This is a genomic window from Cupriavidus sp. SZY C1 (assembly GCF_032190535.1).
Taxonomy (GTDB): domain Bacteria; phylum Pseudomonadota; class Gammaproteobacteria; order Burkholderiales; family Burkholderiaceae; genus Cupriavidus; species Cupriavidus pauculus_C.
Map to the genome: position 1 here is coordinate 564,638 of NZ_JAUANU010000001.1, position 112,780 is coordinate 677,417.

Annotated in this window: 99 protein-coding genes, 1 tRNA gene, 1 other RNA gene and 1 riboswitch (2 of these 102 cut by a window edge); of the genes, 41 read left to right on the forward strand and 60 right to left on the reverse strand. The window is 68.3% G+C overall.

From position 1 onward, the window contains the following. Together metG and QTN24_RS02675 are read left to right on the forward strand one after the other, a co-directional pair. Positions 1–1,364, forward strand: the 3' portion of a protein-coding gene (metG, locus tag QTN24_RS02670) for a methionine--tRNA ligase (protein WP_313835224.1). The gene continues 706 nt to the left of window position 1, outside the view; 1,364 of the gene's 2,070 nt are visible here — the last part of the coding sequence; its start codon lies beyond the left edge, outside the window; its stop codon occupies positions 1,362–1,364. Between the two features lie 289 nt (positions 1,365–1,653). Continuing rightward, positions 1,654–3,813: a hypothetical protein gene (locus QTN24_RS02675; protein WP_313835225.1), complete on the forward strand. Its 2,160-nt coding sequence runs from the start codon at positions 1,654–1,656 to the stop codon at positions 3,811–3,813. Between the two features lie 34 nt (positions 3,814–3,847). On the opposite strand, the gene bamE is transcribed toward QTN24_RS02675, so the two are convergent. The 3 genes from bamE to QTN24_RS02690 are packed head-to-tail and all read right to left on the reverse strand — an operon-like array spanning position 3,848 to position 10,462. Further along, on the reverse strand, positions 3,848–4,396 hold the full coding sequence (bamE, locus tag QTN24_RS02680) for an outer membrane protein assembly factor BamE (RefSeq protein ID WP_124683441.1): 549 nt from the start codon (positions 4,394–4,396) through the stop codon (positions 3,848–3,850). Positions 4,397–4,451: 55 nt separating this feature from the next. Beyond that, complete coding sequence (locus tag QTN24_RS02685; protein ID WP_313835226.1) at positions 4,452–8,591, reverse strand: translocation/assembly module TamB domain-containing protein; 4,140 nt, start codon at positions 8,589–8,591, stop codon at positions 4,452–4,454. Further along, on the reverse strand, positions 8,591–10,462 hold the full coding sequence (locus tag QTN24_RS02690) for an autotransporter assembly complex family protein (RefSeq protein WP_313835227.1): 1,872 nt from the start codon (positions 10,460–10,462) through the stop codon (positions 8,591–8,593). The genes QTN24_RS02685 and QTN24_RS02690 overlap by 1 nt, the downstream gene beginning before the upstream one ends. A 175-nt stretch (positions 10,463–10,637) precedes the next feature. Here QTN24_RS02690 and QTN24_RS02695 point away from each other — a divergent pair, with 175 nt between their 5' ends. The 3 genes from QTN24_RS02695 to panC all read left to right on the forward strand — a co-directional run bounded on the left by QTN24_RS02695 (position 10,638) and on the right by panC (position 12,773). Beyond that, the gene (locus tag QTN24_RS02695; protein WP_124683438.1) at positions 10,638–10,829 is read left to right on the forward strand and encodes a DUF3460 family protein; all 192 of its coding nucleotides are present in this window, start codon (positions 10,638–10,640) and stop codon (positions 10,827–10,829) included. Between the two features lie 37 nt (positions 10,830–10,866). Beyond that, positions 10,867–11,775: a ScpA family protein gene (locus tag QTN24_RS02700; RefSeq protein WP_313835228.1), complete on the forward strand. Its 909-nt coding sequence runs from the start codon at positions 10,867–10,869 to the stop codon at positions 11,773–11,775. Between the two features lie 155 nt (positions 11,776–11,930). Beyond that, complete coding sequence (panC, locus tag QTN24_RS02705; RefSeq protein ID WP_124683436.1) at positions 11,931–12,773, forward strand: pantoate--beta-alanine ligase; 843 nt, start codon at positions 11,931–11,933, stop codon at positions 12,771–12,773. An 11-nt stretch (positions 12,774–12,784) separates the two neighbouring features. On the opposite strand, the gene QTN24_RS02710 is transcribed toward panC, so the two are convergent. Then, the gene (locus QTN24_RS02710; protein WP_313835229.1) at positions 12,785–13,972 is read right to left on the reverse strand and encodes a PepSY-associated TM helix domain-containing protein; all 1,188 of its coding nucleotides are present in this window, start codon (positions 13,970–13,972) and stop codon (positions 12,785–12,787) included. Positions 13,973–14,148: 176 nt separating this feature from the next. On the opposite strand from QTN24_RS02710, the gene QTN24_RS02715 reads away from it, so the two are divergent. Further along, a complete protein-coding gene (locus QTN24_RS02715) occupies positions 14,149–14,703 on the forward strand; it encodes a GNAT family N-acetyltransferase (protein ID WP_124683434.1) in 555 nt (184 codons plus the stop codon). Here QTN24_RS02715 and QTN24_RS02720 read toward each other — a convergent pair. Beyond that, positions 14,678–16,159 (reverse strand): cobyric acid synthase, encoded by a 1,482-nt coding sequence (locus QTN24_RS02720; RefSeq protein ID WP_313835390.1) that lies wholly within the window; start codon positions 16,157–16,159, stop codon positions 14,678–14,680. The genes QTN24_RS02715 and QTN24_RS02720 overlap by 26 nt on opposite strands. Positions 16,160–16,302: 143 nt before the next feature. Between QTN24_RS02720 and cobU the strand changes: the two genes are divergently transcribed. The 4 genes from cobU to QTN24_RS02740 are packed head-to-tail and all read left to right on the forward strand — an operon-like array spanning position 16,303 to position 19,910. Continuing rightward, a complete protein-coding gene (gene cobU, locus QTN24_RS02725) occupies positions 16,303–17,037 on the forward strand; it encodes a bifunctional adenosylcobinamide kinase/adenosylcobinamide-phosphate guanylyltransferase (RefSeq protein ID WP_124683433.1) in 735 nt (244 codons plus the stop codon). Next, positions 17,034–17,999: a CobD/CbiB family cobalamin biosynthesis protein gene (locus tag QTN24_RS02730; RefSeq protein ID WP_313835230.1), complete on the forward strand. Its 966-nt coding sequence runs from the start codon at positions 17,034–17,036 to the stop codon at positions 17,997–17,999. The genes cobU and QTN24_RS02730 overlap by 4 nt, the downstream gene beginning before the upstream one ends. Beyond that, entirely contained in the window at positions 17,996–19,024 is a 1,029-nt protein-coding gene (gene cobD / locus QTN24_RS02735; RefSeq protein ID WP_313835231.1) for a threonine-phosphate decarboxylase CobD, read from the forward strand. The genes QTN24_RS02730 and cobD overlap by 4 nt, the downstream gene beginning before the upstream one ends. Beyond that, a complete protein-coding gene (locus tag QTN24_RS02740) occupies positions 19,014–19,910 on the forward strand; it encodes a cobalamin-binding protein (RefSeq protein WP_313835232.1) in 897 nt (298 codons plus the stop codon). The genes cobD and QTN24_RS02740 overlap by 11 nt, the downstream gene beginning before the upstream one ends. 150 nt (positions 19,911–20,060) lie before the next feature. Here the strand turns inward: QTN24_RS02740 and QTN24_RS02745 are convergent, their stop codons facing one another. The 7 genes from QTN24_RS02745 to QTN24_RS02775 are packed head-to-tail and all read right to left on the reverse strand — an operon-like array spanning position 20,061 to position 26,876. Next, on the reverse strand, positions 20,061–20,639 hold the full coding sequence (locus QTN24_RS02745; RefSeq protein WP_313835233.1) for a histidine phosphatase family protein: 579 nt from the start codon (positions 20,637–20,639) through the stop codon (positions 20,061–20,063). Beyond that, positions 20,624–21,400, reverse strand: a complete 777-nt coding sequence (locus QTN24_RS02750) for an adenosylcobinamide-GDP ribazoletransferase (RefSeq protein WP_313835234.1) — start codon at positions 21,398–21,400, stop codon at positions 20,624–20,626. Before QTN24_RS02750 ends, QTN24_RS02745 begins: the two co-directional genes overlap by 16 nt. Before the next feature lie 16 nt (positions 21,401–21,416). Next, positions 21,417–22,487, reverse strand: coding sequence for a nicotinate-nucleotide--dimethylbenzimidazole phosphoribosyltransferase (cobT, locus tag QTN24_RS02755; protein WP_313835235.1), 1,071 nt, complete (start codon positions 22,485–22,487; stop codon positions 21,417–21,419). 15 nt (positions 22,488–22,502) lie between these two features. Then, a complete protein-coding gene (cobO, locus tag QTN24_RS02760) occupies positions 22,503–23,138 on the reverse strand; it encodes a cob(I)yrinic acid a,c-diamide adenosyltransferase (RefSeq protein WP_313835236.1) in 636 nt (211 codons plus the stop codon). Next, positions 23,125–23,943, reverse strand: coding sequence for an ABC transporter ATP-binding protein (locus tag QTN24_RS02765; protein WP_313835237.1), 819 nt, complete (start codon positions 23,941–23,943; stop codon positions 23,125–23,127). Before QTN24_RS02765 ends, cobO begins: the two co-directional genes overlap by 14 nt. Continuing rightward, positions 23,940–24,947 carry an iron ABC transporter permease gene (locus tag QTN24_RS02770; RefSeq protein ID WP_313835238.1) on the reverse strand — a complete coding sequence of 336 codons (1,008 nt, stop codon included), beginning with the start codon at positions 24,945–24,947 and terminating at the stop codon, positions 23,940–23,942. Before QTN24_RS02770 ends, QTN24_RS02765 begins: the two co-directional genes overlap by 4 nt. Positions 24,948–24,950: 3 nt before the next feature. Then, the gene (locus tag QTN24_RS02775) at positions 24,951–26,876 is read right to left on the reverse strand and encodes a TonB-dependent receptor plug domain-containing protein (RefSeq protein WP_313835239.1); all 1,926 of its coding nucleotides are present in this window, start codon (positions 26,874–26,876) and stop codon (positions 24,951–24,953) included. Positions 26,877–26,947: 71 nt separating this feature from the next. After that, positions 26,948–27,245, reverse strand: a riboswitch (cobalamin riboswitch). A 207-nt stretch (positions 27,246–27,452) separates the two neighbouring features. Here QTN24_RS02775 and QTN24_RS02780 point away from each other — a divergent pair. The 5 genes from QTN24_RS02780 (at position 27,453) to QTN24_RS02800 (ending at position 30,030) form a co-directional block, all read left to right on the forward strand. Then, a complete protein-coding gene (locus QTN24_RS02780; RefSeq protein ID WP_124683423.1) occupies positions 27,453–27,773 on the forward strand; it encodes a hypothetical protein in 321 nt (106 codons plus the stop codon). After that, positions 27,770–28,093 carry a cell division protein ZapA gene (locus QTN24_RS02785; RefSeq protein ID WP_124683422.1) on the forward strand — a complete coding sequence of 108 codons (324 nt, stop codon included), beginning with the start codon at positions 27,770–27,772 and terminating at the stop codon, positions 28,091–28,093. Before QTN24_RS02780 ends, QTN24_RS02785 begins: the two co-directional genes overlap by 4 nt. Before the next feature lie 318 nt (positions 28,094–28,411). Continuing rightward, a non-coding RNA gene (ssrS, locus tag QTN24_RS02790) (6S RNA) lies at positions 28,412–28,628 on the forward strand. A 91-nt stretch (positions 28,629–28,719) separates the two neighbouring features. Then, complete coding sequence (locus tag QTN24_RS02795; RefSeq protein ID WP_313835240.1) at positions 28,720–29,193, forward strand: EVE domain-containing protein; 474 nt, start codon at positions 28,720–28,722, stop codon at positions 29,191–29,193. A 138-nt stretch (positions 29,194–29,331) separates the two neighbouring features. Next, positions 29,332–30,030 (forward strand): SIMPL domain-containing protein, encoded by a 699-nt coding sequence (locus QTN24_RS02800; protein WP_124683420.1) that lies wholly within the window; start codon positions 29,332–29,334, stop codon positions 30,028–30,030. A 69-nt stretch (positions 30,031–30,099) separates the two neighbouring features. Here the strand turns inward: QTN24_RS02800 and QTN24_RS02805 are convergent, their stop codons facing one another. The 7 genes from QTN24_RS02805 to QTN24_RS02835 form a co-directional block, all read right to left on the reverse strand. Then, entirely contained in the window at positions 30,100–31,653 is a 1,554-nt protein-coding gene (locus QTN24_RS02805) for a malonate--CoA ligase (RefSeq protein WP_124683419.1), read from the reverse strand. Positions 31,654–31,738: 85 nt separating this feature from the next. Continuing rightward, positions 31,739–32,539, reverse strand: coding sequence for an enoyl-CoA hydratase/isomerase family protein (locus QTN24_RS02810; protein ID WP_313835241.1), 801 nt, complete (start codon positions 32,537–32,539; stop codon positions 31,739–31,741). Then, on the reverse strand, positions 32,539–33,546 hold the full coding sequence (locus tag QTN24_RS02815; protein WP_313835242.1) for a tripartite tricarboxylate transporter substrate binding protein: 1,008 nt from the start codon (positions 33,544–33,546) through the stop codon (positions 32,539–32,541). The genes QTN24_RS02810 and QTN24_RS02815 overlap by 1 nt, the downstream gene beginning before the upstream one ends. Before the next feature lie 106 nt (positions 33,547–33,652). Continuing rightward, positions 33,653–35,074, reverse strand: coding sequence for a malonyl-CoA decarboxylase domain-containing protein (locus tag QTN24_RS02820; protein WP_313835243.1), 1,422 nt, complete (start codon positions 35,072–35,074; stop codon positions 33,653–33,655). A gap of 51 nt (positions 35,075–35,125) precedes the next feature. Beyond that, positions 35,126–35,845 carry a GntR family transcriptional regulator gene (locus QTN24_RS02825; RefSeq protein ID WP_124683415.1) on the reverse strand — a complete coding sequence of 240 codons (720 nt, stop codon included), beginning with the start codon at positions 35,843–35,845 and terminating at the stop codon, positions 35,126–35,128. A 794-nt stretch (positions 35,846–36,639) separates the two neighbouring features. After that, positions 36,640–37,458 carry a prolipoprotein diacylglyceryl transferase gene (gene lgt / locus QTN24_RS02830; RefSeq protein ID WP_124683414.1) on the reverse strand — a complete coding sequence of 273 codons (819 nt, stop codon included), beginning with the start codon at positions 37,456–37,458 and terminating at the stop codon, positions 36,640–36,642. Between the two features lie 51 nt (positions 37,459–37,509). Then, complete coding sequence (locus QTN24_RS02835; protein WP_313835244.1) at positions 37,510–38,454, reverse strand: LysR family transcriptional regulator; 945 nt, start codon at positions 38,452–38,454, stop codon at positions 37,510–37,512. Positions 38,455–38,588: 134 nt separating this feature from the next. On the opposite strand from QTN24_RS02835, the gene ilvD reads away from it, so the two are divergent. Further along, positions 38,589–40,262 carry a dihydroxy-acid dehydratase gene (gene ilvD, locus QTN24_RS02840; protein WP_313835245.1) on the forward strand — a complete coding sequence of 558 codons (1,674 nt, stop codon included), beginning with the start codon at positions 38,589–38,591 and terminating at the stop codon, positions 40,260–40,262. Between the two features lie 399 nt (positions 40,263–40,661). On the opposite strand, the gene QTN24_RS02845 is transcribed toward ilvD, so the two are convergent. Genes QTN24_RS02845 through QTN24_RS02855 form a run of 3 tightly spaced genes read right to left on the reverse strand, consistent with a single transcriptional unit; the run spans position 40,662 to position 43,144 of the window. Next, entirely contained in the window at positions 40,662–41,153 is a 492-nt protein-coding gene (locus QTN24_RS02845) for a hypothetical protein (protein WP_313835246.1), read from the reverse strand. Beyond that, positions 41,150–41,584 carry a DNA polymerase III subunit chi gene (locus tag QTN24_RS02850; RefSeq protein ID WP_124683410.1) on the reverse strand — a complete coding sequence of 145 codons (435 nt, stop codon included), beginning with the start codon at positions 41,582–41,584 and terminating at the stop codon, positions 41,150–41,152. The genes QTN24_RS02845 and QTN24_RS02850 overlap by 4 nt, the downstream gene beginning before the upstream one ends. 27 nt (positions 41,585–41,611) lie before the next feature. Next, positions 41,612–43,144, reverse strand: coding sequence for a leucyl aminopeptidase (locus QTN24_RS02855; protein ID WP_124683409.1), 1,533 nt, complete (start codon positions 43,142–43,144; stop codon positions 41,612–41,614). A gap of 164 nt (positions 43,145–43,308) precedes the next feature. On the opposite strand from QTN24_RS02855, the gene lptF reads away from it, so the two are divergent. The 3 genes from lptF to QTN24_RS02870 are packed head-to-tail and all read left to right on the forward strand — an operon-like array spanning position 43,309 to position 45,997. Further along, entirely contained in the window at positions 43,309–44,436 is a 1,128-nt protein-coding gene (gene lptF / locus QTN24_RS02860; protein ID WP_124683408.1) for an LPS export ABC transporter permease LptF, read from the forward strand. Next, positions 44,433–45,602, forward strand: coding sequence for an LPS export ABC transporter permease LptG (gene lptG, locus QTN24_RS02865; RefSeq protein ID WP_313835247.1), 1,170 nt, complete (start codon positions 44,433–44,435; stop codon positions 45,600–45,602). The genes lptF and lptG overlap by 4 nt, the downstream gene beginning before the upstream one ends. After that, positions 45,599–45,997 (forward strand): CbiX/SirB N-terminal domain-containing protein, encoded by a 399-nt coding sequence (locus QTN24_RS02870; RefSeq protein WP_313835391.1) that lies wholly within the window; start codon positions 45,599–45,601, stop codon positions 45,995–45,997. The genes lptG and QTN24_RS02870 overlap by 4 nt, the downstream gene beginning before the upstream one ends. A gap of 83 nt (positions 45,998–46,080) precedes the next feature. Here the strand turns inward: QTN24_RS02870 and cobA are convergent, their stop codons facing one another. From cobA to QTN24_RS02905, 7 genes are read right to left on the reverse strand one after another with little or no spacing between them, the layout of a single operon-like run. Continuing rightward, positions 46,081–46,854 (reverse strand): uroporphyrinogen-III C-methyltransferase, encoded by a 774-nt coding sequence (gene cobA, locus QTN24_RS02875; protein WP_313835248.1) that lies wholly within the window; start codon positions 46,852–46,854, stop codon positions 46,081–46,083. A gap of 39 nt (positions 46,855–46,893) precedes the next feature. After that, on the reverse strand, positions 46,894–48,198 hold the full coding sequence (locus tag QTN24_RS02880) for a sulfate adenylyltransferase subunit 1 (protein ID WP_313835249.1): 1,305 nt from the start codon (positions 48,196–48,198) through the stop codon (positions 46,894–46,896). A 25-nt stretch (positions 48,199–48,223) separates the two neighbouring features. After that, the gene (gene cysD, locus QTN24_RS02885) at positions 48,224–49,195 is read right to left on the reverse strand and encodes a sulfate adenylyltransferase subunit CysD (RefSeq protein WP_124685041.1); all 972 of its coding nucleotides are present in this window, start codon (positions 49,193–49,195) and stop codon (positions 48,224–48,226) included. A 26-nt stretch (positions 49,196–49,221) separates the two neighbouring features. Further along, positions 49,222–50,028, reverse strand: coding sequence for a phosphoadenylyl-sulfate reductase (locus QTN24_RS02890; RefSeq protein ID WP_313835250.1), 807 nt, complete (start codon positions 50,026–50,028; stop codon positions 49,222–49,224). Continuing rightward, positions 50,025–50,603, reverse strand: a complete 579-nt coding sequence (locus tag QTN24_RS02895; protein ID WP_124683403.1) for a DUF934 domain-containing protein — start codon at positions 50,601–50,603, stop codon at positions 50,025–50,027. The genes QTN24_RS02890 and QTN24_RS02895 overlap by 4 nt, the downstream gene beginning before the upstream one ends. A gap of 12 nt (positions 50,604–50,615) precedes the next feature. Further along, positions 50,616–52,298 carry a nitrite/sulfite reductase gene (locus QTN24_RS02900; protein ID WP_124683402.1) on the reverse strand — a complete coding sequence of 561 codons (1,683 nt, stop codon included), beginning with the start codon at positions 52,296–52,298 and terminating at the stop codon, positions 50,616–50,618. Positions 52,299–52,329: 31 nt separating this feature from the next. Then, positions 52,330–53,103, reverse strand: coding sequence for a sulfite exporter TauE/SafE family protein (locus tag QTN24_RS02905; protein WP_124683401.1), 774 nt, complete (start codon positions 53,101–53,103; stop codon positions 52,330–52,332). A 173-nt stretch (positions 53,104–53,276) separates the two neighbouring features. Here QTN24_RS02905 and QTN24_RS02910 point away from each other — a divergent pair, with 173 nt between their 5' ends. Genes QTN24_RS02910 through QTN24_RS02920 form a run of 3 tightly spaced genes read left to right on the forward strand, consistent with a single transcriptional unit; the run spans position 53,277 to position 56,306 of the window. Continuing rightward, a complete protein-coding gene (locus QTN24_RS02910) occupies positions 53,277–54,218 on the forward strand; it encodes a CysB family HTH-type transcriptional regulator (RefSeq protein WP_124683400.1) in 942 nt (313 codons plus the stop codon). A 22-nt stretch (positions 54,219–54,240) separates the two neighbouring features. Then, entirely contained in the window at positions 54,241–55,392 is a 1,152-nt protein-coding gene (locus QTN24_RS02915) for a class I SAM-dependent methyltransferase (protein ID WP_313835251.1), read from the forward strand. 44 nt (positions 55,393–55,436) lie between these two features. Further along, positions 55,437–56,306 (forward strand): NAD(P)-dependent oxidoreductase, encoded by an 870-nt coding sequence (locus tag QTN24_RS02920; RefSeq protein ID WP_313835252.1) that lies wholly within the window; start codon positions 55,437–55,439, stop codon positions 56,304–56,306. Positions 56,307–56,321: 15 nt separating this feature from the next. Here the strand turns inward: QTN24_RS02920 and QTN24_RS02925 are convergent, their stop codons facing one another. Further along, positions 56,322–57,260, reverse strand: coding sequence for an alpha/beta hydrolase (locus tag QTN24_RS02925; protein WP_313835253.1), 939 nt, complete (start codon positions 57,258–57,260; stop codon positions 56,322–56,324). Between the two features lie 99 nt (positions 57,261–57,359). Between QTN24_RS02925 and QTN24_RS02930 the strand changes: the two genes are divergently transcribed. From QTN24_RS02930 to QTN24_RS02950, 5 genes are all read left to right on the forward strand, one after another. Next, positions 57,360–57,722: an HNH endonuclease signature motif containing protein gene (locus QTN24_RS02930; RefSeq protein WP_313835254.1), complete on the forward strand. Its 363-nt coding sequence runs from the start codon at positions 57,360–57,362 to the stop codon at positions 57,720–57,722. A gap of 97 nt (positions 57,723–57,819) precedes the next feature. Beyond that, a tRNA-Leu gene (locus tag QTN24_RS02935) sits at positions 57,820–57,904 on the forward strand. Positions 57,905–58,109: 205 nt separating this feature from the next. Next, the gene (locus QTN24_RS02940) at positions 58,110–58,859 is read left to right on the forward strand and encodes a M48 family metallopeptidase (protein WP_313835255.1); all 750 of its coding nucleotides are present in this window, start codon (positions 58,110–58,112) and stop codon (positions 58,857–58,859) included. A gap of 351 nt (positions 58,860–59,210) precedes the next feature. Then, the gene (gene aspT / locus QTN24_RS02945; protein WP_124683394.1) at positions 59,211–60,896 is read left to right on the forward strand and encodes an aspartate-alanine antiporter; all 1,686 of its coding nucleotides are present in this window, start codon (positions 59,211–59,213) and stop codon (positions 60,894–60,896) included. Between the two features lie 52 nt (positions 60,897–60,948). Next, a complete protein-coding gene (locus QTN24_RS02950; RefSeq protein WP_313835256.1) occupies positions 60,949–62,577 on the forward strand; it encodes a bifunctional aspartate transaminase/aspartate 4-decarboxylase in 1,629 nt (542 codons plus the stop codon). Between the two features lie 9 nt (positions 62,578–62,586). Here the strand turns inward: QTN24_RS02950 and hutG are convergent, their stop codons facing one another. The 11 genes from hutG to QTN24_RS03005 all read right to left on the reverse strand — a co-directional run bounded on the left by hutG (position 62,587) and on the right by QTN24_RS03005 (position 74,863). Next, positions 62,587–63,408: an N-formylglutamate deformylase gene (hutG, locus tag QTN24_RS02955; RefSeq protein WP_313835257.1), complete on the reverse strand. Its 822-nt coding sequence runs from the start codon at positions 63,406–63,408 to the stop codon at positions 62,587–62,589. A gap of 54 nt (positions 63,409–63,462) precedes the next feature. Further along, on the reverse strand, positions 63,463–64,872 hold the full coding sequence (locus tag QTN24_RS02960) for a formimidoylglutamate deiminase (protein WP_313835258.1): 1,410 nt from the start codon (positions 64,870–64,872) through the stop codon (positions 63,463–63,465). Further along, a complete protein-coding gene (hutI, locus tag QTN24_RS02965; protein ID WP_313835259.1) occupies positions 64,869–66,095 on the reverse strand; it encodes an imidazolonepropionase in 1,227 nt (408 codons plus the stop codon). The genes QTN24_RS02960 and hutI overlap by 4 nt, the downstream gene beginning before the upstream one ends. Beyond that, on the reverse strand, positions 66,092–66,694 hold the full coding sequence (locus QTN24_RS02970) for a HutD family protein (protein ID WP_313835260.1): 603 nt from the start codon (positions 66,692–66,694) through the stop codon (positions 66,092–66,094). The genes hutI and QTN24_RS02970 overlap by 4 nt, the downstream gene beginning before the upstream one ends. Then, on the reverse strand, positions 66,694–68,397 hold the full coding sequence (gene hutU, locus QTN24_RS02975) for a urocanate hydratase (protein ID WP_313835261.1): 1,704 nt from the start codon (positions 68,395–68,397) through the stop codon (positions 66,694–66,696). The genes QTN24_RS02970 and hutU overlap by 1 nt, the downstream gene beginning before the upstream one ends. Positions 68,398–68,431: 34 nt before the next feature. Next, entirely contained in the window at positions 68,432–69,994 is a 1,563-nt protein-coding gene (gene hutH / locus QTN24_RS02980) for a histidine ammonia-lyase (RefSeq protein ID WP_313835262.1), read from the reverse strand. A gap of 105 nt (positions 69,995–70,099) precedes the next feature. Beyond that, positions 70,100–70,879 (reverse strand): histidine utilization repressor, encoded by a 780-nt coding sequence (gene hutC, locus QTN24_RS02985; protein WP_124683386.1) that lies wholly within the window; start codon positions 70,877–70,879, stop codon positions 70,100–70,102. A gap of 23 nt (positions 70,880–70,902) precedes the next feature. Further along, positions 70,903–71,682: an ABC transporter ATP-binding protein gene (locus tag QTN24_RS02990; protein WP_124683385.1), complete on the reverse strand. Its 780-nt coding sequence runs from the start codon at positions 71,680–71,682 to the stop codon at positions 70,903–70,905. After that, entirely contained in the window at positions 71,679–72,539 is an 861-nt protein-coding gene (locus QTN24_RS02995) for an ABC transporter permease (RefSeq protein WP_313835263.1), read from the reverse strand. Before QTN24_RS02995 ends, QTN24_RS02990 begins: the two co-directional genes overlap by 4 nt. Positions 72,540–72,552: 13 nt before the next feature. Then, positions 72,553–73,512 (reverse strand): ABC transporter substrate-binding protein, encoded by a 960-nt coding sequence (locus QTN24_RS03000; RefSeq protein ID WP_313835264.1) that lies wholly within the window; start codon positions 73,510–73,512, stop codon positions 72,553–72,555. 319 nt (positions 73,513–73,831) lie between these two features. Then, the gene (locus QTN24_RS03005) at positions 73,832–74,863 is read right to left on the reverse strand and encodes an NAD-dependent epimerase/dehydratase family protein (RefSeq protein WP_313835265.1); all 1,032 of its coding nucleotides are present in this window, start codon (positions 74,861–74,863) and stop codon (positions 73,832–73,834) included. 10 nt (positions 74,864–74,873) lie between these two features. On the opposite strand from QTN24_RS03005, the gene QTN24_RS03010 reads away from it, so the two are divergent. Together QTN24_RS03010 and QTN24_RS03015 are read left to right on the forward strand one after the other, a co-directional pair. Continuing rightward, on the forward strand, positions 74,874–75,929 hold the full coding sequence (locus QTN24_RS03010; protein WP_313835266.1) for a CDP-6-deoxy-delta-3,4-glucoseen reductase: 1,056 nt from the start codon (positions 74,874–74,876) through the stop codon (positions 75,927–75,929). A 261-nt stretch (positions 75,930–76,190) separates the two neighbouring features. Continuing rightward, entirely contained in the window at positions 76,191–77,378 is a 1,188-nt protein-coding gene (locus QTN24_RS03015) for an acetylornithine transaminase (RefSeq protein ID WP_124683380.1), read from the forward strand. Between the two features lie 167 nt (positions 77,379–77,545). Here QTN24_RS03015 and QTN24_RS03020 read toward each other — a convergent pair whose 3' ends face one another. The 7 genes from QTN24_RS03020 to QTN24_RS03050 all read right to left on the reverse strand — a co-directional run bounded on the left by QTN24_RS03020 (position 77,546) and on the right by QTN24_RS03050 (position 84,704). After that, positions 77,546–78,262, reverse strand: a complete 717-nt coding sequence (locus QTN24_RS03020) for an ABC transporter ATP-binding protein (RefSeq protein WP_313835267.1) — start codon at positions 78,260–78,262, stop codon at positions 77,546–77,548. Positions 78,263–78,279: 17 nt separating this feature from the next. Then, positions 78,280–79,056 (reverse strand): ABC transporter ATP-binding protein, encoded by a 777-nt coding sequence (locus tag QTN24_RS03025; protein ID WP_124683378.1) that lies wholly within the window; start codon positions 79,054–79,056, stop codon positions 78,280–78,282. Positions 79,057–79,069: 13 nt separating this feature from the next. Beyond that, positions 79,070–80,224, reverse strand: coding sequence for an ABC transporter permease subunit (locus QTN24_RS03030; protein ID WP_124683377.1), 1,155 nt, complete (start codon positions 80,222–80,224; stop codon positions 79,070–79,072). A 13-nt stretch (positions 80,225–80,237) separates the two neighbouring features. Then, positions 80,238–81,173: a branched-chain amino acid ABC transporter permease gene (locus QTN24_RS03035; protein ID WP_124683376.1), complete on the reverse strand. Its 936-nt coding sequence runs from the start codon at positions 81,171–81,173 to the stop codon at positions 80,238–80,240. 219 nt (positions 81,174–81,392) lie between these two features. Continuing rightward, positions 81,393–82,601 carry a branched-chain amino acid ABC transporter substrate-binding protein gene (locus QTN24_RS03040; protein ID WP_124683375.1) on the reverse strand — a complete coding sequence of 403 codons (1,209 nt, stop codon included), beginning with the start codon at positions 82,599–82,601 and terminating at the stop codon, positions 81,393–81,395. A 634-nt stretch (positions 82,602–83,235) separates the two neighbouring features. After that, the gene (gene ispH, locus QTN24_RS03045; RefSeq protein WP_124683374.1) at positions 83,236–84,213 is read right to left on the reverse strand and encodes a 4-hydroxy-3-methylbut-2-enyl diphosphate reductase; all 978 of its coding nucleotides are present in this window, start codon (positions 84,211–84,213) and stop codon (positions 83,236–83,238) included. Continuing rightward, a complete protein-coding gene (locus QTN24_RS03050) occupies positions 84,213–84,704 on the reverse strand; it encodes a peptidylprolyl isomerase (protein WP_313835268.1) in 492 nt (163 codons plus the stop codon). Before QTN24_RS03050 ends, ispH begins: the two co-directional genes overlap by 1 nt. A 382-nt stretch (positions 84,705–85,086) precedes the next feature. On the opposite strand from QTN24_RS03050, the gene rpmB reads away from it, so the two are divergent. The 3 genes from rpmB to nadB all read left to right on the forward strand — a co-directional run bounded on the left by rpmB (position 85,087) and on the right by nadB (position 87,302). Next, positions 85,087–85,320, forward strand: coding sequence for a 50S ribosomal protein L28 (rpmB, locus tag QTN24_RS03055; protein ID WP_008644908.1), 234 nt, complete (start codon positions 85,087–85,089; stop codon positions 85,318–85,320). Positions 85,321–85,333: 13 nt separating this feature from the next. Further along, positions 85,334–85,504 carry a 50S ribosomal protein L33 gene (gene rpmG / locus QTN24_RS03060; protein WP_029051226.1) on the forward strand — a complete coding sequence of 57 codons (171 nt, stop codon included), beginning with the start codon at positions 85,334–85,336 and terminating at the stop codon, positions 85,502–85,504. Positions 85,505–85,697: 193 nt separating this feature from the next. Then, a complete protein-coding gene (gene nadB, locus QTN24_RS03065; RefSeq protein WP_313835269.1) occupies positions 85,698–87,302 on the forward strand; it encodes an L-aspartate oxidase in 1,605 nt (534 codons plus the stop codon). 94 nt (positions 87,303–87,396) lie between these two features. Here the strand turns inward: nadB and nadC are convergent, their stop codons facing one another. From nadC to purN, 6 genes are all read right to left on the reverse strand, one after another. Then, positions 87,397–88,260 (reverse strand): carboxylating nicotinate-nucleotide diphosphorylase, encoded by an 864-nt coding sequence (gene nadC, locus QTN24_RS03070; RefSeq protein WP_313835270.1) that lies wholly within the window; start codon positions 88,258–88,260, stop codon positions 87,397–87,399. Continuing rightward, positions 88,257–89,411, reverse strand: a complete 1,155-nt coding sequence (nadA, locus tag QTN24_RS03075) for a quinolinate synthase NadA (protein WP_124683370.1) — start codon at positions 89,409–89,411, stop codon at positions 88,257–88,259. The genes nadC and nadA overlap by 4 nt, the downstream gene beginning before the upstream one ends. A gap of 141 nt (positions 89,412–89,552) precedes the next feature. Beyond that, positions 89,553–90,743 (reverse strand): acyl-CoA desaturase, encoded by a 1,191-nt coding sequence (locus QTN24_RS03080; protein WP_124683369.1) that lies wholly within the window; start codon positions 90,741–90,743, stop codon positions 89,553–89,555. A 308-nt stretch (positions 90,744–91,051) separates the two neighbouring features. After that, complete coding sequence (locus QTN24_RS03085; protein ID WP_313835271.1) at positions 91,052–92,407, reverse strand: mechanosensitive ion channel domain-containing protein; 1,356 nt, start codon at positions 92,405–92,407, stop codon at positions 91,052–91,054. A gap of 37 nt (positions 92,408–92,444) precedes the next feature. Further along, the gene (locus QTN24_RS03090) at positions 92,445–93,839 is read right to left on the reverse strand and encodes an RsmB/NOP family class I SAM-dependent RNA methyltransferase (RefSeq protein WP_124683367.1); all 1,395 of its coding nucleotides are present in this window, start codon (positions 93,837–93,839) and stop codon (positions 92,445–92,447) included. Continuing rightward, positions 93,836–94,495 (reverse strand): phosphoribosylglycinamide formyltransferase, encoded by a 660-nt coding sequence (purN, locus tag QTN24_RS03095; RefSeq protein ID WP_313835392.1) that lies wholly within the window; start codon positions 94,493–94,495, stop codon positions 93,836–93,838. The genes QTN24_RS03090 and purN overlap by 4 nt, the downstream gene beginning before the upstream one ends. 237 nt (positions 94,496–94,732) lie before the next feature. On the opposite strand from purN, the gene QTN24_RS03100 reads away from it, so the two are divergent. Further along, the gene (locus QTN24_RS03100; RefSeq protein ID WP_029051234.1) at positions 94,733–95,392 is read left to right on the forward strand and encodes a response regulator; all 660 of its coding nucleotides are present in this window, start codon (positions 94,733–94,735) and stop codon (positions 95,390–95,392) included. 84 nt (positions 95,393–95,476) lie between these two features. Here the strand turns inward: QTN24_RS03100 and QTN24_RS03105 are convergent, their stop codons facing one another. Next, positions 95,477–97,267 carry a hybrid sensor histidine kinase/response regulator gene (locus QTN24_RS03105; protein ID WP_313835272.1) on the reverse strand — a complete coding sequence of 597 codons (1,791 nt, stop codon included), beginning with the start codon at positions 97,265–97,267 and terminating at the stop codon, positions 95,477–95,479. A gap of 286 nt (positions 97,268–97,553) precedes the next feature. Between QTN24_RS03105 and QTN24_RS03110 the strand changes: the two genes are divergently transcribed. The 6 genes from QTN24_RS03110 (at position 97,554) to dut (ending at position 105,192) form a co-directional block, all read left to right on the forward strand. Then, positions 97,554–98,540: a bifunctional riboflavin kinase/FAD synthetase gene (locus QTN24_RS03110; protein WP_124683365.1), complete on the forward strand. Its 987-nt coding sequence runs from the start codon at positions 97,554–97,556 to the stop codon at positions 98,538–98,540. A 121-nt stretch (positions 98,541–98,661) separates the two neighbouring features. Then, a complete protein-coding gene (gene ileS / locus QTN24_RS03115) occupies positions 98,662–101,541 on the forward strand; it encodes an isoleucine--tRNA ligase (RefSeq protein ID WP_313835273.1) in 2,880 nt (959 codons plus the stop codon). Further along, the gene (gene lspA, locus QTN24_RS03120) at positions 101,541–102,077 is read left to right on the forward strand and encodes a signal peptidase II (RefSeq protein ID WP_124683363.1); all 537 of its coding nucleotides are present in this window, start codon (positions 101,541–101,543) and stop codon (positions 102,075–102,077) included. The genes ileS and lspA overlap by 1 nt, the downstream gene beginning before the upstream one ends. Before the next feature lie 271 nt (positions 102,078–102,348). Continuing rightward, positions 102,349–103,548: a bifunctional phosphopantothenoylcysteine decarboxylase/phosphopantothenate--cysteine ligase CoaBC gene (coaBC, locus tag QTN24_RS03125; protein ID WP_124683362.1), complete on the forward strand. Its 1,200-nt coding sequence runs from the start codon at positions 102,349–102,351 to the stop codon at positions 103,546–103,548. Between the two features lie 15 nt (positions 103,549–103,563). Beyond that, entirely contained in the window at positions 103,564–104,583 is a 1,020-nt protein-coding gene (locus QTN24_RS03130; RefSeq protein ID WP_313835274.1) for an LLM class flavin-dependent oxidoreductase, read from the forward strand. A gap of 114 nt (positions 104,584–104,697) precedes the next feature. Further along, positions 104,698–105,192 (forward strand): dUTP diphosphatase, encoded by a 495-nt coding sequence (gene dut / locus QTN24_RS03135; protein ID WP_313835275.1) that lies wholly within the window; start codon positions 104,698–104,700, stop codon positions 105,190–105,192. A 20-nt stretch (positions 105,193–105,212) separates the two neighbouring features. On the opposite strand, the gene QTN24_RS03140 is transcribed toward dut, so the two are convergent. From QTN24_RS03140 to clpS, 4 genes are all read right to left on the reverse strand, one after another. Further along, positions 105,213–106,058 (reverse strand): VOC family protein, encoded by an 846-nt coding sequence (locus QTN24_RS03140; protein ID WP_313835276.1) that lies wholly within the window; start codon positions 106,056–106,058, stop codon positions 105,213–105,215. After that, entirely contained in the window at positions 106,058–107,071 is a 1,014-nt protein-coding gene (locus QTN24_RS03145) for a tripartite tricarboxylate transporter substrate binding protein (protein WP_172966029.1), read from the reverse strand. The genes QTN24_RS03140 and QTN24_RS03145 overlap by 1 nt, the downstream gene beginning before the upstream one ends. 195 nt (positions 107,072–107,266) lie before the next feature. Next, entirely contained in the window at positions 107,267–109,564 is a 2,298-nt protein-coding gene (clpA, locus tag QTN24_RS03150) for an ATP-dependent Clp protease ATP-binding subunit ClpA (protein WP_124683358.1), read from the reverse strand. Continuing rightward, positions 109,561–109,887 carry an ATP-dependent Clp protease adapter ClpS gene (gene clpS, locus QTN24_RS03155; RefSeq protein WP_049815983.1) on the reverse strand — a complete coding sequence of 109 codons (327 nt, stop codon included), beginning with the start codon at positions 109,885–109,887 and terminating at the stop codon, positions 109,561–109,563. The genes clpA and clpS overlap by 4 nt, the downstream gene beginning before the upstream one ends. 566 nt (positions 109,888–110,453) lie before the next feature. Here clpS and QTN24_RS03160 point away from each other — a divergent pair. Further along, positions 110,454–110,663, forward strand: coding sequence for a cold-shock protein (locus tag QTN24_RS03160; RefSeq protein ID WP_124683357.1), 210 nt, complete (start codon positions 110,454–110,456; stop codon positions 110,661–110,663). 210 nt (positions 110,664–110,873) lie between these two features. On the opposite strand, the gene icd is transcribed toward QTN24_RS03160, so the two are convergent. Next, complete coding sequence (gene icd, locus QTN24_RS03165) at positions 110,874–112,124, reverse strand: NADP-dependent isocitrate dehydrogenase (RefSeq protein WP_124683356.1); 1,251 nt, start codon at positions 112,122–112,124, stop codon at positions 110,874–110,876. Positions 112,125–112,249: 125 nt separating this feature from the next. Between icd and QTN24_RS03170 the strand changes: the two genes are divergently transcribed. Beyond that, on the forward strand, positions 112,250–112,780 hold the 5' portion of the coding sequence (locus tag QTN24_RS03170) for a pseudouridine synthase (protein ID WP_313835277.1). The gene runs 81 nt beyond the window's last position; only the first 531 of its 612 coding nucleotides appear in the window; its start codon is at positions 112,250–112,252; the stop codon falls past the right edge of the window.

Here is a 112,780-nt window from a genome sequence, read left to right on the forward strand (position 1 = left end):
TCTCGCGCGACGCCCCCTACTTCGGCTTCGAGATCCCGGGCGCCCCGGGCAAGTATTTCTACGTCTGGCTCGACGCCCCGATCGGCTACTACGCCAGCTTCAAGAACCTGGCGGCCCGGCGCGGCATCGACTTCGACGCCTGGGTGGGCCCGCACTCCACGGCCGAGCAGTACCACTTCATCGGCAAGGACATCCTGTACTTCCACACGCTGTTCTGGCCCGCGATGCTGAAGTTCTCGGGCTACCGCACGCCGACCAACGTCTTTGCGCACGGCTTCCTGACCGTGGATGGCGCCAAGATGAGCAAGTCGCGCGGCACGTTCATCACAGCGCAGAGCTACATCGACACCGGCATGAACCCGGAATGGCTGCGTTACTACTTCGCCGCCAAGCTCAACGCGAGCATGGAAGACCTGGACCTGAATCTGGACGACTTTGTCGCGCGCGTGAACAGCGACCTGATCGGCAAGTACGTGAACATCGCCAGCCGGGCGGCCGGTTTCCTGGTCAAGCGCTTCGACGGCAAGGTCGACGAAGCCGCACTGGCCAACCCGCTGCTGGAACAGCTTCGTCAGGCCGCGCCGCAGGTGGCCGCGTACTACGAGGGCCGCGAGTACAGCAAGGCGCTGCGCCTGGTGATGGAGCTGACCGACGCCGTCAACGCGTTCGTCGACACCAACAAGCCGTGGGAACTGGCCAAGGACGAGGCCAAGCGCGACGCGCTGCACGCCGCCTGCTCGGTCTCGCTGGAAGCGTTCCGCCTGCTGACGGTGTTCCTGAAGCCCGTGGTGCCCACCGTGGCCGCCGGCGTGGAGGCGTTCCTGAACGTCGAGCCGCTCGACTGGCGCGCCATCGACCGCCAACTGTCGGCCGACCGTCCGATCCAGCCCTACCAGCACCTGATGACCCGCGTCGACGCCAAGCAGATCGAGGCGCTGCTGGCCGCCAACAAGGAATCGCTGCAGGCCGCCAACCCGGCCGGCGCCCCGGACGCCGCCGGCGCAGCCATCGAGCCGATCGCCGACACGATCACGATCGACGACTTCGCCAGGATTGACCTGCGCGTGGCCAAGATCGTCGCCTGCCAGAAGGTGGAAGGATCGAACAAGCTGCTGCAGTTGACGCTGGACGTGGGCGAAGGCAAGACGCGCAACGTGTTCTCGGGCATCCAGTCGGCCTACACGCCCGAGCAGCTGGTGGGCAAGCTGACCGTGGTGGTGGCCAACCTGGCGCCGCGCAAGATGAAGTTCGGCATGTCCGAAGGCATGGTCCTGGCCGCCTCCGCCGCCGACGAGAAGGCCAACCCGGGCCTGTACATCCTGGAACCGCACAGCGGTGCGGTGCCGGGGATGCGGATCCGCTGACACCCTTCGTTGTGACTGCCGCCAGTGGCCGGGACCGGCCACTGGCCATGCATAGCCTGAACCGCGCGTCCGAGAATCTGCCCGGACCATTCGCCAGCGCTCCTACCGGGCGCATCTTCCCTCCCGTTCGTCCCAAAGCCTGGGCGCAAGCCTGCCGCCATCAACAGATCGACGGTTCGTCACGCAGGGGCGTTCAATTTCGTAAAGCGGCTATTCACGAGCGCGTGCGCAGTTTCTAGCGTGGATCCGGCATACACCTCCGTATGCCGCATACGCCAAGGAGTTCAGCATGCCAAAAGTGATTCACCGCTGGTTGGATACCTGTGTGCTTGCCCGGGTCATCTCAATCGCAGTCGCATTGTTCATGCCCTTGTTACTACCCAGTCCTGCGCAAGCCCAGGTTGGGCCCGATCTTAAGGTCTGCTTCTACGAGCACGCAGGGTTCCAAGGCGAGCGATTCTGCGTGGGACCGGGCAAACTCCACGATGTACTCCCCCCGTGGATCGACCGGAAGATTTCCTCGGTTCGGGTGCCGCGCGGCTTGAAAGCCTTGCTGTTCACCGAACAACTTGGCGATGGCCGAGGGTTAGGCACAGACCGCGACCTTGACTACCCGGTTCTGGCCCGCATCGGCATGAATGACTTGACCCGATCGCTCCAGGTTTCCCGGCTGCAGCCAGACTGCACCAAGAATTGCCAGATCCTTCTTGGGAACGCCTATGACCTGCAAACCCAGTTCGAGAAATACTGGACCCAATCCAAGGCCGGACATGTGAGTCTGGCATTCGAATTGCGCCGCGACCGCCCATTCACAGTCCAGACGTTTGGCATGAGCGTCAGGTTCGATGGCTCCAGCGCCACCATCGAGACCATGCCATCGCTCCCACGCTCCGTGACCCGCCTGAGCACCATCCAGGTCGCGCCATCTGCCGCATACGGGGTCGTCGCCTTCGCCACGGATGGGCGAAACTTCATCTCGACACAAGTCTTCCTGACAGACAAGAACCGACGGTATCTGAATGCCACGCCGATCATTACCAGATCGCTGCAAATGGGGGCCAATTCGACATTGGCCATTCACAACACCGTGGTACCAGGACGTTCGCTGGGCACGCTATCGCTGACCGCCGCCTCGTTCGCCGTCGAGGACCAGCCTACCAGCCGGCGCGTCCGCAGAGGCACCCATTGCTGGAACACTCCCATACTGGCTGTCATCAATCTCTTTTCCGGAAACTGTTCGACGCCCAGTGCCGATAGTTTCTACGCTGACGACCGGGATAAACCCGAGAATAACCTGACACTCATCGCCGGGGAAAAAGCAAACGAATCAGCCGCATTTCCTGCCGTTCATAAAAATGCCGGCACTACCGCGCTGCTCGATGAAATTATCGGCATCGGGCAGAACCCCATGGCGATTCACGCGGCCGCGCGCGTCTGCGACAAGTCGCTGGCTGCGGTCATCCGATCGCGCGAGCGTCGTGGCGTTGATGACCAAGTCGATTGCGGTTTCCAGACGGCAGCCATTATCACGCTTTACCAGGCAGCGTTCAGCGAATACTGGAACCAGCAGGATTTCTGGACCATTATCGATAACATCCGCCGTACAGGTCGCGCTGGTTACCCCACCAACGACGAGCGCAGCGCAGAGCGCCTGGCATCGGCCGTCATGGCCCGCGTCACCGAGTTAGAGCAGATCAGGCAAAGCTTCCACGAAGCCAACGTTCTGTATCAATACTCGACGTATGGCTCGATGGATTTCGAGAACATCACCGCCCAGTACGCTGCGGCGCGTGCCGCCATGCCGCCAGGGCCTGGCCCAAGTACCCGCTTTGCAAACGTCACGCAGGCCGCATCGGCTGCCTTGGGCCGGTACACGCTCGACATGCGCGACTATCGCCCGCCCGCCTCTCGACCGCCGCGCCTATGGTCGAATGGCCAGTGGGTAGAAACGCAAGACGCATTCTCCTCGGAAATTCTCGTCAGCACTGATACCCAGCGACTGGGAGAAATCAGCACAGCCCTTGCGCAATGGGAAACCGACTACCGGGCCGCCGCGGCTGCCGCAAGCACCGGCGGAGACAGCAGCTATGCGCGACTCCTGCAAATGGGCGTGTCCCTGAGCCGTAGCTTGCAGCAGCGTATGGCGATCGGACCCCGTCCCAACATCGTCGTCGTAGCCGTATCGTTCCGCGGCCAGGTCGTGGCGGTACTGCGCGGTTATTTTTTCGGTGACGGGACCAGCGCTGATATCGGGTCTGCCGTGAGCATGCCGTCGAATGTCCAGTTGCCGTACCGTGAGGGTGCGTTGCGTGGCGCCGGTGGATTCGCGCTTGCGGCCTTCCTGGACTACGCCCGGCAGCGTGGCGTACGCATCGTCAATACCAATGTGGCAACCGCGCCATCCGCGGAGATTGCCCGCGTTGGATTCCGCTTCTCCGATGAACTCTAGGCGGGACCTGAAGATGCGCGGACGCCTGGGCTGACTAGCCGCCGCCCATCTTCGACGGATCGTCGCTCCGCGACGTCGTGCCGACCGTGCCATCAGGGTTGAAATGAACGTTGAAAAACGCACGGTCGGTCGGGGTTTCCATCCAGCGGTAGCCCCAGACCTCTTCCTGCTTCAGCCGGAACGCCTCCACCTTGGTCGGCTTGCCCAGCAGGCGGCGAATCTGGTCTTTGGTCATCCCGGGCCGCACCCTGGCGAAGTTCGCGGCCGTCAGCGCCTGTTCGATGGCGCGCACGGTGCCGTCGGGGTTGGTCGTGACCATCCACGTCGACGTGCCTTCGGGCCCGCGCGGGTATTCGAGCCGGCGGCCGCCGTCCGGCTCTTCCCAGACGATCTCGGGCTTGCCGGCCTGGCGCCGCACGTCGTCCTCGGTCGATTTGCCGATCTCGATGCCCTTGAACAACTGGCTGTCCGGCTTGACGCTGTTCCACGTGTCGGTGGCCACGTCGCGCGCCTTCTTCATCGCTTCATCCACCTTCTGCTGGTCGCACCCGAACAGGGCGAGCAGGCTGGCTATCAGTCCCATGGCGGCTAGGCGTCTGCGCGACGCGCGGTAGAAAGGTTTCATCGCAGGCTTCGATTCATCGTTTGATCGCTTCGACCGGATCGCCGGCCGGCGCGCTGGCGCCTTCCACGGCGGCCTCGGCCGCCGCGTTCGAACGCCGCCCCGACCCGCCGGAAAACAGCGTACTCCAGTTGTTGAAGCGCCGGTTGAACAGCACCGACAGCCCGTTGATCGACCCGCCCTTGGCAATCAGCGACCAGCGCCGCGAGAACGCCCAGGTCAGCTTGACCACGTTGGATGCCGACGTCAGGCTCTGCTCGTAGCCCACCGAGATCTGGTCCGACACCGCCTTGCCGATGCTCACCACCTGCTGGTCGTTCAGGCCCGCCGTGCTGGGCCCGATCGAGAATTCGTCGATGCCGAAGTGCGACACCACGCTCTTGCCGGCCTTGCCGCCGATCATGCCCAGTGCCGCGCCGCCCAGCGCGCTGCCGCTCAACTGCCGCTGCTGGCTCGACCCCGCGCTCTCGGCGCCGTAGCCGAACATCAGCCACGACAGCTTGTCCTCGTCGGGCACGTTCGGCTCGGACACCAGCCGCACGCGCGGCAGCCGCACCGTGCCCGTCACCTCCACGCCGGCCTCCACCTCCTGGTTGCGGCGCATGGCGCGGATGAACATGTTCGGGTTGTCCACCGGGCCGTTGAAGTTGATCGTGCCGCGGTCGATGTCGAGCTTGCGCCCGAATGCCTCGTAGGTGCCGTCCACCACGCGCACCGTGCCCGTCGCGCGCATCGGCGACAGCGGCTCGCTGCGGATGCCCAGTTGCCCGGCCAGCAGGATGTCGGCCCCGGCCCCCCGGAAGCGGAAGTCATTGCCCAGGTCGATCGTCACGTCGATCAGCGGGCTGAAGCGGCTGGCGGGCTTGGACTCCGGCACCACCGGCGTGGCCGCCGTCTTCAGTTCGCGCTCGTCCTTGCGGCGCACCACCACCACGTCGTCGCCCAGCACCGGCGCGCTGGCCTTGGGCAGGTCGAACAGCCCGCGGTCCACGCGGAACTTGCCGCGGATGGCAAGCTGCTGGTTCTCGTTGGCGATGCCGGCCTCGCCCGAGACGATCAGCGTGCGCTCGGGGCTGGCAAACAGCTGCAGCCGGTCCGCCACGATCCGGCCCGTGATGTTCGGATCGGTCTGGCCCAGCTTGACCGCGCCCGTGGCCGTCAGCGTGCCGTCGCCGCCGCGAAAGCGCACCTGCCGCAGTTCCACGGTGTTCTGGTCCAGCACCACGTGCACCTCGCCATCGGTCAGGCGGATGCCAAGGTCGTACAGCGTGATGCCGATGTCGCTGCCATCCACGGTGCCGGTCAGCAGCGGATTGCCGACCGTGCCGGCCAGCCGCAGCGCCGCCGCCAGCTTGCCCTGCAGCGCGTACTGCGGCCCGGTCAGCGCTTCCAGCGACTTCAGGCGCGGCACGTCGGCGGTGACCGTGCCGCCCAGCGCCGACGCCGGCCCCACCGTCAGCAACCCCTGCTCGGTGACCAGCCCGGCCGACGCATCGACGGCCACCTTGCCGATCCGCTGCGACGTGGTGCCGCCGCGCAGCGTCACGCGGTTGCCGCCAAAGTCCGCGCGCAGCGCCGTCTCGCCCAGCCCCAGCGTGGTCCAGCCCCGGCCGGCGTTGACCGACGCGTCGCCGCTGCGCCGCCGCACCTCGGCAAACCCGGTGGCCGTCTCGGCCAGGTTCAGGTTCCAGTTGGCGTCGAGCACGAGGTCCGAGCGCACCGGCGGCGCCTCGCCCGTCCACGTCTCCATCAGCTTGAGCAGGTTGGCCACCTCCACGCCGTTGAAGTTGCCCTGCGTGCGGATGCGCCCGTGATCGAACTCGAAGCCGTCCACGCGCATCGTCGCCCGCGCGAACTGCAGTTGCGCCGGGCCCAGCCGGATGCGCTGGTCCGCCACCATTAGCTGCGCCGGCGCCAGCAGCCGCACGTTCACCGCGCCGCGCTCTTCCAGCGTGCGGATCGTGCCGTTCCAGCCCTGCTCGCCGCGCCAGGCGCCCTGCCCGGCCAGCGCCAGCTGCATCGCCTGGCCGTGCATCGTGCCGGCCGCGCGGGCGTCGAACGTGTGATTGGCCTGCGTGCCGCTCAGCGTGGCGTCGAGCGTGCGGATCGACGCCTGCGGGCCCTGGTAGTCGCGCGCGGCCAGCCGGGCGGCCAGCGTGCCGTCCAGCCCGCCGCGCAGTTCCACGTGGCCATCGGCGCTGGCCACCTTGTGCGGCCCCACCACCAGCGCCTGTGCGCTGTAGTCGCCCACCACCTCGGGCTTCTTCAGCGTGCCGGTGACCACGGCGTCCAGCCGGGCGCGGCCGCCGACGCCGAATTTCAGGCGATCCAGCTGCGGCGCGTCGACGTTGACCCGCAGGCTGTCGCCCCGCGCGCCAAAGCTGCCCTTGAGGTTGACCTGGTTGCCCGCCATCAGCAGCGACGCCTCGCTGGGCAGCAGCCGCTCGCCCTCCACGCGCACCTTGCCGTTGCCGGTCATCGGCAGCCCCGCGTACTCGCTCTCGCCCAGTGCAAAGTCCAGCGCCACGCGCAGCACGTTCGCCAGCGACCCCTTGGCCGAGAAATCCGCGTTGATGCGGCCCGGCGCCACCCTGGCCAGCCGCGCCGGGTCGAAGTTGGTCAGCTTGCCCTTGAAGTCGAACGCCTGGGCGTCCTTGAGCCCGAGCTTGCCGTCGGCCGTCAGCGTACCGCTGCCCAGCCCCGCGCGCAGCGCCGCCAGCGTGACCGCCTCGGCATCGATCCGCGCATCGGCGAACAGCTTGATCTCGCCGCCCGCCACGTCCAGCGCCACGCTCTGCCGGCCCGGCTCCAGCCGCACGATGACCGGCCCGGACAGGTTGGTCGCCACCATGCCCGTGTGCAGCGCCGCGGCGTCCAGCCGCCGCACGTCCAGGTCAAAGCCGCCGCGCCCATCGTGCAGCGTGCCCTGCCCGACGATCTCGGCGCGCCCCGGCAGCGTGATGCGCAGGTTGCGCAGCGTCTGCGTCATCTCGCTCATTTCCACCCGCGCCTGCACCGCGTGCACGGGCAGCCGTTCCTTGTCGATCGGACCCGGCTCCAGGTTGCGGACCGTGACCTCGCCGGCCACGGCCAGCGGGTTCCTGGTCGGTGCGGCCGGCGTGGGCACCGGCGCCGACGCCGACGCGGCCGATGCAGCCGCCACGGCGCTGGCCGTCGATTCGCCGGGCCGGGGCTGGGCCACCTGCGGCGGCGGCGCGATGGCCTCCACCGGGCGCAGTTCGGCATGGACGGTCAGGTTGGCCTGCGGGGCCGTGGGGCTGAACAGCCGGGGGTTGATGCGCTCGCCATCGACAATCAGGTGCGTGAACGGCACCTTGCCGAACGGCGTCACGTCGGCGTTGCCGCTCGCGCGGATGCGGTCGCCGTTGGCTTCCAGTTCGGCGCGCAGGCTGTCCAGCGACCCGCTGGCGGTGGCGGAAACGGCATACGTCTCTTCCTTCCAGCGCCCTTCCAGCAGCGCCTCGGCCGACAGCGGGAACGGCGTGGTGCCGCCGATCTGGGCGTTGGCCTGCAGCTTGCCGTACGGCGTGACCAGCCGGTCGACGACCACGCGATGCCGCTGCCCGTCGCTGTGCAGCGCGCCGGACAGGTCCGACAGCACGAGCGGGCTCGACGTGGCCGGCGGCCCCTGCAACAGCGACAGCTCGGCCACCGTCAGCGTGTCTACGTCGACAGCCAGCGGCAGCGTCAGCGAATCCGGCATCCGGGCCGGCTCGGTGCTCGGGGCCGACGCCGGCAGCCGCGCGTCGATCTTGCCCAGCCGCAGCCATTCCACGTGCAGCCGCCGCGGCGACCACGAAAGCTGCCAGCGCGCGTCGATGCGGTCGACCGTCACGCGCGTGTCGCCGCTGGCGTAGACCACGTCGCGCAGCCGCAGCCCGCTGGCCACCGATCCGCCCTCGTACGTCCCGGCCAGCATGCCGGCCGACAGCCGCGTGGCGATGTTCCACAGGTGGCGCGTGCCGGTCTCGGTGCGCAGCGCCTGCACGGCCGTGACGGCCAGCGCCACCAGCAGCGCCAGCAGCACGGCCACGGTCCAGCCCAGCACCTTCCAGATGCGGCGGCGGGGCCGGCGCGGCTGGCGCGGGGCGTCGCGGTCCTCGCGCGGCACGGGCGGCATGTCCGGCATGTTCATCAGAACGCCACCCCGAGCGAGATATGCGGCCGGAACTGCCGCTGCTGGATGCCGTAGCCGATGTCCAGCTGCACCGGCCCCACCGGGCTGCGCCAGCGCGCGCCAACGCCCACGCCGTGGTAGATCGTGATGCCGTCGAGGTTGTTGGTGGCCGTGCCCATGTCCCAGAACACCGCCGCGCCCCAGTCCGGCTTGAACCAGTACTGGTATTCCAGGCTGCCGGTGCCCAGGTAGCGCGCCGGCAGCACGCTCTGGCCGTTCGGCGTGCCGATCGACTGGTAGCTGTAGCCGCGGATCGAATCGGTGCCGCCGGCGCGGAAGCGCAGCGTGGCCGGGATCAGCGACGGGTCGTCGGAGGTCATGTTGGCGCCCAGTTCCAGCCGGGCGACGAACAGGTCACGGTTGCCCACCGGCACGTACTGCCGGATGCGGCCGTACACGCGCAGGAACGTGGCGTCGCTGAGCGCGCCCTTGGCGGCCACGCCCACCTGTGTGTTGATCACGTTGCCCCGGCGCGGAAACACCGGGTTGTCCACGTCGCGGCGCGTCCACGCGAACGCCGGCACCAGCGCCTTCGAGTACTGCGATGGCTGGCCGTACGGCGTCAGGATGTCGTAGTAGAAGTCCAGCGAGACCGTGGTGTCGTACTTCTCGCGCGAGCGCGACCGCTTCAGGCCGGCGCGCCAGCTCTTGGTGTCGGTGCTCTCGATGTCAATGGTCCGCTCGTAGCTCGTGTAGAGGCTGTTGCGGTAGGTGTGCGAATCGGGCGGCATGGCCATTTCCGCAAACGCATACTGGCGCTTCTGCTCGATCCGGGCCTGCGAGTCGAACACCCAGGCGCGGTTGAACAGGTTGTAGTACGAGTAGCGGCCTTCGACCTGGGCGCCGGTATCGGTCGTGAAACCGACGCCGGAGCTGAGCCGGTGCGTCGGGTACTCGCGCACCTTCACGCGCACCGGCGCCGTCACGGTCTGCTGCTGCGCGGCGGCCTCGGCCGAGGTGGCGGCGGGCGGCTCCTCCAGCTCGACCTGCACGTTCGAGAAATAGGGCTGGTTCTGCACCGCGCGCTGGAATTCCAGCAGGCGCTCCACGCGGTACGGCTCGCCCTCGCGCAGCGGGTTGACATTGCGGATGATCTGCTCGGGATAGCGGCGCGTGCCCTCGATCTCCAGCGGCCCCAGCACATAGGCCGGCCCGCTCTCGTACTTCGCGCTCAGGTCGGCGGCGTGCTCGTCGGGCTCGATCCGCGCCCGGGACGACGCCAGCCGGGCGCCGTAGTAGCTCTGGCTCTGCAACTGCACCAGCGCGTCTTCCTTGGCCTTGTCCCAGTCAGCCTGGCGGAACGGGTCGCCCACGGGCAGGCCCCACTTGCGGCGCATTGCCTCGATCTGCGCCGGCGACTGGGTGGCCGCCGGGCCGGCCACCTCCACGTCGGCCCGGCGGATCAGCGTGCGGGCGCCGGGGTCGACGGTGATGTGGACCACGCGGCTGTCGCCCTGACCTTCCACGGTGGCCTTGGTGACCGGGTCGAACCAGCCCTCGGTGGACGCGAACTGGCGCACCTGGTCGCCCACGGTCTCCACCATGTACTGGAACTGGTCGTCGGAAATGTCGGTGCGCGTGGTGTAGCGGGCCAGGTCGAGGTGTTCCTCAAGGATGTCCTTGAGCGCCTTGGGGGCGTCGATCTCCACCTTGTAGGCGGCCTTGGCCGCGTGGGCGTGGCCCGGGGCGCCCAGCAGCGCCGCGATCAGCAGGACGGCCAGGCACAGGGCCAGTGCCGCGGCGCGCGCACGCCGGCCGGCACCGCCATGGATGCGCCGCGCCTGTGCTGCGACGGTCGGTTCGGCCAGCCGGCCCAAATCAAGCGTCATCCGTCCTAGTGGCTCCCGAATCAAGTCGCTATTTGACCACACCACCGGCCGCGCCAGACCATCGTCCGGGCAAATTTGACGTTTTCAGCGGGGTGACCGGCAGCGCCCCGTGCCGATACGGTAAAATCCAGCCCCGTCATCCCCAACGCCGCCCCCTGCGGGCACAGGTTTCACCATGGCCATGTACGAATCGGATATCACCCAGTTCCTGAAGACCCTCAAGCAGGAGCGCCCGTCCCTGGAAGCCGAACAGCGCGAAGGCCGCGCCCTGCTGTGGGACAAGACCCCGATCGACCTGGAAGAACGCGCCCGCGCCAATGCGTCGCGCGTGGCCCAGAAGCCGTACGTCTACTCGTCCGACAACTGATCTGCCACCCGGCCCACCCCCTCCCGCACCCGACACGATGCCGCCGAGCGACCCGCTGGACCCCGCCGCGCAGGAAAAGCTGACCCTGCCCGTGGCGCTGCCCAGCGTGGGGCAGCCCGGCGCCGGCACGGCCAATCCGGCCGACATGGTCGACGGGCTGGCGTTCGCGCGGCTGTACGGCGAGCCGCTGTTCAAGCTGCCGCAGGACCTGTACATCCCGCCCGACGCGCTGGAAGTGTTCCTGGAGGCGTTCGAGGGCCCGCTGGACTTGCTGCTGTACCTGATCCGCAAGCAGAACTTCAACGTCCTGGACATCCCGATGGCCCAGGTGACGCGCCAGTATCTCTCGTACGTCGACCAGATCCGGCAGCGCAACCTGGAACTGGCGGCCGAGTACCTGCTGATGGCCGCGATGCTCATCGAGATCAAGTCGCGGATGTTGCTGCCGGTCAAGAAGGCCGACAGCGACGAGGAAGCCGAGGACCCGCGCGCCGAACTGGTGCGCCGCCTGCTGGAATACGAGCAGATGAAACTGGCCGCCCAGCGGCTGGACACCGTGCCCCAGCTTGGCCGCGATTTCCTGCGCTCGCAGGTCTACATCGAGCAGAGCATCGCCCCGCGCTTTCCCGACGTGGAAACCGTGGACCTGCAGTCCGCCTGGGCCGACGTGCTCAAGCGCGCCAAGCTGAACCAGCACCACAAGATCTCGCGCGAGGAACTGTCCGTGCGCGAGCACATGAGCCAGATCCTGCGCCGCCTGCAACACGCCCGCTTCATGGAGTTCAGCGAGCTGTTCGAGGACGCCATCCGCTCCGGCAAGGGCGTGCCCGTGGTGGTGGTGAACTTCATCGCCATGCTGGAGCTGTCGCGCGAGGCGCTGGTCGAGATTACCCAGGCAGAGCCGTTCGCACCGATTTATGTGCGATTGGCGTACACGCCGGCCTGATCCTTCCACCGGGCGGAACAATTGCCGCGGGCTGCCGGCCTGAACCGGCGCGGATGCTCTACAATCCGCCGACAGCCGGCCACTGTGTTCCCTAGAGTCCGGCACGCACGCTGCCACGCAGCGGCACGCTCAACCACGACGGCACACCACATTTCATGAAAGTCATTTCCTCCATCCAGGCGCTGCGGGACCAGCTCCGCGGCCAGAACCGCGTGGCCTTCGTGCCCACCATGGGCAACCTGCACGAAGGCCACCTGTCGCTGATGCGCCTGGCGCGCCAGCACGGCGACCCCGTGGTGGCGTCGATCTTCGTCAACCGCCTGCAGTTCGGCCCGAACGAGGATTTCGACAAGTACCCGCGCACGCTGCAGGACGACATCGAGAAGCTGCAGAGCGAGGGCGTGTACGTGCTGTTCGCCCCGACCGAATCGGACATGTACCCGGTGCCGCAGGAATACCGCGTGGACCCGCCGCACGACCTGGGCGACATCCTGGAAGGCGAGTTCCGCCCGGGGTTCTTCAAGGGCGTCTGCACCGTGGTGATGAAGCTGTTCTGCTGCGTACAGCCGCGCGTGGCCGTGTTCGGCAAGAAGGATTACCAGCAACTGATGATCGTGCGGCGCATGGCGCAGCAGTTCGCGCTGCCCGTGGACATCATCCCGGCCGAGACCGTGCGCGCCGAGGACGGCCTGGCGCTGTCGTCGCGCAACCGCTACCTGGGCGAGGCCGACCGCAAGGAGGCGCCGGTCCTCTACAAGACGCTGCACGAGGTGCGCGACACCGTGCTGGGCAACGGCAACGTCGACCTGCTGGCCGTGGAAGCCGACGCGCTGGCCCGGCTGCAGGCGCGCGGCTGGAACCCCGACTACGTGTCGATCCGCAAACGCAGCAACCTCCAGGCCCCCACCCGCGAGGAATTCGCCGCCGGCGAGCCGCTGGTGGTGCTGTCGGCCGCCAAGCTGGGCAACACGCGGCTGATCGACAACCTGGAAATCTGAAGCGCTTTCCGCTACCCCCGCTTCAGCCGCGCCCGTTCGCGTTCCAGATGCCGCTGATGGCCGCTGCGGCGTTTCCACCAGATCAGCACGCCCGTCAGCGCAAACGCCAGCGGCATCAGGCCGAACGCGGTGATGAACACGCGGCCGTAGGTGCCGAACGCCTCGCCGGTGTGCAGCGGGAACAGCCAGAAGATCAAGGCATCGCCCGATTGCGCGTCGCGCGGGTCGCGGGCGCCTAGCGGGCGGCCGGTGTAGGCGTCCAGCCAGAGCCGCGTGGCGCCGCTGTCGGCCTGCAGCTCACCCTCCTGGCGCAGCCGCACCTCATAGGCGTCGCCGGGCTTGCGCGGCAGGCTGATCCGCGTGACCTGCGCGCCCGGGAACTGGCGCTGGGCGGCCGTCATGGCCTGCGCCGGCGTGATCGCGTGGGCGCCGGGCGGCGGCGGGTCCGACTGGTGCTTTGCCGGCGCGCTCACCGTCATCACGCTGCCGATGATCGGCGTGACCCACTTCGGCAGGTTCAGGTACCAGCCCGAGAACGCGATCACGGCCAGCACCGGCGCGGCGAAGATGCCGCCGGCGCGGTGGAACGTATAGGTGAAGCGCGACCACGACCCGCCGTGCGCAATCCGCACCGACTGCTTCCACGCGCGCAGCCGCGACTTCGGCCACCACAGCGCCACGCCCAGCAGCACGCTCAGCAGCAGCACCATGCCGGTCACGCCGACGATGGTCTTGCCGGTCTCGCCGGACAGCAGGTAGCGGTGCAGGTGGAACAGCGTCGGCATGATCTGCTGGCGCGACAGCCCCGGCACGCCAAACAGCCGCTCGCCCTTCACGGCCAGCGTGATCGGGTCGATCATCACCTGCCGCGACCGCCCCGGCGCCGCCTGCGCGCCCTGGATCGGGTAGTAGGCGATGAACACGTCGTGCTCGTCGATTGGCAGAATCAGCAGGTTCGGCTTGCCATAGCGCGGGTCGGCCATCAGCCTGGCCGTGACGGATTCCACGGTCGCGGCCCCCACCGGGATGCGGGTGGCCGACACGCCCTGCAGCAGATCAGGATTCAGCCATTTGTCGATGTCGTCGCGCCACGAGATCAGCGTGCCGGTCAGGCCCATCAGGACGAAGAGCAGGCCGAATACCAGGCCGATGTAGAGGTGAAGCTTGACGAGGACGGTGCGCAGGCGGCCGGAGACCATGTGACTCTTTGTTCTGGGATGCCGCGCTGGCCGCGGGGCATCGGGCATTTTGGCCCTCGCATCTGTGCGCCAGCGCGCTAATGCAAATGCGAAGAATTCGCGATTCTAGCAGCGTGACGTTAAGATCGTGGCCGCACCGCATTCCAACGTCATCCGGGTGCCGCCCCCGCCCTGCCATGCCCTTGATCGAACTGCTTCCCGCCTCTCCGGCCGATGCCGACCTGCTTGCCGCCATGCACGCGGACAGCTGGCGCCACGCCTATGCCGGCCTGGTTCCCGCCGAATATCTTGACGTCCACGCCCCCGCCGAACGGCTGGCCACCTGGCGCGCCCGCATGCTCGAAGGGGCCGAGGCGCCGCTGGAAGCCACCATCCTGCGCGTGAACGGCAACCCGGCCGGCTTCTCGTGCCTGATGCCACTGGCCGAGCCCGGCTACGGCATCTACCTGGACAATCTGCATGTGATGCCGGCGTACCATGGCCGCGGCTACGGCAAGACGCTGATGGCCTGCTGCGCCACGCGCGTGGCCAGCCAGTGGCCGGGCCGGCCGTTGTTCCTGTACGTGCTCGATGGCAACACCCAGGCGCGCGATTTCTACCGGCGCCTGGGCGGCGTGGAATCGGACGTCTTCGAAGACCCGTTCCCCGGCACCGACCTGATGGTGGCCGTGCGCCGCGTGAGCTGGGACGACGTGGACGCGCTGGTCAGCCGCCTGGCACCGGGGCCGTAGCCGCCAGCGGGGCCAGCATCGCGCGCAGGTCCAGGTGTTCGGCCATGCTGGCCGCCAGCCGGTCGATCGATGCCTCGCGCAGCGCGTCCAGGTCCACGCCGCCGGCGTGCGCCAGCCCGGCCCAGCGCAGCAGCGCGCCGCAGGCGTCCGGCTGGTCGAACAGGCCGTGGACGTAGGTCGCCATGACCTGGCCGTCTTCGGACACCGCCCCGTCGGGCCGACGCCCCGCGCCCGCCTCCCCCTCCGCCAGCCACAATGCCGGCCGCGCCAGCGCCGGCCCCTGCGTCACCCCCAGATGGATCTCGTAGCCCGCCACGGCCGCGCCGCCGGCCGCCAGTTCACCGTGCACGCGCCGTAGCTGCTTCTCGGGCGCCAGCGTGGTGTCGAAGTCGAGCAGTCCCAGCCCGTCGCTGCTGCCGGCCGGCCCCTCGCGGCCATCGGGATCATGGATGCGCCGCCCCAGCATCTGCATGCCGCCGCAGATGCCCAGCAGCTTGCCGCCATAGCGCAGGTGCCGCAGCAGCGCGTGGTCCCACCCGTTGGCGCGCAGGAACGCCAGATCGGCCCGCACGCTCTTGCTGCCGGGCAGGATCACCAGGTCCGCCGGCGGCATCGGGCGGCCCGGGCCGATGAATTGCAGGTTGACGTCCGGATGGGCGCGCAGCGCGTCGAAATCGGTATGGTTGGAGATGCGCGGCAGCACCGGCACCACCACGCGCAGCGCCTGGCCGTCGCGCCGGGCCACCTGCGCGCTGGCAATGGCGTCCTCGGCGTCCAGGTGCAGCCCGTGCAGGTACGGCAGCACGCCGAACACCGGCTTGCCCGTGCGCGCGGCCAGCCAGTCCAGCCCCGGCTGCAGCAGCGCGATATCGCCCCGGAACCGGTTGATGACGAACCCCTTCACGCGGGCCCGCTCGCTGTCGGACAGGCAGTCCAGCGTGCCGACCAGATGCGCGAACACGCCGCCCCGGTCGATATCGGCCACCAGCACCACCGGGCAGTCCACGCGCTCGGCAAAGCCCATGTTGGCGATGTCGCGGTCGCGCAGGTTCACCTCGGCCGGGCTGCCGGCGCCTTCCACCAGCACCACGTCGTACGCCCGTTCGAGCCGCCCATGGCTTTCCAGCACCGCCGCCATCGCCTGCGGCTTGTAGGCGTGGTAGGCGCGGGCGTCCAGGTCCATGCGGGCGCGGCCGTGGATGATGACCTGCGCGCCGATGTCGCTGCTGGGCTTGAGCAGCACCGGGTTCATGTCGGTGTGCGGCGCCAGCCCGGCCGCCTGGGCCTGCAGCGCCTGCGCGCGGCCGATCTCGCCGCCATCCACCGTCACCGCGCTGTTCAGCGCCATGTTCTGCGGCTTGAACGGCGCCACGGCCACGCCGGCGCGCGCCAGCACGCGGCACAGCCCGGCCACCACGGTGCTCTTGCCGGCGTCCGAGGTGGTGCCCTGGACCATCAGGGTGCCGCGCAGGGCACGCGGCGCAAACGGGAACGGAGGATTTTGCATCGCGCGATTATCGCAGCAGGGTTGGCGCGGCGGGCGCCGGCCTGCAAAAACCGTGCGTGCGGGGCGCGGATGCGGCGGCTACAATACGCCCGATGAAGACCCCCGCCACGCCTCGGGCGCTCAATCTCTCGGCCACCACCGAGCCGGCTTCGGCAGGCGCGGCCGCGGACGTCGAACCCGACACCGCCCCGGCCCCGCAGCCGCAGGCCGGCACCGCCGCGCCGCGCGAGCTGACGCTGGTGCTCGGCGGCGCGCGCTCCGGCAAGAGCCATTTCGCCGAGCAACTGGCCACCGACCACGCGGCGCTGACGCGCGGGCCGGTCACCTACATCGCCACGGCCCGGCACAACGCCGAACCGGCCGACGAGGAGATGGAAGTCCGCATCGCGCTGCACCGGGCACGCCGCCCGGCAGACTGGACGCTCGTCGAGGAACCCGTGCACCTGGCCGACGCGCTCTACGCGCACGCGCGCCACGACGGCTGCATCCTGGTGGACTGCGTGACGCTGTGGCTCAACAACCTGATCTTCGGCGACGGCCGCGACTACCCCGAGCACGGCGTCATCACGCCGCCGCCGGCCTTTACCGAGGAAATCGACGCGCTGATGACCGCGCTGCCGATGCTGCCCGGCCACGTGATCCTGGTCTCGAACGAGATCGGCTTCGGCGTGGTGCCGATGGGCGCCATCACCCGCTTCTACGTCGACGAACTGGGCCGGCTCAACCAGAAGCTGGCCGCCACCGCCGACCGCGTGCGGCTGCTCGTGGCCGGCATCCCGGTCGCGATCAAGGACCCACCCCCTTCCCGCCTGCACGCCGCACGATGATGCTGTTGTCCTGGCCGGCCTGCGTGGCCGCCGCGCTCGCCGGCGTGCTGCTGGACCGCTGGCTCGGCGAGCCGCGCCGCTGGCATCCGCTGGTCGGCTTTGGCCGCCTGGCCACGGCTGTTGCCAACCGCCTGAACCGCCCCGGCAGCCACCCGCTGCGCCAGCGCGCGGCGGGGCTGCTCGCGTGGTCGGCCGTGGTGCTCGGGCCCGCCGCCGCCGTGGCGTGGCTGGTCGGCATGGCCGGCGCCGTGCATCCGCTGCTGGCGTGGACGCTGCACGTGCTGGCGCTCTACTTCGCGCTGGGCGCCTGCAGCCTGGCGCGCCATATCGCCCCGATTGCCGATGCACTGGCCGCCGACGACCTGCCCGCCGCGCGCACGCTGACCGCCCGCATCGTGTCGCGCGATACGGCCGATGCCGACGCCGAGGCGCTGGCCCGCGCCGCCTGCGAATCGGCGCTGGAGAACGGCAACGATGCCATCTTTGGCGCGCTGTTCTGGTTCCTGATCGGCGGCGCGCCGGCCGTCATCGTGTTCCGGCTGGCCAACACGCTCGACGCGATGTGGGGCTACCGCACGCCGCGCTGGGCCATGTTCGGCTGGGCGGCGGCACGCATCGACGACCTGCTGAACCTGATTCCCGCGCGGCTGACCGCGCTGTCGTATGCGCTGCTGGGCGCCACCGCGCAGGCGCTGCGCTGCTGGCGTACGCAGGCCCCGGCGTGGTCCAGTCCCAACGCCGGCCCGGTGATGGCGGCCGGCGCCGGGGCGGTGGGCGTGGCGCTGGGCGGCGGCGCGCGCTACCACGGCGAATGGGAAGCCCGCCCGCCGCTGGGCGTGGGCGATGCGCCGCGCGCCGCCCACGTGCTGGCCTGCCTGCGGCTGGTGCAGCGCACGCTCTGGCTGTGGCTTGGCGTGGCGATGCTGAGCGTGCCGGCCATCCATCTGATCTCCGCTTCATGACGTTCACCATCCGCCACGGCGGCAACCTGCGCCAGGCCATCCGTGAATTCGGCGGGCCGGCCGAGGACTGGCTCGACCTGTCCACCGGCATCCATCCCGACGGTTACCCGGTGCCCACGCTGCCCGCCGCCGCCTGGCACCGGCTGCCCGAGGACGACGACCTCGCCGCGCTGGCCGCCCGCTACTACGGCGCGCCGCACGCGCTGCCCGTGGCCGGCTCGCAGGCGGCCATCCGCACGCTGCCGCGCCTGCTGCGGCCCGGCCGCGTGGGCATCGCCGCGCTGGGCTACAGCGAGTACGCGCCGGCCTTCGCCCGTGCCGGGCACACCGTCGTGCTGCTCGATGAAGCCGACTTCGGCCGCCACGACCTGGCCGACGCGCTCGACCATCTGGTCGTCGTCACGCCGAACAACCCGACCACGCGCCGCGTGCCGCCGGACACGCTGCGGCACTGGCACCGCCGGCTGGCGGCGCGCGACGGCACGCTGCTGGTCGACGAGGCATTCATGGACGCCACGCCCGGCGGCTCGCTCGCGCCCCACGCCGATAGGCCGGGGCTGGTCGTGCTGCGCTCGCTGGGCAAGTTCTTCGGGCTCGCGGGCGTCCGCTGCGGCTTTGTGCTGGCGGCGCCGGCACTGCTTGACGCGCTCGATGCCGAACTGGGCCACTGGGCCGTCTCGGGCCCGGCCCGCGCCATCGCCCGGACCGCGCTGGCGGATGCCGGCTGGCAGGCCCATGCACGCGACCATCTGGCCGCCAGCGGGCACCGGCTGGCGACGCTGCTGACCGGCCACGGCCTGGCAGTGGCATCGCACCCGCTGTTCTGCTGGGTGCCGCACGCCCACGCGCGGCGCCTGCACGTGGCGCTGGCGACGTGCCGCGTCTGGACCCGTTATTTCGATGCCGCCGGCGGCCAGCCGCCGAGCCTGCGTTTCGGCCTGCCGCCGGACCAGCCCCGGGCGTGGGACCAACTGGCCCGCGCGCTCGACAAGACCCTTCCCCTGCCCGATGCCGATGGCCTTTAAATCCTTCATGCTGGCCGCCCTGCTGGCCGCCACCCTGCCCGCGCACGCCGCCATCACCGTGGTCGACGACGCGGGCCAGACCGTCACGCTGGCCCAGCCCGCGCGGCGCGTGGTCTCGCTGGCGCCGCACGTGACCGAGATGATCTACGCGGCCGGCGGCGGCGAGCGCATCGTCGGCACGGTCAGCTACAGCGACTACCCGCCGCAGGCGCGCGACATCCCGCGCGTGGGCGACAACAAGGCGCTGGACCTGGAACGCATTGCCGCGCTCAAGCCGGACCTGATCGTGGTCTGGCGCCATGGCAACGCCCAGAAGCAGACCGACCGCCTGCGCGCGCTGGGCATGCCGGTGTTCTACAGCGAGCCGCGCCGGCTGGAGACCATCCCCGAGAATCTGGAAAAGCTCGGCACGCTGATGGGCACCGAACCCGTCGCCCGCCGCGCCGCGAGCGACTTCCGCCAGCAGGTGGACACGCTGCGCCGCACCTACGCGGGCCGCTCGCCGGTCACGGTGTTCTACCAGGTCTGGCAGCAGCCGCTGATGACGCTGAACGGCCAGCACCTTGTGAGCGACCTGCTGACGCTCTGCGGCGGCCGCAACCTGTTTGCCACCGAGGCGCCGCTGGTGCCCACCGTGTCCGTCGAAGCGGTGATCGCCGGCAACCCCGAGGTCATGCTGACGGCCGCCATGGGCGCCACGCGCCCCGACAAGCCGCTGGCCGATTTTTCGATATGGGAGAAGTGGAAGCAGGTCACCGCCGTGGCGCGCAACAACCTGTTCACCATCGACGGCGACCTGGTCAACCGCGCCGGCCCGCGCGTGGTGCAGGGGGCGGCGGAAATCTGCAAGGACCTGGAGGTGGCGCGGGGGCGCAGGGGGCGGTGAGGATGCCGGTGGTGCGGGACGCGCTGGCCCGCTCCACCGGCCCCGCTCCCGTTTGCGGGCGAGGGGAGCAAACCGGCAGCATCTGAATTACCGATGGTTTCCATCTCCCACAACGTGGCAGAAGGGTCGGGGGTGAGGGCCAGCCTCCGATCAACCCGCCACGCGATTCCACCACCCCAGCCTGACCGTCCCACCTTCCAGCACGAACTTGCACGTCGCGGCGAATCCCAGCGACCAGTGCAGCGTCTGGGCCAGCGGCAGGCCCAGCCAGTGCGCGGCCAGCATGCGCATCGGGCCGGCGTGGGTGACCGCCCAGAGCCGCGCGTCGGCGCCCGCATCGAGCGCGTCGGCCCAGGCCGTCACGCGCGCCATGGCCTGCGCGGGGCTCTCGCCGCCGTGGGGCCGGGCGTGCATCAGGTCGGCGGCCCACAGGTCCAGCGCGTCGCGCGGAATCGCATCCCAGCGCTGGCCTTCCCAGGCGCCGAAATCCATCTCGCGCAGCGCCGGCTCCGCCTCGCAGACCGGCGGCGCGGCCAGGCAATCGGCCAGCAGCGTGGCGGTGTCGCGCGCGCGGCGGGCCGGGCTGGTGACGATGCGCGCCGGCGGCGCGAGCTGGGCGACGATCGACGCCAGCGGCGCCACGGGCTGCGCCAGCGCGAGGTCCAGCCGGCCGTAGCAGACGCCCTCGGCCACGTCGGGCTGCGCGTGGCGGATCAGTACCACTTCCATGCGGCCGCCACGAGGTAGATCGACAGTTCGGCCAGTTGCTGCGCCATGCCCAGGCAGTCGCCGGTATAGCCGCCGATGCGGCGCACGAAGTACGCGCCCAGCGCCGCGCGCAGGCCCGCCAGCACCAGCACCACCACCGCCGCGAACACCGGCGAGATCAGCAGCAGCGGCACCGCGCCGCAGGCGAGCGCGAACAGCAGGCTGCGCGTCTCCAGCCGCTGCGCCACGGGCTTGGCCTTGCCTTCGGCGCGCACGTAGTCGTGCGTGGCCAGGAACGTGATCGCCATGGCGCGGCTGGCACCGTGCGCGGCCACCAGCACGGCCACCAGCAGCCCGGCATCGGCGCGGTCTTCCACCGACACCAGCAGTTGCCACTTCAGCAGCAGCGCCACGACGAGGGCAATCGCGCCAAACGCGCCGACGCGGGAGTCGTGCATGATTTCCAGCACGTCCTCGCGCCGGTAGCCGCCACCGAACGCATCGACGCAATCGGCCAGCCCGTCCTCGTGGAACGCACCGGTCAGCAGCAGCGTGGCCGCCATGCCCAGCACGATGGCCACCGGCGGCGACCAGAACTGCCACGCAAGACCCGTGACCGCCGCGCCGGCCAGGCCCACCAGCAGCCCCACCAGCGGAAAGTAGCGCGCGGCGGCGTTCAGGTAGTGCGGCGCAAAGCCGACCCAGCTTGCCAGCCGCTGCGGCAACGGCACGCGCGTGAAGTAGCCCACGGCGGTCAGGAAGAAGCGGAGTTCGTCGGCCATGCTCGCCCCCTTGCCGCTATGCCGACGCGTTGCTGACGCCGGCGCCGCTGAACGTGGCCATCTCGCGCAGGAAGGCCGCCGCCGAGGCCACCAGCGGCCACGCCAGCGCGGCGCCGGTGCCTTCGCCCAGGCGCAGGTCCAGCGCCAGCAGCGGCTCGGCGCCGAATTCGGCCAGCAGCGCGCGGTGGCCCTGCTCGTGCGAGCAATGCGAGAACACGCAGTACTGCAGCACGTTCGGGTCGATGCGCGCGGCCACCAGCAGCGCAGCAGACGCGATGAAGCCATCCACCAGGATCACCATCCGGCTGGCCGCCGCGGCCAGGTAGGCGCCGGTCATCGCCGCGATCTCGAAGCCGCCGAACGTGGCCAGCACGTCGAGCGGATCGGTCACGCCGGCATGGCACGCCAGCGCCTGCGACAGCACCGCGCGCTTGTGCGCCACGCCGGCGTCGTCCAGCCCCGTGCCACGGCCGATGCACGCCTCGATGGGCAGCCCGGTCAGCCGGCTCATCAGGCAGGCCGCCGCCGAGGTATTGGCGATGCCCATCTCGCCAAAGCCGATCACGTTGGTGCCAAGCTGCGCATGGCGCAGCACGCGCGCGATGCCGGCGTTGAGCGCCGCGCCGGCCTGCGCCGGCGTCATGGCCGGGGCGTCGACAAAGTTGCGCGTACCATTCGCCACCCGGCAGTTGACCAGCCCCGGCGCGGCCGGCAACGGCGCGCGCACGCCCACGTCCACCACTTCCAGCGCCAGCCCGTGCAGCCGCGTGAACACGTTGATCGCCGCGCCGCCGTCCAGGAAGTTCAGCACCATCTGGGCGGTGACCTCGGCCGGGAACGCGCTGACGCCGGCATCGGCCACGCCATGGTCACCGGCGAACACGATGATGGCCGGGCGGGACAGCGCGGGCGCCGCGTCGCCACGGATCAGGCCGATCTGCAGCGCCAGCGATTCAAGCCGGCCCAGCGATCCGGGCGGCTTGGTCTTGTCGTCGATGGCGGCCTGCAGCGCCGCGCGCAGCGTCTGGTCCAGCGGCGCGACGGGCGGCAGCGTCAGCGCGACATCGGCAAAGGGGGTCATGGTCATCGGACGCTTCCCGGGCTACATTTCCACGCCGCGCTGGGCCTTGATGCCCTGCTGGAACGCGTGCTTCACCGGCGTCATGTCGGTGACGGTGTCGGCCGCCTCCACCAGCGCGGGCGGCGCGCCGCGGCCGGTGATGACCACGTGCTGCATCGGCGGGCGGGCCCGCAGGTCGGCAATCACGGTGTCGACGTCCAGGTAGTGCAGCTTCAGCGCGATGTTCAGCTCGTCCAGCAGCACCAGCCCGACCGACGGGTCGCGCAGCATGCCGCGCGCAATCTCCCAGGCGGCCTCGGCCTTGGCCACGTCGCGCGCGCGGTCCTGCGTTTCCCAGGTGTAGCCCTCGCCCATCACGTGGAATGCGCACTGGTCCGGAAAGCGCCGCAGGAACAGTTCCTCGCCGCTGGGAATGGCGCCCTTGATGAACTGGACCACGCCCGTGCGCATGCCGTGGCCCATCGCCCGCACCACCATGCCGAAGCCCGAGCTGGACTTGCCCTTGCCGTTGCCGGTGGTGATGACGATCACGCCGCGCTCGGCCTGCGCGGCGGCGATCTTTGCATCCACCACTTCCTTCTTGCGGACCATGCGTGCCTTGTGGCGCGCGTCGCGGCCGTCGGCGTCGGCCGGGTCGATTCGTTCAATGTCGCTCATGGGGGTATCCGTCGGGGATCAGCGCGGTGTGCGTGCCGTCGCTAAGACTGATGATCGGGGTGCGCAGCGCGCGGGAGCACTGCGCGGGAGTCAGGACTTCGGGCGCGGGGCCGTGCAGCGCGGGGCCGTCCTCGGCCATCAGCAGCGCATGGCTGGCGTAGCGCCGCGCCAGGGTCAGGTCGTGCAGGATGACCACGGCGGCGTGGCGGCCTGCGGCGGTCAGGCGGCGCAGGACGTCCAGCACCATGATCTGGTGCCGCAGGTCCAGGTGCGACACGGGCTCGTCCAGCATCAGCAGCGGCGCCTGCTGGGCCAGCACGGCGGCCAGCGACACGCGCTGGCGTTCGCCGCCGGACAGCGTGAGCACGTCGCGCGCGGCCAGCGCGTCCAGGTCCAGCGCGGTCATCACGTCGCGCACGATGCGGTCGTCGTCGCGCCGGCCCCAGCCCCAGCCGCTCAGGTGCGGATGGCGGCCCACGCGCACCGCATCCTCCACGGCCATCGAGAACGTGTCGTGCACGGCCTGCGGCAGGTAGGCGCGCTGGCGGGCCAGCGCGGCCGGCGCGATCTGGCCCATGGCGGCGCCGTCCAGCGCCACGGTGCCGCCGTCGGGCGCGCGCAGGCCGGTCAGCACGCCCATCAGCGTGGACTTGCCCACGCCGTTCGGGCCGACGATGCACCAGAGCTGGCCCGGCGCGATCGACATCGACAACCGGTCGACCAGCACGCGCGGGCCGGCCTGCAGCCGCACGTCGCGCAGCGCCAGCTGCGGGCAGGCCGCCAGCGGTTCGTACCACGCGCTCATCGTGGCCTCCGCAGCAGCAGGTAAAGAAAGGTGGGCACGCCCAGCAGCGCGGTGATGACGCCCACCGGCAACTGCGCGGGCGCGATCACGGTGCGGGCGATCAGGTCGGCGGCCATCAGCAGCGTGCCGCCCAGCAGCACCGACGCCGGCAGCAACTGGCGCTGGTCGTTGCCCCAGGCCAGCCGCACCATGTGCGGCACCACCAGGCCGATGAAGCCGATGGAACCGGCCGTGGTGATGGCCGCCGCAATCGACACCGACGCGATCAGGAACGTGGCCAGCCGCACGCGGCCCACGCGCACGCCCAGCGACTGCGCCACCGTTTCGCCCAGCAGCATCACGTTCAGCGCGCGCGCCATCGGCATGGCCAGGGCCAGCGCCACCACCAGCGTGGTCATCGCCCAGCCGTAGCTGGCCGTGCCGCCCAGGTCGCCGGTCAGCCAGAACAGCATGCCGCGCAGGCGCGATTCCGGGGCGATGGCCAGGATCAGCATGATGACGGCGCTCCAGCCGGCCGCCAGGATCACGCCGGTCAGCAGCAGCCGGGCGCCGGCCTCGTGGTGGCCGCCCTGCACCTGCGGGTGAAGCAGGTCGCGCCGCGCCAGCGTGGCCACCAGCAGCATCGACGCCAGCGCGCCGCCGGCCGCGCCGGCCTGCACCATCCAGACCGGCAGCGTCAGCAGCATCGCCATCAGCGCGCCGGTGGATGCCCCGCCGGACACGCCCAGCACGTAGGGCTCGGCCAGCGGATTGCGCAGCAGCACCTGCATCAGCGCGCCGGACAGCGTCAGCAGGCCACCGCAGGCAAACGCCGCGGCCGCGCGCGGCAGCCGCAGCTCGCGGACGATGGCGCCGGCCGTGCCGCTGTCGGCGCCGGAGAGCGCCTGCCAGAGCTGCCCGGCATCGAGCGCCACGCTGCCCGCGGCCAGCGACAACGCGAACACGGCCGCGCCGGCCAGGGCCAGGACCGTCCAGACAGCCAGCGCGCGCCGCAGGTCAGTCATCGGTTACTTCTGCCTCCAGCCAAGCGTGATGAAGCCGGCCCGGCCCTGCGTGTTGTAGGGGTAGGCGAGCATGTAGTCCTTGTCGAACAGGTTTTCCACGCGGGCGGCGACGAACCATTGCTTGTCGATGTTGTAGCGGGCGGTCAGGTTGACGATACCGTATCCGCCCAGCCGGCGCGAGCCGGAATCCATGCGCGACGACGACAGCAGCCACTCGCCGCCGAAGCGCCAGTCGCCGAAGTTGCGGCCCACATCGAACGACGCATGGCGCCGCGCGCGGCGCAGCAACTGGGTGTTGCTGCTTTCGTCCACCGGGTTCTGGAACGTCACGCTGGCGCCCAGGTCAGTGCCCAGGACCGTGGCGCGCCACGACGCCTCCACGCCCTGCACCTTGGCCTTGTTGACGTTCTGGGCCAGGTAGATGCCGCTGCCGACGCCCACCGGCGTGGACACGATCAGGTCGTCGTAGCGGGTCTCGAACGCGGTCACGCGCAGCAGGCCGGCGCTGACGGTATCGACCTGCACGCCGGCCTCGGCCGACTTGGCCCGCTCGGGCTGCAGGTTCGGCTGGCCAAAGCCGGGGTAGTACAGCTCGTTGAACGTGGGCGCGCGGAACGCGTTGCTGACGTTGGCGATCAGCTTGACCTGATCGGTCACGTTGAAGCCGTAGCCGGCGAAGAAGCTGCCCTGGTTGCCGAAGTCGGAATAGTGGTCGTTGCGGCCGTTCAGCTGGAGCTGGTGCCGGCCGATGCGGCCCTCGTAGCCGCCGTAGACCGAGAACACGTTGCGCGACGGCGCGTTGTAGGCGCTGGACGTCAGCTCCTGCTGCAGCCAGTCGGTGCCGAACAGCAGTTTGTGGCCGGCCGTCAGCGCGTATTCGTTCTGCCAGTTGAACTGGCGGTTGCGCGTGCTGAACAGGCTGTCGAACAGGCCGTTCTTGCGGCCCTCGCTACGGTCCTCGCTCTGCGCCACCTTGAAGTGCGTGGTCCAGGCCGACGTCAGCCGGCCGTTGGCGAACGCGGACAGCGTGTAGAGCTTGCTGAGCAGGCGGGTATCGTCGGTGCGGCCGCCGCCGTCATAGGACAGGTCGCTGTCGGAGTAGTACGCGGCCACGCCGGCGTCCCAGTCGGGCGTGAACTTGTGGCGGAGCTGGCCGGAGACGCTCTTGTTCTCGTACGGGTTGTCGTTCGGGTTCGCGGTCGGGCGCAGTTTGGTATTGATCGACGAGAAACCGTCGGTCTTGAACATCGACCCGGTCACGTTGAACGTGGTGTCGCCGATCTGGCCGCCATAGCCCACGGAGCCCTGGCGCGTGTTGTTGCTGCCGTATTCGATCTGCGCGTTGGCCGCCGGCGCGTGGCCGGCGCCGCTCTTGGTGAAGATCTGCACCACGCCGCCGATGGCGTCGGACCCGTACAGCGCCGACACGTTGCCGCGCACCACCTCGATGTGGTCGATCTCGTCGGGCAGGATGTTGGCAAGCTGCGCCGTGCCGCTGCTGGCGCCAGACACGCGCACGCCATCGATCAGGATCAGCACCTGGTTGGAGTTGGCGCCGCGCATGAACAGCGACGTGTTGGCCCCCATGCCGCCGTTGACGGCGAATTCCACGCCGGCCTGGCCGCGCAGCAGCGAGCGCAGGTCGGGCGCCTGCGAATTGACGATGTCCTCCTGGGTCACCACCGTGGTGTGCGGCAGCGCCTCGGTCACACTCTGCGCGGTGCGCGAGGCGGTGACGACGACGGGCGCCAGGGCCGGCGGCTGGGATTGCGGCTGGGATTGCGACGGCGCGGCATCGGCCGGCGCGGTCTGGGCAAGGCCCGGCACCGGGGCGGCGGACAGGACGGCAACGGCCGCCACGATGGCGGACGTGGATAGGCGGACCGGCGGCTTTGCCGCGGCAGTCGACCTGGAAGGCGTGGAACGCATGAGCAGGATGGAAGAGAACGGCCGGGTCCGTTCCCCCGCGGACCTGTTGGCGAATGGGCGCCGCAAGGGGCGGACGCCCGCGTTCTTCAGGCCGGTATCCGGGCTGACGACATCAGGCAGGCCGCCTTCCCGATCGGATCGCCAGAGGCTGACGAAATTGGATCAGTGGCGCTTGGCCGGCCCTGCGGGCGACGCTCGTCATGAGCGTGTCCGCGGTCGCTTACCGTTGCGGGGGCAGCACAGGTTGGCCCGCGCCGCGCTGTCCAGGCTGGCGATATCCAGTCTGGCAGCGGCACCCCGGCTCCCTGTTTCCCGTTGAACTGCAGCGCCTGCGAAAGGGCTGCGAGCACCTGGAACGTGCGCGAGTGTAGGGAGTTTCAAAGTTGGCGTCAATGCGATGGATCAGGTTGCCGATAACCACCGGATGACGCGCGCAATCGGGCCGATCGGCGGCGATCCGTGCAACTTCCGTGCGGCACGCAAGTCTCACCGGGCTTGTTGCAGGTAGCCAGCGTGCGTGCATCGGCTAGAATCCCGAAACCTGACCCTTACTCCTTACCGGACACGACAGGCACTATGCTCAACGAACTCGAACAACTGGCCGCCAAGATCGGACGTGTGCTGCACCATGCGGACACCCTGGCGGCGGAAAACCAGCGGCTGCGGGCGGAGATCGACCGCCTGCAGGCCGAGGCGGGCCAGTTGCGCGCGGACCGCGAAGCCATGGCGGCCGACCGCGAACTGCTCAATATCAAGATCGAGGAAGCCCAGTTGCGCATCCAGTCCATCCTGGACAAGCTGCCCACCGCCAGCGATGCGCGCCAGCTCGACCTGCTGGGCGACGGCCCGCGTGCCGCGGCGGAAGGTTCGCAGCAAGCCCCCGGAGAACATGCATGAGCAACAAGCAAGTGGAAGTGAACATCGCCGGCCAGCCCTATCGCTTCGCGATCTCGCCGGACAACGAGGCCGCGCTGCTGGAGGCCGTGGCGCTGGTCGACGACAAGATGAACAAGCTCAAGGGCAGCGTGGCGGCCAAGGGCGTGGAGCGCGTGGCCGTGATGGCCGCGATCAGCATCGCGTCCGACCTGCTGGCGGCCCGCCGCAAGCAGGAAGAGGACGGCGCGATCCCCGTGGACGCGGTGCGCGCGCGCATCCGCGAACTCAACGAACGCGCCGACGAGGCGCTGCGCCAGTACGCCCACGTGGGCACCCGCTGAGCCGCTGAAAAACCCTGCCGCGCATGCTTGAATTGCGCGGCGGTGGCCACATATGACGGCCATGTGAAGCCGATGCCGCGCCCTGTGTGGGCGTGGCGACAGGTGTGGTGGAAAATGTAACGACGCGACAGGTCCGACTTGGTATGCCCGACCTCGCGGTGTATAGTGGAGCCACTGCGCGGCGCGTGCGACCGACGCAGCTGGATGGTCGGGTTATCGTGCCTGGCCGCCGTTTCCATCCCATCCTAGTTTGAAACGGCAAACGTCTGACATCCCGAGCGTGCTGCACGCACAGGAACACAGGTCAGACGTTTGACAGTTTCCCTGCCTGGTTCGTGAGGGTCATAACTCCTTGAACCGATATGCATTGCATGGTGCGGGATCATGTCGTGTGGGCGAGCGCGTCGCCGCATTCATAGTCTGGGCCCAGCCTGGACTCCCTGAGTGGGTGATGTACCCGAAATACGACTTCCGCAGCCACTCTGAACCTCACTTGGGTTCAGGATGCCGACCCAGCGGCCAAGGCGGGGACCCCCTTCAAGTGATGAAGAGGCGGTGGTTTCAACGAACCACCGCCTTTTTCATTTCGCCTCCCGACCTGTCATCTGACCTGTCATCCATTGACCATGGCCGAACAGCGCGCCCGCCAGTACTGGCTGATGAAGTCCGAACCGGACGAAGCCAGCATCGACGACCTTGCCCGGGAGGGCACGCTGCCCTGGACGGGCGTGCGCAACTACCAGGCCCGCAACTTCATGCGCGACCAGATGCGCATCGGCGACGGCGTGCTGTTCTACCACTCGTCGTGCCCGGAGCCGGGCATCGCCGGCCTGGCCGAGGTCTGCTCCCAGCCCTACCCCGATCCCACCCAGTTCGATCCCAAGAGCGACTATTACGACAAGGCGTCGAAGCCCGACGACCCGCGCTGGTCGCTCGTGGACGTGCGTTTCGTCAGCAAGAGCGCGCTGGTGCCGCTGCCGGCCCTGCGCGAGCACGATGCGCTGGCCGACATGGTCGTGCTGCGCCGGGGCAACCGGTTGTCGATCACGCCGGTCACGCCGGCCGAATGGCGCTACATCACCGAAAAGCTGATGAAATAGCCGCCGCGGCGCCCGGTTTTCTTGCCCCGCCTTGACCCCGATCGGGCCGCTCGCCCGTTGGATCGCCCTGCTGGCCCGCGCGCGGAACGAAACGCGCGAACCCGTATCTGATAGCCATCACATTGATCGGAGAACAATATGAAGAAACTGTTGGCCGCTTCGCTGTTGGGTACCTGCGCCGCCATGGCGTCGGCCCAGACCGTGACCATGCCGCAACCGTCGGGCGTGCTGTCGCTCAACGCCGAGGCCGTGACCGAGGTGCCGACCGACGTCGTCACGATGGTCCTGGCCGCCGAGCAGGAAGGCCCGGAGCCGTCAGCCATCTCCAGCGCGCTGGCACAGCGCACGCAGGCCGCGCTGGCCCAGGCCAAGCGGGTCTCGGGCGTGGAGGCCCAGTCGGGCGGCTTCACGATCCATCCGAACACGGACCGCAACGGCAAGATCAGCACCTGGCGCGGGCGCTCGGAGATCCAGCTCAAGTCGAAGGATTTCGCGGCCGTGTCGAAGCTGGCGGGCGAACTGGCCGGCCAGATGCAGGTGCAGAACGTGGCGTTCTCGCTGTCGCGCGAGGCCCGCATGGCGGCCGAGCAGAAGCTGGCCGACCAGGCCGTCGCCGCGTTCCGCGACAAGGCACAGGCCACCGCCAAGCTGTTCGGCTACAGCGGCTATACGATCCGCGAGGTTGCGGTCAACGAGCAGGGCGGCATGGTCCCGCCGATGCCGCGCATGTACGCGGCCAAGGCCATGTCCGCAGACGCCGCCATGCCGATCCCGGTGGAAGGCGGCAAGACCCAGGTGACCGTGTCGGTCAACGGGTCGGTGCAGATGGTGAAGTAAGCGGCCCGTTGCGCCCGGGCCCCGCGCGGGGGCCGGGCGCAAATCCCGCAAATCCGTATCCGGCGGGCCTCAGATGCCCGCAAACTGCTGGCGCAGTACGTTCTTCTGGACCTTGCCCATCGTGTTGCGCGGCAGTTCGTCCACCACGTGCACGCGCTTGGGCACCTTGAAGTTGGCGATGCGGCCCTTGAGCGTGCCGATCATGCCGGCTTCGTCGATGTCGGCACCGGGCTTGCGCACCACCACGGCCACCACGGCCTCGCCAAAGTCGGCATGGGGCACCCCGATCACGGCGGACTCCGCCACGCCCGGCATCTCGTCGATAAAGCTCTCGATTTCCTTCGGGTAGACGTTGTAGCCGCCCGAGATGATCAGGTCCTTGCTGCGGCCGACGATGGTCAGGTACTGGTCCGGCACCTTGCGTTCGCCGGCCTGGCTGACGATGGCGCCGCCGAAGCGGCCCACGTCGCCGGTCTTGAACCAGCCATCGGCGGTAAATTCCTCGGCGGTCTTTTCCGGCATGCGCCAGTAGCCCTTGAACACGTTCGGGCCCTTGACCTCGACATTGCCGATCACGCCCGGCTCGCACAGCCGCCCTTCCCCATCCATCACACGCACCGACACGCCCGGCAGCGGCATGCCGACGGTGCCGCCGATGCGCTCGCCCAGCGCCGCATCGTACGGATTCGACACCAGCATCACGGTCTCGCTCATGCCGTAGCGTTCCAGGATCGTATGGCCGGTCTTCTCGCGGAATGCGTCGAATGTTTCCAGCAGCAGCGGCGCCGAGCCCGACACGAACAGCCGCATGTTGCGGCACAGGTCCTGGTCGAAGCGCGGCTCCTGCACCATGCGCACGTAGTACGTCGGCACGCCCATCATGACCGTGCTGCGCGGGATGAATTTCAGTAGCTGGCCCATGTCCAGCCGGGGCGCCCAGATCATCTTGGCGCCGGCCAGCAGCGCGCCGTGCGACGCCACGAACAGGCCGTGCACGTGGAAGATCGGCAGCATGTGCAGCAGCACGTCGTCGCTGCGCCAGCCCCAGTACGCATGCAGCGTCTGCGCGTTCGACGCCAGGTTGCCGTGCGTCAGCATGGCGCCCTTGCTGCGCCCCGTGGTGCCCGACGTGTACAGGATGGCCGCCAGGTCGTCCTCCTTGCGCGGCACCGTGGCAAAGGTGTCCGGCTGGGCAGCCGCGCGCTGCAGCAGCGACCCGGTGCGATTCTCGTCGAGCGTGAACACGTGGTGCGTGTTGTGCTTGAACGCCACCTTGGACACCCAGCCAAAGTTCGCGCTGCTGCAGACCACCACCGCCGGCTCGGCGTTGCCGATGAAGTAGTCGATCTCGGCTTCCTGGTAGGCGGTGTTCAGCGGCAGGTAGACCAGCCCGGCGCGCAGCGTGGCCAGGTACAGGCACAGCGCCTCGACGGACTTTTCCACCTGCACCGCCACGCGCGCGCCGGCGGGCAGCGTCAGCGCGGTCAGCAGGTTGGCGATCTTGGCCGTGGCACGGTCCAGGTCGTCCCAGGAGTAGTACAGGCCGTCGTGCGTCTCGATGCAGCAGGCGCCGCGGTCTTCGGGAAAGCGGGATTCGAACAGGGCGAACAGGTTGGCGTTCATGGTACGGAGCGATTGGAATGGCATGCCCTGGGGTGGCAACGGAAAAGCCTGGGCAGCCGGCCATGATAGCCGGCCGGCCGACATATTACTCCCCGGTGAAATCCGGAGGCCGGTGCGCCAGGAACGCGGCCACGCCCTCGGCATGGTCGCGGCTGCCGGCGTAGGCAAAGTGGGCATCCAGTTCGGCCGCCGTCAGCGGCGCCGGGGCCGGCGACAGGCGGCGGATCGTGGCCTTGTTGATGCGCGCGGCCAGCGGCGCGCCCGCGCACAGGCGCTGCACCGTGGCGGCCACCTCGTCGTGCAGGGCAGCCTCGGGCACCACGCGCGTCAGCAGGCCCTTGGCGGCGGCCTCGGCGGCGTCGAACACGCGGCCTTCCAGCAGGATTTCCAGCGTGACGGCGCGCCCGGCCAGCGCCAGCAGGCCCTGGAGCTCGCCCGGCGCCATCGGAAAGCCCAGCCGGTTGATCGGCACGCCGAAGCGGCTGCCCGCCGCGGCGATGCGCAGGTCACAGTTGCAGGCAATCTCCAGCCCGCCGCCCACGCAGACGCCTTCGATGGCCGCCAGCGTGGGCAGCGGGCATTCGGCGATGGCGCGCAGCGCCGGGGCGATGGTGTCGGCGTGGTAGCGCCGCACCGCGTCGGCATTGCCGCGCACGGTCGGGAACTCGGCGATGTCGGCGCCAGCGGCAAAGTCGCCGTCGGCGCCGCGCACCACCACGCAGCGCAGCGCGCGCGCGGTGCCATCGGCCACATCGGCGGCCAGCGCGCCAAACCCGGCGGCCAGCGCCTGCCACATGCCGGCCGAGATCGCGTTGAGCTTGCCCGGATGGGACAGCGTGACCGTGGCCACCTGTCCCTCACGCGCGAAAGTGACCGTGCCGGCCATCAGTCGATCTTGGCGCCCGAGCGCTGCACCACCTCGGCCCAGCGCTTGATCTCGGCGCGCTGGAACTGCGCGAACTGTTCCTGCGTGAACTGCGGGATCTCGGAGCCGTTCTGCAGCCAGATCGCCTTCATTTCCGGGCTGTTCAGCGCCTTGGTGGTCTCCGCGTAGAGCTTGTCGACCACTTCCTTCGGCGTGCCCTTGGGCGCCCACAGCGCGTACCACGTCGACACCTCGTAGTTCGGCACGCCCGCCTCGGCCGCGGTCGGCACGTTGGGGAACGCCGCCGAGCGCGTCTTGGCCGCCACCGCCAGCGCCTTGATGCGGCCCGCGCGGATGTGTTGCGCCGACGAACCCAGCCCGTCGAACATCAGGTCCACCTGGCCCGCGATCAGGTCGGACAGCGCCGGGCCGGCCCCCTTGTACGGCACGTGGGCCAGGTCGGTCTGGGTCTGCAGCTTGAACAGCTCGCCCGCCAGGTGGTGGGCCGATCCGTTGCCGGCCGACGCGTAGTTGAGCTGGCCCGGATGCGACTTGGCGTAGGCGATCAGGTCCTTGAGCGTGTTGGCCTGCACCTTGTTCGGATTGACCACGATGACCTGCGGCGGCTGCGCGATCACGGTGACCGGGATGAAGTCCTTCTCGATGTCGTAGTCGAGCTTCTTGTAGAACGACGGCGCGATGGCATGGTGGGCGCCGCCGATGAAGATCGTGTATCCGTCCGGCGTGGCCTTGGCCGCCAGGCTCGCGCCCACCGTGCCGCCGGCGCCGCCGCGGTTGTCGATCACGAACTGCTTGCCGAGCTGCTTGGACAGCTGCGCGGTCAGGGGCCGCGCGAAGGCATCGGTCCCGCCGCCGGCCGGGAACGGCACGATCACGGTGACGGGCTTGCTGGGCCACGCATCGGCGGCCTGGACGGCGGGCGAATACAGGCTCGCCCCGGTGCCGGCGACCAGGCCGGCGATTGCAAAGACGCGCGCGAACGCGGTCAGGTTGCGCTGACGACTCATGTACTGTCTCCTCTCTCTACTCTATGCGTGGAAAGTCAATCGAAGTACTGCCTACTGCAAACCCACCCGACAGAAAACCGCCCGGCGTTCGTGCCCGACCCAGGGGCTACAGCAGCTTGGCCACCGCACGGCTGATGCGGGGATTGCCGTCGCCGAGACGAGCCAGATTGTCATCCAGCGCCTCGGGCACGTAAAGATAATTCACCATCACCCCGCCCGACTGGGCGCGGCCTTTTCGCGACAGGTCCGCGCCCCAATTCACGCGCTCGACACATGCCCCGTTACCCAGATGGAAACGCGCCACCGGATCGGCCGGCACGCCCTTGCCGCCCTCGCGCACCAGGTAGTGCGCCACCAGCGTCAGCGCGGTGTCGCGGATGACCGGGTCCTGCGCGTCGGCCGGCAGCGCCGCGAACCACGCCGCGCCGTCGGCCGGCGCGTCGCCGTGGCGCTCGCGCCAGCGCGACAGCCGCTTGTCACCCAGAATGCGTGCCACCGCCTCGGCCTCCTGCCGGCGCAGCCAGTCGGCAAAGCCCGGCACCGGCGACAGCGTGGCGAACTGCTTGAGCTTGGGGAATTCGCGCTGCAGCTCCTCGATCACGCGCTTGAGCAGGAAGTTGCCAAAGCTGACGCCGCGCAGCCCCGCCTGCGTGTTCGAGATCGAGTAGAAGATGGCCCACTTCACGCGGCGCAGGTCTTCCAGCGGCGCGGCTTCGTCCAGCAGCGCCTGCACGTTGGCTGCCATCTCGGGCACGAACGCCACCTCGACGAAGATCAGCGGCTCGCGCGGGATGCGCGGGTGGAAGAACGCGTAGCAGCGGCGGTCCGAATCGAGCCGGTTGCGCAGGTCCGTCCACGACGCGATCTCGTGCACGGCCTCATAGCGGATCAGCTTTTCCAGCAGCGACGCCGGCGAATCCCACGTGATGGGCTGCAGCTCCAGCAGGCCCACGTCGAACCAGTTCGAGAACAGCGCCTCCAGGTCCTCGTCCAGCTCGCGCAGGCCGGGGATGCGCTTGTGCCAGCGCAGCATGTCGGCGCGCAACTGGATCAGGAAATGCAGCCCGCAGGCGCTGTCGCCGCGCTGGCCGTGGTGCGCGGCAAAGCGCTTGAAGAAGCGGATGCGCGCATTCGACAGCGCCTGCGACAGGGCCGATGCGCTGCTGCCCGCCGCCCCGGGCGCGTCGCGGCCCGCGGCCACTTCGGCCAGCACGCCGAGCATGGCCTGGCGCAGCGGCTCGGACGCGGCCTGGTAGGCGTCCTGCCAGGCCAGCGCGGCCGCGTTGGCCGCGCCATCGGTCAGCCGGGCGTCGAAACACTGGCGGAGTTGGTCGCGCTGGCGCTTGATGGCGCGCGCGGACAGCGTCTGCTCCGCCGCCGGCGCGGGCGGCTTGCCGGGCTTGCCGGGCTCGTCGCCCTTGCGGCCCCACCACCGGCCAAAGCGCGTGAACAGCGAGTCGCTGACCGGCTCGCTGGCTTCCAGCGGCGCACTGACTTTCTGTTGGTCTGCGGGATCGAAGGCGGTCATGGCGATGTCCTGCGGCGTCGGTTGGCGATGAAATCGATCGAAGGTGACGGGTCAGCCCTGCCCGGCCAGGCGCAGGCGGCCGGCCGATGCGGCATCGGGCGGCGGCACCGGCTCGGCCTCGGGTTCGGCCACCCCCAGCGCGCGCAACGCGCCACGCTGGCGCAGCACGTGGGTCTTCATCAGCGCCTCGGCCCCTTCCGGGTCATGTGCCTTCAACGCAGAAAACACCGACAGGTGCTCGGCGCACGATTCGTGGATGCGCCCCGGCAGCTTCAAACTCTTGTGGCGCGACAGCCGCAGCACCTTGCGCAGGTCGCTGACCACGCCCGACAGCCAGCGGTTGCCCGCCAGCCGCTGGATGGCCTCGTGGATCTGGTAGTTGGTCTCGTAGTAGGCGTCGATGTCGCCCGCGCGCGCGTAGCGGGCCAGATCGGCATGCAGGCCCTCCAGCGCGCCCAGGTCGGCTTCCGTGGCATTGCGGGCCGCCTCGTAGGCGCAGCGGCCTTCCAGCAAGGCCATCAGCGGGAAGATCTCGTCCAGGTCCTGCTCGCTCAGCGCGTTGACAAAGCAGCCGCGCCGCGGCTCCAGCCGCACCAGCCCCTCGGCGGCCAGCACCTTGAGCGCCTCGCGCAGCGGCGTGCGGGACGTACCCAGCGTGGACGCCAGCGCCACCTCGTCGATCCACGCGCCGGGCGGCAGCGTGCGGTCGTCGATCATCGTGCGGAGCCGGTCCGCCACCTCCAGGTACAGCGCCTGCCTGACGATACGCATCGTGCCCCTTTCGGACCGGAAAACACCGTAACGGAACTGCACGCCCGAGCGGCGATTACGCCGCAATAATTCATAATTACGGGAAGTCCGGCCGATCGCAAGCGGTTTCGATGCTGCATCGCGGCAGGTGTGCGTCAGGCGTGGCTGGAAGGGCGGTGACTGCGGGAAATCCATGAGCGCGTCGGGCGCGCGGCGGCGGGATGTCGGCCGGATATCGGCGGGATAGCGGCGCGGCAAAACAGGTGCGGCAGGCGACCGCTCCCACCTCCCTGCAGGAACGGTCGCCCGCGCGTGAAAGACTGCCGCGGTCTTGTCATGGGCGTCGGGCAGCGTGGCCGGACGCTTGCGGGTCGGATTGCTTGACTGGCGCCAACCCGACGCCTACCCCGATCAAGCACTCGTCATGGAGTGCGGATGTTCCCGTGCCTTTTCCCGTTCGGCTTTTCGTCGTTGTCATGGCGCGAACGCCTCGCCGTGCGCCCCTCCCCCTGCCGCCATGCCGGGCGGATCGCTGCCCGCCCCGACCATCTTGTAACAACCAACATAGCGAGGACCGTGCCACCGTCGCCAAGTCCTTGATTTCATTGAGGCGGACGAAACACAACTTGTGACACGGGCTATGGTATGTAACAGGATGTATCTTCGCCGATACGAGCTTGGTTACGCGGCTGCCTGTATCGTAGGCAACCCAGCCCCTAAATATGCCGAAAACGGTACATAGCGGGACGGGAATGCGTTCGGCGGCGCACGGAAACGGTGCGCCACCTGGTTGCAGAACTGAAACAGGAAGGCCTTCAGCGCGCCGCGCCAGCGGCGGCGCCGTTTGCCTGGCGGCGGTAGGCCCAGACCAGCATCAGCACGCCGGCCAGCACCATCGGCAGGCTCAGCCACTGGCCCATCGACAGCTTGAGCGCCAGCAGGCCCAGGAAGCTGTCCGGCTCGCGCGTGAATTCGGCCAGGAAGCGGAACGCGCCATACCCGATCAGGAACACGCCCGACACCGCGCCCATCGGCCGCGGCTTGCGTGCAAACAGCCACAGGATGATGAACAGCGCCACGCCCTCGCCGGCAAACTGGTAGAGCTGCGACGGATGGCGCGGGATGTTGTCGCCGGCCTGCGGGAAGATCATGCCCCACGGCAGGTCCGTGGCGCGGCCCCACAGCTCGCCGTTGATGAAGTTGCCGATGCGCCCGGCGGCTAGCCCGCACGGAATCAGCGGCGCGATGAAGTCTGTCACTTCCATCCAATGGCGCCGCCGCACCTTGGCGAACACCCACATCGCCACCAGCACGCCCAGGAACCCGCCGTGGAAGGCCATGCCGCCCTCCCAGACCTTGAAGATTTCCAGCGGATGGGTCAGGTAGTAGCTTGGCTTGTAGAACAGCACGTAGCCCAGCCGGCCGCCCAGGATCACGCCGAGCACGCCGTAGAACAGCATGTCGTCCAGGTCCCGCGTGACCCAGCCGCGCGCCGCCACGTGCGGCTGGCGGATGCGCAGCCGGCCGAACCACAGGAACATGATGAAGCCGGCCAGGTACATCAGTCCGTACCAGCGAATGGCCAGCGGCCCCAGGTGGATGGCAACCGGATCGAATTGCGGATGAACGAGCATGTTTGGAAGCGGGGAGAGAAAGCGGTCAGGTTGAGCGCGGGGCGGGCCGCGCTATGTAGTTGTCTCACGGCCATGCGTCAGGCCGATGGCGCCGGCCAGCCCCGTGGCGATGTCGATGAACGACCGCAGCACCGGGGCCACGCCGGCGGCGCCTTCGCGCCAGGCCAGCCCGGTCTCGATCTCGGGGCCGGCATCGCGCAGCGCCAGGTACGACACGCCGGTGCGCCGCAGGTTGCACAGCGACGCGGGCACCAGCGCCACGCCCATGCCGGCCGACACCAGGCTGACGATCGTCTGCATCTGGATGGCCTCCTGGGCGATCACCGGCGTCAGGCCGTCGCGCGCATAGTAGCCCGTAATGATGTCATAAAACGCCGGCGCGCTTCGGCGCGGGAAGATGATCAGCGGCTCGCGCGCGGCGTCGCGCAGCGACACCTGCGCCGGCACCTGCCGCGCGCCGGGCGGCCGCCAGCCATCGGGCACGGCCAGCACCAGCGGCTCGCGCACCAGCGGCAGGTACGACAGCCCGTGCGGCATCACGGCAAGCTGCGGGCGGATGACCAGCCCGGCGTCGATGGCCCCGTCGGCCAGCGCTTCGAGCTGGACGTCGCTGGTGGCCTCGCGCAGCTGCAACTGGACGTCCGGATGCCGTGCACGGAAATGCCGCAGCAACTCGGGCAGGATGCCGTAGTCGGCGGTGCTGACAAAGGCCAGCGCCAGCGACCCCACCTCGCCGCGCGCCAGCCGCTGGGCCAGGCCGGGCAGCGCGGCGGCATCGGCCAGCACCCGGCGCACCTCGGGCAGCCACTGCTGGCCGGCCGGGGTCAGCATCACCGAGCGGCGGGTGCGCACGAACAGCGGCACGCCGATTTCCGCCTCCAGCGCCTGGATCTGCTGCGACAACGGCGGCTGGGTCATGGCGAGCCGGCGCGCGGCGCGTCCGAAATGGAGCTCCTCGGCGACGGTGACGAAGTAGCGCAACTGGCGCAGGTCCAAGCGCGGTGCCTCCCCGAATCCAGTCGGATTGATAGGTTTTTCGACTCAATAACGGTCGAATAATATATTGGACACGCAAAATGGCAAGGCGCATGCTCTGCGGCACAACAACGACATTCCCCCGGAGAGACCCCATGGCTTTCAACAAACGCTCCCAGCACATCACGCAAGGCGTGGCGCGCTCCCCAAACCGGTCGATGTACTACGCGCTGGGCTACCAGAAGGAAGACTTCGACAAGCCGATGGTCGGCATCGCCAATGGCCATTCGACGATCACGCCGTGCAACGCCGGCCTGCAGCGGCTGGCCGACGCGGCCGTGGAAGCCATCCGGGCCTCGGGCGCCAACCCGCAGATCTTCGGCACGCCGACGATCTCCGACGGCATGTCGATGGGCACCGAGGGCATGAAGTACTCGCTGATCTCGCGCGAAGTGATCGCCGACTGCATCGAGACGGCCGCGCAGGGCCAGTGGATGGACGGCGTGGTGGTGATCGGCGGCTGCGACAAGAACATGCCCGGCGGCATGATCGCGCTGGCCCGCACCAACGTGCCCGGCATCTACGTCTATGGCGGCACGATCAAGCCCGGCAACTGGAAGGGCAAGGACCTGACCATCGTGTCGTCGTTCGAGGCCGTCGGCGAGTTCACGGCCGGGCGCATGAGCGAGGAGGATTTCGAGGGCGTGGAGCGCAACGCGTGCCCGTCCACGGGGTCCTGCGGCGGCATGTACACGGCCAACACGATGAGCTCGTCGTTCGAGGCGCTGGGCATGTCGCTGCTGTATTCGTCGACCATGGCCAACCCGGACCAGGAAAAGGTGGACAGCGCGGCCGAATCGGCCCGCGTGCTGGTGGAGGCCGTGAAGCGCGACATCAAGCCGCGCGACATCATCACGCGCAAGTCGATCGAGAACGCCGTGTCGCTGATCATGGCCACGGGCGGCTCGACCAACGCGGTGCTGCACTACCTGGCGATCGCGCACTCGGCGGAGGTGGAATGGACGATCGACGATTTCGAGCGCATCCGCCGCCGCGTGCCGGTGATCTGCAACCTGAAGCCGTCGGGCGCCTACGTGGCCACCGACCTGCACCGCGCGGGCGGCATCCCGCAGGTCATGAAGATCCTGCTCAACGCCGGGCTGCTGCATGGCGACTGCCTGACCATCACCGGCCGCACGCTGGCCGAGGAACTGGAGCACGTGGCCGACCAGCCGCGCGCCGACCAGGACGTGATCATGCCGATCGACAAGGCGCTGTACAAGCAGGGTCACCTGGCCATCCTCAAGGGCAACCTGGCCGAGGAAGGCGCCGTCGCCAAGATCACGGGCCTCAAGAATCCGGTCATCACCGGGCCGGCACGCGTGTTCGAGAACGAGCAGAGCGCGATGGAAGCCATCCTGGCCGACAAGATCCAGGCCGGCGACATCCTCGTGCTGCGCTATCTGGGGCCCAAGGGCGGCCCGGGCATGCCCGAGATGCTGGCGCCTACGTCGGCCATCATCGGCAAGGGGCTGGGCGAGTCGGTGGGTTTCATTACGGACGGCCGCTTCTCGGGCGGCACCTGGGGCATGGTGGTGGGCCACGTCGCCCCCGAAGCCCACGTGGGCGGCAACATCGCGCTGGTTCAGGAAGGCGATTCGATCACGATCGACGCGCACCAGTTGCTGCTGCAACTGAACGTTCCCGACGACGAACTGGCCCGCCGCCGCGCCAGCTGGCAACAACCGGCGCCACGCTACACGCGCGGGGTACTGGCGAAGTTCGCCCGCCTGGCATCGACGGCCAGCAAGGGGGCGGTGACGGATTGATGTTGCTGGCTTGTCGCAGTTAGCACTGCTGGCCCTCTCCCCCGGCCCCTCTCCCGCGTTGCGGGAGAGGGGAGACAACAGCGGGCCAATGTCGAAGTCTCCACTGGCTTTTTGCTCCCCTCTCCCGCGCTGCGGGGGAGACAACATTGGGTCAATGTCGAAGTCTCCACCGGCTTTTTGCTCCCCTCTCCCGCGTGCGGGAGAGGGGTTGGGGGAGAGGGCGTTGAGGGTCTGCTTGCTGACTTGTCGCAGTTAGCACCGCCTGCCCTCACCCCCGGCCCCTCTCCCGCGTTGCGGGAGAGGGGAGAAAACATTGGGTCAGGTCGAAGTCTTCACTGGCTTTTTGCTCCCCTCTCCCGCGTTGCGGGTGAGGGGAGCAAACCAACCCAGAAGATGCCGCTAAACCCCGCCTGGGTCGCGTTCGATTTCTTCCAGCGTGGCGTCGAGCCATTCGACCAGGCGGGCTTCCAGGGCCTGGGTCAGTTCGCTGGCGAGCTGGGCGGTCAGGGGGGCCAGCCGTGATTGCAACGTGGCCTCGGTGTGGGCTTCCACGACCTGCGGCCATTCGGTGCGAAAGCGCATCATCACGCGTGTCAGCAGTTCGGTGCGAACAGCGCGCAGGTCGTCCTCGCCGGGCTGGAAGGCCGCGGGGTCGGCCAGTGGTTCGGTGTCGGGCGCCGTGACGATGTCTGGCAGCGACTCGGTGTCTCCCACGGCCGTTACCAGGCCCGAATCGGGCATGTCCGCCGTGTCGATCACCGCCGCTCCGGGCCGGGCGGCCGGGGGCGCCTCGAACACCGTGTCCGGCAGCTCGACGATTTCCGTCAGCAGCGGCACGCTGTCGTTGGGCCCCAGGCGCGGGATCACCCGCGAAGTCGTGCGTTCGCTCATGCCGATTCTCCCTTGGCCTGCCCGATGTCATGGTGCGTGAGCGGGTAGCCGCGCTCACGGTAGAAGCGATAGCGTTCGCGGCCGGCGTCGCGGGCGTCCGGCGTCGCGCCGACCACCTCGATCAGCCGCTCGAAGCTGGCGAACTGCGGCGGGGCTTCCGCCGCGATGTTCACCAGCAACTGGTGGTGCGGCACCTGGTCCAGCGTGGCCGCCAGGATGATCGGCGTCACCGCCGCATTGGGGCTGTCCAGCCCGCAGTGCGGCAGGAAGTCGAGCGGCGAGAACGACCACAGCCGCGCGTCGAGCTGCCCCAGCTGCTGGGGCGCGCCGTAGACCACGACCTTCTGCCCGGCGCCGTACGCCTTGCGGACCAGGCGGCAGACGTAGGCCAACGTATCCGGCACGTTGCTGTGGAAGTCGATGCGCGTCATGGATGGCTGCCTTGCCCTGTCGGCCGCTTACGCGGCGCGGTCCATCAGGAACTGCGTCAGCAGCGGCACCGGGCGGCCCGTGGCGCCCTTGGCCGCGCCGCTCTTCCAGGCGGTGCCGGCGATGTCCAGGTGGGCCCAGTCGTACTTCTCGGTGTAGCGCGCCAGGAAGCAGGCCGCGGTCACGCTGCCGGCCGGACGGCCGCCGATGTTGGCCATGTCGGCAAAGTTCGACTTGAGCTGGTCCTGGTAGTCGTCGTCCAGCGGCATGCGCCAGGCGGTGTCCATGGCCTTGCGGCCGGCGTCCAGCAACTGGTCGGCCAGCATGTCGCTGCGCGCGTACAGGCCGCTGTTCACGTGGCCCAGCGCGATGATGCAGGCGCCGGTCAGCGTGGCCACGTCGACCACGGCGGCCGGCTTGAAGCGTTCCACGTAGGTCAGCGCGTCGCACAGGATCAGGCGGCCCTCGGCGTCCGTGTTCAGGATCTCGATGGTCTGGCCCGACATGCTGACCACCACGTCGCCCGGCTTGGTGGCGTTGCCGGCCGGCATGTTCTCGCAGGTGGGCACCACGGCAATCACGTTCAGCTTCAGGCCCATCTCGGCCACGGCCTGGATGGTGCCCAGCACCGACGCGGCGCCGCACATGTCGTACTTCATCTCGTCCATGCCCTCGCCCGGCTTCAGCGAGATGCCGCCGGTGTCGAACGTGATGCCCTTGCCCACCAGCACCACCGGCGCGGCCTTGGCGCTGGCACCGTCGTAGCGCAGCACGATGAACTGCGGCGGCTCGACGCTGCCCTTGGTCACGGCCAGGAAGGCGCCCATGTTCAGGGCCTCGATCTGCTTGCGGCCCAGGATCTCCACCTTGAGCTTGTGGCGCTTGGCGATGCCGCGCGCGGTATTGGCCAGGTAGGTCGGCGTGCAGATGTTCGACGGCAGGTTGCCCAGGTCGCGCGTCAGTTCCATGCCGTTGGCGATGGCGGTGCCGCGTACCACGGCCTGGGTGGCGGCCTTGCCGTCGGCCACGTCCACGGCCAGCACGATCCGGCGCAGCGTGGGCTTGTCGGCCGTGCCGGCGCCCTTGGCCGGGCGCTTGAGTTCGGGATGGCGCTCCAGCAGGCGGTAGCCGGCCTCGCGCACGATGGTGATCGTCGTGATCACGCCCCAGGTCATGTCGCGCTGCGGCGGCACCTGCTGTGCCAGGCACCACAGCGCCGTGGCAGCGCGCGTGCTGCCCAGCGCACGCATGGCGGTGCGCACGGCTTCGGCAAAGGCGCGGTCGCTGAACTCGGCCTCCTTGCCCAGGCCCACCAGCAGCACGCGGGCGGCGCCAATGCCGGCCACCTCGTGCAGCATCAACTGGGTGCCGCGCTTGCCTTCGAAGTCGCCCTGGCGCACCAGACGCGCCACCAGCCCCTTGGTGGCCACGTCCAGCGCCTTGGCCACGTCGGCAAGGTTCTGGCCCTCGAACAGGCCCACCACCAGGCAGTCGGTCTTGGTGGCCAGGAAACCATTTTGGCCGGCTTTGCTCAGATCCAGGGCTTTTGTGCTAAATTCCATCGCGCTTCCTTCCAGGGGCTCGTCGAAAAGAAAGCCCCCATTATCCGCGATTTTCATCCGCGATCTGCCGCCGCCGATCCTGCAAGCTGACAGCCCGCGGTCCTGCCAGTCCCTCGGCCCCGGCACATCGCCCGCTCCGGCCGGAAGCCGGAAGCGATTGGCGCATGATTTTTCAACAAGCCCTGCGACGCGAGCTTGCCTACACCGCCGGTGCGGTGTTCCTGGTGATGCTGACGTTCATGCTCACGTCGCTCGTGATCCGCATCCTGGGCATGGCCGCCAACGGCAAGGCCAGCCCCAACGACGTGCTGATGCTGATCGGCCTGGCCACCATTGGCTACCTGTCGATCCTGCTGTCGGCCACGCTGTTCATCTCCACCCTGATCGTCCTGACCCGCTGGTACAAGGATTCGGAGATGGTGGTGTGGTTCTCGGCCGGCATCTCGCTGCGCGACCTGGTCAAGCCGGTGCTGCAGTTCGCCACGCCGTTCTTCATCATGGCGCTGCTGCTGGGCATGTTCGCCTGGCCGTGGGCCAACCAGCAGAGCGCGCTGTTCCGGGACCGGTTCCAGCAGCGCGGCGTGCTGTCGATGATCGCCTCGGGCCGCTTCATCGAGCCCGCCAACGGCAACTACGTGCTGTTCATCGAGGGCATCGACGCCGACATGAAGCACGCCCGCAACGTGTTCGTGGCCAATTCCGAGGCCGGCAAGATCGGCGTGGCGCTGTCGCACCAGGGCCAGTTCGAGACCCAGCCCAACGGCGACCGCCTGGTGGTCATGGAGAACGGCCGGCGCTACGCCGGCGTGCCGGGCCAACTCAACTATCGGATCCTGGAATTCGATAAGTACGCGGTCAAGGTCGACAACAAGCCGCCCGAGACCGAGGCCGACCTGCCCGCCAAGAGCCGCGACACCATCGATCTGTTGCGCAATCCCACCCGCGACAACATGGCCGAGCTGCTCTGGCGCGTGTCGCTGCCGATCCTGGCTTTCAACTTCGTGATGATCGCCATCCCGCTGGCCTACGTGAACCCGCGGCTGGGCCGCTACACGCCGCTGGTGTTCGCGGTGCTGATCTACCTGACCTACAGCAACACGATCAACTTGGCGCAGGCCTGGGTGCGGTCGGGGTCGCTCTCGTTCTGGATGGCGCTGATCCCGCTGCACGTGCTGGTGTTCCTGTGCGCGCTGATGCTGTTCCGCTACCGGCAGAACCGCAGCCTGGGCGGCTGGCGGGCCGTGTTCGGCCTCAAGCGCAAGGCCAATGGCAATGCCGGGGGCCAGGCATGAGGGTGCTGGCCGTCTACGAGCGCTATTTTGCGCGGCTGATCTACGGCGTCTTCGCGTTCATCCTGTTCGCGGTGCTGTCGCTGTTCATCTTCTTCGACATGCTCAACGAGCTGGAAAGCGTGCAGGGCGGCTATACGTCGCTGGTGGCGTTCTTCCACGTCATGCTGCAGGCGCCCACGCGCGTCTACGAGGTGCTGCCCATCGCGGTGCTGATCAGCGCCATCTACGTGTTCTCGCAGCTTGCCAGCCAGTCCGAATTCACGATCTTCCGCGTGGCCGGGCTGAACACGCGCCAGGCGCTGTTCTCGCTGTTCAAGCTCGCCGTGCCGCTGGCGCTGGTCACGTTCGTGTTCGGCGAATTCATTGGCCCGGCGGCCGAGCAATACGCGCAGAAGATCAAGCTGCAGGCGATTGGCGCGACGGTATCGTCCGGCTTCCGCTCGGGCGTCTGGGTCAAGGACCGTGACCGCGATACGTCCGCGGGTGGCGGCGAGATCACACGCTTCGTCAACGTCCAGGGTCTGCGCCCGGACCAGACCATCAACGGCATCACGATCTACGAGTTCGACCAGGACTACCGCCTGCGCGTGATCCGCGTGGCCAAGGAAGGGCGCTACCAGGGCGGCCAGCAATGGCAGTTGAACGACGTCAACGAGACGCGCTTCGTGGAACTGCGCGACGGCGCGGCGGCGCCCGCCCCGGCCAAGCGCGACGCGCTGGCGCCCGATTTCCGGGCCGAGCAGGCGCTGTTCCCGAACATGGTCATGCATTCCGAGCTGACGCCGCAGATCCTGTCGGTGCTGCTGGTGACGCCCGAGCGGATGTCGACGCTGGACCTGTTCCGCTACATCCGCCACCTGCGCGACAACAAGCAGGACACACAGCGCTACGAGATCGCGTTCTGGAAGAAGGTGGTCTATCCGCTGACGCTGTTTGTGATGGTGGCGCTGGCCCTGCCCTTCGCCTACCTGCACGCGCGCGCCGGCGCGGTGGGCGTCAAGGTGTTCGGCGGCATCATGCTGGGGCTGTCGTTCCACCTGGCGAACACGCTGTTCTCGCACGTCGGCCTGCTGCACACCTGGCCGCCAATTGTCTCGGCGCTGGTGCCGGGCACGCTGTACCTGACCTTCGCGCTGACGTCGCTGCGCTGGGTCGACCGGCACTGAGCGCCATGCGGCAAGCCATCGTCCTCTTTGGCCACGGCGCGCGCGACCCGCGCTGGCGCGAGCCGTTCGACCGGCTGCATGCCAGGCTGTCGGCACTGCGGCCCGATTGCGTGGTGCGGCTGGCCTTCCTGGAGCTGATGGCGCCGTCGCTGGCCGAGGCCATCGACGCGCTGGCTGCCGAGGGCATCGACGCGGTGACGGTGGTGCCCGTGTTCCTGGGCCAGGGCGGGCATCTGCGGCGCGATTTCCCGCTGCTGGTCGAGGAATGCCGGGCGCGCCATCCGGGCGTGGATATCGGCGTGGCCACGGCGGTGGGCGAGGCCGATGTGGTGCTCGACGCGATGGCGGCCTACTGCGCGCAGGCCGTCTCTCCCGGCAACGGGGCGCAACCCTAGCCATCCCGCACGCCGCAGCGAGCCCCAGCAAGCAAAAAGGCCAGGATTCCCCTGGCCTTTTTTGTTTTACCGCCGTGGCGGCGTTACGCCGCCCGGTCCACCGCTACCGCCTCCGCCACCTCGGTCGCACGGGTCCCCAGGGCCTCGCCGATCATCAGCAGGCTGGGCTGCACCGGGTCCATCCAGCGCGCGGCCTCTCCGGCGGCCATCTCGCGCAGCGTGAACTGGTGGCTGCGCTGGCGCGGCGTGGTGGCGGCTTCCACCACCCAGGCAGGCGTGGACGCCGGCTTGCCACGCGCGATGAGCTGGGCGGCGATGTTGGCGGCCTGGTCCCGGCCCATGTAGTAGACGATGGTGTCGGCCTTGACGTCGGCCTCGACATCCACCGCATCGGCAGCCTTGGCCTGGGTGGCGAATGCCACGCTGCGCGACACGCCGCGCCGGGTCAGCGGCCGGGCGATGGCGCTGGCGGCGGCCAGCGCCGCCGTGATGCCGGGCACCACCTCGTACGCGATGCCCGCGGCCTCCAGCGCCTGCAGTTCCTCGTCGGCGCGGCCGAACAGCATCGGGTCGCCGCCCTTGAGCCGCACCACGCGCTCGTACTTGCCGGCCAGGTCGACGATCTGGCGGTTGATGAACAGCTGCGCCGTCGAGCGCTGCCCGCAGCGCTTGCCCACCTCGATCAGCTCGGCCTGGGGGCACCAGGCCAGCATCTCGGGCGACACCAGCGCGTCGTGCAGCACGACCTGGGCTTCGCCCAGCAAGCGGGCACCGCGCACCGTAATGAGGTCGGCCGCACCGGGGCCTGCACCAATCAGGTACACCTTGCCGGTCGAGGTTGCCTTGCGCGTGTTCATCTGCACCACCATTACCATTGCTGTCCGTTCGGGACGATATCAGGCATACGCACGGATCATGCCCGCCGCCACCGTGTGGTTGGTGGCCTCGTCGATCAGCACGAAGGCGCCCGTGGCCGGGTTGTCGCCGTAGGTGTCGCAGACGATGGGCTTCTGCAGCGACAGCTGCACCGATCCGATGTCGTTCAGGCGGATGTCGTGGCGGCCGGTCTCGTGCGACAGCGTGTGCACGTCCAGCACGCGATCCACCGCCGACACGCGCGCGAACACGCTGGCCGTGGTGTGCTTGAGCACGTACTTGCGCGACGGGTTCAGCGATTCGTCATCGAACCAGCACAGGTCGGCCGTCAGCTTCTTGGCCGAAGCCGCCGTGGCGTCGGCCGCCACGAACATGTCACCGCGTGACACATCGACGTCCTCGGACAGGCGCACCGTGATGGTGTCGCCGGCGTTGGCCGAATCGGCCGCGCCGTTCGGCGTCAGCACCTCGGCCACCACGGCCTCGCGGTTGGCGGGCAGCACGCGCAGCTTCTGGCCCACGCGCACCGTGCCGGCTTCCACGCGGCCGGCATAGCCGCGGAAGTCGTCGGCGGCGGCGCCGTCCTGGCGCACCACCAGTTGCACCGGAAAGCGCAGCGCCGCGTCGCCCTCGGGCGCCACGTCCTCCACCGGCAGCGCCTCCAGCAGCGGCAGCAGCGGCTCGCCCTGGTACCACGGCATGGCGTCGCTGGCGTGGACGATGTTGTCGCCACGCAGCGCCGACACCGGCACGTAGACCACGTCCTTCAGGCCAAGCTGGTTTGCCAGCTCGGCGTAGGCGGCACGGATCTCGTTGAAGCGCTGCTCGCTGTATTCCACGAGGTCCATCTTGTTCACGGCGACGATCACGTGCTGGATCTCCAGCAGCTTCAGGATCGCCGAGTGGCGCTTGGTCTGCGCCAGCAGCTCGGCACGGCCGCCGGTCACGGTGACGCGCGTGGCGTCCACCAGCACGATGGCCGCGTGCGCCGTCGACGCGCCCGTCACCATGTTGCGCGTGTACTGCTCGTGGCCCGGCGTATCGGCGATGATGAACTTGCGGCGCACCGTGGAGAAATAGCGGTACGCCACGTCGATCGTGATGCCCTGCTCGCGCTCGGCCTCCAGGCCGTCGGTCAGCAGCGAGAAGTCGATCTCCTCGCCAGCCGTGCGCTTGTTCTTGGCGTTGGCCAGCGCGGTCAACTGGTCGGACAGCACAGCCTTGCTGTCGAACAGCAGGCGGCCAATCAGCGTGCTCTTGCCGTCGTCGACGGAACCCGCCGTGATGAAGCGCAGCAGGCCCTGGTGTTGCGAATATTGAGACATGTTCGTGTTCCTCTGCGGCATCGGCTTAGAAGTAGCCTTCCTTCTTGCGGCGTTCCATCGACGCTTCGCTGGTCTGGTCGTCCATCCGCGTGGCACCGCGCTCGGTAATCTCGGTCACGGCCGTCTCGGCGATGATCTCGACCGGCGAGGCCGCGGTGCTGGCCACGGGGCATGTGCAGCTGATGTCGCCCACGGTGCGGAAGCGGACCGACAGCACCTCGCTGACGTCGCCGTCCTGCTTGGGCGTGATCGGCGTCACCGGCACCAGCAGGCCGTTCTTGCGCACCACTTCGCGCTCGTGCGCATAGTAGATCGGCGGCAGCGCCAGGTTCTCGCGGGCGATGTACTGCCACACGTCCAGTTCCGTCCAGTTCGAGATCGGGAACACGCGCATCTGCTCGCCGGCGGCCATGCGGGCGTTGTACAGGCTCCACAGCTCGGGGCGCTGGGCCTTCGGGTCCCACTGGCCGAACTCGTCGCGGAACGAGAAGATCCGCTCCTTGGCGCGCGCCTTTTCCTCGTCGCGGCGGGCGCCGCCCATCAGCGCGTCGAACTTGTGCGCCTCGATGGTTTCCAGCAGTGTCACGGCCTGCGCGGCGTTGCGCGAATCGGTTTCCTTGCGCAGCCGCACGGTGCCGCGCTTGATGGAGTCCTCGACATGGCCCACCACCAGCCGCGCGCCCAGTTCCGCCACGCGCTGGTCGCGGAAGGCGATGACCTCGGGGTAGTTGTGGCCGGTGTCGATGTGGACCAGCGGGAACGGCAGCTCCACCTTGCGGTCGCCCAGGCGGAACGCCTTCAGCGCCAGGTGCAGCATGACGATCGAGTCCTTGCCGCCCGAGAACAGCAGCGCCGGGTTGCGGCACTCGGCCACCACCTCGCGGATGATGTAGATCGACTCGGCTTCCAGCCGGTCGAGGTGGTCGTTCTGGACCTGCAGCAGGTGTTCCACGTTGGCGGCCACGCCTGCGTCTGCGATGTCGTTCATGATGCCCATGTCGTTATCGGCCTCTGGTAATTCGTTCAATGCTTGATGTTCTGCTCGTGGAGCCCGCACTCTTTCGAGTCCTTCGACTCCCACCACCAGCGCCCCGCCCGCACATCCTCGCCCGCCTTCACGGCCCGCGTGCACGGCTCGCAGCCGATGCTCGGGTAGCCCTTGGCGTGCAGCGCGTTGACCGGCACGTCGTGGCGCGTCAGGTAGGCCCAGACCTCGGCCTCGGTCCAGTCGGCCAGCGGGTTGAACTTGGGGATGCCGCGCGCCTCGTCCAGTTCCTCGAACGGCAGCTCGGCGCGCGTCACGGCCTGCTCGCGGCGCTGGCCCGTCATCCACGCATCGGCGTGCGACAGCGCGCGGTTCAGCGGCTCCACCTTGCGGATGCCGCAGCAGGTCTTGCGCAGGTCCACGCTGTCGTAGACGGCGTTCAGGCCGTGCTTGCGGACGTAGTTGTCCACCGCCTCCTGGTCCGGCGTGAACTGCTCGACCGTGTAGCCGTAGCGGGTCTGCACGGCGTCCAGCACCGCCAGCGTCTCGGCGTGCAGCCGGCCCGTGTTCAGCGTGAACACGCGGATGCCGGCGCGCACGGCGTCGGTGCCGCGCAGGATCGCGTCGGTCAGCACCATGTCCTCGGCGGCCAGGCTCGTGGCAAAGCGCGCGCGGAAGAAACGCCCGGCGATGCCCGCCAGCCGTTCGGCCAGCGCGCGTTCCTTGGCTTCCAGCGCCTCGACCGAGCCCGTGTACAGCGGCATCGTCCACAGCGCTGGGGGGCGCAGCGACGACACCTGGGGCGCGGCCCCGTCGACCACGGGGATCTCGGAAATCGTGCTCATGCCGAACCTTGCGCGGTCACGTCGGCGCGGGCGCGGCGGAACAGCGGCAGCGGCTCGTCCACCGATGCCTGGTACGCCACCGTGAACTCGGTGAAGCCCTTGATCGCGTCGTCGATGTTCTTGTCGGCGCGCACGGCGAACGTGTCAAAGCCGCAGCGCTTCATGAAGTTGAGCTGGTCGCGCAGCACGTCGCCGATGGCGCGGAGCTGGCCGGTCCAGCCGTAGCGGGTGCGCAGCAGGTAGGCCGACGAGAAGCCGCGGCCATCGCGGAACACCGGGAAGTCGACCGCGACGACCGACACCTGGTCGAACAGCGGCTGCGCATCGGCGGGTTCGTCCTCGGGGGCCAGCCACACGCCGGTGACAGCCTTGTCGCGGCCGGCCAGCAGCGCCTGGTTGTCCTTCCACACGGACAGCGGGAACAGCACGGCGTCGGCGCCCTGTGCCACGGCGGCAATGCGCGCGGCGTCCAGCGGCTGCTCGTCGGTGGCGCGCAGCACGGTCCAGTGGTCTTCGACGATGACGGGACGGAATTGGCCTGCGTCGTCGCGTTGCAGTTGAATGATCTTTGCCATGTTCGGTCTCTTTCAGGCTTCGGCGCGCTCTTCGCGCTGCTTGTCGGCGTACACGCGTTCCTTGAACGGGGCGATGCCGATGCGGGCGAACGTCTCGATGAAGCGCTCGTCCCCGGCACGGTTGGCCACGAACGTGTCGATGATGCGGGTCACCACCTCGGGCATTTCCTCGGCGCTGAACGACGGGCCAATCACCTTGCCGATCGCCGACTGGTTGCCCTGGGCGCCGCCCAGCGTCACCTGGTACCACTCGGAGCCGTCCTTGTCGACGCCGAGCACGCCGATGTTGCCGACGTGGTGGTGGCCGCAGGCGTTGATGCAGCCCGAGATGTTCAGCGACACCTCGCCCAGGTCATGCACGTAGTCCAGGTCGTCAAAGCGTTCCTGGATGGCCAGCGCGATCGGGATCGACTTGGCGTTGGCCAGCGAGCAGAAGTCGCCGCCCGGGCAGGCGATGATGTCGGTCAGCAGGCCGATGTTGGCCGTGGCCAGGCCGGCCTTGCGGGCCGCTTCCCACAGCGCGAACAGGTCCTTCTTCTTCACGTCGGGCAGCACCAGGTTCTGCTCGTGCGCCACGCGCAGCTCGCCGTAGCCGTAGCGGTCGGCCAGGTCGGCCACCGCTTCCATCTGCTCGGCGGTGGCATCGCCCGGGGGCGACACGGGGCCCGGCTTGGTCGACAGCGTCACCGACGCGTAGCCCGTCACGCGGTGCGCGCGCACGTTGCGGCTGACCCAGCGGGCGAACGCCTTGTTCTCCAGCAGGTGCTTCTCGAACGACGCGTCGGTGTCCGGCAGCTTTTCATAGGCGGGCGGCTGGAAGTACTGGGCCACGCGGTCGAACTCGGCCTGCGTCAGCGTGCCGGGGCCGTCCTTGCTGAACTGCCACTCTTCTTCCACCTCGGCGGCGAACTTCTCGGCGCCGATGGCCTTCACCAGGATCTTGATGCGGGCCTTGTACTTGTTGTCGCGGCGGCCGTAGCGGTTGTAGACGCGGATGGCGGACTCGACGTAGGTCAGCATGTGCTGCCACGGCAGGTCTTCCTTGATGATCGTGCCCAGGATCGGCGTGCGGCCCAGGCCGCCACCGGCCAGGATGCGCAGGCGCGTCTCGCCGTCGGCGTTCTTGTACGCGTAGATGCCGATGTCGTGCATCTGCACCACGGCGCGGTCGTCCTGGCTGGCCGAGATGGCGATCTTGAACTTGCGCGGCAGGAACGCGAATTCCGGCTGGAACGTGCTCCACTGGCGCAGCAGTTCGGCCAGCACGCGCGGGTCCACGGACTCGTCCGGGGCCACGCCCGCGAACTGGTCGGTCGTGATGTTGCGCACGCAGTTGCCCGAGGTCTGGATGCCGTGCATTTCCACGCTGGCCAGGTCCGCCAGCACGTTGGGCACCTGCTCCAGCTCCATCCAGTTGTACTGGATGTTCTGGCGCGTGGAGAAATGGCCATAGCCGCGGTCGTACTTGCGGGCAATGTGGGCCAGCATGCGGAGCTGCTTCGACGCCAGCAGGCCGTACGGAATGGCCACGCGCAGCATGTAGGCGTGGCGCTGCATGTACAGGCCGTTCTGCAGCCGCAGCGGCAGGAACTCTTCCTCGGTCAGCTCGCCCGACAGGCGGCGGCGCACCTGGTCGCGGAATTGCGCGACACGTTCCTGGACGATGCGCTGGTCGTATTGATCGTACTGATACATGGTGTGGGTCCGTTCAGTATTCGTTGGATGCTTAGGAAACGAGCTTGATGGCGACGAGCGTCAGCGTGGTCGCCAGTGCGGCGCGCACGAGCCGCTCGGGCAGCGCCCGCGACAGTTGGGCGCCCAGCCAGATGCCGGGGATCGATCCCACCAGCAGCGCCAGCAGCAGATTCCAGTCGACGGTGCCAAGCCACACGTGGCCCAGCCCGGCCACGGCCGTGAGCGGCACGGCGTAGGCGATATCGGTGCCGGCCACCTCGGCCGGCTTCATATGGGGGTACAGCAGCAGGATCAGCGTGGCGCCCACGGCACCGGCGCCAATCGACGAGACCGTCACCAGCACGCCGATCACGGCGCCCACGACGATCGTGGCCACCACCTGGCGGCGGCCTTCCAGCTGGTAGCGCGGGTTGCGTTCCAGCCACGCCAGCATCTGCTTGCGGAACAGCAGCGACAGCACGGTCAGCAGCACGGAGACGCCAATCGTCACGCGGATGGCATGCAGCCACTGGGCGTTCAGCTCGCCGGCACTCTTGAGCACCAGGATGGCGGCCAGCGCGGCCGGCAGGCTGCCGATGCACAGGCGGCGCACCACCTGCCACTGCACGTGGCCGTGCGCGCGGTGCGCGATCGTGCCGAAACCCTTGGTAATGGAGGCGAAGGCCAGGTCGGTGCCCACGGCAGTGGCCGGGGAGAAGCCGAACAGCAGCGTCAGCAGCGGCGTCATGAGCGAGCCGCCACCTACCCCGGTCAGACCAACCAGGATACCTACCAGCAGACCGGAAACGGTGAAAGCCAGGGACATCGGGGACGCTTATCGGATTGCGCCTGCCGCCGGTGGTGCCGGCGTCACCTTCTTCAGGCGGGCCGCGGACGCAATTCGGGCAGGCGAACGTTTAACAAAGTTCGAGAATCGTAATAAACTCGCCTCATATCTCAAACTAATAAGAAGTTGTTTGTTTATACGAGCGAAGTTATATGAATCTCCACCAGTTTCGCTTCGTGCGTGAGGCCGTCCGGCAGAACTTCAACCTGACGGAAGCGGCAAAAGCGCTTTACACATCACAGCCCGGCGTGTCGAAGGCTATCATCGAGCTTGAGGAAGAGCTGGGTGTCGATATCTTCACCCGGCATGGCAAGCGCATCCGCAGCCTCACCGAGCCGGGCCGCCGCATCCTGGTGTCCGTCGAGAAGATCCTGCAGGAAGTGGAAAGCCTGAAGCGGGTGGGCAAGGACTACGCCGCGCAGGACCAGGGCAACTTCACCATTGCCACCACCCACACCCAGGCCCGCTACGCGCTGCCGCGCGTGATTGCCGAGTTCACCAAGCGCTACCCGAAGGTGCGCCTGTCGATCCAGCAGGGCACGCCGGTGCAGATTGCCGACATGATCCTGCACGACCAGGCCGACATCGGCATCGCCACCGAAGGCATCTCCAGCGACAAGGCGCTGGTGTCCCTGCCCGGCTACCAATGGCAGCATATGGTGATTACGCCACCTGACCACCCGCTGCTGGAAAAGAAGCACCTGACGCTGGAAGACCTGGCGACCTACCCGCTGATCACCTATGACGTGAACTTCGCCGGCCGGCCCAAGATCGACAAGGCGTTCGCGCTGCGCCACCTGGAAGCCGACATCGTGCTGGAAGCCATCGACGCCGACGTGATCAAGACCTACGTCGAGATTGGCCTGGGCATCGGCATCGTGGCCGGGCTGGCCTTCGACCCCGAGCGCGACCGCAACCTGCGCGGCCTGCCCGCCGGCCACCTGTTCGGCACCAATGTCACGCACCTGGCCGTCAAGCAGGGCGCCTACCTGCGCAGCTTCGTCTATACCTTCATCGAACTGTTCTCGCCGACCCTGAACCGCAAGCTCGTGGAGCAGGCGATGTCCGGCGACCACGAGGCTTACGAGCTGTAAGCCGGCCCTCCTCTATATAGATATGTCCGTATCCGATTCCCCTCCCCGCCTCCACTGGTCCGAGGACGGCGCCGAGCGCAGCGCGCTGTGGCGGTCCGAAGCCGGCCTGCCGCCGCCCCGGCGCGTGGTGGTGGCCGACGACCAGATGGCGGCCGATACCGCTTACCGGCTGGCCAGCGAAGGCACCGCCCTGCTCTGGCGCGGCGACTTCCAGAACGCGCGCCAGTTGCTGCAGGCCATGGCGCGGCGCGTCGACCGCAAACCCCAGCGCAAGGCGCGCGGCGCCGCCCAGGCACCGGCCAGCCTGACCGAAGCCTTCCACAAGCACCGGCTGGCCCAGTCCCAGCGCGCCCGCACGCTGGGCATGCTGCTGCTGCCGTTCGAGCCCGGCCACGTGGTGCCGCTGCGCCGGGCACCCGACGTGCAACAGGCCTGCGAGCAGGTCTACGGCCCGGCCGATGCCCCCTACGTGGCGTCGATGCGCGAGCTGCTGGGCCTGATCGGCGCCTACGAGTGGCGCCGCAAGGGCGTGGAGATTCCGCTGCTGGGCGACCGCATCCATCCGTGGTACGGCGTGTTCTCGCCGGTGCGCGGCGAGTACCTGGAACTGGTGGCGCGGCAGGACCTGCCGTCGAAGGCGCTGGCCTTCGACGTCGGCACCGGTACCGGCGTGCTGGCGGCGCTGCTCGCGCAGCGCGGCGTCCGGCGCGTGGTCGGCACCGACCAGGACCCCCGCGCGCTGGCCTGCGCGCGCGAGAACATCGACCGGCTGGGCCTGGCGCAGCACGTGGAGATCGTCGACGCCAACCTGTTCCCCGAAGGCCGCGCGCCGCTGATCGTCTGCAACCCGCCGTGGGTGCCGGCGCGGCCGAGTTCGCCCATCGAGCACGCCGTGTTCGATCCGGACAGCCGCATGCTGCGTGGCTTCCTGGGCGGGCTGGCGGCGCACCTGGAACCGGGCGGCCAGGGCTGGCTGATCCTGTCCGACTTTGCCGAGCACCTGGGCCTGCGCACGCGCGACGAGCTGCTGGGATGGATCGACGCAGCCGGGCTCAAGGTGCTGGGCCGTGCCGACATCCGCCCCAAGCATCCCAAGTCCACCGACGCCGATGACCCGCTGCACGCGGCCCGCAAGGCCGAGGTCACGTCGCTGTGGCGGCTGGCCGCGAAGTAGCGCCACCCCCCAAGACCCACCCGAGACCACCCGAGGAAGCATTGATGACTACCGTGGCTTTTATCGGCCTGGGCGCCATGGGCGCGCCGATGGCCGGTCACCTGATCCGCGCCGGGCACACCGTGCGCGCCTTCGTCCGCCGCCCCGAGGCCGCCGACGCGGCGCGCGCGCTGGGCGCCGAACCGTTCTTCACGCCGGCCGAGGCCGCACGCGGCGCCGAGGTGGTGTTCACCAACGTCACCTCGTCCGAGGATGTCCGTGAGGTGCTGCTGGGCCGCGACGGCGTGATCGAAGGTGCCGCGCCGGGCACGATCTGCGTGGACCACAGCACGATCTCGCCCATCGTCACGCGCGAGATTGCCCAGGCGCTGGCCGCGCGCGGCATCGCGTCGCTCGACTGCCCGGTCTCGGGTGGCACGATGGGCGCGCAGGCCGGCACGCTGACGATCATGGTCGGCGGCAAGGCCGAGCATCTGGAGCGGGTACGCCCGCTGCTGGAATGCATCGGCAAGACCATCACCCATATCGGCGACCACGGCGCCGGCCAGGTGGCCAAGCTCTGCAACCAGATCGCGCAGGTGGTGAACATCGAGGGGATCGCCGAGGCCATGCGCTTTGCGGGCGCCCAGGGCGTGGATACCGGCAAGGTGTTCCAGGCGCTGTCGACCGGCTTTGCCGGCAGCCGCATGCTGGACATGATGGGACCGAAGATGGTGGCGCGCGACTTTGGCGCCGGCATCGAATCGCGGCTGCATGCCAAGGACTTCGGGCTGGCCGCCGACATCGCCGGCGAGATCGGCCTGGACCTGCCCGCCATGCGCGCCACGGCCGCCCAGCTGGACACGCTGATGGCCCAGGGCTGGGGCAAGGACGATACGTCGTCGCTGCTGAAGGTGCTGGAAATCAAGCCCTAGGACGATGCCGCCGGCTCAGACCCCGGCGATCATCCCCAGCAGCGCGCGCGACAGCGCGCTGTCGTCGCGCATCAGGTCGTCCATCACATTGAAATGGTGGCGGCCGGCCAGCACGATGTCCTCGCGCACGTTGGCCGGCCACGCAGCGCGGATCAGCGCGTGCTGGCGGTGGTACTCGCTCGACTCCAGCGCCCCGACCGCCGTGATCAGCGGCGCGGCCGTGGCCGGCGCCATGAACGCCGGCGACAGGCGCGCCACTTCGGCCTCGGTCAGTTGCAGGTCGGCCTGCAGGAAATCGGCGCGGCGCAGCGGTTCCAGGTCGTAGATCCCGCTGATCGACAGGCCGCCCTTGATCAGGTCCACCGGCAGGTCACCGCCGAACTGCGGCCACAGCGCCGCCATCAGCATCGTCACAAGGTGCCCGCCCACCGAATGGCCGGCCAGGAAGATCCGGTTGCGATCGTGGCCCAGCCGGTCGGCCTCGCGGTACAGCCACGCCACCGACTGCATCACCTGCCAGACGATGGTTTCCACGCTCACGGCCGGGCACAGCGCGTAGTTGACCACGGCCACCGACACCCCGCGCCGCGTGGGCACGTTGGCGACGAAGCTGTGGTCGTGCTTGTCCAGCGCGCGGAAGTAGCCGCCGTGCAGGAACACCAGCAGCGGCGGCGCGTCGTCGTCGCGCACCGCGGCCGGGAAGTAGTCGAGCGTCTCGGTGGCGGCAAGTGGCGAATCGGTATCGCCGTAGTTCAGGTTCTCGAAGTACGTGACCATGCCGGCCCGTGCCAGTGCCGAATCCGCCGCCCAGCGGGCCATGTGCATGGCATTGTCCGGCACATTGGCGCGGTTGTTGTACGCCTTGGCGTAGAACGCGGGGTCCTGGGACGGCAACGCCGCCAGGCTGGCAAGGCTGGCGGCGGGCGTGGCATCGAGGGTCGGCTGGGCGGACATGGCTCTCGGCTCCGGGTGGATTCGGTGCGGCACCGCGTGGGGCGGTTGCGCGCTATCCTACCGCAACTGCCAGACCCCCCGTTTTCACCGGACCCCCGCATGGTCGTCAAGCGCCGGCTGCGCGCCGGCAAGGTTTCGCAACCGGGCCCGCCCGATGTCGCGCCCGCCTCGCCCGCCGCCACGTGCCCGCTGTGCGGCCGGCCGCTGCTCGACGACGCCAGCACCGACCTGCACCATCCCGTCCCACGCAGCCGGGGCGGCCGGGCCGTCGTGGCCATGCACCGGGTCTGCCATCAGAAGATCCACTCGGTCTTCACCGAGGCCGAACTGGCCACCACGTGGCACGACTGGGACGCGCTGCGCGCCCACCCGGCCATGGCCGACTTCATCCGCTGGATCGCCCGCAAGCCGCCCGGCTTCTACGACCGCAGCCGCACCACCAACGCCCGGCGCGGACGCTAGGCGCGGCCCGGCGCGCGGTTGTCCGGCCCGGTGAATTCCGGCATAATCCGCGATTCATCAGCGCGCGATGGGCAGTCCAGGCCATCGCCCAGCCCATGCCCGGGTGGTGAAACAGGTAGACGCAGGGGACTCAAAATCCCCCGCCGCAAGGCGTGTCGGTTCGAGTCCGACCCCGGGCACCATCTCCCGCGCCATCCGGCGCGCCCCGGCCGTCCTGGCCACCGTAACGCCCCCGCCGTCCTGCAGCCTTCGCGATGCCGCACGTCCGCATCCCCCCGTGCAGCCCCTGCCTTGTCAGACATAAACCACTGGCCCGCGCGCCCGTCGATGCTTATCCTTCACGCAGCGCCTCCGTCACAACAACGACTTGCTTTCAGGGAACCGAAGATGAATCGCCTTACTGCTACTGCCGCGGCCATTGGTTGCGCGGCGCTGCTGGCCGGCTGCGCTGGTGCCAACATGGACAGCCTGACCCAGGCCGGCGGCAGCCTGTTTTCGGCGGCGTCGCTGACCGACGCCAACGTCAAGCAGCTTTCCGACCAGTCCTGCGCCGAGATGGACAAGAAGAACCAGGTGGCCCCGGCCGACAGCACCTATGCCAAGCGGCTGGTCAACGTCATGAGCGGGCTCAAGAACACCGGGCTGCCGCTGGACGCCAAGGTCTACATGACCAAGGACGTCAACGCCTGGGCCATGGCCAACGGCTGCGTGCGCGTGTACAGCGGCCTGATGGACATGATGAGCGACGACGAGGTGCGCGGCGTGCTGGGCCACGAGATCGGCCACGTGGCGCTGGGCCATACCAAGCGCGCCATGCAGGTGGCCTACACCACGGCCGCCGCGCGCGGGCTGCTGGGGTCCACCGGCAACGCCACGCTCACCGCGCTGTCGTCGTCGCAGATCGGCGAGCTGGGCGAGACCTTCGTCAATGCGCAGTTCTCGCAACGTCAGGAAAGCGAGGCCGACGACTACTCGTTCGACCTGCTGACCAAGAACGGCGCCAACCGCCAGGCGCTGGTCACGGCGTTCCAGAAGCTGGCCAAGCTCGATGGCGGCAAGTCGAGCATGCTCAGCTCGCACCCGGGCTCCGAGGCCCGCGCCAAGCACATCCAGGACCGGCTCAACAGCGGCAAGTAACGCGCCCGCCGCCCCCCGCCCGGCCACCGTCGCGTGGCCGGCGCCCCCTCCCTTCCCCGCTCATCCCCCTGTTTTCTGAACGCGTTTAATACGCGTCACCAAAAGCTTTCAGTACGCGCCACGGCGCGGCGTACCGATAATGCCTCACGCCTGCGGAGCTTCCGCAAGGCGGCTACACGATTCCCTACGCCATCTCCAATGTCCTGCTGCCATTTGCTCGGCCCGGTTGCCGTCGCCATGGCCGGCGCCCTCGCCACGGTGCCGAAGTAGCTGTGCCCCGCAGGCCGGGCGGGCTGCCGCAGCGCTCGCCGGTCCGCGCCCCTTCAGCCTTTGTTTCGCAGAGGAGTTTCCATGGACTGGTTGCACACCATCTTTCAGAAATCGCCCGAGTCGGCGCTGTTCCTGTCGCTGGCCATCGGCTACGCGATCGGCAAGATCACGTTCGGCAAGTTCCAGCTTGGCGGGGTGGCCGGGTCGCTGCTGGCGGCCGTGATCATCAGCCAGGTGGGCGTGGAGATCGACAACGGCGTCAAGGCCGTGATGTTCGCGGTCTTCATCTACGCCGTGGGCTACGAGAGCGGCCCGCAGTTCTTCAACTCGCTGAACCGCAATTCGCTGCGCGAGATCGCCATGGCCGTGTTCATGGCCCTGGCGGGGCTTGTCACGGTAGTGGTGCTGGCCAAGATCTTCAACCTGGACAAGGGCATCGCGGCGGGGCTGGCGGCCGGCGGCATGACGCAGTCGGCCATCATCGGCACGGCCGGCGACGCCATCACCAAGCTCGGCCTGCCGCCCGACCAGGTCAAGATCCTGCAGGCCAACGTGGCCATCGGCTATGCGGTGACCTACGTGTTCGGGTCGCTGGGCGCCATCATCGTCTGCGTCAACATCCTGCCGCGCTTCATGAAAGCGGACCTGAAGACCGACGCCAAGAAGGTGGAAGCGGCCATGCACGGCGGCCTGCCGCAGTTCGGGCCGGGCCAGTTCGGCGCGCTGCCGCGGCTGGTGGGGCGGCTGTTCCGCGTGACCGCGGCGGCCGGCAAGACGGTCAAGGACATCGAGGTGGGCGGCGAGGACCTGATCACCGTGGAAAAGGTGCAGCGCGCCGGCAAGGTGATCGAGTTTGGCCAGGACACCGTGCTGGAGGCTGGCGACATCGTGCTGCTGGTGGGCCGCCGCGACGCCATGGTGCCGACCGCGCTGGTGATTGGCGACGAGGTGGCCGACGCCGACGGCATGGGCATGGTGATGCAGACGCGCCGCGCGGTCTTCACGCGCAAGGGGCTCAACAACAAGCCGCTGGGCGAGATCGTGGCCAACGTGAGCCGCGAGATGCGCCACGGCGTGTACCTGGAGCGGATCGAGCGCTACGACCATCCGCTGCCGATCCTGCCCGACCTGAAGCTCCAGCACGGCGACATCATCACGTTCTACGGCACCCCGGCCGACACCAAGCGCGCCGCCGAGCGCGCCGGCTATGAACTGGTGCCCAGCGAGAAGACCGACTTCGTCTACTTCGGCGCCGGCGTGCTGGTGGGGCTGTTGATCGGCCTGCTGGTGGTGCGGATCGGGTCGATCCCGCTCACGCTGGGCGCCGGCGGCGGCGCGCTGCTGTCCGGGCTGGTGTTCGGCTGGGCGCGGTCCAAGCACCCGATGTACGGCGCCATGCCCACGGCGGCCTGCCAGTTGCTGAAGGACTTTGGCCTGGCCGCGTTCGTGGCCATCGTCGGCATCAACTCCGGCCTGCAGGCCGTGGACACGCTGCGCCACAGCGGCGTGACCATCTTCCTGCTGGGCGCCGTGGTCACGCTGCTGCCGCTGTTCCTGACGATGTTCTTCGGCCGCTACGTGCTCAAGTACGACAACGCCGCGCTGCTGGCCGGCGCGCTGTCGGGCTCGCGCAGTGCCAACCCGGCCTTCGGCGGCATCCTCGACAAGGCCGAAAGCCCCGTGCCGACCGTGCCGTTCGCCATTACCTATGCCCTGGCCAACGTCCTGCTGACGCTGCTTGGCCCCCTGGTCGTCGGCTTTGTCTGATGGCCGTTTCCTGATGCCTCATCGAACACGGATTCCCGAAAGGAGCAACGCCATGAGCAAACCGGACCTGTCCACGCTGTCCAGCCTGTCGCCGTTCGAACTGAAGGACGAACTGATCAAGCTGGCCAGCAGCGATGCCAACCGCCTGATGCTGAACGCGGGCCGTGGCAACCCGAACTTCCTGGCCACCGTGCCGCGCCACGGCTTCTGGCAGCTTGGCCTGTTTGCGATGCGCGAGTCGGAGCGCTCGTTCCAGTACATGCCCGAGGGCGTGGGCGGATTCCCGCGCCGCGACGGCATCGAGGAACGCTTCGACCTGTTCGCGCGCGAGAACCAGGAGGTACCGGGCGTCAAGTTCCTGGCCGGCGCCGTGTCGTACGTGCGAGACCAGCTCGGCCTGAGCGCCGCCGACTTCCTGTACGAGATGTGCGAGGGCATCCTGGCCTGCAACTACCCGGTGCCGGACCGCATGCTCAAGCTGAGCGAGGTGATCGTCGGCCAGTACATCCGCAGGGAGATGATCGGCAAGCACCCGTTTATCGGCGAGTTCGACCTGTTCGCCGTGGAAGGCGGCACGGCGGCCATGACCTACCTGTTCAACTCGATGCGCGAGAACCACATGCTCAAGGCCGGCGACAAGATCGCGCTGGGCATGCCGATCTTCACCCCGTACATCGAGATCCCGGAGCTGAACGACTACCAGCTCGTGGAGTTGTCGATCGACGCCGACCCCGAGTCGCGCTGGCAGTACTCGAACCAGGAGCTGGACAAGCTGCGCGACCCCAGCGTCAAGGCGTTCTTCCTGGTCAACCCGAGCAACCCGCCGTCCGTGCGGATGAGCGACGAGAGCCTGGAATACCTGGCGTCGATCATCGAGGAGCGGCCCGACCTGATCATCCTGACCGACGACGTCTACGGCACCTTTGCCGACGACTTCGTCTCGCTGTTCGCGCTCTGCCCGCGCAACACGATCCTGGTCTACTCGTTCTCGAAGTACTTTGGCGCCACGGGCTGGCGGCTGGGCGTGATCGCCACCCACCGCGACAACATCTTCGACGAGAAGCTCGCCCAGCTGCCCGAGGACCAGCGCAAGGGGCTGCACAAGCGCTACAACTCGATCACGACCACGCCGGACACGCTCAAGTTCATCGACCGCATCGTGGCCGACAGCCGCACCGTGGCGCTGAACCACACGGCGGGGCTGTCCACGCCGCAGCAGGTGCAGATGGTGCTGTTCTCGCTGTTCTCGCTCATGGACACGCCGGACGCCTACAAGCAGGCGATGAAGCGGCTGATCCGCAGCCGCAAGGCCGCGCTGTTCAGGGAGATCGGCATCGCCCCCGAGGATGCGGCCGACCCGAACGTGGTGGATTACTACACGCTGCTCGACATCGAACAGCTCGGCGGCAAGGCGCTGGGGCCCGAGTTCGTGAAATGGGTGCTGTCGTCGACCGAACCCACCGAACTGCTGTTCCGCCTGGCCGAGGAAGCCGGCGTGGTGCTGCTGCCGGGCCGCGGCTTCGGCACGCGCCACCCGTCGGGGCGCGTGTCGCTGGCCAACCTCAACGAGTCCGACTACGCCAAGATCGGCAAGTCGATCCGCAAGCTGTTCGAGGACTACGTGGAGCGGTACAACCAGGCCACCGGCAGCAAGGCCGACAAGAACGTGACCAAGAAGTAGGCCGCCGGCTCAGCGCGCCTCGACGAACGCCAGCACCGTCTCCAGCATCTGCCGGATGGCCGGGCGGATGTTGGCGGCCCTGGCTTCGTCGTACGCGAACGGGTAGACCTCTTCCATGTACGACGATTGCGTCTGCTCCAGCTGCACGGCGTGCACGCCGGCGGCCGGGTTGCCGTACTGGCGCGTGATGTAGCCGCCCTTGAAGCGGCCGTTCAGCGCCGCCGTATGGTTGGGCACGGCGCTGGCGATGTCGAACAGGCTGGCGGCCAGTTCGGGGTCGCAACTCTTGCCGTCGGCGGTGCCCAGGTTGAAGTCGGTCAGCTTGCCTTCGAAGAAGCGCGGCAGCACCGAGCGGATCGAGTGGGCGTCCCAAAGTGCGATCGTGCCGTGGGCGTCGCGCAGGCGCTGCAGTTCGGCCTGCAGCGCGTTGTGGTACGGATGCCAGATCGCGTCGCGGCGCAGCGCGATCTCGGCGTCGTCGGGGCCGGGCGCGCCGTCGGCGTAGACCGGCGTCTTGTCGAACGTGTCCACCGGGCACAGGCCCGTGGTGTCCTGGCCGGGGTACAGGTTGGCGTTGTCGGGCGGGCGGTTCAGGTCGACGACGTAGCGCGAATGCGTGGCCATCAGGATCGACGCGCCCAGGTCGCGCGCAAAGTCGTACAGGCGGTCCATGTGCCAGTCGGTGTCGGGCACGGAGCGGGCCTCGGGCGTCAGGCGCGCGGCCAGCCCGGCGGGTACGTGGGTGCCGACGTGCGGCATCGACACCAGCAGCGGGCGCGTGCCGCGATGCAGCGTGAAGGCGGGAGTATCGGTGCGGAAGGAGGAGGACATCGTGGGGGCTTTGTGTCTCTGAGGCTTTTGTAACGAGGACGGGCCGGCGGCGCGTCAGTCCGCCAGCAGACGGGCGCGCGCCTCGGCGAACAACCGGCCGGCATCGGCCTGATCCCGATGCACGCCGTGCTGCACGCGGCACGTGCCGCCCGTGCGGACTTCCGCTAGTGTCTCATGCCCGTGGCTGGCGAACACGTGGGTCGCCAGCGCCTGGGTGCCATCCAGCCCGGCCAGCGTCGGGTGCTGGCCGTCCAGCACGATGAAGTCGGCACGCTGGCCTGCCGCCAGCCCGGCCACCGGCCGCGCCGCGGCCTGCGCGCCGCCGGACACCGCTTCCAGCCACAGCCGGTCCGCCACCTGCGGGTGCGCGGCCGACGCCAGCACGTTGCGGCGCTGCAGGCCCAGCCGCTGGCCGTATTCGAACGTGCGCAGTTCCTCGGCCACGCTGACGCTGGCATGGCTGTCCGAGCCGATGCCCCACGCGCCCTGCTGCGCCAGGTACGGCGCGGCGTCGAACACGCCATCGCCCAGGTTGGCCTCGGTGGTCGGGCAGATGCCGGCCACCGCGCCGCTGCGCGCCAGCCGGCGCCGCTCGTCCCAGTCCATGTGCGTGGCGTGCACCAGGCACCAGCGCGCGTCCACGGACGCATGGTCGAGCAGCCATTGCACGGGCCGCACGCCGGTGGCCGCCAGGCAGTCGTCCACCTCCTTCTGCTGCTCGGCGATGTGGATATGCACCGGCGCCGTGGCGTCCATTGCGTGCAGCGCGGCCACCGCCTGCGCCAGGCTGCGCGGCGGCACCGCGCGCAGCGAATGCGGCGCCAGCCCCAGCCGCGCGCCATAGGCGGCGCAGTGCGGCGCCAGCCGTTCCAGCAGCGCCAGCATGGCATCGGTATCGTGCAGAAAGCGGCGCTGGTCGGCCTGCGCGGGCTGCTCGCCAAAGCCGGCGGTCTGGTACAGCACCGGCAGCAGCGTCATGCCGATGCCGGCGGCCTGCGCGGCGCGCAGCAGCCGCAGCGACATTTCGGCCCGGTCGGCATAGGGCCGGCCGTCCGGATCATGGTGGACGTAGTGGAATTCGCAGACGCTGGTATAGCCCGCGCGCAGCATTTCGATATAGAGCTGCGTGGCGATGGCTTCCAGCGCATCGGGCCCCACGCGCAGCGCAAAGCGGTACATCAGCGTGCGCCAGCTCCAGAACGAATCGGCGCCGGCCGGATCGTCGCCGTCGGGCGACACGGTGCGGTACTCGGTCAGCCCGGCAAATCCGCGCTGGAACGCATGCGAGTGCAGGTTCGGCATGCCCGGCAGCACTGGCCCCGCCGCCTGCGGCACGCCGGGCGCGGGCGCGGCGCCGGCCATCACGCTGGTGAACGCGCCCTGCGCATCCCATCCCAGCAGCACGTCGCGGGCCCAGCCATCGGGCAGCAGCGCGTCGCGCGCGAACAGTTGGCCGGCGTTCATCGGAACACCCTGCCCCGCCGCACCACGCCGGCACACGGATTGCGGCCGAACCAGTACGCGAGTTCCGCCGGCGATGCCACGCGCCAGAGCGCAAAGTCGGCGGCGCGGCCGGGGGCCAGGCAGCCATGCCGGTCGGCCGCGCCCAGCGCACGCGCGGCGTGCGTGGTGACGCCGGCCAGTACCTCCGGCACGGTCATGCGGAACAGCGTGCAGGCCATGTTCATCATCAGCAGCAGCGACGTGGTGGGCGACGTGCCCGGGTTGTGGTCGGTCGAGATGGCGACCGGCACGCCGTACTGGCGCAGCAGCGCCAGCGGCGGCAGGTGCGTGTCGCGCAGGAAGTAGTAGGCGCCGGGCAGCAGCACGGCCACGGTGCCGGCCTGGGCCATCGCGGCCACGCCGGCTTCGTCCAGGTGTTCGAGATGGTCGGCCGACAGCGCGCGGTGCCGCGCGGCCAGCGCCGCGCCGCCCAGGTTGCTCAGCTGTTCGGCATGGACCTTGACCGGCAGCCCGTGGCGCGCGGCGGCGTCGAACACGCGCGCGGTCTGCGCCGGCGAGAAGCCGATGCCCTCGCAAAACGCATCCACCGCGTCAACCAGCCCCTCTTCGGCCAGCGCCGGCAGCATCGTGCCGCAGACCAGGTCGATATAGTCGTCGGCGCGCCCCGCGTACTCGGGCGGCAGCGCGTGGGCGCCCAAGAACGTGGTGTGGACGGTCACGCCGAACGCTTCGCCCAGTTGCCGCGCTACGCGCAACTGCTTGCGCTCGGCGTCCAGCGACAGCCCGTAGCCGGACTTGATCTCGATGGCCGTCACGCCCTCGGCCAGCAGCGCCTGCAGCCGCACGGCCGACTGCGCGAGCAGCGTGGCCTCGTCGGCCTCGCGCGTGGCGCGCACGGTGGACACGATGCCGCCGCCGGCGCGCGCGATGTCCTCGTAGCTGGCGCCGGCCAGCCGCATCGCGAACTCGTCGGCCCGCTGGCCACCGTAGACCAGGTGCGTGTGGCAATCGACCAGCCCAGGCGTGATCCACGCCCCGCCGGCGTCGTGGCGGTCCAGGTGCGCAAAGTCGCCCGGCAGCGCGGCGTGCGCGCCGACCCAGGCCACCCGGCCATGCTCGACGACCAGCGCGCCGTCGCGGATCGCGCGGTCCGGGTCGCCGTCGGGCAGCAGGTGGCAGTGATGCCAGACGCCGTCGGCGGACGGCGCGTCGTGGATGTTCATCGGTCCCGCTCCCCAAGCAAGGTCACGCGCAGGCACAGCGCGGAAGGTTCGGCCGGTTGCCAGGCGATGGCCGGCAGGCCGGCCGGCACCAGCATGCCCGCGCCGGCCGCCAGCCGCTGGCCGTCGCCGGCCTGCCACGCGCCGCGCAACGCCAGCAGCAGCACGGTGGCATCGGCGCCATCGGCCCCATCGGCCGAACCGGTCGTGAATGGCGCATGCATCGTCGATAGGTCGGCGCGACAGGTGCCGCGCCGGGTCATCACGTTGAAGTCGCGCGTGGGGCCGTCCACCAGCGTGGCGTGCACGGCCGTGTCGCCGGAGAACGCGAACGGCTCGCCCACGCGCACGAGCTTGTGGCAGAACGAGTCGTCGTGCGCCTGCAGGTGCACGCCCGCGCCTTCCATCAGCACGATCTGGCGGTCGATGCCCGGAAAGGCCGAGAACGGGCCGTCCGTGGCGATGTCGGCCACGCTGATCCGCCAGTCGAAGGTGTCCATGCCCGCGCCGGGCGGCCACACGGCAATCTCGCGCGTGCTGCCGCCGCCGTTCTTCCACGGCGTGGGCGCGATGGCGTCCAGCGTGAACGGCGTGGCGCGCATCAGCGGTTCACCATCGGCAGGTTCAGGCCCTTTTCCTGCGCGCAGGCGATGGCGATGTCGTAGCCCGCGTCGGCATGGCGCATCACGCCCGTGGCCGGGTCGTTCCAGAGCACGCGTGCGATGCGGCGGTCGGCGGCCTCGGTGCCGTCGCAGACGATGACCACGCCGGCGTGCTGCGAGAACCCCATGCCCACGCCGCCGCCGTGATGCAGGCTGACCCACGTGGCGCCGCCGGCCGTGTTCAGCAGCGCGTTGAGCAGCGGCCAGTCGGACACCGCGTCGGACCCATCGCGCATCGCCTCGGTCTCCCGGTTCGGCGACGCCACCGAGCCGCAGTCCAGGTGGTCGCGCCCGATCACGACCGGCGCCTTCAGTTCGCCGTTGCGCACCATCTCGTTGAACGCCAGCCCGGCGCGGTGGCGCTCGTCCAGCCCCACCCAGCAGATGCGCGACGGCAGGCCCTGGAACGCGATGCGGTCGCGCGCCATGTCCAGCCAGCGGTGCAGCGGCTTGTCGTCCGGGAACAGCTCCTTCATCCTGGCGTCGGTCTTGTAGATGTCCTCGGGGTCGCCCGACAGCGCCACCCAGCGGAACGGCCCCTTGCCACGGCAGAACAGCGGGCGGATATAGGCCGGCACGAAGCCGGGGAAGTCGAACGCGTTCTGCACGCCTTCCTCGAACGCCACCTGGCGGATGTTGTTGCCGTAGTCAACGGTCGGCACGCCCATCTGCTGGAAGGCCAGCATCGCCTGCACGTGCTTGACGATGGACTGGCGCGCGGCGGCCTCGACGGCCTTCGGGTCGCGCACGCGCAGGTCTTCCCACTGCGCGACAGTCCAGCCTTCGGGCAGGTAGCCGTTGATGACGTCGTGCGCCGACGTCTGGTCGGTCACGATGTCCGGCCGCATGCCACCGGCCTGCGCCCGGCGCGCCAGTTCCGGGACGATCTCGGCCGCGTTGCCGAGCAGGCCCACCGAGATGGCCTGGCCCTGCCGGGTGGCCGACTCGATCATCGCCAGCGCCTCGTCGAGCGTGGTGGCCTTCTTGTCCAGGTAGCGCGTGCGGATGCGGAAGTCGATGCGCGACTCCTGGCACTCGATCGCCAGCACGCACGCGCCGGCCAGCACGCCGGCCAGCGGCTGCGCGCCGCCCATGCCGCCCAGCCCGGCGGTCAGGATCCACTTGCCGGTCAGGTCGCCGCCATAGTGCTGGTTGCCGGCCTCGACGAACGTCTCGAACGTGCCCTGCACGATGCCCTGCGTGCCGATGTAGATCCACGAGCCGGCCGTCATCTGGCCGAACATCATCAGCCCGGCGCGGTCCAGTTCGTTGAACTTGTCCCAGGTGGCCCAGTGCGGCACGAGGTTGGAGTTGGCGATCAGCACGCGCGGGGCGTCGGCATGGGTGCGGAACACGCCCACCGGCTTGCCCGACTGCACCAGCAGCGATTCGTCCTCCCCCAGCCGGCGCAGGCTGTCCAGGATGGCGTCGAAGCATTCCCAGTTGCGCGCGGCCTTGCCGATGCCGCCGTAGACCACCAGGTCCTGCGGGCGCTCGGCCACGTCGGGGTCGAGGTTGTTCTGGATCATGCGGTACGCGGCCTCGATCAGCCAGTTCTTGCAGTGGAGCTTGCTGCCGCGCGGGGCGCGGATCTCGCGCTGGCCGCGCGCGGTGTCGGTGAATTGGCGTTCGTTGGCGTTCATGGCGGTCTCGTGTCTCTGCGAAGGGGTTCGGATGTCAGGCTGCGGCGTTGGTGGGCAGGATGTCGCGGACGGCGGGGGGCCAGCCGGCGCCGGCGTCGCCCTGTACCACCCACTGCTTCATCGCCTCGATGTCGGGCGCCAGGTAGCGGTCCTGCTCGACAAACGCCACGCGGCTGCGGATGCGGGCCAGTTCCTGCTCCACCAGCGGCGACGACTTGAGCGGGCGGTGGAATTCGATGCCCTGCGCGGCCGCCATGGCCTCGATGCCGACGATCACGGCCGTGTTGGCGGCCATGTCGCCCAGGCGGCGGGCGCCGTAGGTGGCCATCGACACGTGGTCTTCCTGGTTGGCCGACGTGGGCAGGCTGTCGACGCTGGACGGGTGCGCCAGCGACTTGTTTTCCGACGCCAGCGCCGCCGCCGTGACCTGCGCGATCATGAAGCCCGAGTTCAGGCCGCCATCGCGCACCAGGAACGGCGGCAGGCCGGACAGGCCCGTATCGAGCAGCAGCGCCAGCCGGCGCTCGGAGATCGCGCCGATTTCGGCGATGGCCAGCGCCAGGATGTCGGCCGCGAAGGCCACCGGCTCCGCGTGGAAGTTGCCGCCCGACACCACGTCGCCCTGCTCGGAGAAGACCAGCGGGTTGTCCGACGCGGCGTTGGCCTCGATGCGCAGGATGCGGGCGGCGTGCGCGAGGTTGTCCAGGCAGGCACCCATCACCTGCGGCTGGCAGCGGATCGAATACGGGTCCTGCACGCGGCCGCAGGTCTTGTGGGAGTCGACGATGTCGCTGCCGTCCAGCATCGCACGCACGGCGCCGGCCACGGCGATCTGGCCGGCCTGGCCGCGCGCCGCGTGGATGCGGGCGTCGAACGGCTTGACCGAGCCCTTGATGGCTTCCAGCGACAGCGCGCCGGCCACCAGCCCGGCGGCGAAGGTGTCCTCGGCCGCGAACAGGCCAGCCAGCGCCAGCGCGGTGGACACCTGGGTGCCGTTGAGCAGCGCCAGCCCTTCCTTGGGCCCCAGCGTGAACGGCCGCAGCCCCGCGTGTTCCAGCCCCTGCGCGGCCGGCACGCGGCGGCCATCGACCAGCACGTCGCCCACGCCGATCAGCGTGCACGACATATGCGCCAGCGGCGCCAGATCGCCCGACGCGCCGACCGACCCCTTGGCCGGGATGCACGGCGTGACGCCGTGGTTGGCCAGCGCCAGCAGCGCCTCGATCAGTTCGGGACGCACGCCCGAATGGCCGCGCGCCAGGCTCACGGCCTTGATCGCCAGGATCAGCCGCACGGTGTCCGGCGCCAGGTCGGGGCCGGTGCCCACGCTGTGCGACAGCACCAGGTTGCGCTGTAGCTCAGCCAGCTTGTCGTGCGCGATGCGCGACTGGGCCAGCTTGCCGAAGCCGGTGTTGATGCCGTAGACCACGGCGTCGGCGTCGATGATGTCCTGCACGGTGGCCTGCGCGGCGCGCACGCCGGCCCAGGCGGCGTCGGCCATCGCCAGGCGCACTTCGCCACGATGGATGCGGCGCAGGTCGTCCAGCGTCACGTGGCCGGGGTTCAGGGTCAGGAGGGGGCGGGAATCTGCGGTCATGTTGCGGCGCCTCGGGTAGTGGCTTGTTGTATGAGCCTGTCTATACAGGTTAGTCGAAAAATAAACCCGTGGACCGGTTTCTGGCCGGCCCTCGGGCTTCTTGTCCTAGCCGAAGGCGGGATTGCCGTCGGCGCGAAAGCGGCTGCCCAGCCGGTACCGGTTGCCGGGATGCAGGCATCGCACGAACGTGACCGGTACGCCACTGGTCCACGTGCGGCGCGTCAGCAGCAGGCACGGCTGGGTGGGCGGCATTTCCAGCTGCGCGGCCTGCTCGGGCGTGGCGGCGATGGCGTCGACCACATGCTCGACCTGGTCGTACGGCACGTTGCGCAGCAGGTATTCGCCGGGCTGGGTATCGGCAAAGTCCTGCGTGATGAAATCGGGCGCCACGCGCGGGTTCACGTAGCGGTCTTCCAGCTGCACCGGCACGCCGTCCTCGCGGTGAATGCAGATCGAGTGGTAGACCGATTCGCCGGTGCGCAGCTCCAGCGCGGCGGCCACCTCGATCGACGCGGACACGCGCTCCACCAGGATCACGTCGCACGCATAGTCGTGCCCGCGCATGCGGATCTCGTCCTGCAGGTTGACCACCGACAGCAGCGTGGACTGCGGCTTGTGCTCGGCCACGAACGTGCCCACGCCGGCCACGCGCACCACCCTGCCCTGCTCCGACAGCTCGCGCAGCGCACGGTTGACCGTCATGCGCGACACCGAGAACCGGTTCACCAGCTCCTGCTCGGACGGCACGCGGTCGCCCGGCTGCCACGCGCCGCTCTGGATCTGGCGCGCGATGTATTCCTTGACCTGCTGGTACAGCGCGGCCGGGGCGTTGGAGGCGGGGGCGGGCGCCGCGGGGTGGGCTGCCGGATGGGCGGACGAATTCATGGATGGGTCTGCGGGCTGCCCGGTCAGTGTTCGGCCGAAGCCATGGCCTCGGCGCGAATCTCCTCGGTGAGCCGTGCCTTGAGCACGGAGAACTCGGGCGACGTCTTGATCGTGTAATGGCGCGGATGGGGAAAATCCACCGCGATCTCGCTCTTGATCCGACCGGGCCGCGCGGAAAAGACCGCCACGCGGTTGGCCATGAAGATGGCCTCGTCGATATCGTGCGTGACGAATAGTACCGTCTTGCGGTGCGATTCCCAGATGCCCAGCAGCAGCTCCTGCATCAGCACGCGCGTCTGGTTGTCCAGCGCGCCGAACGGCTCGTCGAGCAGCAGGATCTTCGGGTCGTTGGCCAGCGCGCGCGCAATTGCCGTGCGCTGCTGCATGCCGCCCGACAACTGCTTCGGATAGTGCTGCTCGAAACCGCGCAGCCCGACGCGCGAAATAAAGAAATCGCTACGCTCCTTCTGCTCGGCCAGGCTCATGCCGCGCTCGCGCAGGCCAAAGCGGACGTTCTGCTCGATGGTCAGCCACGGAAACAGCGTGTACGACTGGAACACCATGCCGCGGTCGGCGCCGGGGCCGGCCACGGGCTGGCCGTCCAGCAGCACCCGGCCGCCGCTGGGCGCATCGAGCCCGGCCACGATGCGCAGCAGCGTGGACTTGCCGCAGCCCGACGGACCCAGGATCGTCACGAAATCGTTGTCGCGCACCTCGAAGTCCACCGGCAGCAGCGCCTGCGTGCTGCCCCCGTTCGGATTGGCGAAAGTACGAGAAACCTGCTGGATCGACAGCGCGCTCATTTGATCGAACTCCACGGGAACAGGCGCTGGTTGGCCAGCTTGAAGACAAGGTCGGACACCAGCCCGATGCAGCCGATCACGATGATGCCGAAGATGATCTGGCCAGTGTTCAGCAGCGCCTGGCTGTCGGTGATCATGTGGCCGATGCCCGACGACGAGCCGATCAGCTCCGCCACGATCACGTAGGTCCAGGCCCAGCCCAGCACCAGCCGCAGCGTCTCGGCAATCTCGGGCGCCGCGCCCGGAATCAGCACGCGCCGGACGATGCCGCGCGGCGTGGCGCCCAGCGTGTAGGCCGCCTCCACCAGGTCCTTGCGCGCGCCGCCCACGGTCACCGCCACCATCAGCACGATCTGGAAGAACGAGCCGATGAAGATGACCAGCAGCTTCTGCGTCTCGCCGATGCCGGCCCAGAGGATCAGCAGCGGGATGAACGCCGATGCCGGCAGGTAGCGGCAGAACGACACGAACGGCTCGAAAAACGCCTCGGCCGCCTTGTACGACCCCATCAGGATGCCCAGCGGCACGGCCAGCACGGCCGCCAGCACGAAGCCGCCCACCACGCGCCAGACCGTCATGCCGATGTCGCCGATGAAGCCGTACTGCGTGAACAGCAGCCAGCCTTCGTTGGCCATCGTCAGCGGATCGGCCAGGAACGTGCGCGACACGAATCCGCCCAGCGTGGCGGCCGCCCAGACGCCAAGGAACAGCACGAAGAACGACAGGCCGAGCATCCAGCGGGCCCGCGACGACACGGGCACCAGCGGCGACAGCCACGGATGGCGGGCGCGCGGCGCGCAGTCGGCCGCCGCGGCGACGATGGGCGCGGGCGCCTGCGTGGTGGAGGCTTGCGACATCGTGGCCTCCCGCTTACTTGAGGAACCGGGCGTCATAGAGCGCCGTCACGTCGGGCACCTGGCGGATCACGCCGATGTCCTTGAGCACGTCGGCCGCTTCCTTGCTGAAGCTGGCCAGCTCGCCCGAGAAGAATTTCTGGTTCGCCGCCTTGTCCTGCCAGCGCAGGTACGACGACGATTTGGCAAACTGCTCGCCGGTCTGCTTGACCGCCGCGCCCATGATCTCGTTGGATTTTTCCGGCTCCTTGCGGATCAGCTCCAGCGCCTCGAAGTAGCTGTCGACCAGCGCCTGCGCGGCCTTGGGATTGTCCTTGAGCCACTTGGGCGCGCAGCCCAGCGTATCGGTCACCATCGGATAGTCGAGCGTGGTGGCCAGGATGCGGCCCTTGTCCGGGTTGGCGCGCACCGTGGACAGGTACGGCTCGTAGGTCATCGCCGCGTCGTTCTGGCCGGCCACGAACGCCTGCGCGGCGGCCTGCGGCGACAGCGTGGTCAGCTTGACGTCCTTCAGCGTCATGCCGTTCTTCTTCAGCATCCACGCCAGGCCGAAGTACGGCGCGGTACCCGGCGCATCGACGCCGATGGTCTTGCCCTTGAGGTCGGCAAACGACTTCACGTCGCCGCGCACGGCCAGGCCGTCGGCGCCGTACGACTTGTCGAGCTGGACGATCTGCGTAATCGGCACGCCATTGGCATTCCACGCCACGTGCGTCTCGACCGTGGTCGCCGCGCACTGGATCGCGCCCGAGGCCAGCGCCAGGTGCCGGTCCTTCTGCGGGATCATCTTGATCTCCACGTCCACCCCGTGCTTCTTGAAGATGCCGGCCTTGTCGGCCAGCGACAGCGGCGCGAAGCCGGTCCAGCCGCTCATGCCGATGGCAACCGGCGTGTTCTGGGCCTGGGCCGGGGCGGCGGCCAGCGTGGCGAATGCCAAGGCGGAAAGGGTCAATGCGGCGCGGCGGTGCAGCTTCATGCTGTCGGCTCCCGTTGGGTCTTTTCTGGATGTGGGTCCCGTCTCCTGGACCAGGCGGCGCTGTGTCCGCGCTCGGCCTGACGGGCACTCTAGCAAACCTGTATATACAAGACCAACCCGGTGTTTACCCCGGGCGCCGGCAAAGTGCATCGTCCGCTATGCGGGTGCTGGCGCCCTTTCTGGGTGCATCAGCGGGTGGCGGTGCACCGGGTGGAAGCATGGACATCCGTCCGGCGCACCGTGGCTGTATAGACAGGGTGGCGTGACGGAAGCGTGGCAAGTGTCGTGCCTGGGGAGCAAACCAGCCAGCGGGCGCCGCTCAGCGATCGAAGAACGCCGCCACGGTCGGATACCGCAGCCTGAGCCGCAGCTCGCGCTTCAGCCGGCGGTTGTCCAGCCGGCGGGATTCGCTCATGAAGCTCAGCAGCGTGGGATCGATGGTCTCGCGGGCCTGCTGCCGGCTGATGCGGGGCGGGCGGGGCAGCCCCTTGCGGTCGGCCACGAGGTCGAAATAGTCGGCCATGCGCAGTTCGGTGTCGTCGCTGGCGTGGACCACCCGCTGGGGCCGGCCGCGCCAGAGCGCGGCGATCATCGCGCGCGCGAGGTCGTCGGCGTGGATGTGGCTGGTGTAGACGTCGTCCTGCGGCGCCAGCGCCGGGGTGCGCTTGTGCAGCCGCGCCACGGGCAGGCGGTCGTCGGCATAGATACCCGGGATGCGGACGATGCTGGCGCGCCAGCCGGCGTCGCGGCCGAACGCGCGCACCGCCGACTCCGCCGCCACGCGCCGGCGCGCGCGGGCGGTCTGCGGGCGTACCGCGTGGAATTCCTGCACGCGGGCGCCGCCGCGGTCGCCGTAGACGCCGGTCGTGCTGGCGTAGACGAAGGCCCCGTTGGCCCGATGGCGCGCGGACGCTTCGAACGCGCGGTGCCAGCCCCGCTCGGGTAGAATGGCGGCCTCGCCGGGGCCGGGGCCGAAGCGTGCAGTGCGCGCCCGGCGCCACGCGGTGCGCCGCAGGGCGGCCAGCAAGGCCCGTGTGCGCGGATCGCCCTCGCCCAGGCCGGGCGGCGGCGCCAGGTTGATGACCCGGTCCGCCAGGCGCGACAGCCGCGCCAGCGTGGCGGGACGATCCAGGTCCGCCACCAGCGGCACCGCGCCGGCCGCGCGCAGCTCGGCCCGCCGGGCCGGTTGCGACGTGACGGCGAACACGCGCATGCGCGTGGCCAGCTCCCGCAGGATGCGGGTGCCCACGTCGCCGCAGCCCACGATCAGCAGGCGCGGCCGGCCGAGCCGACGACGCCGGACGCCCCGAGGGGAAGACAACGCCGCTTGCGGCGACAGAATTTGGTTCATAGACCCGATTATGGCTTATCAAGTTACCGTCATGCCGAGTGGCCACAAGTTCGAAGTGGCCGCCGACGAAACCATCCTGGGCGCCGCGCTGCGCCATAGCATCGGCCTGCCCTACGGCTGCAAGAACGGCGCCTGCGGGTCCTGCAAGGGCCGTGTCGTCGAAGGCACGATCCAGCAGGGCGACCACGCTGCCTCGGCACTGACGGCGCAGGAAAAGACCGAGGGCCGCGCGCTGTTCTGCTGCGCCAACGCCACGTCCGACATCACGATCGAATGCCGCGAGGTGCATGGCGCCGGCGACATCCCCATCAAGAAGATCCCGTGCCGCGTCAGTACCATGGAACGGCTGGCCGATGACGTGATCGCGATCAAGCTCCAGTTGCCGGCCACCGAGCGCATGCAGTTCCTGGCCGGCCAGTACGTGGAATTCCTGCTGCGCGACGGCAAGCGGCGCAGCTACTCGATTGCCACGCCGCCGCACGAGGAAGGCCCGATCGAACTGCACATCCGCCACATGCCCGGCGGCGCGTTCACCGACTACGTGTTCGGCGCCAAGGAAGGCATGCCGGCGATGAAGGAGCGCGACATCCTGCGCTTCGAAGGCCCGCTGGGCAGCTTCTTCCTGCGCGAGGAATCGGACAGCCCGATCATCCTGCTGGCGTCGGGCACCGGCTTCGCGCCGATCAAGGCCATCGTCGAGCACGCCGCCTACACCGGCATCACGCGACCGATGACGCTGTACTGGGGCGGCCGCCGCCCGCAGGACCTGTACATGCACGCGCTGTGCGAGCAGTGGGCGCGCGACCTGCCGAACTTCCGCTACGTGCCCGTGGTGTCCGACGCCCGGCCGGAAGACAACTGGACCGGCCGCACGGGCTTTGTCCACCAGGCCGTGATCGCCGACCATCCGGACCTGTCCGGCCACGAGGTCTACGCCTGCGGCGCCCCGGTCATGGTCAACGCCGCCCGGGCCGATTTCACGGCCCAGTGCCGGCTGCACGAGGACGCGTTCTTTGCCGATTCGTTCACGTCCGAGGCCGACCTGCACCCGGCCGGGGCCGCCTGACGCGCGGGCCGGGCCGTTCCGCCGACACAACAATGCCACCCGGGTCTGCCAAATTTCGCTTTGACACCCGGACGCATGCGTCTTATATTGGCCGCCATGAACACCGCCATCCTCCGACGCCGCGCTCGTACGTTGCTCCCCTCCGGGGTGCCGCGCGGCTGACCGTCGACAGCGTCTGTTCAGGTCAACAAGCCACGGGCATCCCCCGTGGCTTTTTGCTTTTGTCCGTCCATCGTTTCATGCCGACCCCAGGAGTCCGCCATGGCATTTGCCGAGTATCCCGTCCAATCGCTGATGTACATCACCAACCGCCCCGAACTGGTCTTCACGGAAGGCAAGGGATCGTGGCTGACGGACCATAACGGCAAGCGATACCTGGACTTCGTGCAAGGCTGGGCCGTCAACGCGCTGGGCCACTCGAACGAGGGCATGATCCAGGCGCTGGAGCAGCAGGCGCGCAAGCTGCTGAACCCCAGCCCGGCGTTCTACAACGAGCCGATGCTGAAGCTGGCCCGCCAGCTGACCGACAACAGCTGCTTCGACAAGGTCTTCTTTGCCAACAGCGGCGCCGAGGCCAACGAGGGCGCGATCAAGCTGGCGCGCAAATGGGGCCGCAAGCACAAGAACGGCGCGTTCGAGATCATCACGATGGACCACAGTTTCCACGGCCGCACGCTGGCGACGATGAGCGCGTCGGGCAAGGCCGGCTGGGACACCATCTTCGCGCCGCAGGTGCCGGGCTTTCCGAAGGCCGAGCTGAACAACCTGGCATCGGTGGAAAAGCTGATCACCGACAAGACCGTCGGCATCATGCTGGAGCCGGTGCAGGGCGAAGGCGGCGTGATCCCGGCCAGCCGCGAGTTCATGCAGGGCCTGCGCGCGCTGGCCGACAAGCACAAGCTGCTGTTCATCGTCGATGAAGTGCAGACCGGCTGTGGCCGCTGCGGCACGCTGTTCGCGTACGAGCTGTCGGGCGTGGAGCCGGACATCATGACGCTGGGCAAGGGCATTGGCGGCGGCGTGCCGCTGTCGGCCCTGCTCTGCAAGGCCGACGTGGCCAGCTTCGAGGCCGGCGACCAGGGCGGCACCTACAACGGCAACCCGCTGATGACGGCCGTCGGCAGCTCGGTGATCGCCCAGTTGACCGCGCCGGGCTTCCTGGACGACGTGAAGGCCAAGGGCGCCTACCTGCGCGAGCAGCTGCTGGCGCTGTCGGCCGAGTTCGGCCTGGGCGGCGAGCGCGGCGAGGGCCTGCTGCGCGCGCTGGTGCTGGGCAAGGACATCGGCCCGCAGATCGTGGAAGAAGCCCGCGAGATGAACCCGACCGGCCTGCTGCTGAACGCCCCGCGCCCGAACCTGCTGCGCTTCATGCCGGCCCTGAACGTGACGCGCGAGGAAATCGACCAGATGATCGGCATGCTGCGCGAGCTGCTGAAGAAGCTGGGCTGAGCCTGAGCCTCGGCCGGAGTGGTCCGGCAATGAGAAACGCCTCGCGGTTGCGAGGCGTTTTTTTTGGTGCTTGCCGACGGCCCTTGCAGCTTGTACTGCCCGCCCTCTCCCCTGGCCGCTTTCGCGCATGCGGGAGAGGGGAGCAGACCCACCGACGGCTGGCCCGCTTATTCCCCCAAGTACGCGGCGCGCACCTTCGGGTCGTCCAGCATCTGCTTGGCGTCGCCGCTCATCGTGATCAGGCCGGACTCCATCACGTAGCCGCGGTGGGCGGCCTGCAGCGCCAGGCGGGCGTTCTGCTCCACCAGCAGCACGGTCACACCCTGGGCCGACACGGTGCGCACCACCTCGAAGATCTTCTCGACCATGATCGGCGAGAGGCCCATCGACGGCTCGTCCAGCAGCAGCAGCTTGGGCTGGCTCATCAGCGCGCGCGCCATGGCCAGCATCTGCTGCTCGCCGCCGGACATCGTGCCGGCAAGCTGGTTGGCGCGTTCCTTCAGGCGCGGAAAGGTCTCGAACATGCGGTCGATGTCGGCCTTGATGCCGGCCTCGTCGTTGCGCGTGTACGCGCCCATCTGCAGGTTCTCGGTGATCGTCATGCGCGCGAACACGCCGCGGCCTTCCGGCACCATCGCCAGGCCCTGCTTGAGCAGCGTGTAGCTGGGCACGCCCTTGATGGACTTGCCCATGTACTCCACGTCGCCGCCGGCCCAGCCCTGCAGGCCGGTGATGGCCTTCATCGTGGTGGTCTTGCCGGCGCCGTTGGCGCCGATCAGCGTCACCAGTTCGCCGTCCTGGATCTCCAGGTCCACGCCCTTGACGGCCTGGATGCCGCCGTAGGCCACCTTCAGGCCGGAAATCTTGAGAATCGTCTGTGTCATGTTGCGTCTCTCCCGCCTTAGTGCGCCGACGCGCCGAGGTAGGCCTCGATCACGGCAGGATTGTTCTGGACTTCGTGCGGCAGGCCCTGGGCGATGACCTTGCCGTAGTCCAGCACGGTCAGCCGGTTGCACAGGCCCATCACGAGCTTCACGTCGTGCTCGATCAGCAGGATGGTCCTGCCATCGTTGCGGATCTTCTCCAGCAGGCCGCGCAGCTCCACCTTCTCGGTCGCGTTCATGCCGGCGGCCGGTTCGTCCAGCGCCAGCAGCTTGGGCTCGGTGGCCAGCGCGCGGGCGATTTCCAGGCGGCGCTGGTGGCCGTACGACAGGTTGCGCGACGTGAAATTGGCGTACTTGCCAATGCCCACGTAGTCCAGCAGGTCGTGGGCCATGTCCTCGATGCCCTCTTCCTCGCGGCGCACCGCGGGCGGGCGGAACACGGCGCCGAAGATGCCGGCCTTGGTCCGCACGTGGCGGCCCACCATCACGTTTTCCAGCGCGGTCATGTCGCCGAACAGGCGGATGTTCTGGAACGTGCGCGCGATGCCGGTGCGGGCCACCTCGTGGACGGCCGTGGGCTGGTACGGCGCGCCGTTCAGCACGAACTCGCCCGAATCGGGCGTGTACAGGCCGGTGATCACGTTGAAGAACGTGGTCTTGCCCGCGCCGTTGGGGCCGATCAGGCCGTAGATTTCACCGGGCTTGATCTGCAGGCCCACATCGGACAGCGCCTGCAGGCCGCCGAAACGCTTGTTGACCCCCTGTACGGACAGGAGGAATTCGGATTGGCTCATGTTGTCCTCCTGTTCAGAAACGGCCCACGCTGCCCGCGCGGCGCACCACCGGGCGGTCTTCCTTGCGCGGGGACGGCCAGATGCCGGCCGGGCGATACAGCATCACCACCACCAGCGCCAGGCCGAACAGAAGCTGGCGCAGCACTTCGGCATCGACGATCACGTGGCCGAACAGGCCGGTCTGCATCGGTTCCGCCACGACGCGCAGCAGTTCCTGGAAACCCACCAGCAGGATGCCGCCCAGGATCACGCCCGGGATATGGCCCATGCCGCCCAGCACCACGATGGCCAGGATGTAGATCGATTCCCACAGCGTGAACGATTCCGGCGACACGAAACCCTGGAACGCGCCGAACACCGCGCCCGAGGCGCCGCCGAACGACGCACCCATGGCAAACGCCAGCAGCTTCATGTTGCGGGTGTTGATGCCCATGGCCTTGGCGGCGATCTCGTCTTCACGGATGGCCACCCACGCGCGGCCGATCCGCGAGTTCTGCAGGCGCAGGCAGATGAACACGATCACGATGACCAGGAACACCAGCAGGTAGTAGTACATGAACACCGGCGTGAACTTCATCCCGAAGATCTCGTGCGATTTCGAGAAGTCGAAGCCGAAGATGTGCACCGGGTCTACCGCCGTGATGCCCTTGGGGCCGTTGGTGATGTTGACCGGACGGTCCAGGTTGTTCATGAAGATGCGGATGATCTCGCCAAAGCCCAGCGTCACGATGGCCAGGTAGTCGCCGCGCAGCTTCAGCGTGGGCGCGCCCAGCAGCACGCCGAACGTGGCCGCGATCAGCACCGCGATGGGCAGTACCAGCCACATCGTGAGGTGGACGCCGTTCGGCGCCAGTTGCTGGATCCACTCGAACTGGTTGGCCAGGTGCGGCGACCCGAGCAGCGCCATGCTGTAGGCCCCCACCGCGTAGAACGCGATGTAGCCCAGGTCAAGCAGGCCGGCAAAGCCGACCACGATGTTCAGGCCCAGCGCCAGCATGATGTAGAGCAGCGCGAAATCCAGCACGCGCACCCAGTAGTTGCCGCCAAAGGACTGGACGAAGAACGGCGCGCAGAGCGCCACCGCCAGGAACACCAGCAGCGCGGCCAGCGTCTTGGCCGGCACGCGCGACGGCGCGGCCACGGCCGTGGATGGAATCGGGGTATTCATGGATTCTCTCTCCTCAGGCGCGGTCTGCCACACGTTCGCCCATGATGCCGGACGGACGGAACACGAGCACGGTGATCAGCACGATGAAAGCAAACACGTCCTGGTAGTTCGAACCGAACACGCCATTGGTCAGGTCGCCGATGTAGCCGGCGCCCAGTGCCTCGATCAGGCCCAGCAGCATGCCGCCCACCATGGCGCCAGCCAGGTTGCCGATGCCGCCCAGCACCGCGGCGGTGAACGCCTTCAGGCCCGGGATGAAGCCCATGTAGAAGTGGGCGTTGCCGTAGTTGGTGGCCATCATCACGCCAGCCAGCGCCGCCAGCGTGGCGCCGATCATGAACGTGGCCGAGATCACGAAGTTGGGGTTCACGCCCATCAGGCCCGCCACCTTCTGGTTCTCGGCGGTGGCGCGCATGGCGCGGCCGAGCTTGGTGCGGTTCACCAGGGCCAGCAGGCCGGCCATGACCATCACGGCCAGGCCGATGATGACCATTTCCTTGCCGGTGATGGTGGCGCCGGTGGAGCCGATGTCGATCGGTTCCGACGGCAGCAGTTGCGGGAACGTCAGCGGGTTGCGCGACCAGATCAGCATCCCCATGGTCTGGAGGATGATCGAGACCCCGATCGCGGTGATCAGCGGGGCCAGGCGCGGCGCATTGCGCAACGGCCGGTAGGCGACCCGCTCGATCGTGTAGGCAAGCACTGCACAGACGGGCATGGCGATCAGCGTGGCGATCACCAGCGTCAGCCATTCGGGCAGGCCGGGGGCGAATTTCTGCAGCCCCATGATTGCCGACAAAGCGGTCAGCGCGCCAATCATCAGGACGTCGCCGTGAGCGAAGTTGATGATGCCCAGAATGCCGTAGACCATGGTGTAGCCCAGTGCGATCAGCGCGTAGATGCTGCCGAGCACCAGACCGTTCACGATCTGCTGGATAAAGATATCCATGAAAACTCCTGCTTCAGCCCCGCTCCGGCCGGCATGGTGTGGATGCCTTGGGAAGGGACGGTAATGTTGGATAGATCGGGTAGGTTGGTAGTGAGTTTGCTGGTGTGCTGCCCGCCCTGTTCCATCCATGGTAAGGATGCTGATAACACGTTGGCGAGACTAAAAAGAACGGCACCGCAAGGTACTCACGGTGCCGTTCGATGGGGCCGGTAAGCCCGATTACATCTTCACGACGTCGAGGACGGACTTCTTCTTGTCCTTGTACTCGTACAGCGTGATGGTGCCTTCCTTCATGTCGCCCTTCTCGTCGAAGGCGATGTTGCCGATCACGCCCTTGTAGTTCGTCTTGGGCATTTCGGCCAGGATGGCTGCCGGTTCGGCGGAGTTGGCGCGCTTCATCGCATCCACGATCACCATGACGGCGTCATAGGTGAACGGTGCGTAGATCTGCACCGGCGAGTTGAAACGGGCCTGGTAGCGCTTCTCGAAGTCGGCGCCGGTTTCCATCTTGGACAGGGCCAGGCCGGCTTCCGAGCAGATGATGTTGGTCACGGCGTCGCCGGCCAGTTCAGCCACCTTGTCGGTACAGACGCCGTCACCGCCGACGATCTTCGACGAGATGCCCAGTTCCTTGGCCTGCTTGGCGAACGGACCGCCGGTGGCGTCCATGCCGCCGTACATGATCACGTCCGGCTTCTTGCCCTTGATCTTGGTCAGGATGGCCTTGAAGTCGGTGGCCTTGTCGTTCGTGGCTTCACGTGCCACGACGTTCACGCCGGCGGCCTTCGCGGTCTTCTCGAACTCGTCGGCCAGGCCCTTGCCGTAGGCGGTGGCATCGTCGACGATGGCCACGCTCTTGGCCTGCAGGCTCTTGGCGGCGTAGTTGGCCAGTGCCGGGCCCTGCTGGGCGTCGGTGGCAACCACACGGTAGGTCGTCTTGAAGCCTTGCTTGGTGTAGTCGGGGTTGGTCGACGACGGCGAGATCTGGACGATGCCGGCATCGCTGTAGATCTTCGAGGCCGGGATCGACACGCCCGAGTTCAGGTGGCCCACCACGGCCACGACCTTGGCATCCACCAGCTTCTGCGCCACGGCGGTGCCGGTCTTCGGGTCGGCGGCGTCGTCTTCGCCAACCAGTTCCAGCTTGATCTTCTTGCCGCCGATCTCCAGACCGGTCTTGTTCACTTCCTCGACGGCCAGGCGCGCGCCGTTCTCGTTGTCCTTGCCAAGGTGGGCAATGCCGCCCGTCAGCGGCGCAGCGTGGCCGATCTTGACGACGGTTTCACCACCAGCGGCAGCGGCGGGGGCCGCGGCGGCTGCCGGTGCGGATGCTGCCGCATCGGCCGGCTTTTCTTCCTTCTTGCCACATGCAGCGACCAGCGCCACAGCGGCCGCGATCGGCAGAATCTTGGCAAACGTGAATTGCATGAGTGATCTCCTAGGATTCACAAAAACAGGGAAATAACACGCCTCCCGGACGTATTCCCTGGACCGCCTTTGTTTAGTTTCAATTTGAAACGCGCGCATTGTATCCCCTTTCTTTGCGGATGCAATACGCGACGCAACAACCTGAACCATTTACCCGCTAATTGAGCTAGGGAATTTCCCCAATGCACAGATTGGGGCAATCTCCGCCCACTTGGCAGACCCGTCTCCTACGCTTTCAAGAATCATGCCTGCAGCGCCTGCGAAGCCGCTTGCGCGCTGAATCAAGCATTTCCGGCGCCACCTATAATGCCGTCCTATTAATTAGGTATTTCATTCCAAATACCGGGCGCGTTCTCTAATGTGCAGAATGTAGCGCCGCACCATAATAGGGAAAACCCCACTCCCCGGGATTACCCTGATATTGTCTGCGTGTCCGGACAGCCGGTCGGGGATAATCGTCGCAAATGCGCCGCGCACGCGGCAGGGCGCCCGCGCCGACGGGTGGCAAATGTATGCGCGGGCGGGTACGACCGGCCGCACCGCGGCGGTGCAACCGGCCCGGAAAAGCAAAACGCCGCTGGCGGTCAGGCCAGCGGCGTTCAGGAAACAGCGAGGGCGGCAGGGCCGCCGGGGATCAGGACTGGACCGACACGCTGGCCAGGCCGCGCGGCAGCGGGAACGACATGTTCTCCTCGACGCCTTCCAGCGCGCGCACGCTCTTCACGCCGAACGTGCGCAGGCGCTCGACGATCGCCTGGGCCAGCGCCTCGGGCGCCGACGCGCCCGCGGTCAGGCCGATCCGGCGCTTGCCGGCCACCCACTCGGGCTTGAGCTGGTCGGGATCGTCGACCATGTAGGCCGGCACGCCCAGGCGGTCCGCCAGCTCGCGCAGGCGGTTGGAGTTCGAGCTGTTCGGGCTGCCCACCACGATGACCACTTCCACCTGCGGCACCATGAACTTCACGGCGTCCTGGCGGTTCTGCGTCGCGTAGCAGATGTCCTGCTTCTTCGGCTCGCGGATCAGCGGGAAGCGCGTCTTGAGCGCGGCCACGATCTCGGCGGTCTCGTCCACCGACAGCGTGGTCTGCGTGACGTAGGCAAGCTGGGCCGGGTCCTTGACCTCGAGCCGCTTCACGTCGTCGACCGATTCCACCAGCAGCATGCCGTGCTCGGACTGGCCCATCGTGCCTTCCACCTCGGGGTGCCCCTTGTGGCCGATCATGATGATCTCGCAGCCTTCCGCGCGCATCTTGCCCACTTCCACGTGGACCTTGGTCACCAGCGGACAGGTGGCGTCGAACACGGTCAGGCCGCGCCGCGTGGCGTCCGCGCGCACTTCCTTCGACACGCCGTGCGCGCTGAAGATGACCGTGGAGCCGGCCGGCACTTCATCGAGTTCGTCGATGAAGATCGCACCCTTCTTGCGCAGATCGGCCACCACATAGGCGTTGTGCACGATTTCATGGCGCACGTAGATCGGCGCGCCGAACAGCGACAGCGCGCGCTCGACGATTTCGATGGCACGGTCCACGCCGGCGCAGAAGCCGCGCGGCTGCGCCATCAGGATTTCCGCGTCGGCGGCGGTAGTAGGGTCGGGGGCCACGACAGACATCAGAGAATTCCGATCAGCTGGACGTCGAACAGGATCGTCTGTCCGGCCAGCGGGTGGTTGAAATCGAAGAGCGCCGCGGTGTCGCCGTATTCCTTCAGCACACCGGCGTACTTGCCGCCGCCGGGCGCGTTGAACTCGACGAGATCGCCCGGCGTGTATTCCTCCTCGAACGAGCTGTTCTCGCGCAGCGTGGCCAGCGAGACCCACTGCAGCAGTTCGGGATTGCGCGGGCCGAACGCATGGTCCGGGTCCAGCCGGTACGTCATGCGCTGGCCTTCGGGCATGCCCAGCAGCGCCTGCTCCAGCGTGGGCGCCAGCTGGCCCTGGCCCAGCAGCAGCGTGGCCGGCTTTTCCTCGAACGTGCTCACCACGTCGGTGCCGTTCTCGAGGGCGATACTGTAGTGCAGCGTCAGGAAAGAATCGGCCTGGACGGTCTTGCGCGCGGACGCGTCCGCGGCGCCGGCCTGCGCCGGAGTAGTTTGCAAAGTCATGGGAGTCAACCGGTCAACAGCCGCCATTGTAAGCGACTGCACCGTCCACCGCCCGGGACGCCCCCATCGCTTTCGGGAAATATCGACCCCGTGCGGCCGCGCGGCGCTGGACTTCCGCCGGCGGCCCGATTACAGTGGCGGCCGCACCGCGCACCGCCGCGGTGCCCTGGAACAAGACCCGCCGATCGGCGTCGCCGTACGTGACGCAAGCGGCACGGCACAACGGCCCGCTTCCGAAACTCTCGGAAGGCATTGATTCGCCGCTCGTTTCCGGTCTATAATGTTCGTTTCGCTGAAGTACCAATCCGCTGCAGTCCGGGCCCGCGCGCCTTTTGTTGATCTGTTGCGAACATTGTCCACGAATAAGATTTAGGAGTGCTTCATGGCACGCGTCTGTCAAGTGACCGGGAAAGCGCCGATGGTCGGCAACAACGTTTCCCACGCAAACAACAAGACCAAGCGCCGTTTTCTGCCCAACCTGCAGAACCGCCGCTTCTTCGTTGAATCGGAAAACCGCTGGGTGAGCCTGCGCGTCTCGAACGCCGGTCTGCGCCTGATCGACAAGAAAGGCATCGACGCCGTGCTCGCAGACCTGCGCGCACGCGGCGAAGTCTAATTAGGAGTACACCATGGCCAGCAAAGGCGGACGCGACAAGATCAAGCTGGAATCGACCGCAGGTACCGGTCATTTCTACACGACCACCAAGAACAAGCGCACCATGCCGGAAAAGATGGAGATCTCGAAGTTCGATCCCATCGCCCGCAAGCACGTGCCTTACAAGGAAACCAAGATCAAGTAATTGATCGATGGTCTTCAGCCAAAAGCCTCGCATTCGCGGGGCTTTTTGCATTGGGGCCCCACCGTGTCGCCGGGCGCCCATCGGCCGCCAACCCTTGTCAGACAAGGGAAAGATGTCAGTTTTGTGGCAAGCCGGTGTAGACTTCCCCGCTTCCCCCATCACGCTTTCGCCCCCAAAGCGATCCCCCTGCACCATGAACTTCGATGTCGCGATCGTCGGCAGCGGTCTGGCCGGCCTTACCGTCGCGTTGCAGTTGGCCGACACCCACCGGGTGGTCATCCTCAGCAAGCGCGCCATGACGACGGGCGCCAGCGGCTGGGCCCAGGGGGGTATCGCGGCAGTGCTGGATTCGGGCGACAGCCACGACGAGCACACGCAGGACACGCTGGTGGCCGGTGCCGGGCTCTGCGACGAGGAGGCCACGCGCTACATCGTCGAGCACGGCCGGGAGGCGATCCAGTGGCTGATTGACCGCGGCGTGCCGTTCACCCGTGACGACCAGGCCGAACTGGGCTTTCACCTGACGCGCGAAGGTGGCCACAGCCGCAGGCGGATCATCCACGCCGCAGACGCCACCGGCCACGCCGTGGTCACCACGCTGGCCGAGCAGGCGCGCCGGCATCCCAACATCACGATCCTGGAAGACCAGTTCGCCATCGACCTGATCACGTCGGCCAAGCTGGGCCTGCCCGGCAACCGCTGCTACGGGCTCTACGTACTCGACGTGGCCACCGACACGGTGCGGACCATCACGGCCACCCAGACCGTGCTGGCGGCCGGCGGCGCCGGCAAGGTCTATCTCTACACGACCAACCCGGACACGGCCACCGGCGACGGCATCGCCATGGCATGGCGCGCTGGCTGTCGCGTGGCCAACATGGAATTCATCCAGTTCCATCCGACCTGCCTCTACCACCCCTACGCCAAGTCGTTCCTGATTTCGGAAGCCGTGCGTGGCGAAGGTGGCCTGCTGAAGCTGCCCGACGGCACGCGCTTCATGCCCGATCACGACGACCGCGCCGAACTGGCGCCGCGCGACGTGGTGGCGCGGGCCATCGACTTCGAGATGAAGAAGCGCGGCCTGGACTGCGTCTACCTGGACATCACGCACCAGCCCGAGGCATTCCTGAAAGAACATTTCCCGACGATCCACGCGCGCTGCCTGGAGCTTGGCATCGACATCGCGCGCGAGCCGATCCCGGTGGTGCCGGCAGCCCACTACACCTGCGGTGGCGTGGTTACCGACACGGCCGGACGCACTGACGTGGCCGGCCTCTACGCGGTGGGCGAGACCGGCTGCACGGGGCTGCACGGCGCCAACCGGCTGGCGTCGAATTCGCTGCTGGAATGCATGGTGATCGGCCGGGCGGCCGCCGACGACATCGCCGCGCAAGGCAAGGCCGGCGCGCCCGACGTCCAGCTACCCGCCTGGGACGAGAGCCGCGTGTCGGACGCCGACGAGGAAGTCGTCGTCTCGCACAACTGGGACGAACTGCGGCGGATGATGTGGAACTACGTCGGCATCGTGCGCACCGACAAGCGGCTGGAACGCGCGCAGCACCGCATCGGCCTGCTGCGCGAGGAAATCGCCGAGTACTACGCCAACTTCCGCGTCACGCGCGACCTGCTGGAACTGCGCAACCTCGTGGAAGTGGCCGCAATGATCGTCGATGGCGCCTACTCGCGCCACGAAAGCCGCGGCCTGCACTACAGCCGCGACTACCCCGACACGCTGCCCAAGGCGCTGCCGACCGTGCTGCAACCGATGACGGTACGGGCGGCACGGCGGCGGGGGTGAGGGCCGGCGGTTCAAGGCCAGACAAGTCTCACTTTGAACCTCAACGCCCACTCCCCCAACCCCTCTCCCAGCGGGAGAGGGGAGCAAAAACACCCTACCCCACCACCCGCAGCGAGTAATCGGTCGCGCGCACGTCCTTCGTCAGCGCGCCCACCGAGATGCGGTCGACGCCGGTTTCGGCGAACTGGCGGATGGTCTCGTAGTTGACGCCGCCCGACACCTCCAGCAGCGCCCGGCCCTGGTTGATCGCCACGGCCTCGCGCATCATGTCGAGCGTGAAGTTGTCGATCAGGACGGACTTCGCACCGGCTGTCAGCGCTTCTTCCAGCTCGGCGATCGACTCGACCTCGACCTGGATCGACGCCTGCGTGCCCAGCGCCAGCGCCGCCTGCACGGCGGCCGTGATGCTGCCCGCGGCGGCGATGTGGTTTTCCTTGATCAGGATGCCGTCGTAGAGCGCCAGCCGCTGGTTCTCGCCGCCGCCTACCTTGACCGCGTACTTCTGCGCGAGCCGCAGGCCCGGCAGCGTCTTGCGGGTGTCCAGCACGCGCGCCCGCGTGTCCGCGATCAGGTCCGCATAGCGGCGGGTGGCCGTGGCCACGCCCGACAGCAGTTGCAGGAAATTCAGCGACGGCCGCTCGGCGGTCAGCAGCGCGCGCGCGGGGCCGGTGATCTCGCATACCACGTCGTCGGGCGCCATCCGCGCGCCTTCTTCCCGATGCCACGTCACGCGCAGCCGCTCGTCCACGGCCTTCATGCACGCTTCGAACCACGGACGGCCGCACAGCACGGCCGCCTCGCGCACGATCACGCGCGCCTGCACCGGCTTGTCGGCCGGCACCAGCAGGCCGGTCAGGTCGCCCGTGCCCACGTCCTCGGCAATCGCGGCGCGCACATTGGCTTCCAGCGCGGCGGCCAGTGCCGGGCCGTAGCTGTCGAACAACGGATTCACGCTCATGCCGGGCCGACTCCCTGGAACAGCGCGCCCTCGCGGGCGAGGTCGGCGGCGGGCCGCACGTTGGCCTTCTGCGCGGCGGCAAAGTCGAGCATGCGGTCGATGCAGGTCACGGCGCGGCGGCCGATGGCCGGATCCACGTGGATCTCGTTGCGGCCTGTCTCCAGCACCTCGGCCAGGTTGGTCAGCGCGTTCATCGCCATCCACGGGCAATGCGCGCAACTCTTGCACGTGGCGCTATTGCCGGCCGTGGGGGCCTCGATGAACAGCTTGCCCGGCGCGGCCATGCGCATCTTGTGCAGGATGCCGTTGTCGGTCGCGACGATGAACTCCCTGGCGTCGAGCTGCTGGGCGGCCGCGATCAGCTGGCTGGTCGAGCCGACCACGTCGGCCTGGGCCACCACGTTCGCCGGCGACTCGGGATGCACCAGAATCCTGGCGTTCGGGTGCTCGCGGCGCAGCAGGTCCAGCTCGACACCCTTGAACTCGTCGTGGACCAGGCACGAGCCCTGCCACAGCAGCATGTCGGCGCCGGTCTGCTTCTGGATGTAGCTGCCCAGGTGCTTGTCCGGGGCCCAAAGGATCTTCTCGCCGCGCGCGTGCAGGTGCTCGACGATCTTCAGCCCGATGCTGGACGTCACCATCCAGTCCGCGCGCGCCTTCACGGCGGCGCTGGTGTTGGCGTAGACCACGACTGTGCGGTCCGGATGCGCGTCGCAGAACGCGGCGAATTCGTCGGCCGGACAGCCCAGGTCGAGCGAGCAGGTCGCGTCGAGATCCGGCATCAGGATCGTCTTCTCGGGGCTCAGGATCTTGGCGGTCTCGCCCATGAAGCGCACGCCGGCCACCACCAGCGTCTGCGCGGCGTGGTCGCGGCCGAAGCGGGCCATCTCAAGGGAATCGGACACGCAGCCGCCGGTTTCCTCGGCCAGGTCCTGCAGGTCGGCGTCGACGTAATAGTGCGCCACCAGCACCGCGTTGCGCGCCTTGAGCAGGCGGCGGATGCGGTCCTTCAGGGCGCTGCGTTCGTCGGGGGTCAGCGCCGGCGGCACCTTGGCCCAGGCGTGGGCCACGCAACTGCCGCCTGCGGCGTTCTCGGCATCCGCGAGGTTCGGTTTCTCGAACTCGACGGTCTTGATCGTTTGTGGGGTCATCTAAGCAGTACTCCTCGTGGCGCCCGTGGGCCGTCGCGCTCGGCCGCGCGATCTATGCCGGAAACATGGGGGAGTGTAGCCAAAAGAAAAGCCCCGCCTGGGGCGGGGCTTTTAGCCATGACGGGCGCGTCGGCGATTGTATCAGGCGTACCGGCGCAGACGCAGCGAAAACTCCTGCAGCGCCTGGATGCCGCTGGCCTCGGCGCGGTGGCACCACGCCTGAAGCTGGGCCAGCAGTTGCTCGCGCGTCATGTTCGAGCGGCCCCAGATCACGGCCAGCTCGCGGCGCATTTCCACGTAGGTGTGCAGCATCTTGTTCTGCTCGGTGATGCTGGCCAGTTGCTGGCGCTGCGGCGCGGCCAGCTTCACTTCCTCGCGGTGGAACCACTTGCGCGCGGGCTTGTAGCTCTTGTACTCGGGCGAGTTGCCTTCCTTGTGCTTGCGCAGCTCGGCACGGTACGCGCTCTTCAGCGCCTTGGCGTAGCGGGCCATCACGTCGTAGCGGTTGGCGATGATCGCCTCCAGCGTGTTGTGGTCCACCGGACGCGCTTCCACCAGGCGAGCCTTGGGCGGGGTCTTCTTGACCTTGGCCAGGCCCACCGACTGCATCGCACGGATGTACCACCAGCCCACGTCGATCTCGTACCACTTGATCGAGAACTTGGCCGACGTCGGGTACGTGTGGTGGTTATTGTGCAGTTCCTCGCCGCCGATGATGAAGCCCCACGGCGACACGTTGGTCGAAGCATCCTCGCAATCGTAGTTGCGGTAGCCCCACCAGTGGCCCAGGCCGTTGATGATGCCGGCCGCGTGGATCGGAATCCACAGCATCTGCACGGCCCACACGGTCATGCCGATCACGCCGAACAGCGCCAGGTCGATGATCAGCATCAGGCCCACGCCCTGCCAGCCAAAGCGCGAATACACGTTGCGCTCGATCCAGTCGTCAGGCGTGCCGTGGCCGAACTTGGCAATCGTTTCCTTGTTCTTGGCCTCGGTGCGGTACAGCTCGGCGCCTTCCAGCAGCACCTTGCGGATGCCGCGCGTCTGCGGGCTGTGGGGGTCGTCGGCCGTCTCGCACTTGGCGTGGTGCTTGCGGTGGATGGCGGTCCATTCCTTGGTCACCATGCCCGTGGTCAGCCAGAGCCAGAAGCGGAAGAAGTGCTGGGCGATGGGATGCAGGTCCAGCGACCGGTGCGCCATGCAGCGGTGCAGGAAGATGGTTACGCCCGCGATGGTGATGTGCGTCACCACGAGCGTGAAGATCACGATCTCCCACCAGGACCAGTTGGCAAGGCCGTTGGCGGCCCAGTCAAGAATAATGTCGAACAAACTATGTTCTCCGTCGTAAAACGAGTGTTTGCAGCGCGGCACCACCGTGCGGCGCACCTGTCGCGCAGAAAAAGGACTGCAAATTCAGCGATTGCGATAGCTTTCTGGCGCGGGCGCTGCCCTGAGGGGGCGCCAGGCCGAGGCACGAACCGCTGCAATCTGGCGGTTGTCTGGTGTGGGGCAGCGGGGATTCGGTCAACCCGCGACAACCGGCAATTCTACCGGATCGCGGCGGGTGGGACATCCGCTTTTTCCCCGACTTGGATAGGGCCTGCCGCCATTCGTTCCGCAGATGGCGTTGGCGCCACTCAGTCCTTTGGCACCGCGGCCGCCGCCACGGGCTCGCCGGCGCCCGGCAAGACCCGCAGTTCCCGCTGCGGATAAGGAATGGACACGCCATTCGCCTGGAAGATCCGCCAGATTGCGCGATTCATCGCCGACTGCACGCCCAGCTTGCCGTTTTCGGGATCGGCGATGTAGACCGCCGCTTCGTACTCGATACCGCTGTCGGCAAAGGCCACCAGGAAGGCGGCCGGGGCCGGTTCGGGCAGCACACGTGGCACATCGCGCACAGCGTCCTGCAGCAGCGCGATCACCGCCTCGGGGTCGCTCGCGTAGTCGGCCTGCACCCGCACCGCCACCCGCACGTTGGTGCCGGAGAACGAATGGTTCTGCACGGACTGCGCCACCAGTTGCTCGTTCGGCACCAGCGTCTCGCCGTCGCCGTTGCGCACCACGGTGTAGCGGGTGCGGATCTGCGACACGATGCCAGTGTACTTGTCCACCGTGATCTGGTCGCCCAGCTTGACCGAGCGGTCCAGCAGGATGATGAACCCCGAGATGTAGTTGCTGGCGATCTTCTGCAAACCCAGGCCCAGCCCGACGCCCAGCGCCCCGCCGAACACCGACAGCACGGTCAGGTCGATGCCGACCAGCGACAGGCTCAGCAGCAGCGACACCAGCAGCAGCAGCGCCTTGGCGATGCGCGTCAGCACCACCTTGAGGTTCGCGTCCAGCGTCCTGGCCCGCATCAGCCGCTCTTCGAGCCAGGAGCCGAACCACAGCGCCACCAGCACGGTCAGCAGGATCCAGATCACGCCCATCAGCGCGTCGGCGATGCTGATCGGGTGCTTGCCGCCCACCGGGAACCGCACCGATTCCATCCAGTGGATCACGTCCGGCAGCAGCCCCACCACGTACAGCGCCATGCCAAGCCATACCAGCGTGGTCAGCACCTTCTCGACCAGCACCAGCATGCCGTGAAGCTGGCCGCTGGCCGACATCACGCGGCGCAGGATATAGAACGCGAAGTACAGCGCCGTGATGCCGAACAGCGGCACCAGCGCCAGCCTCAGCACGCTGACCGAGGCAAACGGCGCCAGCGCGTAGCGCGCCACCAGCACCAGCAGCCACGCGAATAGCGGGAACATCGCCCGCTCCAGGCTGACTGCTGCCAGCCGCAGCGCGAAGCTGGACGTCTCGTGCCGGGCTTCGAGCCGTTTGATGACGTGGCGCGCCAGCGGCCACGCCACCAGCAGGCATCCCAGCAGGATGCCGATCTGCCAGAAGAAGCCCTGCCCGCCCGCATCGTCGATGAGATCCTGGAGCATCTTGCCCATCACGGAATGCGAGCGCGTCAGCGCCACGAGCGTATCGGCGTTCATCGGGTGGCTTTCGGCAGCGATCCAGCCATCATGCGAATCAGCGCGTGCGTTCCAGCACCGCCGCAAAGAAGCCGTCGGTCTGGTGGATGTGCGGATACAGCGCCAACATGCCGCCTTCGGCCGGCAAGTCACGCACTTCGATCTTTTGCTCGGCCAGCACTTCAGCCACGGGCACCAAGCGGAAATTCTCGTGCTTGGCCAGGAAATCGCGGACGATCGCCTCGTTTTCGGCCTCCAGGACGCTACAGGTGGCGTACACGACACGTCCACCGCCCTTCACGAGCTTGGCCGCCGCTTCGAGGATGGCGCCCTGCTTGGCGGTCAGTTCCACCACCGATTCCGGCGTCTGGCGCCACTTGAGGTCCGGATTCCGGCGCAGCGTACCCAGGCCGCTGCACGGCGCATCGACCAGCACCCGGTCGATCTTGCCGGCCAGGCGCTTGACCTTGGCGTCGCGCTCCGAATCGATCAGCACCGGATGCACGTTGGACAAACCACTACGCGCCAGGCGCGGCTTGAGGTTGGCCAGGCGCTTCTCGGACACGTCGAATGCGTAGAGGCGTCCCGTCGACCGCATCGCCACGCCCAGTGCCAGCGTCTTGCCGCCCGCACCGGCGCAGAAATCCACCACCATCTCGCCACGGCGCGGGGCCAGCAGGTGGCACAGCAACTGGCTGCCTTCGTCCTGCACCTCGACACCGCCGTTGATGAACAGCGGCAACTGGTTCAGCGCCGGCTTGCCCTTGAGGCGGATGCCCGCGGGCGCCATCGGCGCCGGCTCGGCCACAATGCCTGCCGTCTGCAGTTCCGCCAGCGCCTCTTCGCGCGACAGCTTGGCGGTATTCACGCGCAGGTCCAGCGGCGCGGGCCGCAGCCATGCATCGCCCATCGCCGTCGTGAACGCCTCGCCATGACGTGCGACAAGGTCGTCATAGAGCCATTCCGGCAAATTGGCCCGCACGCGCGGCGCCAGGCTGGAGCGCTCGATCGTGGTCAGGCGGTCCAGCCATTCCGCTTCGTCGGGATACAGGAACGGCGTCAGCGTGTCGCGGCCCAGCGTGGCGGCCAGGCCCAGCAGGCCCAGGCGACGCGTGGCGGCGCCGGTGCCGCTTTCGGCAAATTGACCGAATTCGACGCGTCGACGCAACACTGCGAAAACTGCTTCAGCGATGATTCCTCGGTCACGATGGCCAAGTTTGCTATTTTCGCGGAAGTAGTGGCTCACCACCGCATCGGCCGGGCGCGCGAACAGCAGCACCTTGCCGAGCACGCGGTCGATGTGCTGCAGATGGAATGCCTGGAGGCTGCCGGGCGTGCGCGGCGCGTGACCGGCCTGCGCGCCCTGCGGCTTGCGAATCGGACTGGCCTTGCCCTTGCTGCTGCGCGGGCGTTGGCGATTGTCCCGGGTGGTCTGGGTATCTTGACGAGTCATGGCTGTTTTCCTGCCTCGGCGGGCGAGATGGCCATGAACCATTGGGGCTCGGCCGGTTGAACTTGAACGACACCGTCCTGCACATGCAGGCGGTCTTCGACGAACCAGCGCACGGCGCGCGGGTAAATGACATGTTCGCTATCGAGCAAACGATCGGCCAGCAACTCGGGCGTGTCGCCTGGCAGAACATCGAGCGCGGCCTGCATCACGATCGGGCCGTGGTCCAGCTGCGGCGTGACGAAATGCACGGTCGCGCCATGCAGCTTCACGCCGGCCTCCAGCGCCTGGCGATGCGTGTGCATGCCGGGAAAGCTCGGCAGCAGCGACGGATGGATATTCAGCATCCGGCCCGCGTAGTGCTCGACAAAGCCGTCGGTCAGGATGCGCATGAAGCCGGCCAGCACGACCAGGTCGGGCTGGAACGCGTCGATGGCATCGCGCATCGCCGCATCGAACTGCTCACGATCGGGAAACTGCTTGTGGTCCACCACACCTGTGGCAATGCCGTGGCTGGCGGCAAACTGCAGGCCCGTGGCATCGGGCCGGTTGGACAGCACCGCGGCCACGCGCGCCGGCCAGTGCTCGGCTGCGCAGGCCCGGACGATCGCTTCCATATTGGAGCCACGCCCGGAAATCAATATGACAATATTTTTCATCGCCGCGATTCTACCAAGCTGTTGTCCAAACGCTTGCAATCCGTGCTCAATAGGTACTTAATTACCGCGAAACGCGCCTCCCACAACGCTTTGCGTCCGTGTTGCACGAAAAGACACCCCAGTGTGACGGATTGTGACGCGCACCCCGCTCTGATAGAGTGGGCCCTACGTCCACGCGCCGGATTCCGCGAATACGGTGACAACAAGGACGAAACGGGAAATTAGACGGGAATACGCATGTCGAACGCTGCACCGACTTTGTTGGTGGTCGATGATCATCCTATGGCTCTTTCCGGCACCACCGCCTTCCTGGCGGAGGTGATGCCCGACGTCGCCGTCCATGCCGCCGGTAGTGCCAAGGAAGCTCTCCACTCGCTGAACCAGGGACTCCGTCCCGATATCGTGCTGCTCGATATCTGGCTGAACGATGGCACCGGCTTCGATGCCATGCAGGCGTTCAAGACCGTGATCCCGGGCGCGCGCTTCATCTTCATGTCCGCCGAGGCCACCCCGGAGATCGTCGGGCGCGCACGGGCGCTGTCCGCGTGCGGCTTTGTCGGCAAGCATCTCGATGCCAACGCCTTCACCGCGGCCGTGCGCAAGGTGCTGGCCGGCGATACGAGCTTTCCGTCGGACGAGGCATTGTCCGGCCGTTCGCAATCGTTCGGTCCCGCGCACGGCATTCCGGTCACCCCGGCCGAGCTGGGCCTGACGCCGCGCCAGGGCTCGGTGCTGGCGCTGGTGCTCGAAGGGCTGCCGAACAAGGTCATCGCGCGCAAGCTGGGCCTGACCGAGAACACGGTGAAGGAACACGTCTCCGCCATCCTGCAGCGCCTGGGCGTGCGCACGCGCATGCAGGTGATGTCGCGGATGGAACGCTTCCGCCTGCGCCAGTAAGCGCCACCGCACCATCGCGGGATCGCCATGCAAAACGCCGCCCACTCCGGGCGGCGTTGTTATTTGCGGCGATGCCTGACGGTCTCAGCCGGCCTGCAGCCAGCGGCGCAGCAGCATGCGCAGGTTGGCCGGGTCCACCGGCTTGGGCAGCACAAAGTAGCCGGCGTCCTCAGCTGCCAGCAGAGCCGCCGATTTCAGGTCGCCGGTCAGCAGCGCGCTGCGCGCCTGCGGCTGCGTGGTCTGCCAGCGTTCCAGCAGGTCCAGCCCGTTCTCGTTGCCGGGCAGGCGCAGGTCGCAGAAGATGATGTCCGGCTTGAGCCCCTTGGCGAACAGCGCATCGGCCTCCTGCCCGTGGGCGGCGCAGGCCACGCGGATGCCCCACGCCTCCATCAGCGCGATCCACGCCTTGCGGATCTGGCTGTCGTCGTCCACCACCAGCACCGTGCCGCGCAGGCGGTCCTGCCGCGCTTCCTCGGCCTGCGCGTTGGCACGCATGGCGCGGACGTTATCGACGGTCTCGGCCGGCACCGGCGCCAGCGCGAACCAGAACACCGACCCCTTGCCCGGCACCGACCGCACGCCGTAGGTGCCGCGCATCAGCCGCACGCATTCCTTGAAGATGGCCAGGCCCAGCCCCAGCCCCTGCGACGGGTCGCGCTGCGGGTTGTGGACCTGGTAGTACGGCGAGAAGATCTCGGGCAGGTGCTCAGGCGTGATGCCGGCGCCGGTATCCCACACCTCCACGCGCACGTGCTTGCGGCGCTGGCGCGCGGTGACCAGGATGCCGCCCCGCCTGGTGTAGCGCAGCGCGTTCTGCACGAGGTTGAACAGCGCGCGGCGCAGCAGCACGGGCTCGGCCATCGCATAGAGTTCGTCGGGCACGCGCGGCGTCAGCGTCAGGCCGCTTTCGCGCGCGTCGGCCGCGAACTGGCTCATCACGTCGTGGATCAGCACGTGCAGCTCGCACGGTTCCAGCGTGGGCAGGACCTTGCGGCCTTCGAGCTTGGACAGGTCCAGCAGCGACCGGAACAACAGGTCGATGGTCTGCGTGCCGGCGGCCACCTGCTCCACCAGCGGATGCAGCGCGCTGGACTGGTTGCGCGCGCGCAACGCTTCCACCAGCATCACCAGCGCATGCACGGGCTGGCGCAGGTCGTGGCTGGCCGCCGCCAGGAAGCGCGACTTTTCCTCGCTGGCGTGCAGCGCGCGCTCCTTTTCCTCCTGGAACTGCTTGGCCAGCCGGCGGCTTTCCGATTCGAGCTGGATGGCGCGCACCAGCGTGTGCTGCAGGTTCAGCGAGTGGCGCGCCAGCATCAGCGCGTAGACGACCAGCAGGATCTGCACAAAGCCGCCATGGCCGGGGAAGGCAAAGTCGGCCAGCAGGATGTTGGGCACCAGGATCGGCACGCCGGCAAAGACGAGGTTCGACGGGATCGGCGACTGGGACGTGGCGCCGCCGGCCAGCACGCCAAGCGTCAGCAGGTACAGCACGCTGGAGAACACCACCGACTCTGTATACAAGTGCAGCACGGCCGAGCTGCCCCAGGTCAAGCCGGTCAGGAACGCGATGGCGCGCATGTTGTTCCACCACTTCCGCGTGTGCGCCGAACGACTCATCTTGCCGCTGTCGCGCTGGTAACCGAAGTAGAACCAGCTACCCCCGGCGGTGAGCAGCAGCATGATGGCGCACCAGATCAGCAGCGCGGCGTGGTTGGCTTCGCGCCAGAACGCCCAGGCGGTCAGCGTGGGCAGCAGCACGGAAGATGCAATGGCGGTGGGCGATACGCGGTGGACGGTGGCCAGCAGTTTGGCCCGCGTCTCGGTATCCAGTTGCGGCCCCGGGGGCGGCAGGATCTTGTTTAGCAGCGCGTTCAAGTGTGGCCTGGCATGTAAGGCGACGACATTCCGCTGCAACCCGACCCGGACGGCGGCGACTGTTGCAGGAATCGCGCGGTTCTTGTTCTGAATCGCGCATATCATGCCGCCTTTTGCGGCGCTGCGCCATCGCGGGGTGGCGCATGGCGCCACAATTTCGCCATTTGTGGGCAGCTTGGCGACACTGGCACCAGGCCCGGTCCGGCAAAACCGGGACAAGCGGCGGCAGGGCGGGCCATTCGCCTTATAATGCTCGCTTTCCCTGAAACGCTCGTCCGCCGTCCTCGTGAAAGTCTTCCGCGGCCTGCCCAACGCCGAAAGCCGGGCGCCCTGCGCGCTCACCATCGGCAATTTCGACGGTGTGCATCGCGGCCACCAGTCGTTGCTCGCGCGCGCCCGCGCCGCCGCCGACGCCCGCGGCCTGCCGCTGTGCGTCATGACGTTCGAGCCGCATCCACGCGAGTTCTTCGCGCCCGAACACGCCCCCACCCGCATTGCCCTGCTGCGCGACAAGCTCGACGCGCTGCGCCGCAATGGCGTGGACCGCGTGGTGGTCGAGCATTTCAACGCCCATTTTGCCGCCCAGTCGCCGCAGGCGTTCGTCGAGAACGTGCTCTGGAACGGCCTGCACGCCCGCTGGGTGCTGGTGGGCGACGATTTCCGCTTCGGCGCCCGCCGCGCCGGCGACTTTGCCTACCTGCAGCAGGCCGGCCGCCAGTTCGGCTTCGACGTCGAGCAGATGGGCTCGGTGTCCGAAGGCGGCATCCGGATCTCCAGCTCGGCCGTGCGCCAGGCGCTGGCCGACGGCGACCTGGAGCATGCCCGCCGCCTGCTGGGCCACGGCTACGCGATCAGCGGCCACGTGATCCACGGCCGCAAGCTGGGCCGCAACCTCGGCTTCCCCACGCTGAACCTGCGGATCACGCACAAGCGCCCGGCCGTGAACGGCATCTTCGTGGTGCAGGTGCACGGCATCGCCGACCAGCCGCTGCCCGGCGTGGCCAGCATCGGCGTGCGGCCGACCGTGGAAGACGCGGGCCGCGTGCTGCTGGAAGTGCACCTGTTCGACGTGAGCCAGAACCTGTACGGCAAGCTGGTGCGCGTGGAATTCATGAAGAAGCTGCGCGACGAGGCGCGCTTCCACTCGCTGGAGGCGCTGACCGCTGCCATCGCCAAGGATGCCGACGACGCCCGCGCGTTCTTTGGCCTGGCGGCGCCCGACGGCAGCGGCCGCCGCGACTTCGCCACCTCCGCGACCGACCGAATTAGCTAGCGGCCGGCAGCGCGCCGCCACCGCAGCGCGCCGCCGGGACCCGTCCCGCCTTGCCCAGAATGATCCGCGCGCGGCGGCCAACGCCCGCCGCGCGCCCGACGAATTGCCCCGAGAATCGACCATGTCCGACGACAAACGCGCCAAGCCCGAAAAAAGCAAGTATCCGGTGAACCTGCTGGATACCCCGTTCCCGATGCGCGGCGACCTGCCCAAGCGCGAGCCGCAGTGGGTCAAGCAGTGGCAGGACAAGCAGATCTACAAGAAGATCCGCGCGGCCCGCAAGGGCGCGAAGAAGTTCGTGCTGCATGACGGCCCCCCGTACGCCAACGGCGACATCCACATCGGCCACGCCGTGAACAAGGTCCTCAAGGACATGATCATCAAGGCGCGCGGCCTGACCGGGCTGGACGCCGTCTACGTGCCCGGCTGGGACTGCCATGGCATGCCGATCGAGATCCAGATCGAAAAGCAGTTCGGCAAGGGCCTGCCCGTGCAGGAAGTGCAGTCGAAGGCACGCGCCTACGCCACCGAGCAGATCGCCCGCCAGAAGAAGGACTTCGAGCGCCTGGGCGTGCTGGGCGACTGGGACAACCCGTACCTGACCATGAACTTCAGCAACGAAGCCGACGAGCTGCGCGCGCTGGGCAAGATCATGGAGAAAGGCTACGTGTTCCGCGGCCTGAAGCCGGTGAACTGGTGCTTCGACTGCGGCTCGGCGCTGGCCGAGGCCGAGGTGGAATACAAGGACAAGGTCGACCTGTCGATCGACGTCGGCTTCCCGTTCGCGGAGACCGACAAGATCGCCCACGCCTTCCACGTGCCGCTGGCCCAGCTTGAAGGCAAGCCGGGCTGGATCGTGATCTGGACCACCACGCCGTGGACTATCCCGTCGAACCAGGCGCTGAACATGCATCCGGAAGTCGAATACGCGCTGGTGGACACGCCGCGCGGCTTCCTGATCCTGGCCAAGGACCGCGTCGAGGAGCAACTGAAGACCTACGCGCTGGAAGGCACCGTGGTGGCCACCGCCCGTGGCGACGCGCTGACCGAGGTCCGCTTCCACCATCCGCTGGCAACGATGGACGCCGGCTACGCGCGCACGGCGCCGGTCTACCTGGGCGACTACGTCACGACCGACACCGGCACCGGCATCGTCCACTCGGCCCCGGCCTATGGCGTGGAGGATTTCCAGTCGTGCAAGGCGCACGGCATGCCGGATGCGGACATCATCAGCCCGGTGATGGGCGATGGCGTCTACGCCAGCACGCTGCCGCTGTTCGGCGGCCTGTCGATCTGGGACGCGAATCCGAAAATCGTGGAAGTACTACGTGAGTCGGGCAACCTGTTCAACTCGCACAAGTACGAGCACAGCTACATGCACTGCTGGCGCCACAAGACGCCGATCATCTACCGCGCCACGTCGCAGTGGTTCGCGGGCATGGACGTGGATCCGGCCGACAACGGCCCGACGCTGCGCGCGACGGCCCTGGCCGGCATCGAGGCCACCGAGTTCTACCCGGCGTGGGGCAAGCAGCGGCTGCACAACATGATCGCCAACCGGCCGGACTGGACGCTGTCGCGCCAGCGCCAGTGGGGCGTGCCGATGGCGTTCTTCGTCCACAAGGAAACCGGCGCGCTGCACCCGAACACGCCCGCGCTGCTGGAAGAAGTGGCCCGGCGCGTGGAAAAGGGCGGCATCGAGGCGTGGCAGTCGCTCGACCCGAAGGAACTGCTGGGCGACGAGGCCGCGCTGTACGAGAAGAACCGCGACACGCTGGACGTCTGGTTCGACTCCGGCACCACGCACTGGACCGTGATCCGCGGCTCGCACCGTGACGAACTGTACGAGCCGTCGGCCGACACGCCCGATGGCCGCCTGGCCGACCTGTACCTGGAAGGCTCCGACCAGCATCGCGGCTGGTTCCACTCGTCGCTGCTGACCGCGTCGATGCTGTACGGCAAGCCGCCCTACAAGGCGCTGCTGACGCACGGCTTCACGGTCGACGGCGAGGGCCGCAAGATGTCGAAGTCCATCGGCAACACGGTGGCGCCGCAGGACATCTCGAACAAGATGGGCGCCGAGATCATCCGCCTGTGGGTGGCATCGACCGACTACTCGGGCGAGCTGTCGATCTCCGACGAGATCCTCAAGCGCGTGGTGGAAGGCTACCGCCGCATCCGCAACACGCTGCGCTTCCTGCTGGCCAACCTGACCGACTACGACCACGCCAGACACGCGCTGCCGGCGTCGGAATGGCTGGAGATCGACCGCTACGCCGTGGCCCTGACCGACCGCCTGCAGAAGGAAGTGCTGTCGCACTACCAGCAGTACGAGTTCCACCCGGTGGTGGCCAAGCTCCAGACGTTCTGCTCCGAAGACCTGGGCGGCTTCTACCTGGACGTGCTGAAGGACCGCCTGTACACCACGGCGGCCGACTCGCAGGCCCGCCGCGCGGCGCAGAACGCGCTGTACCACATCACCCAGTCGATGCTGCACTGGATGGCGCCGTTCCTGTCGTTCACGGCCGAGGAAGCCTGGCAGGTGTTCCAGCACGGCACCGCGCACACCGACACGATCTTCACGAGCACCTACTACGCGGTGCCGGCCGTGGACGACGCCGACGACCTGCTGCAGAAGTGGCACGAGATCCGCGCCGTGCGCGCCGAGGTCACGCGCCAGCTTGAAGCGGTGCGCGTGGAAGGCGACATCGGTTCGTCGCTGCAGGCCGAGGTGACGATCGCCGCGGGCGGGCCGGTGCTGGCCGCGCTGCAGAGCCTGGACGACGACCTGCGCTTCGTGCTGCTGACGTCGGCCGCCAAGGTCACGGCGGCGCCCGAGGGCGGCGACCTGCTGGTGACGGTCACGCCGTCGCAGCACGCCAAGTGCGAGCGCTGCTGGCACTACCGCGCCGACGTGGGTCACAACCCCGCCCATCCCACCCTTTGCGGCCGCTGCGACAGCAACCTGTTCGGCGCCGGCGAGCACAGGAGCCACGCCTGATGGCCACGTCCTCTACCCGTTCCTCGCGCGCCGGTTCGTCGCGCGGCAAGAGCAAGTCGGGCGCCAACGTCACGCCGTGGCTGTGGATGGCCTTTGCGCTGCTGGTGGTGATGATCGACCAGTTCTTCAAGGTCCTGATCACGCGCTCGTTCCAGTACGCCGAGTCGCGGCCGGTCACCAATTTCTTCAATCTCGTGCTGGTCTACAACAAGGGCGCCGCGTTCAGCTTCCTGGCCGACGCCGGCGGCTGGCAGCGCTGGTTCTTCACGCTGCTGGGCGTGGCGGTGGGCGGCTTCATCGTCTGGCTGCTGTACCGCCACACGGGCCAGAAGCTGTTCTGCCTGGCCGTATCGCTGATCCTGGGCGGCGCGGTGGGCAACGTGGTAGACCGCGTGATCCACGGCCACGTGATCGACTTCCTGGACTTCCACTGGCGCAACACGCACTTCCCGGCCTTCAACGTGGCCGACTGCGCCATCACGCTGGGCGCCGTCCTGCTGATCGTGGATGAGCTGCGGCGGGTAAGGCGGCACTGAGCAGCGGATTCCTGCCGCCCCGCTCTCCAAAGCCGCCGCGCGCGGATTTCCACCGTCCTGCTCCGGTGAGGGCAAGCCTGCCGCAGGCTGGCCAGCCGGGTTAGTACCCCAGGCGCCTGCCCTCTCCCCTGGCCCCTTTCCCGCTTGCGGGAGAGGGGAACCGCCCCCCCGGCGCCTGCAGAGCCATCCCGGCAACGCACCCCCCGCCCCAGCACATCCCCCCCGCCAGCGGTATCATGCGGAACCCCCGATTTTCTGAAGAGCGTTCCCCATGGATTTGCGCGGCAAGCACATCGTCCTCGGCCTGACTGGCGGCATCGCCTGCTACAAGTCGGCCGAGCTGGTCCGGCTGCTGACCAAGGCTGGCGCCACCGTGCAGGTGGCGATGACCGAGGCGGCAACGCACTTCATCACGCCGGTCACGATGCAGGCGCTGTCCGGGCGGCCGGTGTTCCTGTCGCAGTGGGATGCGCGCGTGGACAACAACATGGCGCACATCGACCTCTCGCGCGAGGCCGACGCCATCCTGATCGCGCCGGCGTCCACTGACTTCCTGGCCAAGGTGGCCAACGGCCTCTGCGACGACCTGCTGACCACGCTCTGCATCGCGCGCGAATGCCCGCTGCTGGTGGCCCCCGCGATGAACCGCCAGATGTGGGCCGCCGCGCCGACGCAGCGCAATGCCGCCCAGTTGCGCGCCGATGGCGTGACGATCCTGGGCCCCGGCACCGGCGACCAGGCGTGCGGCGAGATTGGCGACGGCCGCATGCTGGAGCCCGAGGAACTGGTCGACGACCTCGTCGCCTTCTTCCAGCCCAAGCCGCTGCAGGGCAAGCGCATGCTGATCACGGCCGGGCCGACGTTCGAGGCCATCGACCCCGTGCGCGGCATCACCAACCTGTCGTCGGGCAAGATGGGCTTTGCCATCGCCCGCGCCGCCCGCGAGGCCGGCGCCGAGGTGCTGCTGGTGGCCGGCCCCACCGCGCTGCCCACCCCGCGCGGCGTGGCGCGTACCGACATCCGCAGCGCCCAGCAGATGCACGATGCCGTGATGGCGCAGCTGCGCGGCGTGGACATCTTTGTGGCCGTGGCCGCCGTGGCCGACTGGCGGCCGGCCGAGATTGCCCAGCAGAAGCTCAAGAAGGCCAACGATACCGACACGCCGACGCTGCAGTTCGTGCAGAACCCGGACATCCTGGCGGCCGTGGCCGCGCGCGCCGATGCGCCCTACTGCGTGGGCTTTGCCGCCGAGAGCGAGAACCTGGAGCAGTACGGCGAGCAGAAGCGCCAGCGCAAGGGCGTGCCGCTGCTGGTGGGCAACATCGGCCACCATACGTTCGGCCTGGACGACAACGAGATCGTCCTGTTCGATGCCCAGGGCATGACGCGCCTGCCGCGCGCCGACAAGCTGTCGCTGGCCCGCGCGCTGGTGGCCGCCATCGGCCAGCGCCTGCCGCGCAAGTCCGTCTGACACCCCAGCCCTGCCATGAGCGATACCCGTCCCAAGCTGCGCCTGTCGGTGCTGGACCAGAGCCCGGTCATCCACGGCCATACCGCCCGCGACGCGCTGGCCGCCACGGTGGAACTGGCGCAACTGGCCGACGAACTCGGCTACACCCGCTACTGGTGCGCCGAGCACCACGGCCTGCACGGCGTCTGCAACCCGGCGCCCGAGGTCATGCTGGCCCGGCTGGGCAGCGTGACGCGGCGCATCCGCCTGGGCTCGGGCGGCGTGATGCTGCCCTACTACAGCCCGTTCAAGGTGGCCGAGCAGTTCCGCATGCTTGAAGGGCTGTTTCCGAACCGGATCGACCTGGGCGTGGGCCGCGCGCCCGGCGGCGACATGCGCACCGCGCAGGCCGTGGCGATGGGCCAGTACAACCGTGGCGACCAGTTTCCGCAGCAGGTGCAGGACCTGGCGTTTTTGCTGCGTGGCGAGGTACCGCCCGACCACCTGGCCGAGGGCGTGCTGCTGCAGCCGGCCATCGACACGCGGCCCGAACTCTGGGTGCTGGGGTCGAGCGATTTCGGCGGCGCGCTGGCCGCGCGGCTGGGCCTGCGCTTCGCGTTCGCGCATTTCATCAACGCCCATCACGGGGACCTGGTGGCGCGGCAGTATCGCGAGGACTTCGCGCCCGGCTACGATGACGCGCCCTACAGCGCGGCGGCCGTGTTCGTGATCTGCGCCGATACGGAGGCCGAGGCCGAGACGCTGGCGCGGGCGGTGGACATCCGCCGGCTGCAGATGGCGTATGGCGTGAACGCGCCAATCCCATCGCTGGCGCAGGCGGCCGATTTCACGCCCACCGAGCGCGACCGCCTGATCATCGAACGCGAGCGGCCGCGCACCCTCTGCGGCACGCCGGCGCAGGTTGCCGAGCGCATGCTGGCGCTGCAGGACCGCTTTGCCGCCGACGAGCTGGTGGTGCTGAGCGTGACGGCGTCGTACCAGGCGCGGCTGCGCACCTATCAGTTGCTGGCCGAGGCGTTCGACCTGCAGGGCTGAAGTACCGCCGGGAAGTGTCTGATCGGCCGGGGCGGCGCGGTATCATGCCGCCTTTCCCGATCCACCGATCCACCGATCCCCGGCGCGCCCGGGGTGCTGCAGGAAACCGAATCCATGACCGTAGCCGCGAACCCGACCGTCGAGATCAAGGTGCTCGACGCCCGCCTGAACGACTGGGGCCTGCCCGCCTACCAGAGCGACATGGCCGCCGCCATCGACTTGCACGCGTGCGTCGACGGCCCGCTGACCATCGCGCCGGGCACGGCCGCGCAACTGGTGCCGGCCGGCATCGCCTTGCACATGGCCAATCCGTTCATGTGCGCGACGATCGTGCCGCGCTCGGGCCTGGGCCACAAGAAAGGGCTGGTGCTGGGCAACTCGATCGGCGTGATCGACGCCGACTACCAGGGCCAGATCATGGTCAGCGTCTGGAACCGCAACGCGCCGGGCAGCGACCCCATCGTGATCCAGCCGGGCGAGCGCATCGCGCAGATGATGTTCGTGCCGGTGCTGCGGCCCGTGTTCCAGACCGTCGAGACCTTCTCGGAAGATTCGGCGCGCGGCGCCGGCGGCTTTGGTTCCACCGGCGTGGCGCACGCCAAGGGGTAAGCCCCCGCCCCGGCCGACCCTTAGCGCTGTTCGAAGATCAGCGCGACGCCATTGGCCTCGGCGGCCGGGATCAGCGACACCGTGGCCGACATGTCGACCGCCGCCACGCCCTGCGCCTGCCAGCCACGGCGGGCCGCGGACAGGTCCGACGTCGTCAGCCGGATCGCCGCGTAGCCGGCGGACGATGCCTTGAGCCCCGGCACGTCGGCCGCATCGGCCAGCGCCTGCGGGGCCACGATCACGAACGAGCCCCCGGCGACGTCGAGCATCGCCATTTCGCCAGTCGCCTGCCCGATGGCCGCACCGGTCAACGTGGCGTAGGCTTCGGCCGTCGCGGCCACCTGCCCGGCCTCCACCACCAGATACGTTGCCGCAATCGCCTGCGCGCCGTTGGCGTGCGCCGTCCACTCCGGGCGCCAGAGCAGGTCGGGCGTGCGATGTTCGCAGACGAAGTAGCGTGCGCCGGGCGCGTGGTCCAGCGCGGTGACGCGGAACGTGGCGGGATGCTCGCTGCCGTCGTCCAGGCGCACCGGGCGCGAGAACTCGATGGGGTCCGACGGCTGGAAGCCGGCCGCGCGCAGCCGGTCGGCCGTGGCAAACGCATCGCGGCTCTTGCACGACATGGCGGCACAGCCGTCGCCGCGCTGCTGGGCGTCCCAGTAATACTGGCGGCTGGGGCTGGGCGCGGTCACGTGCAGCAGTTCCAGGTAGTCGCGCGCCAGCATGATGCAGTGGTTCTGCGAGCCCAGCGTGTGAAAGCCGCGCGGCGTCAGCGTGAACCCAAGCCGGTGCCAGCGCGCGGCGGCGGCATCGAGGTCGTTGCAGACGATGACGGCGTGGTCGAACGGGTCCGTCGGCGTGGTCATCAATCGAACTGGATGTTGGCCTTGCGCGCCACCGCCTGCCATTTGTCATGCTCGTGGCGCACCAGGTGGCCCAGGTCGGCCGGCGAGCCGACGGCAATCTCGAAGCCCTGGGCCGTCAGCGCTTCCACCACCTTGGGCTGGCGGATCGACGCGGCCAGCGCGTCATGGAGCCGCGTGACCGTGTCGGCCTGCATGTGCGCCGGGCCGAAGACGCCGATCCACGAGTACGCCTCGAACCCCTTGTAGCCCTGCTCGGCCACGGTCGGCACCTGCGGCAGTTGCTTGATGCGGCTGGAGCCGGTCACGCCCAGCACCTTGATGGTCTTGGCGGCGATATGCGCCTGCACGGCGGCGTAGCTGCTGAAGAACAGGTCGACTTCGCCAGCCAGCACCGCCTGCACGGCCGGGCCGCCGCCCTTGTAGGGCACGTGCAGGAAGTGCACGCCGGCCTCGGTGGCCAGCGCCTCGGCGGCAAGCTGGTTCAGGCTGCCGATGCCCGACGATGCAAAGCGCACGCCATTCGGGTGGGTCTTGGCCAGGTCGATCAATTCGCGCACGTTCGACGCCGATAGCGCCGGGTTGGCGGCAATCACAAGCGGAAAGCGCACGAGCTGGGTGATCGGCGTGAAGTCCTTGAACGTGTCGTACGGCAGGTTCTTGTACGCGAACGGGTTGATCGCGTGGGTATCGAACGCCATCAGCAGCGTGCTGCCGTCCGGCTTGGCGCGCGCCACGGCGCTGCTGGCGATGAGGCCGCCGGCGCCGGGCTTGTTGTCGACGACCACGGTCTGCCCCAGCGCCGTCTTCAGCCCCGGCTGCAGTTGCCGGGCCACGATATCGACGCTGCCCCCGGGCGGGAACGGCAGGACCATCGAGATGGGACGGCCGCTCGTGGCCGGTTCCGCGGCGTGGGCCATCCGGGCAAGACCGGCAAGGGAGGCCACGGGCAAGGCGCTGGCCGGCAGGGACTTGAGCAGCAGGCGGCGTAGCCGCATGCGGTCGGGAGAAGACATCTGTGACTCGGGCTGGGCGGCCGGACGGCCGCGGAATCGGGAAAAGGCGGCAGGCCGCCGCCGCGTATTTTGCCCGATGATCGCCCAACCTGCTGGGAGAACCGTCGGTGATCGCCCAGAACTGGAACAATCGGACGCAAAAATGGCCGGGACAGGCCCGGCCATCGATTCGGCGATACGGGAGATCGGCCGCGCTCAGACCTCGGCGCGCTGCTCGCTCTCCGGCGCCTCGGGCGGTTCCGGATCGGCTTCCGAGAACGTCAGCTTGATCAGGTCCGCGTCGTCCAGGTCCACCGCCACCTTGCCGCCGGTGACCAGCTTGCCGAACAGCAGCTCGTCGGCCAGCGCCTTGCGGATCATGTCCTGGATCAGGCGCTGCATCGGGCGCGCGCCCATCAGCGGGTCGAAGCCCTTGCGCGCCAGATACTTGCGCAGCTTGTCCGAGAAGCTGGCTTCCACCTTCTTCTCGTGCAGTTGTTCTTCGAGCTGCATCAGGAACTTGTCCACCACGCGCAGGATGATTTCCTCGTCCAGCGCACGGAAGCTGATCGTCGCATCCAGCCGGTTGCGGAACTCGGGCGTGAACATGCGCTTGATGTCGGCCATCTCGTCGCCCTGCTCGCGCGCCGTGGTGAAGCCGATCGTCGCGCGGTTCATCGTCTCGGCCCCCGCGTTCGTGGTCATGATGATAATCACGTTGCGGAAGTCGGCGCGGCGACCGTTGTTGTCGGTCAGCGAGCCGTGGTCCATGACCTGCAGCAGAATGTTGAAGATGTCCGGATGTGCCTTTTCGATCTCATCGAGCAGCAGCACACAGTGCGGCTTCTTGGTGACGGCCTCGGTCAGCAGGCCGCCCTGGTCAAACCCGACGTATCCCGGCGGCGCACCGATCAGGCGGCTGACCGCGTGGCGCTCCATGTATTCCGACATGTCGAAGCGCAGCAGCTCGATGCCCATGATGAACGCGAGCTGCTTGGCGACTTCGGTCTTGCCCACGCCGGTGGGGCCCGAGAACAGGAACGAGCCGATCGGCTTGTCGGTCTTGCCCAGCCCGGCCCGCGACATCTTGATGGCCGACGACAGCGCCTCGATGGCCGGGTCCTGGCCGAACACCACCGACTTCAGGTCGCGCTCCAGGGTCTGCAGCTTGCTGCGGTCGTCCTGGTTCACGCTCTGCGGCGGGATGCGGGCGATGCGCGAGACGATGTCCTCGATCTCGCCCTTGCCGATCGTCTTCTTCTGCTTGGACTTCGGCAGGATGCGCTGCGCGGCGCCTGCCTCATCGATCACATCGATGGCCTTGTCCGGCAGGTGGCGGTCGGTGATGAACCGGGCCGACAGCTCCGCCGCCGCGGTCAGCGCCGACGCCGCGTACTTGACGCCGTGGTGCTCCTCGAAGCGCGACTTCAGGCCGCGCAGGATCTGCACGGTCTGGTCCACCGAGGGCTCGACCACGTCGATCTTCTGGAACCGGCGCGACAAGGCCGCATCTTTCTCGAAAATGCCGCGATATTCGGTGAACGTGGTCGCGCCGACGCACTTGAGCTGGCCCGACGACAGCGCCGGCTTGAGCAGGTTGCTGGCGTCCAGCGTGCCGCCCGATGCGGCGCCCGCGCCGATCAGCGTGTGGATTTCGTCGATGAACAGGATGGCGTTCGGATTGTCCTTGAGCGACTTCAGCACGCCCTTGAGCCGCTGCTCGAAATCGCCGCGGTACTTGGTGCCGGCCAGCAGCGCGCCCATGTCGAGCGAGTACACGGTGGCCTTTTCCAGGATGTCCGGCACTTCGTTCTTGGTGATGCGCCACGCCAGGCCCTCGGCAATGGCGGTCTTGCCCACGCCGGCCTCGCCCACCAGCAGCGGGTTGTTCTTGCGCCGGCGGCACAGCACCTGCACCACGCGCTCCACCTCGCTGTCGCGGCCGATCAGCGGGTCGATCTTGCCTGCCTTGGCCAGCGCGTTCAGGTTCTGGGTGTATTGCTCCAGCGGGCTTTCCTTGCCGTCGCCGCCCTCGCCCTCGGGATTGCCTTCCCCGTGCTTGGCCGGCTCGGCCTGGTCCTTGCGGATGCCGTGGCTGATGAAATTGACCACGTCCAGGCGGGTCACGCCCTGCTGCTGCAGGTAGTAGACCGCGTGGGAATCCTTCTCGCCGAAGATGGCCACGAGCACGTTGGCGCCGGTGACTTCCTTCTTGCCATTCGACGTCGACTGGACGTGCATGATGGCGCGCTGGATCACCCGCTGGAAGCCCAGCGTCGGCTGCGTGTCCACTTCATCGGTACCGGGCACCACGGGCGTGTTGTCGGCGATGAAGTTCTTCAGACTCGTGCGCAAGTCCTCGATATTGGCCGCGCAGGCGCGCAGCACTTCCGCTGCCGTGGGGTTGTCGAGCAGCGCCTGTAGCAGGTGCTCCACGGTAATGAACTCGTGGCGCGCCTGGCGAGCCTCGACAAAGGCCATGTGCAGACTTACTTCCAATTCTTGCGCAATCATGCTTCCTCCATCACGCACTGCAGCGGGTGGCCCGCCTGCCGCGCATGGGTTGATACAAGCTCGACCTTGGTCGCCGCAATATCCCGCGTGTAGATACCACAAACGCCTTTACCTTCCCGGTGGACGGTGAGCATGATCTGCGTCGCCGTTTCCCGGTCCCTGCTGAAATACTGCTGCAGGATCATCACGACAAACTCCATCGGAGTGTAGTCGTCATTGAGCAGGAGCACCTTGTACATCGCCGGCGGCTTGAGCTGCTGCTCTTTCCGCTCGATGACTGTGCCTGCTTCGCGTTGGGGGGTGTTCGCCAGCCGTGTCGCCATGGCTTTTATTCTAACCCTTACTCACAAGTCTGCAATTTGGGGAACTGGCCCGGTATTCAAGGGCAGCCCTTCGGAAATAGGTGGCACGTGGGCTGCCGCACAAAGGGCGCCCCGCGCACGTTTGCGGTGCAAGCCCCGTGCCTGCCGACCCATGCCGGGGCACGAACGGGCGGCCGGCCGGGCGCCGCGCAGGGGCGTCGCACCACAGCGGCAAAGGTACCATTCCTGGCCGTTTCAATCCTGCCACACCCTTCGCGGAGTGGGGAATCTGCCAGCTTGACAGTATTTTCGTTTGCCAGAAAAATCGTTTGCACATCCCGGGCCTGGCAGCGAGCCAAGCATAAAGTCCGGACCGGATGTTTCCGTGAGCAGGGAGGCCCACGACCGGCGTAGCCAGCCATTTGCGGTGCGTTTTCGGACGAACGCCGACGGCTGGCGACGCGAATTTCATTTGCGCGGCGCTTGCAGACCGTTCCCACCGGAGCGGGCTGGCCGGGCCGCGATGGTGGTTTTCGGCTGGCCATTGGTTTCCCCGCTTGAAATCAGCTTTTTCGTTGGGGGAGTTTATGGCAAGCGGTATCGTCAAATGGTTCAATGACGCCAAGGGTTTCGGGTTTATCAAGCCGGACGATGGCGAGGAAGAACTGTTTGCGCACTTTTCGGCTATCCAGATGTCGGGCTTCAAGACGCTGAAGGAAGGCCAGCGCGTGTCGTTCGAGGTAGTGCAAGGCCCGAAGGGCAAGCAAGCCACGAACATCCAGGACGCGACGGCCTGAGTGCGCCGCGGCCGAACGCGCCATCGAGAGCGGCGTCGGCCAATGCGGATGGGAAGGGGGCAACCCCTTCGGAACGGGATCCTGTGCCACGGCGGGCAATGCCCCGGCCGGGGCACGCTGAAACAAGCGCGTACGCCAAGCATCCGGCAAAACGCCCGGCCCATGTGAACCATGTGCCGGGCGTTTTTGTTGGCGCCAGCCGCCGGCGCCTTACATGTTGTCGATCATCACCTGTCCGAAGCCGGAGCACGACACCTGCGTCGCGCCCTCCAGCAGCCGGGCAAAGTCATAGGTGACCTTCTTCGACAGGATCGACTTTTCCATGGCGTCGATGATCAGGTCCGCCGCCTCGGTCCAGCCCATGTGGCGCAGCATCATTTCGGCCGACAGGATCTCGGAACCCGGATTCACGTAGTCCTTGCCCGCGTACTTGGGGGCCGTGCCGTGGGTGGCCTCGAACATCGCCACCGAATCGGACATGTTGGCGCCCGGCGCGATGCCGATGCCGCCCACCTGGGCCGCCAGCGCGTCGGAGATGTAGTCGCCGTTCAGGTTCAGCGTGGCGATGACCGAGTACTCGGCCGGGCGCAGCAGCACCTGCTGCAGGAAGGCGTCGGCGATGACGTCCTTGATCACGATGTCGCGGCCGGTCTTCGGGTTGCGGAACTTGCACCACGGGCCGCCGTCCACCAGCTCGGCGCCGAATTCCTGCTGCGCCAGCTCGTAGCCCCAGTCGCGGAAGCCGCCCTCGGTGAACTTCATGATGTTGCCCTTGTGCACCAGCGTCACCGACGGCTTGTCGTTGTCGATCGCGTACTGGATCGCCTTGCGCACCAGCCGCTGCGTGCCCTGCTGCGACACCGGCTTGACGCCGATGGCCGAGGTTTCTGGGAAGCGGATCTTCTTGACGCCCATCTCGGTCTGCAGGAACGCGATCAGCTTCTTCGCCCCCTCGCTGCCGGCGGCCCATTCAATCCCGGCGTAGATGTCCTCCGAGTTCTCGCGGAAGATCACCATGTCGGTCTTCTCGGGCTCGCGCACCGGCGACGGCACGCCCTTGAAATAGCGCACCGGGCGCAGGCACACGTAGAGGTCGAGCTGCTGGCGCAGCGCCACGTTCAGCGACCGGATGCCGCCGCCCACGGGCGTGGTCAGCGGGCCCTTGATCGACACCACGTACTCCTTGACCACGTCCAGCGTCTCGTCGGGCAGCCACACGTCCGGGCCATAGATCCGCGTCGACTTCTCGCCGGCAAACACCTCCATCCAGGCGATCTTGCGGCGGCCGCCGTAGGCCTTGGCCACCGCGGCGTCCACCACCTTGAGCATCACCGGCGTGATATCGACCCCGGTGCCGTCGCCCTCGATGTACGGGATGATCGGATTGTCCGGCACGTTCAGCGAAAAATCGGCGTTGACCGTGATCTTCTCGCCTGCCGGCACCTTGATGTGCTGATACATATGCGTCTCCAACTGCGGATGGGTGATGACTCGATGGCTGGCGCCGGGCCGCGCCGCCCGGCGATGCGATTGTGTTGTGCGAGGCATTGTAACGGCCGCCGCCGCCTGGGGGATAATGCGCCGCCATGACCCTGATCGCCCTCAACAAGCCCTACCAGATGATGAGCCAGTTCTCCGCCCACCCCACGCGGGCGACGCTGGCCGATTGTGTCGACCTGCCCGGCGTCTACCCGGCCGGCCGGCTCGACGCCGACAGCGAGGGCCTGCTGCTGCTGACCGACGACGGCGCGCTGCAGGCGCGCATCGCCGATCCGCGCCACAAGCTGGCCAAGACCTATCTGGCCCAGGTGGAGGGCACGCCCGACGACACCGCGCTGGCGCGCCTGCGTGCCGGGGTCGATCTCGGCGATTTCCGGACGCTGCCGGCGGGCGCGCGGTGCATTGACGAACCGGCCTGGCTCTGGGACCGCGACCCGCCGATCCGCTACCGCGCCGCCATCCCGACCACATGGATCGAAATCCAGATCCGCGAAGGCAAGAACCGGCAGGTGCGGCGCATGACGGCGGCGGTGGGCTTTCCCACGCTGCGGCTGGTCCGCGCGGCCATCGGCGGCATTGCGCTGGCCGACCTCGGGCTCAAGCCCGGCCAATGGTGT

Excerpts from the sequence above, each read along its gene's own strand:
- QTN24_RS03035 (WP_124683376.1), bottom strand. The coding sequence starts at position 81,173 with ATGGATATCTTTATCCAGCAGATCGTGAACGGTCTGGTGCTCGGCAGC.
- QTN24_RS02690 (WP_313835227.1), bottom strand. The coding sequence starts at position 10,462 with ATGACGCTTGATTTGGGCCGGCTGGCCGAACCGACCGTCGCAGCACAG.
- QTN24_RS02740 (WP_313835232.1), top strand. The coding sequence starts at position 19,014 with ATGGCCTTTAAATCCTTCATGCTGGCCGCCCTGCTGGCCGCCACCCTG.
- QTN24_RS02850 (WP_124683410.1), bottom strand. The coding sequence starts at position 41,584 with ATGACGCGCATCGACTTCCACAGCAACGTGCCGGATACGTTGGCCTAC.
- QTN24_RS02920 (WP_313835252.1), top strand. The coding sequence starts at position 55,437 with ATGACTACCGTGGCTTTTATCGGCCTGGGCGCCATGGGCGCGCCGATG.
- hutU (WP_313835261.1), bottom strand. The coding sequence starts at position 68,397 with ATGAACGCCAACGAACGCCAATTCACCGACACCGCGCGCGGCCAGCGC.
- cobA (WP_313835248.1), bottom strand. The coding sequence starts at position 46,854 with ATGAACACGCGCAAGGCAACCTCGACCGGCAAGGTGTACCTGATTGGT.
- cobU (WP_124683433.1), top strand. The coding sequence starts at position 16,303 with ATGAAGACCCCCGCCACGCCTCGGGCGCTCAATCTCTCGGCCACCACC.
- QTN24_RS02880 (WP_313835249.1), bottom strand. The coding sequence starts at position 48,198 with ATGTCTCAATATTCGCAACACCAGGGCCTGCTGCGCTTCATCACGGCG.
- QTN24_RS03040 (WP_124683375.1), bottom strand. The coding sequence starts at position 82,601 with ATGCAATTCACGTTTGCCAAGATTCTGCCGATCGCGGCCGCTGTGGCG.
- QTN24_RS02805 (WP_124683419.1), bottom strand. The coding sequence starts at position 31,653 with ATGAACGCCAACCTGTTCGCCCTGTTCGAATCCCGCTTTCCCGAAGAC.
- hutG (WP_313835257.1), bottom strand. The coding sequence starts at position 63,408 with ATGTCCTCCTCCTTCCGCACCGATACTCCCGCCTTCACGCTGCATCGC.
- QTN24_RS02700 (WP_313835228.1), top strand. The coding sequence starts at position 10,867 with ATGCCGCCGAGCGACCCGCTGGACCCCGCCGCGCAGGAAAAGCTGACC.
- rpmB (WP_008644908.1), top strand. The coding sequence starts at position 85,087 with ATGGCACGCGTCTGTCAAGTGACCGGGAAAGCGCCGATGGTCGGCAAC.
- QTN24_RS03050 (WP_313835268.1), bottom strand. The coding sequence starts at position 84,704 with ATGACTTTGCAAACTACTCCGGCGCAGGCCGGCGCCGCGGACGCGTCC.
- QTN24_RS02915 (WP_313835251.1), top strand. The coding sequence starts at position 54,241 with ATGTCCGTATCCGATTCCCCTCCCCGCCTCCACTGGTCCGAGGACGGC.
- lspA (WP_124683363.1), top strand. The coding sequence starts at position 101,541 with ATGGCCACGTCCTCTACCCGTTCCTCGCGCGCCGGTTCGTCGCGCGGC.
- QTN24_RS02770 (WP_313835238.1), bottom strand. The coding sequence starts at position 24,947 with ATGACTGACCTGCGGCGCGCGCTGGCTGTCTGGACGGTCCTGGCCCTG.
- QTN24_RS03140 (WP_313835276.1), bottom strand. The coding sequence starts at position 106,058 with ATGACCACGCCGACGGACCCGTTCGACCACGCCGTCATCGTCTGCAAC.
- QTN24_RS02895 (WP_124683403.1), bottom strand. The coding sequence starts at position 50,603 with ATGGCAAAGATCATTCAACTGCAACGCGACGACGCAGGCCAATTCCGT.
- QTN24_RS02990 (WP_124683385.1), bottom strand. The coding sequence starts at position 71,682 with ATGAGCGCGCTGTCGATCCAGCAGGTTTCTCGTACTTTCGCCAATCCG.
- QTN24_RS03010 (WP_313835266.1), top strand. The coding sequence starts at position 74,874 with ATGGCTTATCAAGTTACCGTCATGCCGAGTGGCCACAAGTTCGAAGTG.
- clpA (WP_124683358.1), bottom strand. The coding sequence starts at position 109,564 with ATGATTGCGCAAGAATTGGAAGTAAGTCTGCACATGGCCTTTGTCGAG.
- QTN24_RS02855 (WP_124683409.1), bottom strand. The coding sequence starts at position 43,144 with ATGGAATTTAGCACAAAAGCCCTGGATCTGAGCAAAGCCGGCCAAAAT.
- QTN24_RS02780 (WP_124683423.1), top strand. The coding sequence starts at position 27,453 with ATGCTCAACGAACTCGAACAACTGGCCGCCAAGATCGGACGTGTGCTG.
- QTN24_RS02890 (WP_313835250.1), bottom strand. The coding sequence starts at position 50,028 with ATGAGCACGATTTCCGAGATCCCCGTGGTCGACGGGGCCGCGCCCCAG.
- QTN24_RS03015 (WP_124683380.1), top strand. The coding sequence starts at position 76,191 with ATGGCATTTGCCGAGTATCCCGTCCAATCGCTGATGTACATCACCAAC.
- hutI (WP_313835259.1), bottom strand. The coding sequence starts at position 66,095 with ATGAACATCCACGACGCGCCGTCCGCCGACGGCGTCTGGCATCACTGC.
- clpS (WP_049815983.1), bottom strand. The coding sequence starts at position 109,887 with ATGGCGACACGGCTGGCGAACACCCCCCAACGCGAAGCAGGCACAGTC.
- QTN24_RS02960 (WP_313835258.1), bottom strand. The coding sequence starts at position 64,872 with ATGAACGCCGGCCAACTGTTCGCGCGCGACGCGCTGCTGCCCGATGGC.
- QTN24_RS03025 (WP_124683378.1), bottom strand. The coding sequence starts at position 79,056 with ATGAGCCAATCCGAATTCCTCCTGTCCGTACAGGGGGTCAACAAGCGT.
- QTN24_RS02765 (WP_313835237.1), bottom strand. The coding sequence starts at position 23,943 with ATGAGCGCGTGGTACGAACCGCTGGCGGCCTGCCCGCAGCTGGCGCTG.
- QTN24_RS03090 (WP_124683367.1), bottom strand. The coding sequence starts at position 93,839 with ATGACTCGTCAAGATACCCAGACCACCCGGGACAATCGCCAACGCCCG.
- QTN24_RS02710 (WP_313835229.1), bottom strand. The coding sequence starts at position 13,972 with ATGGTCTCCGGCCGCCTGCGCACCGTCCTCGTCAAGCTTCACCTCTAC.
- QTN24_RS03005 (WP_313835265.1), bottom strand. The coding sequence starts at position 74,863 with ATGAACCAAATTCTGTCGCCGCAAGCGGCGTTGTCTTCCCCTCGGGGC.
- QTN24_RS03000 (WP_313835264.1), bottom strand. The coding sequence starts at position 73,512 with ATGAAGCTGCACCGCCGCGCCGCATTGACCCTTTCCGCCTTGGCATTC.
- ilvD (WP_313835245.1), top strand. The coding sequence starts at position 38,589 with ATGGCTTTCAACAAACGCTCCCAGCACATCACGCAAGGCGTGGCGCGC.
- QTN24_RS02720 (WP_313835390.1), bottom strand. The coding sequence starts at position 16,159 with ATGGTCCAGGGCACCACCTCGGACGCCGGCAAGAGCACCGTGGTGGCC.
- QTN24_RS02800 (WP_124683420.1), top strand. The coding sequence starts at position 29,332 with ATGAAGAAACTGTTGGCCGCTTCGCTGTTGGGTACCTGCGCCGCCATG.
- nadA (WP_124683370.1), bottom strand. The coding sequence starts at position 89,411 with ATGACCCCACAAACGATCAAGACCGTCGAGTTCGAGAAACCGAACCTC.
- QTN24_RS02900 (WP_124683402.1), bottom strand. The coding sequence starts at position 52,298 with ATGTATCAGTACGATCAATACGACCAGCGCATCGTCCAGGAACGTGTC.
- lptG (WP_313835247.1), top strand. The coding sequence starts at position 44,433 with ATGAGGGTGCTGGCCGTCTACGAGCGCTATTTTGCGCGGCTGATCTAC.
- hutH (WP_313835262.1), bottom strand. The coding sequence starts at position 69,994 with ATGACCGCAGATTCCCGCCCCCTCCTGACCCTGAACCCCGGCCACGTG.
- QTN24_RS02675 (WP_313835225.1), top strand. The coding sequence starts at position 1,654 with ATGCCAAAAGTGATTCACCGCTGGTTGGATACCTGTGTGCTTGCCCGG.
- cobO (WP_313835236.1), bottom strand. The coding sequence starts at position 23,138 with ATGAGCGACATTGAACGAATCGACCCGGCCGACGCCGACGGCCGCGAC.
- QTN24_RS02810 (WP_313835241.1), bottom strand. The coding sequence starts at position 32,539 with ATGGCCGGCACGGTCACTTTCGCGCGTGAGGGACAGGTGGCCACGGTC.
- QTN24_RS03085 (WP_313835271.1), bottom strand. The coding sequence starts at position 92,407 with ATGAACGCCGATACGCTCGTGGCGCTGACGCGCTCGCATTCCGTGATG.
- ispH (WP_124683374.1), bottom strand. The coding sequence starts at position 84,213 with ATGTCTGTCGTGGCCCCCGACCCTACTACCGCCGCCGACGCGGAAATC.
- QTN24_RS02970 (WP_313835260.1), bottom strand. The coding sequence starts at position 66,694 with ATGCGCGCCACGCCGTTCACGCTGGACGCCATCGCGCCCACGCCGTGG.
- QTN24_RS02845 (WP_313835246.1), bottom strand. The coding sequence starts at position 41,153 with ATGAGCGAACGCACGACTTCGCGGGTGATCCCGCGCCTGGGGCCCAAC.
- QTN24_RS02750 (WP_313835234.1), bottom strand. The coding sequence starts at position 21,400 with ATGGCCGACGAACTCCGCTTCTTCCTGACCGCCGTGGGCTACTTCACG.
- coaBC (WP_124683362.1), top strand. The coding sequence starts at position 102,349 with ATGGATTTGCGCGGCAAGCACATCGTCCTCGGCCTGACTGGCGGCATC.
- QTN24_RS02685 (WP_313835226.1), bottom strand. The coding sequence starts at position 8,591 with ATGAACATGCCGGACATGCCGCCCGTGCCGCGCGAGGACCGCGACGCC.
- QTN24_RS03130 (WP_313835274.1), top strand. The coding sequence starts at position 103,564 with ATGAGCGATACCCGTCCCAAGCTGCGCCTGTCGGTGCTGGACCAGAGC.
- QTN24_RS02820 (WP_313835243.1), bottom strand. The coding sequence starts at position 35,074 with ATGACCGCCTTCGATCCCGCAGACCAACAGAAAGTCAGTGCGCCGCTG.
- nadC (WP_313835270.1), bottom strand. The coding sequence starts at position 88,260 with ATGAGCGTGAATCCGTTGTTCGACAGCTACGGCCCGGCACTGGCCGCC.
- QTN24_RS02940 (WP_313835255.1), top strand. The coding sequence starts at position 58,110 with ATGAATCGCCTTACTGCTACTGCCGCGGCCATTGGTTGCGCGGCGCTG.
- bamE (WP_124683441.1), bottom strand. The coding sequence starts at position 4,396 with ATGGGACTGATAGCCAGCCTGCTCGCCCTGTTCGGGTGCGACCAGCAG.
- QTN24_RS03160 (WP_124683357.1), top strand. The coding sequence starts at position 110,454 with ATGGCAAGCGGTATCGTCAAATGGTTCAATGACGCCAAGGGTTTCGGG.
- QTN24_RS02910 (WP_124683400.1), top strand. The coding sequence starts at position 53,277 with ATGAATCTCCACCAGTTTCGCTTCGTGCGTGAGGCCGTCCGGCAGAAC.
- hutC (WP_124683386.1), bottom strand. The coding sequence starts at position 70,879 with ATGAATTCGTCCGCCCATCCGGCAGCCCACCCCGCGGCGCCCGCCCCC.
- QTN24_RS02730 (WP_313835230.1), top strand. The coding sequence starts at position 17,034 with ATGATGCTGTTGTCCTGGCCGGCCTGCGTGGCCGCCGCGCTCGCCGGC.
- QTN24_RS03100 (WP_029051234.1), top strand. The coding sequence starts at position 94,733 with ATGTCGAACGCTGCACCGACTTTGTTGGTGGTCGATGATCATCCTATG.
- lgt (WP_124683414.1), bottom strand. The coding sequence starts at position 37,458 with ATGCTCGTTCATCCGCAATTCGATCCGGTTGCCATCCACCTGGGGCCG.
- cobT (WP_313835235.1), bottom strand. The coding sequence starts at position 22,487 with ATGACCATGACCCCCTTTGCCGATGTCGCGCTGACGCTGCCGCCCGTC.
- cysD (WP_124685041.1), bottom strand. The coding sequence starts at position 49,195 with ATGGGCATCATGAACGACATCGCAGACGCAGGCGTGGCCGCCAACGTG.
- QTN24_RS02950 (WP_313835256.1), top strand. The coding sequence starts at position 60,949 with ATGAGCAAACCGGACCTGTCCACGCTGTCCAGCCTGTCGCCGTTCGAA.
- purN (WP_313835392.1), bottom strand. The coding sequence starts at position 94,495 with ATGAAAAATATTGTCATATTGATTTCCGGGCGTGGCTCCAATATGGAA.
- QTN24_RS02995 (WP_313835263.1), bottom strand. The coding sequence starts at position 72,539 with ATGTCGCAAGCCTCCACCACGCAGGCGCCCGCGCCCATCGTCGCCGCG.
- QTN24_RS02785 (WP_124683422.1), top strand. The coding sequence starts at position 27,770 with ATGAGCAACAAGCAAGTGGAAGTGAACATCGCCGGCCAGCCCTATCGC.
- QTN24_RS02695 (WP_124683438.1), top strand. The coding sequence starts at position 10,638 with ATGGCCATGTACGAATCGGATATCACCCAGTTCCTGAAGACCCTCAAG.
- QTN24_RS02745 (WP_313835233.1), bottom strand. The coding sequence starts at position 20,639 with ATGGAAGTGGTACTGATCCGCCACGCGCAGCCCGACGTGGCCGAGGGC.
- cobD (WP_313835231.1), top strand. The coding sequence starts at position 17,996 with ATGACGTTCACCATCCGCCACGGCGGCAACCTGCGCCAGGCCATCCGT.
- dut (WP_313835275.1), top strand. The coding sequence starts at position 104,698 with ATGACCGTAGCCGCGAACCCGACCGTCGAGATCAAGGTGCTCGACGCC.
- QTN24_RS02930 (WP_313835254.1), top strand. The coding sequence starts at position 57,360 with ATGGTCGTCAAGCGCCGGCTGCGCGCCGGCAAGGTTTCGCAACCGGGC.
- lptF (WP_124683408.1), top strand. The coding sequence starts at position 43,309 with ATGATTTTTCAACAAGCCCTGCGACGCGAGCTTGCCTACACCGCCGGT.
- QTN24_RS02825 (WP_124683415.1), bottom strand. The coding sequence starts at position 35,845 with ATGCGTATCGTCAGGCAGGCGCTGTACCTGGAGGTGGCGGACCGGCTC.
- rpmG (WP_029051226.1), top strand. The coding sequence starts at position 85,334 with ATGGCCAGCAAAGGCGGACGCGACAAGATCAAGCTGGAATCGACCGCA.
- nadB (WP_313835269.1), top strand. The coding sequence starts at position 85,698 with ATGAACTTCGATGTCGCGATCGTCGGCAGCGGTCTGGCCGGCCTTACC.
- QTN24_RS02905 (WP_124683401.1), bottom strand. The coding sequence starts at position 53,103 with ATGTCCCTGGCTTTCACCGTTTCCGGTCTGCTGGTAGGTATCCTGGTT.
- QTN24_RS02795 (WP_313835240.1), top strand. The coding sequence starts at position 28,720 with ATGGCCGAACAGCGCGCCCGCCAGTACTGGCTGATGAAGTCCGAACCG.
- QTN24_RS02925 (WP_313835253.1), bottom strand. The coding sequence starts at position 57,260 with ATGTCCGCCCAGCCGACCCTCGATGCCACGCCCGCCGCCAGCCTTGCC.
- QTN24_RS03145 (WP_172966029.1), bottom strand. The coding sequence starts at position 107,071 with ATGTCTTCTCCCGACCGCATGCGGCTACGCCGCCTGCTGCTCAAGTCC.
- QTN24_RS02815 (WP_313835242.1), bottom strand. The coding sequence starts at position 33,546 with ATGAGTCGTCAGCGCAACCTGACCGCGTTCGCGCGCGTCTTTGCAATC.
- QTN24_RS03030 (WP_124683377.1), bottom strand. The coding sequence starts at position 80,224 with ATGAATACCCCGATTCCATCCACGGCCGTGGCCGCGCCGTCGCGCGTG.
- QTN24_RS03020 (WP_313835267.1), bottom strand. The coding sequence starts at position 78,262 with ATGACACAGACGATTCTCAAGATTTCCGGCCTGAAGGTGGCCTACGGC.
- QTN24_RS02775 (WP_313835239.1), bottom strand. The coding sequence starts at position 26,876 with ATGCGTTCCACGCCTTCCAGGTCGACTGCCGCGGCAAAGCCGCCGGTC.
- ileS (WP_313835273.1), top strand. The coding sequence starts at position 98,662 with ATGTCCGACGACAAACGCGCCAAGCCCGAAAAAAGCAAGTATCCGGTG.
- panC (WP_124683436.1), top strand. The coding sequence starts at position 11,931 with ATGAAAGTCATTTCCTCCATCCAGGCGCTGCGGGACCAGCTCCGCGGC.
- aspT (WP_124683394.1), top strand. The coding sequence starts at position 59,211 with ATGGACTGGTTGCACACCATCTTTCAGAAATCGCCCGAGTCGGCGCTG.
- QTN24_RS02715 (WP_124683434.1), top strand. The coding sequence starts at position 14,149 with ATGCCCTTGATCGAACTGCTTCCCGCCTCTCCGGCCGATGCCGACCTG.
- icd (WP_124683356.1), bottom strand. The coding sequence starts at position 112,124 with ATGTATCAGCACATCAAGGTGCCGGCAGGCGAGAAGATCACGGTCAAC.